The sequence below is a fragment of the Microbacterium sp. LS_15 genome, assembly GCF_041954735.1.
Lineage (GTDB): Bacteria > Actinomycetota > Actinomycetes > Actinomycetales > Microbacteriaceae > Microbacterium.
Genome location: NZ_JAVAYD010000001.1, coordinates 508,999 through 621,556 on the forward strand (window position 1 = coordinate 508,999; position 112,558 = coordinate 621,556).

Here is a 112,558-nt window from a genome sequence, read left to right on the forward strand (position 1 = left end):
GAACTTCGTCGCATCGACGTTCGAGACCGCGAAGAGCACGATGAACAGGCACATGAGCACCGTGACCATGTCGGCATAGGACACGGCCCAGCGCTCGTCCGGCTCGTCGTGCGAGTCGTCCGCGTGACCGCGACCGCGCGCGCGACGGGCCGTGCTCACGTGTCCTCCCCCAGCGGATCGGACGATGCCTTCGCCTTCTTCTCCTTCGGACGCACCGTCGACATGGCCTCGAGACGTTCCTTGAGCAGGTGCGGCGCGCTGCCCGCCTGGATCGCGAGCATCCCCTCGGCGACGAGGGTCATGCGCTCGAGTTCGACGGCGCCGATGCGGTTCAGACGGCCGGCGATCGGGTTCCAGATGAAGTTGGCCGAGAGCAGACCCCAGAGCGTCGCGACGAAGGCGGCGGCGATCATGGGGCCGAGGTGATCGGGCTCGTCGAGCTTCTCGAGCACGTGCGTCAGCGACACGACCGTGCCGACGATGCCGATCGTCGGCGCGTACCCGCCGAGCGACGCGAAGAATCGGGATGCGACGCGGGTGCGCGAGGACGCCGCCTCGATCTCGTCGTCCATCACGGTGCGGAGGTCTTCCGCGTCGGTGCCGTCGGCGAGAGCCTGAAGGGCCTGGCGGGTGAAGTCGTCCGGCGCCCCGTCGAGCTCCTGCTCGAGCGCGAGCAGGCCCTCGCCGCGGGCCTTCTCGGCATAGCCGACGAGGAACGGGATGACTGCCTCCGGAGTCATCCGCGGACCGCGCACCATGCGTCCGAGGCTGGCGGCGGCGAGCTTCGTGTCGCGCAGGGTGTGGCTGGCGATGCCGACTCCGATGGTGGAGCCGAGCACGAGGATCATCGGCGCGGGGATCAGGAGCGCCTGGAAGCTCGCGCCCTCCATCGTGATCATCGCCACGAGGGCGCCGAACGCGACGATGACGCCGATGATGAATGCGGGATCCACGATCAGACCTCGGCCCGTCCGTCAGCCGGCTGCGGAATGAACGGCGCTCCGGTCATCGCCTGCGCCGCGCTCAGCACCCGCGCCCGATAGGTGACGATCAGGTCGATCACCGCATCCATGCTCTCCGAGATCACGTAGACGTGGCCGTCGATCATGTGCAGGGTCGTGTCGGGCGACTCCTGAATGCGCTCCACGAGGTCGGGGTTGACCGCGAACCTCGTGTGGTCGAGGCGGGTGACGGTGATCATTCGGGGTCTCCGGACGGGCGAGGGAGGGAGTCTGCTCCGACTATCGCGACGAGGCCCGCCGCGGGTAACCACGACGGCTTCTCCGCCGACCCACCCCTCTCGCGTCGGCCGCAACAGGGGTGGGTCGCGCGAAAAGGGGTGGGTCGGCGGTAGAGGGCGGTAGAGGGCGCGGCGGAGGGCGCGGCAGAGGGCGCGGGGGTGGGAACGGGGATCAGCGCTTGAGCTGGGTGAGCTCCTGCAGCACCTCGTCGCTCGTGGTGATGATGCGGGCGTTCGCCTGGAATCCCCGCTGGGCCACGATGAGGTTCGTGAACTCCTGCGACAGGTCGACGTTGCTCATCTCGAGGAATCCCGACTGGAGGTTTCCGAACCCGGCCTGCCCCGGCTCGCCCATGCGCACCGCACCGGAGTTCACGGATGCACGGTAGGAGGAGTTGCCCGCCTTCTCAAGCCCCTCGGGGTTGTCGAACACCGCCATCGCGATCTTCGCGAGGGTCTGCGTCGCCCCGTTGCTGAATGTGCCGACGATGGAGCCGTCACCCGTGATGCTGTACGACTTCAACGTGCCGGCTGCCGCTCCGTTCTGCTCGGTGACCGCGACGGTCGAGAGGGTCGCGTAGCCGGTCACCGTGGTGAGGTCGACGGTCACGGTGTCTGCGACGAGGGTGAGACCGGCCCCGGTCTGCTTGCCGTCGGTGAAGGCCAGGGTGCCCGTGGCGCCGCTGATCGGCTCGGTGACGTCCCATCCGGCGGCGGTGCGGGTGAAGGTCAGGCTCAGCGTCGACGGAGTGCCCTGCGCGTTGTAGACGGTGACGTCGCGCACCAGCACGTCGCCGGTCGCGGCCGTCGACGGCAGGTTTCCTGCGACGGTCGCCTCGGTGGTGGCGATCGCGGGGGCGACGGCGTCGAGCGGGAGCACGATGTTGCCCGCGGCCCCGCCGGTGTTGACGACGCCGTTCTGCGCAGCCCAGCCCTGCACGATCGAGCCGTCGGCGGTGACCATCTTGCCGGTCGGATCGAAGGTGAAGCCTCCGGCACGGGTGTACAGGGTCTCGCCGCCCGAGCGGACGGCGAAGAAGCCGTCACCCGCGATCATGAGGTCTCCGCCGCGGCCGGTGGCCTGAGCGGAGCCCTGCGCGAAGTTGGTGCGCACGCCGGCGACCTGCACGCCGAGACCGACCTGCGCGGGGTTTCGTCCGCCGACCTGGTCGTCGGGGATGCCGGGGTTGCCGATGAGCTGCGAGAGCGAGTCCTGGAACAGCACGGACGAGCCCTTGAAGCCCGCGGTGTTGACGTTGGCGATGTTGTTGCCGGTGACGTCGAGCATCGTCTGGTGCGAGCGAAGCCCGGAGATCCCGGAGTAGAGCGAGCGAAGCATGGAGTTCTCTCTTCCTGTGTGAGACGGAGGTCAGGCGGCCGGGGAGGCCGGTGCGGTCGTGGAGGTGACGCCGGTGATGGCGTCGAGTGCGATGGTCTTGTCGCCGATGGTCACCTGGGGCACGGGCCCGTCGAACGACACCTTCGTGACGATCCCGGTGACGGCCTTGCCGTCGGCGTCCTTGTACGACGCCTCCTGCCCGATGAGCGCGGTCGCGGCCTGGCGCATGTTCAGGGCGAACGCCTCGGTGCCGTTGGCCGCGAGGGCGGTGAGCTGCTCCATCATGGCCAGCTGGGTGGTCTGGGCGATCATCTCGTTGGTGTCCATGGGGTTGGACGGATCCTGATGCGTCAGCTGGGTCACGAGCAGCTTGAGGAACACCTCCCCGTCCATGACCTGCTTGCGTGCGGCGGGGTCGGTCGTGCTGCCGGTGTGGATCGAGCTCGTCGCGTCGATCGTCGGGGATGCGGTGATGGGCGTGGTCATGGCGTCCTCTCAGGCCAGGATGTCGAGGCCGACGGCGGCCGGGTCGCGGTCTGTCGGTGCGGAGGCGACGGGCGCTGACGCAGCCTCGTGGCGCGGCGCGTGCGGGGAGGAGTCGGATGCCGTGCCGCGTCCGTTCGACGTGCCGCCCTCCGCTCCCCCGCCTCCGAGCGGCGGGGCGTTGCGGTCGGCGCCGGCGTCGGACGCGGCGCCCTGGGCGATGCTCAGCGAAGCGTGCGGCATCGCCGCGGCCAGGTCGCGCCGCAGGTCGGTGACGATGGCGCGGAGCGCATCGCGCCCGGCATCCGTCGCTCCGATGAGTTCGACCCGCACGTCGCCCGCCTGTCCGATGTGCGCGCGCACGGTGACGGGTCCGAGCGTGTCGGGGTTCACGGTCATCGTCAGCTGGTGGGTGCCGGAGGGTCGCTGCGCGATGCTGACGACGACCGGCGACACCTGGGCCGCGACAGCGCGTGGGGCTGGCGCCACGTCGGCAGGGGCGTCCGTCGGCGCGACCCCGAGGGATGCCGTGGGGGCGGCGACCGGCGATACGGCGACGACCGCCGAGGAGACGGATGCTGCGGGGGGCGCCGGTCGATCGACGGCTGGCGCGCGATCGAGGGAGACCGCACGGTCTGCGGGAACCGAGGATGCCGAGGTCTCGGCCGTCCGGCGAGCGTCCGCGTCGACGGGCGCGGGGGCGTCGCCGGAGACGCGGGGCGCGGGGGCGGCCGTCGGCACCGGCGCGGACGGCGCGGCGGAGATCCTCTCCGGGCCGCGGAGCGGATCGGCGTCCGGGGTCGTCGGGCGTGCGGCATCCGCACCGTCGGACCGTGCGGGCGCATCGGCCGCGGGGTCGGCCGACGTCGGTGCCGTGGAGCCGACCGAAGCCGTCGCGGCGGCCTGATCGGTGATCGAGGACAGGCCGGGTGCGGACGGGTGCGCCCCGGGCGCGGAGCCGTCCGTGCGCGCGGATTCGACAGCTGGGTCGTCGGTGTCGAGGCGTACTCCGGCATCCGACGGGTCCGCCTCCTCCGCCGCAGGCTCTCCCCCGTCGATCGTCGGCAGCGCCAGGAGCAGGGCGAGCGCCGCGGACACGAGCCCGGCGCCCTTCTCGCCCTCGGTCTCCTCGCCGACCGGAACCGCGCCCGCATCCGTCGTCCCGTCGACGGGATCCGACGACACCTGCTCGGCGGAGAACGTCTCGCCCGCCGCGTCGAGGGCGTCTCCGAATCGCGACCCGGCGTCGGCCGACGATCGCCCGGGCGACTCGACGGGAGCGGATGTCGCGAGGAGTGCGTCGGTCAGCGTCACGGCGCTCATGCGGCGCTCCCCGCGGGGCGACGTCCGCGGACGGTGGCCGTCTCGTCGAGAGCGGCCTGCTCGGCGGCGAGCTCCTCGCGGCGCTCCTCCGCCCGGTGCGCGGTCTCCAGGCGCTCAAGGCCCTTGAGCTCACGACGCGCTTCGACGTGCGCGGCCTTCGCCTCCGTCTCGGCCTCGCGGCTCAGCTGAGCGAGCGACTGCAGATCACCCAGGGCGCTGCGCCCCGCGGCCCGAGCGGCGGCCATCGCCATCAGCGTCGCCGCGTCGTCGACCTGACTGCTGATCTCGGAGAGGCTCACGGCGCCGGCCCGGACGGCCGTCTCCGCCCGGTGCCGCTCGCTGCTCGCCCGGGACAGCTCTTCTGCGGCGATGCGCTCCTGGGCGCCGCGCACGCGAAGCAGGCCGGAGAGGGAGAAGGTCATGGGATCAGTCCTCCGAACGCGTCGGTGAGGGCAGCCAGCCGCTGCCAGGAATCGTCGGACGTGCTGAGCTCGTCCATGCTCTGCATGAGGAACGCGCCGATCGCGGCCTCGTTCGTGAGCGCGGCGTCGACCAGCGGGTTCGCTCCGGGGCGGTAGGCGCCGATGTCGATGAGGTCGTTGGCCGAGCGCCGGGCGGCGAGCACGCTGCGCAGCGCCACGGCATCCTCGCGCTGGGATGGTGTGGTGATCTTCGAGACCACCCGCGACACGGAGCCGAGCACGTCGACCGCCGGGAAGTGTCCGCGCACCGCGAGGGACCTGTCGAGCACGACGTGTCCGTCGAGGATGCCCCGGGCGGCGTCCGCGATCGGCTCGTTGTGGTCGTCGCCGTCGACGAGCACGGTGTACAGCCCGGTGATCGATCCGCGCGTGCCCGCGCCGGCGCGCTCCAGGAGACGCGCGAGAACCGAGAACGTCGACGGCGGATACCCGCGGGTGGCCGGAGGCTCGCCCGCGCTGAGACCGATCTCGCGTTGCGCCATCGCGACGCGCGTGAGCGAATCCATCATGAGCACGACGTCGAGCCCGTCGTCGCGGAACTGCTCGGCGATGCGCGTCGCGACGAACGCCGACCGCAGACGAGCCATCGCCGGCTGGTCGGAGGTCGCGACGACCACGACCGACCGCGCGAGGCCCTCGGGGCCGAGGTCGTCCTCGATGAACTCCCGCACCTCGCGGCCGCGCTCGCCGACGAGGGCGATCACGTTCACATCGGCGCTCGAGCCGCGCGCGATCATCGACATCAGCGAGGATTTGCCGACGCCCGATCCGGCGAACAGTCCGAGTCTCTGGCCGGTGCCGACCGGCGTCATGGTGTCGAGCACCCGCACGCCCAGCCCCAGCTGGCGATCGATCCGCTGTCTGTCGAGGATGCTGGGCGGCGTGTTGTCGAGCGACACGCGCTCGGCCGTGGCGTCGATCGGCCCCTTCCCGTCGATCGGGCCACCGAGTCCGTCGAGCACCCTCCCGAGCAGCGACCGCCCCGTGGGCACCTGCAGCGGCGCGCCCGCATGACGCACGCGGGCCCTCGCGGTGATGCCGCTCAGTCGACCGAGGGGCATGCAGCGCGATGCGTCGCCGTCGACGGCGACGATCTCGGCATCCACGGCGCTGCCGTCGACCGTGTCGATGCGCACGCGGTCTCCGACGGCCGCCTCGATGCCGAGCACCTCGACGCCGAGACCCACGACGGCCTTCACCGTGCCGGAGCGCTCGGGGCGCGCCGCGTGGAGCGCGCGGCGCCAGGATGCCGTGGCGACCGTCACAGCGCCTCCTCCGGGGATCCCTCGTCGACCCCGCGCAGAACGGATCGCGCCCGGGCGAAGGCCGGCCCGATGCGGGCGTCGACGCTGCCGTCGCCGATGTCGACGATCACTCCCCCGTCGTCGACCGAGGGAGAAGAGGTGATCTCGAGGTCGCTCATGGTCGTGAGCGCGTCGGCGTCCCGCAGGGTCACGACATCGCGCTCGCTGAAGACGACGCGCGTCCAGCGGGTCTGCGGAACCGCGTCGAGCGCGCGGCGGAGAGCGTGCGCGGCGGACCGCGCGGGGTCGGCGAGCTCGACGCCGACGATCTCGACCGCGAGTTCCAGGGCCAACTCCTCGATGAGCGCCGCGTCGAGCGAGGCGACGTCGTCGATGCGCTGCGCCAGAGCGGACTGCGCGTCGCGCACGGCATCCGCCGCCGACTGCGCGCGCTCCGCGAACGCCTGCTGCAGCGCGGTCATGCGGAGCGCGTTCTCCTCCTGCTCGACGCGCGCCTGCTCGAGGGCGATCCGGCGCCCCTCGGCGAACCCCTCCGCGTACCCGCGGGTGCGCGCACGATCGGCCTCGCCGCGGAGGTCGATCGGCGTCTCGCCGACCCGCGGCACCGCGAGCGGCGTGAAGGCGGAGTCGAGCACGGTGCGCTCCTCGGAAGTCGAAGAGAGGGCCAGTCCATGGTCCGGAGGTCGAGCTGTCCGTGCTCGCTGCCCACTATCGCGACGCCCGGACCCGTCGGTAACCACTCCGGACTCACTCGATGAGCTCATCCTCGTCCTCGCGCGAGATCGTGATCTCCTCCGCTGCCTCGAGCTCGCGGATCACCCGCACGATCTCGGCGCGGGCCTCGTCGACCTGGCGCATCCGCACCGGTCCGAGCACGCGGGTCTCCTCGGCGAGGTTCTCCTTGTTGCGCTCGGTCATGTTGCTGCTGACCTTGTCGACGATCGGCTCCTCCGCACCCTTGAGCGCCAGCGCGAGCACCCGGAGGTCGAGACCGCGGAGCACGCGCTGCGCATCGCGATCCTCGAGCCGGGCGATGTCGGCGAACGTCACCATGCGGCTGCGGATGTCCTCGGCGAGGAGGAGGTCACGCCCCTCCAGACTCGCGAGCAGCGACTTCTCCAGCGCCTGATCGGAGCGGTTGATGATCTCGACCAGCGGCTGCACTCCCCCGATCGACTCGTGGTTGTCGCGCATGGCGAAGACTCCGGTGCGCGACCGCAGCGAGTCGGCGACGATCGAGATCGCCTCCTGCGTCGCGGTGCCCATCGTGGCGATCGCCTGCGCGACGTCAGTGCGCAGCGGGTCCTGCAGCGCGGCGAGCACGGCGGCGGCGCGGTCGGCCTTGAGGTTGGCGAGCACGACCGCGACCGTCGTCGGCAGCTCGCCCTCCAGCACGGTCGCGAGCTGTGCGGGGTCCGCGGCGTTGAGGAAGTCGAACGAGACGGTGCCCTGCGACATCACCCGCCCCACCATGCCGACGGCCTTCTCCCGGCCGAACGCGGTCTCCAGCAGACCGGTGGCGAGCTCCTGCCCGCCTCGGGACGGCACCGACCCGCCGTTCGCGATCCGACGGAAGTCGCCGAGCGCTCGCGCGGTCGCGGCGACGTCGACGCCGCCGAGCTGGGTCAGCTCGGCGGCCAGCATCTCGGATCTCTCCTCGCCGAGATGCCGCAGCACCTCCGCGCTCGCTGCGCGGTCCATGTTCATCAGCACGATGGCCGCCTTGCGAAGCCCCGACATCTCGGGCGCGGCCGCCGGCACCGCCTCAGCCTGGGCCGTCGACATCTCGACCGTGTCCGCCTGGGCGTCGAGCATCTCCGTCAACAGGCTCATACCTTCGCCTCATCCATCAGGTCGGCCAGCGCACCGGCGATCGACTCCGGCTCGCGCCGGGCGAGGTCGTCGATCTCGCGACGGCGCCGCTCGACGAGGACCTTGTCCGGCTCCGGCTCGTCGTCGAGATCGACGACGGCGGACGGCAGCAGCTTCGTCGGAGCGGGCAGCGGAATGGCATCCGGGTCCTTGAGGTCGCGCAGCGATCGCAGCTTCTGCTCCTCGTCCTCCGTCACCGTGGCGAAGTACTCGATCGGCCCGTCGTCGGTGTAGAGGACGCGACGCTTCATCCTGCGCCGCACCGCGAGGAAGACGACGAGGATGACGACGGCGAGCAGGATCGCTCCGCCGATGATCGCCGAGCGCAGCAGCTCCTGCTGGAACTGCGCCGCCCGCTCCTCCTCCGCCGCGGCGAGAGCAGTCTGCGCCGCCGTCGCCCCGGAGGTCGCGAACTCGACGAACTCGACGGCGATCTCGTCTCCTCGTTCGACGTCGATGCCCGCAGCGGAGGCGACGAGCGACTCGATCTGCGCGGCGCTCACCCCGGTGACCTCGCCGCGGTTCACGGCGATGCTGACGGTCTGCCTCGTGACCTCGCCGGCGGGGGTGACGGTCTTCTCGGTGGACTTGTTGACCGCGTTGCTGCGCGAGGTCTCCTCGAACTCGTACTCGCCGTCGCCGTTCGCGTTGTTCGGCACGGCGATGTTGTCGGGGCCGAGCACTCCGGTGTTCCCGCCCGGCCCGCCGCCGGTATAGGTCTCGGTCTTCGTCTGCTCCGAGGGGCTCAGGTCGCCGTCCGGCGCGGAGTAGGTCTCGTCCATCCGCTCGGAGGTCGAGTTCGCCACGTCGGCCGACACGGTCACCGTCGCGTTGCCCGGTCCGACGATGGTTTCGAGCATCCTGCTCACCGACGCCGCGACCTTGGCCTCGTGCTCGGTGGCCTGCTTCGAGGAACTGCCGGCGACTCCGGCGCCGACCGCCGACAGCACCCGGCCGTTCTGGTCGGTGACTGCGACGTCCTCGGGCGTCATGCCGGGCACCGCGGCGCTCGTGAGGTGCACGATCGCCTCGATCTTCTCGTCGCTCAGCGTGGAGCCGTTCCGCGTCTGCACGAACACCGACGCGGTCGGGTTCTGCTTCTCCGAGACGAAGACGCTCTCCTCCGGGATCGCGAGCTGCACGGAGGCCATCGAGATGCCGTCCATCGCGCCGATCGTGCCGGCGAGCTCACCCTCGATCGCACGCTTGTAGGTCACCGACTGCTGGAACTCGCTCGCGGTGACGCCCATCTTGTCGAGCAGCGTGTAGCCCTCGCTCGTGTCGCCGGGGAGGCCGGCGGATGCCGCGGCGAGCCGCTGCGCGTACACCTGGTCGTCGGGCACGAGGATCGTCGACCCGCCCTCCGCGAGCTCGTAGTCCACTCCGGCGGACTTCAACTGCTCGACGACGGCCGAAGCGTCGCCCGCGCTCAATCCGGTGAACAGAGGACTCATCTGCGGTCTGGTGAGCCAGGCTCCGAGCGCGACGGCGCCCATCACGAGCAGCGCGACGCCGATCACGGCGATCGTGCGCTGAGCGACGGAGAAGCCGGAGACGACCTGCTTGGCGCGGCCGTAGTACGTGGTCAGCACCTTCGGCATGTCAGGCCTGCATCCTCATGATGTCGTTGAACGCGGCGACACTGCGGTCGCGCACCGCGACGACCAGGTCGAGCGTGACCGATGCGCGAGCCGAGGCGATCATCGCCTGGTGGATGTCCTGCAGATCGCCGGTCACGGCCTGCACCGCGAGCTCGTTCGACGTCGACTGCAACTGCTGGAGGTTCTCGACGGCGCCGGTGAGCGAGGTCGCGAAGGCGCCGGCGGAGGCCGACCCGGCGGCGTCTGGCGCGGTGGGCTCGAAGCTCAGGGCGCCGAGGGGGCTGACGCCGGCGGCCGAGACGGGGGCGATCGGGGTGCTCATCAGCTGCGTCCGATCTGCAGGGCTGCCTCGTAGGTCGACTTGGCGCGGTCGACGACCGCGGCGTTCGCCTCGTACCCGCGCTGGGCGATGATGAGCATGCTCATCTGGTCGCCGAGGTCGACGTTCGGGTACTGCACGTAGCCGTCCTCGTTCGCGTAGGGGTGCTCGGGGTCGTACACGAGCTTCGGCGTCGCCTCCGACTCGACGACTCCCGCGACGTAGACACCGGGGCTGTCGGTGCCGGCCTGCACGGTCACGAGACGCTCGCGGAACGCCTCCTGCCCGGGAGGCGTGGCGGTGTTCACGTTGGCGATGTTGTCGCTGACCGCGTCGAGCCACTTGCGGTGCGCGGTCAGACCCGTGCCGGCGATGCCGATCGCGTCGAAGGTCATGCCGACGCCTGCCCGATGGCCTTCGAGATCGACGCGGCCTGCCCGCCGATCGCCTGGCTGGCGAACTGGAACCGCAGCACGGTGTCGATGTTCGACAGCGTCTCGGTGTCGAGGTTGACGTTGTTGCCGTTGAGGCGGGTGGGTTCGAGCGAGCGCTGCACGGTCGGTGAGACGGTGCCGCTGCCGCTGTCGACGGCCGCACGCAGCTCGTCCTCGAAGCGGACGCGCTTGGCGTGGTAGTCGGGGGTGTTGACGTTGGCGATGTTCTCGGCGATCGAGCGCTGTCGCAGGGCCAGCCCGTCGAGTGCGCTGATGAGCGCGGAGGAGGTGACGGATTCGAGCACGGTGGTACTCCGGACGTTCGTGGGAGAAGCCGATCCGTGGCCAATCGTCGAGCTATCCGTGCTCGATGCCGACTATCGCGACACGCGACCCGTGCCGTAACCCCATCAGCCCTGCACGTCGAGATACGCCGGCGCGTCGGCCGAGACCGTCGGCACCCGCCGCAGCGCGGCGAGCTCCCTTGTCACGTTCGCGCGCGACACGGCGAGGCCGTCGATCATGAGCTTCTGCCGCGCGAGCACGGCCTCGGCGCGCTCGCGGAGCTCCTCCGGAACCGGTCCGGCGGGAGCGTCGAACGCGTCGTCGTCGAGTTCCCCGTCGGCGGCGTCGAGCGCTCGCTCGAACCGATCGAGAACGGTGAGCCAGGCGCGCAGGTTGTCGCTCACGGCGGTCAGGCCAGCGCGGATGCGCTCATCGTAGGAGCGGACGTCAGCTCGTCCGCGGCCTGACGCCACGCGTCGCGCAGCGGCGCGACGATCCCGCGGCACTCGGCAGTGGCATCGCCGTCGTGAGACAGGTTCGCCGCGATCAGACGTCCGTTCAGGTAGGTGTACACGGCCCGCAGCTGGTCCGCGCCGTCCCAGGCGTCGGTGAGTGTCTCGCTGAGCTCCGACACGATCCACTGCGCGTGCGTGAGGTGCGTGCCCGCGGCGACCCAGTCCTGCGAGGCTTGCGCCGCGGCGGCGCGATCGATGTCGACGAGCAGCCGGTCGTACAGCAGGATGAGCAGTCGCTCGGGCGAGGCGGAGGCGACCTGCTGCTCGAGGTACTGCTGCTTCGCGCGGTCGAGGTTGGTGATGGGCATCGTGGGATCTCCAGGGGTGCGGGAAGTCGGCCGGTCAGGAGGAGGACTTGGGGACGAGTCCGGCGAGCTGCGATTCGAGCCAGGAGGACTGCGACTGCATCTTCGACAGCTGCACCTCGAGCTGCGCGTACGTGCGCTCGAGAGTGGCCCGTCGCTGTTCGAGACGGACGTCCCACCGCTCGACCTGGGTCTTGAGCGTCTTGACCTCGGTCTCCTGTCCGGTGATGCGTTGGGTGAGCAGCCCGTCGTACTTGTCGGAGTACTGGTCGGTCACGCCCTCCAGGCGAGCGCCGACGGCGGAGAAGACCTTCTGCGTCGCCTGCGGATCGTCGGCCAGCGCCTTCGCGAACTTCTCGGCGTCGAAGGCGAGCACGCCCTTGTCGTCGATCGAGATGCCGATGGTCGAGGGCGACACGCCGTCGACCGGATGCTGCACGGCGTTGGCGAGCGCGCTGCGCAGGGTCCGCACGGTGCTGTCACCGGTGAACACGCCGAGGGTCGTGGTCTCCCCCACCTTGCCGACCGTCGCCTTCGACCCGTTGTCGATGCGGGTGATGAGGGCCGCCACCTCCTTGATGAAGGCGGATGCCGTGGCCGACTGCGCTTTCGCGTCGAGGGCGACCGAGACCGTGACGGGATCGGCGCTGATCTTCGACACCGTGACCGAGATGTCCTCGCCGATGCTGATGGTGTTGCTCGCGCTGGTGAGGGTCTGCTCGGCGCTCGTGCCGGCGAAGAGGCGGATGCGGGCGTCGCTGCCCTGACTGATGACGGCGGCACCCGGCTCGGTCGACAGGTCGGTCGAGGTTCCGGCCTCGACGTCGGCTTCCGCTCCGCGGTGCAGCGCGAAGCGCGCGGGCTCGCCGGTCTCGGTGGAGGTGAGCTGGATGCGCGACAGGGGCTTGCCGTCGGCATCCACTCCCGCGGGGACCACGGTCGCTGAGACGCCGGCGTTCGCGGCGTTGATGGCGGTGGCGAGCTCCTGCGGACCCGTCCCCGCCGGCGTGATCTCGGTCTTCTCGCCGTCGGCGGCGACGAGTGTGAAGGCGCCTCCCCAGGCGGTCGCCCCGCCGGCGGCGGTGACGATCGAGTGCGGCACGGCGACGGCATCCACGACGACGCCGGTGGAGAACGCGCTGGCCTTCGGACCCGCGGTCACGGTGATGCTCTCGTTCGACGAGGCCGCCGTGAAGGCGGCGAGCGAGCTCGGAGAAGCGGCCGTCTTCGCCTTGGCCATGAGTTCCTGCAGCGACTTGTTGAGGGACTGCAGGTTCGTGATGATCGTGCTGCGATCGGTGATCTTCGCGGTGATCTGGGTCTTGGGGATCGCGGCCACGTTCATGAGCGCGTCGATGAGCTCGCCGGTCTTGAGACCGGAGACCAAGCCGTCCAGCTTCATGGTGGTGTGCCTTTCGAGTGCGGAGCGCGGATCGGAGAAGGGCGCCCGAGCGGAGGGAAGTCCGCCCGAGCGCCCCGTGCTCGATCAGAGCGTGCCCGGTGCCGAGCCTGCTCGATCAGTGCGTGCGCCAGGAGCGCAGCGGCTCAACGGAGCAGCTGCAGGACGCCCTGGCCCGACTGGTTCGCCTGCGCGAGCATCGCGGTGCCCGCCTGCTGCAGGATGTTCGAGGCGGTGTACTTGACCATCTCGGCTGCCATGTCGGTGTCGGCGATACGGCTCTTCGCGGCGGAGAGGTTCTCGGCCGAGACCTGCAGCGAGTTGATCGTCGACTCGAAGCGGTTCTGCACCGCACCGAACCCGGCACGAGCGGTCGAGACCGCGGCGATCTGCGTGTCGATCGTGTCGATCGCGGCCAGCGAGGTCGCTGCCGAGGAGACGTCCACGCCGCCGATGGTGGCGCCGAGGGTCGAGAAGTTCGTCAGCGTGACGGCGATCTGGTCCTCGGTCGCCTCGGATCCCGCGCCCACCTGGAACGTCAGCGTGCCCGCGCTGTCGAGCAGCTTGATGCCGTTGAAGTTCGTGCTGGCGGCCACACGGGTGAGCTCGTCGCCCAGTGCCGTGATCTCGGTCTTGATGGCGGTGCGCGAAGCGGTGTTGTTCGAGTCGTTGCCGGCCTGCACCGCGAGGTCGCGGACGCGCTGCAGGATGGAGTGCACCTCGGTCAGGGCGCCTTCCGCGGTCTGGATGACCGAGATGCCGTCCTGGGCGTTGCGGGCCGCGACATTCAAGCCGTTGACCTGCGAGCGCAGGCCCTCGGAGATGGCGAGACCTGCGGCGTCGTCAGCAGCACGGTTGATGCGCAGACCGCTCGAGAGCTTCTCGAGCGACTTCGACACGTCGTTCTGGTTGACCGACAGGTTGCGGTACGCGTTGAGTGCACCGACGTTGGTTGCGATCTGAAGACCCATGTTGTTCCTCCGTGGTTGTGGGGTCGGATGCAGGTCCGTCCGTGGCCCTGCACAGTCCACATTCGCGACATGCCCGCACCGCGTAACCGCGGCGGTGGAGGAATTTCCGGATGCCGGTCAGACGGCAGTCGCGAGTTCCGGCGTTCGCCCGGCACCGGGGCGGGAGGCGCCGAACAGCGCCTCGAAGAACTCGGCCTTGGCCTTGGTCGAGCGGTCTCCGGTCGACCCGTCCTCCCACGCTTCCATCGCCTCTCGCATGAGCGCGAGACCGCGGGTGCGGAGCTTCGAGACGTACGCGTGGCTCACCGCGAGCTCTTCTGCGATGTCCTTGACCATGCGGTCGTCGAGGTAGATGCCGCGGATGACCTGTTGCATAGCCGCCGGCAGCGCACCCACGACGCGCGTGATCATGGTGCGTATCTCGGTCTGCTCGGCGGCGTGCTCGGGGAGGATCACGCTGTCGGTCAGGTCGGCGGCCTGGCGCCCGGATGCCGCGTCGAAGTGCTCCTCGAAGCTGGTCGCTCCGCGCACCATGTCGTCGAGCTGCATCATCTCGACGACGGCGTCGGCGTCGAGGCCCGACTCCTTCGCGAGCTGCGCGACGCTTGCGGGGCGGCCGGTGCGGGCCAGCACGGCCTCGGCGGCGAGCCGGACGCGTTCGATCTTGTCGCGCCCGCGCTCCCCCGCAGGATCCGCCCGGCGCATCTCCGACAGCATGGCCCAGTTGATCTGGCTGCTGGCGAAGGCTCCGAACGGGATGCCACGCTCGGGGTCATACGACATCGCGGCCCTCGCGAGGCCGAGGCGCGCGGCGGAGAGCAGGTCGTCGAGATCGACGTGCACGGCCGACCTCGCCTTCTCCACCGCGAGGTACGTCGCCAGGGGCATGTTCTCCCTGGCGAGCTGCTCGGGAGTCGGGTGCGTCTGGGGGGAGGAAGCGGAATCAGCAGAAAAAGCAGATTGGCTCAGCAATGTGACTCCGTAGCTCTATCAACTGGTTTATCAGTGAAAATAGCACGAAGCGCACGTGTTCGAAGAAAAAGTTTGCACGCCGGACATTCCCGCTCAGGGAGCGGGATCGCGCGGTGGTGGCGGTCAGGCGCGCGAGTCGCGCAGCTCTCCCCCGGCGAGCACGAGCGAGATGCCGCGCCGACCGCGACTGAAGGGCACGGAGATCACCGCGATCGCCACGACGAGCGCGCTGACGATCCCTACGACACCGGAGATCGTCTGGGCGGCATCGGACACCGGGTCCGGCAGCTGACCGAGCGTCGTCGCCACGGTGTAGGGCACGCCGACGACTCCCGCCCTCGCGAGGCGTCGCCCCAGCCCGCCACGGCCACCCGGCCAGTCAGGGGCGAGCCAGACGAGCCGCTGCCCGATCGAGGCCCCCGACGAGGTGACGGCCGGGAGCACGACGACGAGGATCACCGCGCCCACGCCGATCACGGTCAGCTCGGTCAGGTTCTCCGGCACACCGGGTCCCGATCCGCCGGAGAGGATGAGCTTGGGCACGAGCACCATCAACGAGACGAGGGTCACGGCGATCTGCACGGCGACCGCGTCGAGGATCATCCCGAACCAGCGACGCCAGACCGTGACCGGTCGAGGCTTCCCGCGCGCGGCGCGGAGGTTCTTCGCGCTCGGCATCCAGGCGAGGACGACCGGGGCGATCAGCACGCCGATCGCGGCGCCGGCCGTGTTCGCGACGAGGTCATCGACGTCGGCGACGCGGTAGGAGCACTCGAAGATGCCCCAGACCCCCGTGAGCTGCGTCGCCTCGATCGCCAGCGACAGCAGAGCGCCCCACAGGATCGAGACGGCCGGTCCGCGATTCCAGTAGCGACGCGCGATGATCCCGAACGGCACGAAGAGAGCGACGTTGAGGACCACCTGCAGCGTGGCACGACTCGTGAGGGTGTGCAGCAGCGATGACCCCTCGGTCTCGCGCAGGATGTCGCCGATCGAGTGCCCTGGCACGAGCTCGAGTCCGCCGCCTCCCGCGCCGCAGTTGGCCCGGACCTCGGGGATCGGGAGCAGCGTGTAGGCCACGAGGGCGACCGCGTAGACGCTCACCGCCGCGGCACCCAGCAGGCGACGGAACGACAGCGTGCCGTAGCGCCGCACCTGGACGAGGAGGATCGGCACGAGCACCGCGGCGAAGAGCAGGCCCCCGCCGATGAGCCCGAACCACGCCTGCCACGTCCACCCCGTCATTCGCACCATCCTAGGTGCGGGCTGCGCGGACGGAATCCGACGGTGGGCCCTGCCGGGATCGAACCGACGACATCCACGGTGTAAACGTGGCGCTCTACCAGCTGAGCTAAAGGCCCTGGTGCCCTCAGTGTATCGGCAGACGGATGCGCACCGATGTCGTGGAAGAGGGATAGGCTGAGGGCGGCACGCGTTGTGAACAGCCGACAAGGCTGCCCGCGTCGCTTCCCGTTTCCTTGGCATGACCTGCCAGCATGACGAAAGGCTCCCCCGTGACTGTGCACGACCAGGATCCGTACTCCCAGGGCAACCTCGACAGCGATCCGGAAGAGACGGGCGAGTGGCAGCAGTCCCTCGACGAGCTCGTCGAGGCCAAGGGCCACGGCCGCGGGCGCGAGATCATGCTCAGCCTGCTGAAGCGCTCCAAGGAGCTGCACCTGAGCGTGCCGATGGTCCCGACCACCGACTACATCAACACGATCGCGGCCGAGAACGAGCCCGAGTTCCCCGGTGACGAGGAGATCGAGCGCCGCTATCGCGCGTGGATCCGCTGGAACGCCGCGGTCACCGTGCACCGTGCACAGCGCCCCGGCATCGGCGTCGGCGGTCACATCTCCACCTACGCGTCCTCGGCGGCGCTCTACGAGGTCGGCTTCAACCACTTCTTCCGCGGTGCGGACAACCCCGGCGGCGCCGACCAGATCTTCATCCAGGGCCACGCCTCCCCCGGCATCTACGCCCGCTCCTTCCTCGAGGGTCGCCTCACCGAGCAGCACCTCGACGGCTTCCGTCAGGAGCAGTCGCGTGCCCCCTTCGGCATCCCCTCGTACCCGCACCCGCGGCAGATGCAGGACTACTGGCAGTTCCCGACCGTGTCGATGGGCCTCGGCCCGATCAACGCGATCTACCAGGCCATGTCGAACAAGTACCTCGAGAACCGCGGCATCAAGGACACCTCGTCCTCGCAGGTGTGGGCGTTCCTCGGCGACGGCGAGATGGACGAGATCGAGAGCCGCGGCCAGCTGCAGGTCGCCGCCAACGAGGGCCTCGACAACCTCAACTTCGTCATCAACTGCAACCTGCAGCGCCTCGACGGCCCCGTGCGCGGTAACGGCAAGATCATCCAGGAGCTGGAGTCGTACTTCCGCGGCGCCGGCTGGAACGTCATCAAGGTCGTCTGGGGGCGCGAGTGGGACGACCTGCTCGCCCGCGACACCGAGGGCGCGCTCCTCAACATCATGAACCAGACGCCCGACGGCGACTACCAGACGTACAAGGCTGAGTCCGGCGCCTACGTCCGTGAGCACTTCTTCGGCAAGGACGAGCGTGCTGCGGCCCTCGTGTCCGACTACTCCGACGAGCAGATCTGGCACCTCAAGCGCGGCGGCCACGACTACCGCAAGGTGTACGCGGCGTTCAAGGCCGCGGCCGAGCACAAGGGCCAGCCCACGGTCATCCTGGCGAAGACGGTCAAGGGCTACGGCCTCGGCCCGCACTTCGAGGGCCGCAACGCGACCCACCAGATGAAGAAGATGACGCTGGACAACCTCAAGACGTTCCGCGACACGATGCACATCCCGATCACGGATGCGCAGCTCGAGGAGAACCCGTACCTGCCCCCGTACTACAACCCGGGACCGCAGGACGAGACGATCCAGTACATGCTCGAGCGCCGCAAGTCGCTCGGCGGCTTCCTCCCGGAGCGCCGCTCGACGCACGTCGGCCTCTCGCTTCCCGATGACTCCGCGTACGCGCTGCCCAAGAAGGGCTCCGGCACGCAGGAGATCGCCACGACCATGGCGTTCGTCCGTCTGCTGAAGGACCTGCTGCGCACGAAGGAGTTCGGCCACCGCATCGTGCCGATCATCCCCGACGAGGCGCGCACGTTCGGTATGGACGCGTACTTCCCCACGGCCAAGATCTACAACCCGAACGGCCAGCACTACACGTCGGTCGACCGTGAGCTGCTCCTCGCCTACAAGGAGAGCCCGCAGGGTCAGATCGTGCACGTCGGCATCAACGAGGCCGGAGCACTGGCCGCGTTCACCGCCGCCGGCACGTCGTACGCCACGCACGGCGAGCCGCTGATCCCGATCTACATCTTCTACTCGATGTTCGGCTTCCAGCGCACCGGCGACGCCCAGTGGGCGGCGGGCGACCAGATGGCGCGTGGGTTCATCATCGGCGCGACGGCCGGGCGCACCACCCTCACGGGTGAGGGCCTGCAGCACGCCGACGGCCACTCGCACCTGCTCGCGTCGACGAACCCGGCGACGGTGTCGTACGACCCGGCCTACGGCTACGAGATCGCGCACATCGTGCGCGGCGGTCTCGAGCGCATGTACGGCGGCAACCACCCCGACCCGAACGTCATGTACTACATGACGGTCTACAACGAGCCGCTCGTGCAGCCGAAGGAGCCGGAGGACGTGGATGTCGACGGCATCGTACGCGGCATCCACCGCGTCTCCGTCGGCGAAGGCGACGGACCCCGCGCGCAGCTGTTCGCGTCGGGCGTCGGTCTGCCCTGGGCTCTCGAGGCGCAGGAGCTGCTGAAGAAGGACTGGAACGTGATCGCCGATGTCTGGTCGGTCACGTCGTGGACCGAACTGCGTCGCGACGGCCTCGCCGCCGACGAGCACAACTTCCTGCACCCCGAAGAGGAGCCCCGCACGGCCTACCTCACGCAGAAGCTGCAGGGCGCCCAGGGTCCGGTCGTCGCGGTCAGCGACTTCATGCACGCCGTGCAGGACCAGATCCGCCCGTGGGTGCCGAACCGCTACGCCACACTCGGTGCCGACGACTTCGGCTTCTCCGACACGCGCGCCGCCGCTCGCCGCTACTTCAAGATCGACGGACCGTCGGTCGTGGTGCGCACGCTGCAGTCGCTCGCCGAGGAGGGCACGGTCGACCGCTCGCTCGCCGCGCAGGCGATCGAGAAGTACCGCCTGCACGACGTGAACGCCGGCACCAGCGGCAACGCAGGCGGCGAAAGCTGAGCCATCGGTGACAGGATCGTCTCCTCGCGGCATGGACAAGGCCGCGACACTCACGTGGTTGCGGCGGATCTCCGGCGACATCGCCTCGGTGACGATCAAGCGCCTGGAGGACACCCTCCCCTGGTACGCCGACATGCCACCGGCCCGCCGCTCTGCGGTCGGGCTGGTGGCGCAGGCCGGCATCACGTCGTTCATCCAGTGGTACGACGATCCGACGTCGACCCCGTGGATCGCCGCAGACATCTTCGCCGCCGCTCCGCGTGAACTGCTCCGCAGCGTGAGCCTGCAGCAGACGCTGCAGCTCATCCGCGTCACGGTCGAGGTCACCGAGGAGCGCGTCGCCGGCAAGGGCGAGGATCTCCGCGAGGCGATCCTGCTGTACTCCCGCGACGTCGCCTTCGCGGCAGCGGATGTGTACGCGCGCGCCGCCGAGGCCCGCGGCCTGTGGGATGCGCGCCTCGAAGCCCTCGTCGTCGACTCGATCCTGACCGGCGAAGCCGACGAGGAGCTCCCGAGCCGCATCGCCGCCCTGGGCTGGCACGGTCACGGCGAGGTCGCGGTGCTCGTCGGTACGACTCCCCCGCAGTTCGACGTCGATCTCGTGCGGCGCACGGCGCGCAAGCTCGCCGTGGACGTGCTCATCGGCGTGCAGGGGTCCCGTCTCGTCCTGGTCATCGGACGCGCGCGGGTGCCCGGTCAGGAGACAGAGGAGGAGGAGCTGGGCTTCGAGGAGATCGCCTCGCGCCTCGAGCCCTCCTTCGGCCCCGGCTACGTCGTGCTCGGACCGGCCGTCGCCGCTCTCGTCGACGCCAGCCAGAGCGCCAGGGCCGCACTCGCCGGTTTCGCCGTCGCCCGCGCCTGGCGCGGCGCACCCCGCCCCGTCGAGGCGGACGACCTGCTGCCCGAGCGGGCGCTCGCGGGCGATCCGCTGGCCAAGCAGACCCTCATCGAGCGGATCTACCGTCCGCTGCAGGCTCACTCCACCGATCTCGTGACGACGCTGTGGAGCTACCTCGACAACGGCCGCTCCCTCGAGGCGACGGCCCGTGAGCTCTTCGTGCACCCGAACACCGTGCGCTACCGGCTGAAGCGGGTGAGCGAGGTGATCGGGTGGGATGCCACGGGACCTCGCGAGGCGCTGATCCTGCAGACCGCTCTGATCCTGGGCTCGATCGGCGCGGCAGACCAGGTCCGTCGCCGCGCTCCGCTGCGTCGTCCGTCGCGCTGATCTGACTGTCCTCCCGCCGACCGATGTACGCCACTCACAACGGTTCGGCGGAAACTTGTGATGGATCATCCACCGCTCGCGGCGGATCGTTGGCAGACTTGGGGATGTGATTGTCGTCGTATGCCCAGGACAGGGCTCGCAGACCCCCGGTTTCCTCTCTCCCTGGCTCGAGCTGGACGGCGTGGCTGAGACCGTCGCCGCGTACTCCGACGCCGCAGAGGTCGACCTCCGCCTCCACGGCACCGAGTCGGATGCCGACACGATCCGCGACACGCGCATCGCGCAGCCGCTGATCGTCGCGGCATCGCTGGTCGCCGCGGCGGCATTGGAATCGCGCGCGGGTCGCCGCGCCGACGGCGTCGCCGGCCACTCGGTCGGCGAGATCGCCGCTCTCGTCGACAGCGGCGTGATCGACGCCGAGACGGGCATGCGTCTGGTCGGCATCCGGGGTCGCGCGATGGCGGACGCCGCGGCGCAGACCCCCACCGGGATGAGCGCCGTCCTCGGCGGCGACGAGGACGCCGTGCTCTCCCGCCTCGGCGAACTCGGCCTCTCCCCCGCGAACTACAACGGCGGCGGTCAGCTCGTCGTCGCCGGCGGACTCGACGCTCTGGCGTCGCTCGCCGCGGAGCCTGTCAAGGGCACGCGCGTCATCCCGCTGCAGGTAGCCGGAGCGTTCCACACGGCGTTCATGGTGCCGGCCGTCGAGGCGCTGCGCGACGCCGTGTCCGCCGTGACCCCGGCCGACCCGTCGATCCCGCTGTGGACGAACCGCGACGGTACCGTGGTCGCCGACGGCGAGCAGGCGCTCGACTACCTCGTCGACCAGGTCTCGTCGCCCGTGCGCTGGGATCTGTGCATGGCGTCCTTCGCCGAGCAGGGCATCACCGGACTCATCGAGCTCGCCCCGGCCGGTGCTCTCACCGGGCTCGCCAAGCGCGGACTCCGCGGCGTTCCGACCGTCGCCGTCAAGACCCCCGAAGACCTCGATGCGGCCGTCGCGCTGCTGAACGGAGAAGCCGCATGACCGCCACGCTGACCCAGCTCACCGGTCCCGCGTACACCCGCATCTACTCGTACGGCGCTGCCCGCGGCGAGAACGCCGTGCCCAACGACGACCTCATCGGTCCTATCGACTCGAGCGACGAGTGGATCCGTCAGCGCACCGGCATCGTGACCAGGACGCGCGCGGGCAAGGGCACCGACGCGATCGACCTCGCGACCACAGCGGCCGCGGAGGCGATCGAGAAGTCCGGCGTCCCCGCCGACCAGGTCGACCTCGTGATCGTCGCGACCATCAGCAACCCGAAGCAGACGCCCTCCGTCTCGGCCATCGTCGCCGACCGCGTGGGAGCGAATCCCGCGGCGGCATACGACGTCAATGCCGCGTGCGCGGGCTACGCCTACGCGGTCACCCAGGCGGACGCCCTCATCAAGGCCGGAGCGGCGCGCTACGCCGTCGTGATCGGCACCGAGAAGCTCTCCGACATTGTCGACCCGACCGACCGCAGCATCTCCTTCCTGCTCGGCGACGGCGCCGGGGCCGCCCTCATCGGCCCGAGCGACACGCCGGGCATCGCGCCGGCCGTCTGGGGTTCCGACGGCTCGAAGGCCGAGGCCGTCGGCATGAACGGCACTCTCACCGATTTCCGCGACGGCGAGGTGCCGTGGCCGACCCTCCGCCAGGAGGGGCAGACCGTCTTCCGGTGGGCTGTGTGGGAGATGGCGAAGGTCGCCCGCGAGGCTCTCGACAAGGCGGGCGTCGACCCCGACGACATCGCCGCGTTCATCCCCCACCAGGCGAACATGCGCATCATCGACGAGTTCGCGAAGCAGCTGAAGCTGCCCGAGACGACGGTGATCGCCCGCGACATCGAGACGACGGGCAACACGTCAGCGGCATCCATCCCCCTGGCGAGCCACCGGCTCATGGCCGAGCACCCCGAGCTGTCGGGCGGACTCGCGCTCCAGATCGGCTTCGGCGCCGGTCTCGTCTTCGCCGCCCAGGTCGTCGTCCTTCCCTGAGAACACGCCGACCTTCCCTAGACTGGTCCACGGTTCCGAAATCAACCCCGTAAGAAAAGGAAGACCACCATGGCTTTCACCAACGATGAGGTCCTCGCGGGCCTCGCAGAGCTCATCACCGACGAGACCGGCATCAACGCCTCGGAGGTCGCTCTCGAGAAGTCGTTCACGGACGACCTCGACATCGACTCGATCTCGATGATGACGATCGTCGTCAACGCCGAGGAGAAGTTCGGCGTCACCATCCCCGACGACGAGGTCAAGAACCTGAAGACCGTCGGCGACGCCGTCGACTTCATCGTCGCAGGCCAGGAGTAATCCGCTCAGGATGCCACCCCCGCCCTCGCGGGGCGTGGCATCCTGTGCCTTGCCCACCCTTTGTTCGATCCGCCTGACAAGGAACCACACATGACCAAGCGCATCGTCGTCACCGGCATCGGTGCCACGTCCGCCATCGGCGGCACCGCCCCCGAGAACTGGACCAATCTGCTGGCCGGAGTCTCGGGCGCCCGCACGCTCGAGCACGACTGGGTCGAGCAGTACGACCTCCCCGTGACCTTCGCCGCCGAAGCCTCCGTCCGCCCTGAGGAGGTGCTGCCCCGTCACGAGGCCAAGCGCCTCGACCCCTCGTCGCAGTTCGCCCTCATCGCGGCGCGCGAGGCCTGGGCCGACGCCGGATCCCCCGAGGTCGCCCCCGAGCGACTCGGCGTCGACTTCGCCACCGGCATCGGCGGGCTCTGGACGCTCCTCGACGCCTGGGACACGCTGCGTGAGAAGGGTCCCCGTCGCGTGATGCCGCTGACGGTGCCGATGCTCATGCCGAACGCCGCGGCCGGAAATCTCTCGCTGCAGTTCGAGGCACGTGCCTATGCGCAGACCGTCGTGAGCGCGTGCGCGTCCAGCACCGAGTCGCTCATCCACGCCTACGACCACCTTCAGGAGGGGCTCGCCGACGTCGTGATCGCCGGTGGCACCGAGTCGGCGATCCACCCGATCACCATGGCCGCCTTCGCCTCGGCGCAGGCGCTCTCCCGCCGCAACGACGACCCGTCGACGGCCTCGCGTCCCGGCGCTGTCGACCGCGACGGCTTCGTCATGGGCGAGGGCGCTGCGGCGCTCATCCTCGAGACCGAGGAGCACGCGAAGGCTCGTGGCGCGAAGATCTACGGGTACGTCCTCGGCGGCTCGGTCACCGCCGACGCGTACCACATCACCGGCAACGACCCCGAGGGCAACGGGGCGGCCCGCGCCGTCACGCAGGCCCTCGAGGGCGCCGGCGTCAGCGCCGACCAGGTCACCCACATCAACGCCCACGCGACGTCGACCCCGGTCGGAGACCCGAACGAGTACGTCGCACTGAGGAAGGTCTTCGGCGACCGGATCGATGAGATCCCCGTCTCCGCGACCAAGGCCTCGACGGGCCACCTGCTGGGCGGTACCGGCGCGCTGGAGGCGATCTTCTCGATCCTCGCGCTGCGTGATCGCGTCGCACCGCCGACGATCAACATGACGGAGCCCGATCCCGCCGTGCCCTTCAAGCTCTCGGGAGAGGCGCAGCCCCTCGGCGACGGTCCGCAGATCGCGATCAGCAACTCCTTCGGGTTCGGCGGCCACAACGCCGTCGCCGTGTTCGCCGGCACCGACTGACCTCGGACCACGCGAAAGCGCCGTGCTGCTCTGCAGCACGGCGCTTTTTCCGTGTGGTCTTCTCTAGAGCGCGGCGAGCTGCCGCGAGCGGGCTTCGCGCAGCCGGGTGCACCACGGTAGGAACAGGCCGACGAGCGGTCCGACGCCGAAGGCGAAGAGCACGGTGCCGACACCCACGGGCCCGCCCAGGAGGAATCCGACGAGGAGCACGCTGCCCTCGATGAGGGTGCGCACGATCCACACGCGCCAGCCGGTGCGGCGCACGAGTCCGGTCATGAGACCGTCGCGGGGGCCCGGACCGAAGTCGGCGGCGATGTACAGCCCGGTTGCGAACGCGAGGAGCACCAGGCCGGCCACGAACATAGGGGCGCCGATCCAGACCGACGGGGGCGCCGGGACGAGTGCAAGCGTGAGGTCGGCGCTCGGACCGATCAGGAGCGCGTTGAGCAGGGTGCCGAGTCCGACGCGCTGACGCAGCGGGATCCACAGGATGAGGACGAGGATCGAGACCAGCACGGTGACCAGGCCATACCCGAGCCCGGTGCTGCCGGACACTCCGAGCGCCAAGACGTCCCACGGCGCCACACCGATGCCGCCCCGCACCATGAGTCCGAGCGCGACGCCGTAGAGGAACAGGCCGACGAGCAGCTGACCGAGACGCTCGGCGAGGTCGCGCCGGCTCGTCGCGGCGATCGGGAGGAACAGCGAACGGAGGTGCATGAGACCATCGTGGACCCGTCACCTCACCGCAGAACGAGTCCACTCAGCGCAAAGTGGCCTGGCGATAGCGGTCCACTTCGCGGCATGCTGGAAGCATGACATCTCGACTCGTCAGCCTCCTCGGTGCCGACCAGGTCGCCGGGAGCACCGCGCGGGAGCTCGCCGACCGTATCAGGGCCCTCGTCCTGGACGGCCGACTGACCGTCGGAGAGAAGCTGCCGAGCGAACGGGCGCTGGCCCTCGAGATCCGTCGGTCGCGATCGACCACCACCCGCGTCTACGGCCTGCTGGAGGACGAGGGCTACGTGTCGCGGGTGCACGGCGGCGGCACCCGGATATCGCTGCCGCGCGACACCTGGACCCCGCGCGATGCCGACGACCACGATGCGATCGACCTGTCCATCGCATCCATGGACTCCACGCCCGGGCTCTACGACGCCACGGTGCGCTCGCTGCCCCGCCTGGCCGCGCTACGCGGCACCAGCGGGTACTCCCTCCGCGGACTGCCCGAGCTGCGGGATGCCGTGGCCCAGCGCTTCAGCCAGCGCGGCCTCCCGACCGACGCCGACCAGATCATCATCACCTCGGGCGCCCTCAACGGGCTGAACCTCGTGCTGGCCGCGATCGGGCGCCGCGGGGAACGGGCGCTCGTCGAGCAGCCGACGTTCCCCCATGCGCTCGAGGCACTGCACCGGCACGGCTATCGGATGCTGCCGACCCCCGTCGACGTCGAGGGCTGGGACGAGCGCCACGTCACCGAGACCATCCTGAGCGGACGACCGCACGTCGCCTACCTGATCCCGGACTTCCACAACCCGACCGGCGCGACCCTTCCCGACTCCGCCCGCGAACGCATCGCCGCGACCGCTCGCAGCGCGGGCACCGTGCTGATCGTCGACGAGACGACAGCCGAGCTCGACATCGACCGCGGATGGGCCCCGCTGCCGTTCGCCGCCTCGAGCCCGGAGGTGGTGACCCTCGGCTCGATGTCGAAGATCGCCTGGGGCGGTCTGCGGCTCGGCTGGATCCGCGCCGACAGGTCGCTGATCTCGCGGCTGCTCGCGACGCGCCCGTCGTTCGAGCTCGGCACGGCGCTGCTCGAGCAGTGCATCGCCGTCGAGCTCCTCCAGGACCTGCCGGCGTTGACCGCACACGTCCGCACGCGGCTGAGCGACGGTCGAGCAGCCGTCGCCGCGGGCCTCGACGAGATCGACGGTGTGACGATGCCGTCTGCTCCCGGCGGCCTGTCGGTATGGCTCGACCTCGGCGCGCCGGTGTCGACCGAGTTCTCGCTCGCCGCCCGGGAACGCGGACTCATCCTCCCGCCCGGGCCCCGCTTCGCGACCGGTGGAGTCCTGGAGCGGCACGTGCGCGTGCCGATCACCCTGCCGCCCGACCGCACGACCCTCGCGATGCAGCGTTTCCGCTCGGCGTGGGAGGCCGTGACCGCCGGTCGTGCACCGCGGCTGACCGAGATGTCGCACGCCGCCGTCATCTGACGCAGACGAGGACCCCGTCCCTGGTGGGGCGGGGTCCTCGTCATCCGGAGGGGGATACGCCTTCTCAGCGTCCGGGAGAGATCACCGGCATCCGATACTCGCGCCTCCCCGCTCCACGTCCGTGCGCCTAGCCGACCTTGTGCAGCCAGACGACGCGCGCGTCGTCGCTGGCGTGACGGAAGGGTTCGAGCTCCTCGTCCCAGGCAGACCCGAGCGCGATGTCGAGCTCGCGCTGCAGTTCCGAGGCGCTCCCCGCGGCGATCTCCATCGCGTAGCGGATGCGGTCCTCCCCGATGACGATGTTGCCCGCCGCATCCGTCTGGGCGTAGTGGATGCCGAGGTCGGGGGTGTGCAGCCACCGTCCGCCGTCGCTGCGGGGCGTCGGATCCTCCGTGACCTCGAAGCGCAGGTGCTCCCAGCCGCGGATCGCGGTCGCGAGGGCAGCTCCGGTACCGACCGGTCCGTCCCAGTAGAACTCGGCACGGCGAGCGCCGTCGAGCACAGGCTGGTCCGACCAGTCGAAGTTCACTGCACGACCGATAGCGCGTCCCACCGCCCATTCGAGGTGCGGGCAGAGCGCGCGAGGTGCGGAGTGGATGAACACCACTCCGCGTGCGTACGTCGTCGCCATGATCTCTCCGTTTCATCAGGTGCGTCTTCCCCAACGACCTGACCACCGAGAGAGCGGCGGTTCTATGCGGTTATGCGCCCATTCTCGCCCAGAGACGAGGAAATCACAAGCGTGTCATTCGCACGACGAAGGCCCCGGTCACACGACCGGGGCCTTCCGACCCGTTCGGGCCCGTTCAGACGAGGATCACGCCTCGCTCATGGCCTGCTTGACCTGCTGGCCCTTGGCCGCGTAGTAGGCGGCGCGAGCGGCGTCGCGGCGAGCCTGTTCGGCGTAGCCGGCCTCGAGCACATCCTGCGGCACCTCGACGTTCGGGACGTCCTGCGTGCCGTGGTACTTCTCGATGTACGCGTCGAGCTCGGGGCCCGAGGTCCACGACGTGATGAGGCAGTAGCGCGGCTCGGTGCCGACGTGCGTGGCCGCGTGCCACAGACGCTGCGTGTCGACGATCAGCTGAGCGCCGGCCGGCAGAGCGATGCGGTACTCGATGCTCGGGTCGGTGCGGTTCTCGCGCAGGACGAAGAAGCTGTCCTTGTCGTCGGTGAGGTTGAAGAACCCTCGCACGACCCAGCCGGTGCCGTCGGGGTTCAGACGGTTGTTGTCGTCCTGGTGAAGGTTGTAGAGGCACTCGCCGTACGGCGTGGGCTGCAGTTCGATGACGCGGCAGCGGCCGACGTTGGCACCGGGCTCCTGAGCGCGACGGGTCAGGTTCGGAGCCTTGGCGGTCTGCGAGTCGATCCAGACGCCGTCCTTGTCGGTGCGCGGCGGCTTGTGGTTCCAGAAGCCGTTGCACTCGATCTCACCCTTGGCGCTCGCGAGCGGTGCGAAGCGGGTGTCGCCGGACGACTTCCAGTCGTTGTACTCGATGTCGAGCCACTCCTTGGGGTCGAGCTCCTGGTTGTAGCTGTCGAGAACGACGAAACCCTTGTCTTCGAGCGCCTTCGACTTGATGTATCCCATGATCTGAGTCATGTCCTTTCATCGGGGGCCAGCACGTTTTAACAGGCCCTGATAAGGCAAGCCTAACAGCGGGTCGCGGAGCGCCAGCCGAGGGCCGCCGTGAATAAGCGAATAGACTGAATCGGGCGCCTGGCGACTCCACGGCGACCGGCGTCATGGGAGGGCGAGACATCAGCATGAGCACTGCGACCAACGTCGAGGCGACAGCTGTCAACACGATCGAATGGCTCGCAGCGGACTCCACCACCATCGTCGTGCCGGTGTACCAGAGGCAGTACCGGTGGGACATCGGCGGCTGCGAGCAGCTCCTCGCCGACGTCCGCGCGGTCGCCGCCGAGGACGACTCGCACCGGCACTTCATCGGCTCGATCCTCTCGGCCGCGGACGACTCGGATGCCGACACCGACCTCGTTCTGATCGACGGACAGCAGCGCATCACCACGCTGATGCTGCTCGTCGCCGCCCTGCAGCACGCGGTGCGCGACACGGACCCCTCGCTCGCGGCCGAGCTCGCCCGTGTGCTCGTGCGGCCCGACGATGCCGACCGTACGAAGCTGCGTCCGCACGACGCGTGGGCCGACCTGTACGAGTCGGTCGTGCTGGAGCGCGGCGACAGCACGGAGCGCGAGTCGAGGTTCGACGACAACTACGCGTTCTTCCGCAGCCAGGTCCACGCCGACGAGGCGGCGGCGATCTGGCGCGGTCTGCGACGGCTCGAGCATGTGTCGATCACACTGGGCTCGGGCGCGAACGCGCAGCAGATCTTCGAGAGCCTGAACTCGACGGGTGAGCCGCTCCGCGACCACGAACTCATCCACAACTACATCCTCATGGGGCTCACCCACTCGGAGCAGCTCGACGTCGAGGAGCGCTTCTGGCTCCCTATCGAGCGGCACACGGGCGAGACGATCGGCGCCTTCTGGCGGCACTACCTGGTCATGACGACCGGGCGCGAGGTCGCGGCGAACGGGGAGCACGGGGTCTACAGCGCGTTCCGGCAGTTCTTCCCGCGCGTCGACGTGGAGCACCTGCAGGCGGATGCCGAGGTCTGGCGCCACTACGCCGAGATCTACGGCATCCTGCTCGATCCCTCGCTCGAGAGCGACCCCGAGATCGCGCGGCAGCTGGGCTTCGTCAACACGTTCGGGCGCGCGGCGTACCCGCTCGTACTGAGTGCATACAGCGACCACGCGCGAGGTCTGATCCCCCGCGACGAGCTCATCCTCACCCTGGAGCGGATCCAGGCGATGTACTTGCGGCGGACCCTCGTGAACCTGCCGAACGAGCGTCTGGTCGCCCGACTCTGCCGTGCCCGCCTCTCGGGCCCGGACGCGCTGGAGCGTGCTTTCGCGCGCATCACGCCATCGGACGAGCGGGTGAGCGCGGTCCTGAAGTACAGCGAGCTCCCCCACCCCGCGTACGTGCTCGGGCGACTCGAAGGCGTGGACGACACTGCCGACTTCGACGTCGAGCACATCGTCCCGACCGTCCCGAGCGACGGCTGGTCGGGCGACGGCCACCGCGAGTGGATCGACTACTCCGACGACGAGCGGAACGCGCACCGGGCACTCGCCCCGACGCTCGGCAACCTCACGCTGCTCGAGCAGGCGCTGTCCGAGCGGTTCTTCGGCGAGTCCTACCCCGTGAAGCGCGCCTCGGCGTACGCGAGGAGCGCTGTGCCCGAGACGGCCGCGCTGCAGGACACCGAGACCTGGGGGACTGCGGCCATCTCGCAGCGCACGGTCCGGCTGACGTCCGATCTGCTCCGTATCTGGGCGCGTCCTGCTCTGCCTGAGATCGACGACGACGGCCTGACCCCGATCCTCGACGCTGTGCGGCGACGCGGCTGGCCCGCCGGGTGGGAGCGAGAGTTCGAGTACGTCGAGTACCGGGGTGAGCGCTGGGAGGTCTACGACGTCAAGCACCTCTTCAACCGGGTCTTCCGTCGGGCCTGGACCGACACGCGCGATGCCGCGGTCGCGTACTGCGCGGCTCACGGCGGACCGATCTACGATCAGACCGCATGGAAGGGTCAGTGGGACCGGCTCGACGACACCCACCACCTCTACATGGGCTGGGACTCGAATTACATGATGAGCGCCGTCCAGGGCGTGCTCCAGGAGGCGGGCATCGCCTCGGAGGTCTTCGTGAAGTACTCCTACATCGGGAACGTGATGTGACATGACCGGCACCACCACCATCCACCGCCTGCTCGACCTCGCGATCGAGGAGCACACCCTGACCGTCCCGCTCGTGTGGGACGATCCGGCCGACACCCGCACGATCGACATCTTCGCGCGCGTGGTGACCAGGGACGGCGGGGACTCTCTCCCCTACCTCGTGTACCTGCAGGGCGGACCGGGGCACGAGGCTCCGCGCCCGTTCCACTCGTCGACCGCGCCCGCCTGGCTCGACGAGGCGCTCGCCCACTACCGCGTCATGATGCTGGATCAGCGCGGAACAGGACTGTCGACGCCCGTCGGCGACGACGATCTGAGCCGCGGCGCCTCCGCCGTCGCGGAGCACCTCACCCACCTCCGCGCCGATTCGATCGTCCGCGACTGCGAGGCGATGCGCGAGCACCTGGGCGCCATCACCTGGAGTGTGCTCGGACAGTCGTTCGGCGGATTCACGACGCTCGCCTACCTCTCGACCGCTGCGAGCTCGCTCGCCGACGTGTTCATCACCGGCGGGCTCAGCGCGGTCGGACGCCACCCCGACGACGTCTACGCGCTCTGCTACGACAAGATGCGCGACGCCTCGGAGCGCTACTACCGGCGGTTCCCCGAGCACCGCGACCGCATGCGTCGCCTGGTCGATCATGCCGACGCCGGGGACATCGTCCTTCCCGACGGCGAGGTCGTGTCGCGCTCGCGGCTGCGGTCGGTCGGGTCGGCACTCGGCATGAACGAGGGGTGGCAGACGCTCTGGTCGCTGCTCGAACGCGATCACCGGTCGAACGCCTTCCGCTACGACCTCATGAACACGATGCCGTACGGCGGCCGAAACCCGCTCTACTTCGTCTTCCATGAGTCGAGCTACGCCGACGGACACGCGACGCGGTGGTCGGCGGAGCGCACCGAGCCGGACGACTTCCGCGACGACGTCACCCTCTTCACCGGCGAGCACATCCGCCGTGACTGGACGGAGACCGTCCCGGCGTTCCAGCCGTGGCGCGAGGTGGCGCTCGAGCTCGCCGAGTTCGAGTGGCCGCGCCTGTACGACCGTGTGGCGATCGAGACGTCCGGAGCCACGGGTGCCGCCGCCGTCTACGCGAACGACGTGTACGTGCCGCTGGAGTTCTCACTGGAGACGGGGCGGCTGCTCCCGGGCGTCGAGCTCTGGGTGACGAGCGAGCACGAGCACAACGGCCTGCGCTCGGGTCCGGTGCTCACGCACTTGATCGATCTCGCCCACGGCCGGCGCATCCGCTGAGGATCATCCCGTGGGCGGATGCTGCTGACGGCGGGGTCGCCTAGCCTGGTTCCATGGCCGAGACGGTAGGGATGCTTCTGACGATCGCGATCGTGCTGCTGGTCGTGATCGCGATCGTCGTCGTGATCGTGGCCGTCTACTCGCGGATGCCTCTCGAGCGCAAGTACGAGGGCCCGGGCGGAGGGCTCGGCGGTTCTTTCGACGCCGTCTGGATGCCGTCCGCGCACGACGCCGGCGTCGAGCGGGATCGTCAGACGAAGCGCACGGCACCGGCTCCCGTGGCGGGCGATCCGCCCGACGGCATCCGCGGCGACCGCATCACGCTCGATCTCTGACGGAGACCGCCGGTTCGGCGCTCGCCCCGAACACGACGAAGGCCCCGGTTCCGAGGAACCGGGGCCTTCGTCGTGGCGATGTCGTTACTTGGACGAGCCGCCGAAGCCCTTGAAGCGCTGGTTGAACTTCTCGACGCGACCGGCCGAGTCCATGATGCGCTGCTTGCCCGTGTAGAACGGGTGCGAGGCCGAGGAGATCTCGACGTCGATCACCGGGTACTCCAGGCCGTCCAGCTCGACGGTCTTGTCGCTGGTCACGGTCGAACGGGTGAGGAAGGTCTCGCCCGATCCGAGGTCGCGGAAAACGACGGCCTTGTACTCGGGGTGAATGTCAGTCTTCATGGGATTCCTTAGCTACTGCCCTGGATTGTGCCAGGGACGAGGGAAGTCTGCGGTGCCGAACGCACCAAGGATCGATTCTAACAGGAGTTGAGCGCAGTGAGTAACCCGGCGATCAGGATGCCGCGCGGGCCGCGTAGCGCCCGTCTTCACTGCTCAGCGTGATCGGCATGCCGAAGGTCTCGCCGAGCGCTTCAGCGGTGAGCGTCTCGGCGATCGGCCCCGCTGCCACGACCGAGCCGTCGCGGATCAACAGCACGTGCGTGAACCCGACGGGGATCTCCTCGACGTGGTGGGTGACCATGAGCATCGCCGGCGTGGTGGGCGACGAGGCGTACCCGCTGAGCAGCGCGAGCAACTCCTCGCGGGAGCCGAGGTCGAGCGAGGCGGTGGGCTCGTCGAGCAGCAGCAGCTCGGGGTCGGTCATGACGGCGCGCGCGATCTGGACGCGCTTCTGCTCTCCGTCGCTGAGGGTTCCGAACGTGCGGTCGGCGAGGTGATCGAGCCGCCAGTCTCCGAGCACGCGCAGGGCACGGCGCTCGTCGATGTCCTCATAGCTCTCGTTCCAGCGGCCGAGCACCGAGTACGCGGCCGTGAGGACGGTGTTCAGCACGGTCTCGTCGCGCGGGACCCGCTTCGCCATCGCCGACGACGCGAAGCCGATGCGCGGTCGCACCTCGAACACGTCTGTGCGACCGAGGGTCTCCCCCAGCACGGTGACGGTCCCCGAGGTGGGGTGCATGAGCGTGTCGGCCAGCTGCAGCAGCGTGGTCTTGCCCGCGCCGTTGGGTCCGAGGATCACCCACCGCTGATCGTCGGCGACCTGCCAGGTCACGTGATCGATGATGTTGCGCCCCTCGCGGCGCACGACGACGTCGGTGAATTCCAGAGCGCTCGACATGCCCTCCAGCCTATCGGCTCAGGCGGTCAGCTCCGCGTAGAGCGCGCGCGTGGTGTCGGCGATCGCGGCCCAGCTGAAGTCGCTGCGCGCGCGCTCCCGCCCGGCGTCGCCGTACTCCCGTGCACGCACCGGATCCGTCGCCACCTCGGTGAGCACCGCGGCCAGGTCGGAGACGAAACGGTCGGGGTCGACGGGCGTGCCCGTGCCGTCCTGCACCTGGTCGATCGGGACGAGTCGTCCCGTCACCCCGTCGGCGACGACCTCGGGGATGCCGCCGGTCGCGGTGCCAACGACGGCCGCACCACAGGCCATCGCCTCGAGGTTGACGATGCCGAGGGGCTCGTACACGGAGGGGCAGACGAAGGTCGTCGCGGCGGTCAGGATGGCCGAGAGCTCCTCGCGCGGCAACATCCGCTCGATCCACACCACACCCTCGCGGGTCTGCTGGAGCACGCGCACACCCTCCTGCACCTCGGCCATGATCTCCGGGGTGTCCGGCGCGCCGGCGCACAGGATCAGCTGGACCTCGGGCGGGAGCATCGCGGCTGCGCGCAGCAGGTACGGCAGACCCTTCTGGCGGGTGATGCGTCCGACGAAGACCACAGAAGGACGGCTCGGATCCATCCCGATGGACTGCAGGAACGCGTCGTTCTGCACGGGGTGCCACTTGTCGACATCGATGCCGTTGTGGATGACCCGCACGCGGGTGGGGTCGACAGCCGGGTAGCTGCGCAGGATGTCGGCGCGCATCCCCGCGCTGACCGCGATGACGGCGGCGGCGTTCTCGTAGGCGAGCTTCTCGATGCCGCTCGACACCGCGTAGCCGCCCCCGAGCTGCTCCGCCTTCCAGGGGCGCAGCGGCTCGAGACTGTGCGCGGTGAGCACGTGCGGGATGCCGTGCAGCTGCGACGCGAGGTGCCCGGCGAAGTTCGCGTACCAGGTGTGGCTGTGCACGACGTCGGCGTCGGAGATGGCTGCGACGATCTCGAGGTCGGTGCCGAGGGTCTGCAGGGCCGGGTTCGCCGCCGACAGGCCGGACGGGGTCCGGTAGGCGAAGGTCCCCGGCTCGTCGCGCTCCCCGCCGAACGCGCGGACACGCACATCGACGTCGCGCCGCAGTGCCGTCACGAGCTCCGCGACGTGCACGCCCGCACCTCCGTAGATCTCCGGCGGGTATTCCTTCGTGATCATTTCGACGCGCATGCCTAGACGCTAGTGACTCACTTGTCCAGATGCTAGTTCCGCGAGGCGCGCGGCATCTATGGTGGGTGCATGTCAGCACCAAAGAAGGTCTTCGGGATCATCCTCGCCGGTGGCGAAGGCAAGCGACTCATGCCGCTCACGGCCGATCGCGCGAAACCCGCCGTCCCCTTCGGCGGACAGTACCGCCTGATCGACTTCGCGATCTCCAATCTCATCAACTCGGGTCTGCGGCAGATCGTGGTGCTCACGCAGTACAAGTCGCACAGCCTCGACCGGCACATCTCGCAGACCTGGCGCATGTCGGCTCTCCTCGACTCCTATGTCGCCTCGGTGCCGGCGCAGCAGCGTCTCGGCAAGCGCTGGTTCTCGGGGTCGGCCGACGCGATCCTCCAGAGCATGAACCTGCTGAACGACGAGAAGCCCGACATCGTCGTCGTGATCGGCGCCGACCACGTCTACCGGATGGACTTCCGTCAGATGCTCGACGCCCACATCGAATCGGGAGCGAAGGCGACCGTGGCCGGCATCCGCCAGCCGCTGGCGATGGCGTCGCAGTTCGGTGTGATCGACGCCGACACCGAGACCGGACGCATCAAGCAGTTCCTCGAGAAGCCGACCGACGCGACCGGTCTCGAGGACTCCCCGCACGAGGTGCTGGCGTCGATGGGCAACTACATCTTCGACGCGGACGCACTGATCGCCGCCGTCGAAGCGGACGGCGAGTCCCCCACGTCAGGGCATGACATGGGCGGCGACATCGTCCCCTACTTCGTCGACCGCGGCGAGGCCGGGTACTACGACATGAAGCAGAACGACGTGCCGGGCTCGTCGCCGCGCGATCGCTCGTACTGGCGCGACGTGGGTACGATCGACTCCTTCTTCGACGCGCACCGCGACCTCATCGCGACGCTGCCGATCTTCAACCTGTACAACATGGAGTGGCCGATCCACTCGCAGGCGGTCAACTCCCCGCCCGCGAAGTTCGTGCGCGACTCGGTGGGGCGCATCGGCAACGCGATCGATTCGATCGTCTCGCTCGGGTCGGTGCTGTCCGGCACACACCTGGAGCGCAGCGTCGTCGGGCCGTGGACCCTCGCCGGCGGCGGGTCGACGATCACGGACTCCGTGGTCTTCGACCATGTGCAGGTGGGCGCGGGCTCCCGGGTGCATCGCGCGATCCTCGACAAGAACGTCATCCTCGCGGACGGCGCGACGGTGGGCGTGGATCGTGAACGCGACCTCGCCCGCGGCTTCACCGTCACCGACTCGGGCATCACCGTGGTGGGGAAGGGCGTCTTCATCGATCGGTGACGCCGGGCGACGCCCGGTGCGGAGCGCGCTGCCGCGCTCGGTAGGCTCGTCGGGTGACCGCCGCGCGCTTCCTCGTCGTCCTCGATGCCGATTCCACCCTCATCCGCAACGAGGTGATCGAGTTGATCGCCGACGAGGCGGGGCGACGTGCCGAGGTGCAGGCCGCGACCGAGGCCGCGATGCGCGGTGAGGTCGACTTCGCAACCAGTCTGCGCTCTCGGGTCGCCGCGCTCGAGGGCGTTCCCCTCGCGCGGCTGGACAGGGTGCGTGCACGAGTCGAGCCGACGCCGGGTGTGCAGGAGCTGACCGCAGCCGTGCATGAGCGCGGCGGCGTCGTCGGCGTCGTGTCGGGCGGATTCCACGAGATCCTCGACCACGTCGCCCCTCAGCTCGGCGTCGACCGCTGGCGGGCGAACCGCCTCGCCGTGGCCGACGACGCCCTTGCGGGTGTCGTGGACGGCGAGATCGTGGATGCCGCGGCCAAGGCCTCGTCGCTGCAGGAATGGGCCGACGAGCTCGGGGTCCCCCGTCACGCCACCATCGCGATCGGCGACGGCGCGAACGACCTGCTGATGATGGGCGTCGCCGGGCTCGGTCTCGCCTTCAACGCGAAGCCCGCTGTGCGGGCCGCGGCGAGCCTCGTGATCGGGCCGCAGGACCTCGCCGAGGTCATCCCGCTGCTGCCGTAGCGGATGTCGGAGGCCCGGTCTATCGTCGGGCCATGGACATCATCCTCATCCCCGGGCTGTGGCTCGACGCCTCCAGCTGGAACGACGTGACCGCCGAGCTCGAACGCGCCGGCCACCGTGTGCACGCGCTCACCATGCCGGGGGTCGGAGCCCCGGCATCCGAATCCGCCGACATCGGCGTCTCCGACTGGGTCGCCGCGGGCGTCGCCGCCGTCGACGACGTCGCCGGACCCGTCGTGGTGGTCGGGCACAGCGGCGGAGGAAACGTCGCGTGGGGTGTCGCAGACGCTCGGCCGGATGCCGTGTCCCGCGTGATCTTCGTCGACACCGTCCCACCTCCGTCGGGCTTCGGCATCAGCGAGTTCGAGGTCGTCGACGGCGTCGTGCCCTTCCCCGGGTGGGACACCTTCGACGCCGATGACGTCGCGGACCTCGACGAGCACACTCGCGCACGCACGGCTCCCCTGACCAGGAGCGTCCCCGCGCGCGTGCCGACAGACGACATCCTGCTCGAGGGCGGTCGGCACCGGGTGCCCGTGACTCTGCTGATGGGCGGTCTCGATCAGACCTCGCTGGAGGCACAGCTGGAGAACTGGGGCCCCTACGCCGCGGAGTTCCGAGCGATCACCGACGCCGAGGTCGTGAGGATCGGCTCGGGCCACTGGCCGCAGTTCTCCGTGCCGAGCCGCCTCGCGGAACTCATCGACGCGGCGGTCACGCGTAACCGGTGACGCTCGTCCGTCGTCAGTGACCCATCCCGAGTCCGCCGTCGACCGGGATGACGGCGCCGGAGATGTATCCCGCGTCGTCGCCGGCGAGCCAGGTGACGACGCCGGCCACCTCGTCGGGCGTCGCGAAGCGCCCGGCCGGAATGCTCGCCTTGTACTGCTTCTGCGTGTCCTCGGGCAGCTCCGCGGTCATGTCGGTATCGATGAAACCGGGGGCCACGACATTCGCCGTGATCCCGCGCCCGCCGAGCTCGCGGGTGAGGGAACGCGCGAACCCGACCAGCGCACTCTTCGACGCCGAGTAGTTGACCTGTCCGGCCGAGCCGAGCAGTCCTACCACGCTGGAGATGAGGATGACGCGACCGAACCGCGCGCGCAGCATGCCCTTCGAGGCACGCTTGACCACGCGGAAGGTACCGCCGAGGTTGGTGGCGACGACGCTGTCGAAGTCGTCCTCGCTCATGCGCAGCAGGAGGGTGTCCTTCGTGATCCCGGCGTTCGCCACGACGATCTCGACCGGACCGAGCTGCTGCTCGACCTCGGTGAACGCGGCGTCGAGGGCCGCGGAATCCGTCACGTCCGCTCGCACCGTGAGCGTGCCCTCCGGGCCCTCGCCGCTGCGGGCGGTGACGGCGACGCGATAGCCGTCACGGACGAACCGCTCGGCGATGGCGCGGCCGATGCCGCGGTTTCCGCCGGTGACGAGGACGACGCGATCAGTACTCATTTCCCACTCCAGATCTGGCCGCGCAGGGTCGACGGCCGGGTCGCCAACGATCCTATCCGTCACCCCTCGCGGGGCGCGGCTGCGTGTTTGACAGAACACCGGTGTGACTGGAACGCTGAACGCGACGAAAGGCATGCCCGTGAGCGACGACACCCACCCCTCCGGCGTACAGCCGACTCCCCCGCCGCCTCCGGCGGCTCCGCCTGCGCAGCCGTCTCAGCCGCCGCAGCCCTACGGTGCTGCGCCCGCGTATCCGCCGGCTCCCCCGTACTCCCCGGCCCCGTCGTATCCGTCGTCCACTCCTCCTCCGGCGCAGGCGTACCCTGGCGCGGTTCCGACGGTGGGCGCTGTACAGCCCTACGGCGCTCCTCCGCAGCAACAGCCGTACGGAGCCGCCTACCCCGCGTCGATCTACCCGGCATCGCGTCCGACGAGCGGGCTGGCGATCACGTCCCTCATCTGCGGCATCGCCGGCCTCGTCCTCTTCTGGGCGGTCATCCCGCTGATCGCCTCGATCATCGCCGTGATCACCGGTCACATGGCGCTCCGTCAGACCAAAGCCGACCCGTCCGTCGGCGGTCGTGGCATGGCGTTCGCCGGCCTCATCATGGGGTACGTCATGGTCGCGGTCCTCGCGGTCGGTATCGTCACGACCGTCATCAGCTTCCTGTTCCTCGGGGCGTTCACGATCCCGTTCATCTTCTCGTCCTGAGCGACCGCGGAGCGCGGCCGGACGGCGGCCTGTGAAGTGAGCCCTCGGCCCCGTAGCGGCGTAGGCTGGACTCATCGTGAAGAACAAGCGACTGGTCCCCGCTGTCACCTCCCTGCCGCAAGCGCCGCAGGTCGAGGCGGACCACCGCGTGCGTCGCTACGCGATCACGATGACCATCCGCATCGTCTGCTTCGCGCTGATGATGTTCGTGCAGCCGTACGGCTGGTACACGTGGGTCTTCGCGCTCGCGGCAGCAGTGCTCCCGTACATCGCCGTCGTGTTCGCCAACGCCGGCAGCGACAGCACCGAGACGACGGCGGAGTCACCCGTGCAGGAGCTGGAGGCACCGGCTCCCCCGCCGACCGTGGTCGAGGAGACCGGCTCGGACCCGTTCGTGATCACGATCCACGAGAGCCGCAAGGGCGACGCGTGAGCGAACTGCAGTGCTCGCGTGCCGGCTGCCGGGACGCGGCGGTCGCTCAGGTGGTGTGGCGCAATCCGCGCATCCACGCGGCCGATCGCGAGAAGATCTGGCTGGCGTGCGCCGAGCACGTGGAACTCCTGCGCGACTATCTCGCCGCCCGCGACTTCCCCGTGACCGTGCGAGACGGAGTGCCCTCATGAGCGCGCGGATGCTGCGATGGACCGTGTACGTGCTGATCGCGATCGGGTTCGCGATCGCCTGCGCGTTCCTGTCGAACTGGCAGTTCGACAGGAACGAGTCCCGGGCTGAGCAGATCGCACTCGTCGAGAAGAACTACGACGCCGAACCCGTCCCGCTGGCCGACCTCATCGGCACCGACGGTGAACTCGACCGCGGTGACGTGTGGCATCCGGTGATCCTCCGCGGAGAGTACCTCGCCGACGAGCAGCTCCTCGCCCGCAACCGGCCGCATGGCGGGACGAGCGCCTACGAGGTGCTCGTCCCGTTCCGCGACGTCGACGGCCGCCTGTTCATCGTCGACCGGGGGTGGGTGCCGCCCGGCGAAGGCGACTCGCCCGACGCCGTCCCTGCGCCGCCCGATGGCCAGGTCGAGGTCGTGGTGCGTCTGCGTCCGAGCGAGCAGGTGCCGGCATCCGGCCGCGGGGCTCCCGAGGGCCAGGTGCCCACGATCCACGTCCCGTCCATCGCGGACATCGTCGGCGGCGACGTGATCACCACCGCATACGGTCAGATCGTGAGCGAGGACCCTGCGGGCCGCGGAACGCTCGGCGGCTTCGAGTCGCCCACGGACGACCCTGGCCCACACCTGTCGTACGCGATCCAGTGGATCCTGTTCGCCCTCATGGGCTTCATCTTCATCGGCTACATCATCCGCACCGAGATCGTGAAGCACCGCGAGGAGCTCGAGGGAGCCCCCGCCACCGAGAAGAAGCGCCGCAGGCGGGACGCCGACGCCGACGTCGAGGACGAACTGCTCGACGCGCGCTGAGCGAGGTCGCGTGCGCCCGCTCAGTCGACAGTGACGGTGTGCGACCAGCCGGACTCGGCCGGCACATAGACGACACGGGTGTGGCGGCGGTCTCGTGATCCCTGCCAGAACTCGATGCGATCGGGGACGATGCGCCAGAGCACCCAGTCCCCGTCGGCGACGCGCGCCTGGGCAGCCCGTGACCGAGCGGCGAGATCGGCAGCGCTCTCCTGAGCCGTCGCTTCCTCGACGCGACCGCGAACCCGGACGGCGCGCACCTGCGGCTGCCACCAGAAGTTGAGCGCTGCGGCCGGGGCGGCGCCGAGCTGCGCACCTTTCCGGGAGGACCGGGTGCTCGCGATCGCCCATCCGCGCTCGTCGACCCGCTTGAGGATGAGGGTCCGTGCGTCCGGCACCCCGTCGGCATCCACCGTCGCGAGCGTGGCGGTGTGCGGCTCGGGCACCGCCGCGGCATCCGCCGCCTCCATCCACTCGGCGAAGAGGACGACCGGATCCTCCGGCAGCGCATCGAGATCCCATTCAGGCGCGTCACCGGTGAGGGCGTGCCTGCCCCGAAGCCCGTCGTTGAGCCTGGTGTCGAGCGTCGAGTCGTCGTGGGTCACGGTTCGAGCCTAGGACACGCGTGGACCCGACGACCGAGCCGGTCAGGCCAGCTCGATGAGCTCCTGATACTCCTGGTTCCAGATGTCCTCGACGCCGTCGGGCAGGATCAGCACGCGCTCGGGATTGAGGGACTGCACGGCTCCCGGATCGTGCGAGACGAGCACCACGGCGCCCTCGTAGTGCGCCAGCGCCCCGAGGATCTCCTCGCGGGACGCGGGATCGAGGTTGTTGGTCGGCTCGTCGAGCAGCAGCAGGTTCGCGGACGACACGACGAGCGTCGCGAGCGACAGACGAGTCTTCTCGCCACCCGAGAGAACGCCGGCCGGCTTCAGCACGTCGTCTCCTGTGAACAGGAACGAGCCGAGCACCTTGCGCGCCTCGGTCTCGGTGATGTGCGGCGCAGCCGACACCATGTTCTCGAGAACCGAGCGGTTGACGTCGAGGTTCTCGTGCTCCTGGGCGTAGTAGCCGACCTTGAGGCCGTGTCCCGGTTCGAGCTGACCCGTGTCGGGCTGGTCGACGCCGGCGAGCATGCGCAGCAGCGTGGTCTTACCGGCACCGTTGAGGCCGAGCACGACCACCTTCGAGCCGCGGTCGATCGCGAGGTCGACGTCGGTGAAGATCTCGAGCGAACCGTAGGACTTCGACAACCCGGATGCCATGAGCGGAGTCTTGCCGCAGGGCGCCGGCTTGGGGAAGCGCAGCTTCGCGACGCGATCCTCCTGACGCACGTCGTCGAGTCCCGCGAGGAGCTTCTCGGCACGTGCGATCATCTGATGCGCGGCAGCGGCCTTCGACGCCTTCGCCCCGAACCGCGCGGCCTGCTGCTGCAGGGTCGTCGCCTTCTTCTCCGCGTTCGCGCGCTCCTTCTTGCGGCGCTCCTCGTCGGCGGCGCGCTGACGGAGGTAGTTCTTCCAGTTCATGTTGTACGCGTCGATGACCTGACGGTTCGCATCGAGGTAGAACACCCGGTTGACGGTCTCGCCGACGAGCTCGACGTCGTGGCTGATGACGATCAGACCGCCCTTGTAGTTCTTCAGGAACTCGCGCAGCCAGACGACGCTGTCGGCGTCGAGGTGGTTGGTCGGCTCGTCGAGGATCATGGTCTCGGCGTCCGAGAAGAGGATGCGGGCCAGCTCGATGCGACGACGCTGACCACCGGAGAGCGTCTTCAGCGGCTGGTCGAGGATGCGGTCGGGCAGCGAGAGGTTGTTGGCGATCGAGGCGGCCTCGGCCTCCGCGGCGTATCCGCCCTGGCCCTCGAACTGCTCGGTCAGACGCGCATAGCGTTTCATGGCCTTGTCGGCGACGGCGGGGTCGTCCGATCCCATCGCCACCGTCGCCTCCGCCATGCCGAGGGCGAGGCTGCCGAGCCCGCGGGCGTCGAGGATGCGGGTGCGCGCGAGCATCTCCGGGTCGCCCGAGCGAGGGTCCTGCGGCAGGTAGCCCAGCTCACCCGAGCGCGTCACGTTCCCGCCCGACGGCAGCACGTCTCCTGCCAGCACCTTGGTGAGGGTCGTCTTGCCGGCCCCGTTGCGGCCGACGAGTCCGATCTTGTCGCCGTCGCTGACGCGGAACGACACGTTCTCCATGAGGAGACGCGCGCCCACGCGGATCTCGAGGTCGTGCACGGCAAGCACAGCGGATGTCCGTTCGTCAGAGGGGAAGGCGGCCGAGCGGCCAGCCTCCCAGTATAGATCGCCGCGCGGGGAGCATCCGCCGCGGCCTGCGGCCTGCGGATCTCACTCTGCGGGGTGAGTCGGTCGATACTCGGGAGTGATGACCGCGACGGCGCGCTGTTCCTAACCTGCACAGGTGGACGTCATCAACGAGCTCATCCTGCACACCGTCGCCTCTCCGTGGCTGTACCTCGTGCTGTTCGCCGTGACCGTGATCGACGGGTTCTTCCCGCCCGTCCCGAGCGAGACGGTGCTGGTCGCCGCGGCGGCGGTCGCCGCATCCACGGGCGCCTGGTGGATGCTGGTGCCGCTCGGCCTCATCGCGGCGATCGGCGCCGCGATCGGCGACAACGTCGCGTTCGCGATCGGACGTCGGATGGGGACGACGCGCTGGGCCTGGATGCGGCGGCCCCGGGTCGCCGCCGCATTCGCCCACGCCGAGCACGCCCTCGACCGGCGCAGCGCCTCGCTGATCCTGGGCGCACGCTACATCCCGGTCGGTCGCGTCGCCGTCAACATGTCGGCCGGTGCTCTCGGGTTCGCGTGGCGCCGGTTCCTGCCGCTGAGCCTCGTCGCCGGCGCGAGCTGGAGCGCACTCAGCCTGGTCATCGGGCTGGTCGCGGGCAGCTGGGTCAGCGACCAGCCCCTGGTGAGCGCGGGTATCGGCATCCTGATCGCTCTCGTCCTCGGCCTCGTGATCGATCGGATCACGGCGGCCCGCCGTCGCCGCGCACCCGTCGCGCACCTGGCAGGATGAAAGTCATGGCACGGGATCGGCAGCGCACGGAGCGCCCGCGTCTCACCCGCCGCGTGGTGGTCCTGTCACTGCTCGGCGCCGCGTCCGTCACGCTCTACGCCACCCTCGTGCCGCTCGCGGCCGTCCTCTACGGCACTCCCCTGCCCCTGTCGTTCATCCTGGCCGCCGCGGCCTGCGGCGCGCCCCTGCTCGCCATCACCCGACCGCGCTGGGCGATCGCCCTCTCCACGGCTGCCTCGTTCGCGCTCCCCCTTCTGGTGCCCCGCGAGCTCGCGACCGAAGCGCCATGGCCCTGGTCGGTCCCGGCACTCCTCGCCTTCGTGCTCACCGTCAGCGTCGTGACGTTCCGGCACGGCGCACGACTCGGCGCCTTCCCGCTCGTGATCGGTGCGCTTGCGTCGCTGACGGCGCCCCTGCTGCGTTCGGAGGTCGTCTCGAGCGCTCCTGTGGCGGCGAACGTCACGGCGAACCTCATCGTCACGGCCTCGGTCGCCACCGCCGCCTACCTCATCTCCGCCCTCGTCGCCGGCCGGCTGCGCGTCGCGGCTGAGCTCACCAGGGAGCGCGAGCACTCGGCCCTCGAGGAGTCGCGGCGAGCCCTCGTCGAGGAACGCACGCGCATCGCGCGCGAGCTGCACGATGTGATCGCCCACAGCATGTCGGTGATCCAGGTGCAGTCGTCGACCGCGCGCTATCGACTGCCCGAGCTCGACGAGGCGGCGGTCGCGGAGTTCGAGAGCATCGCGGCCACCGCGCGCTCGTCGCTGACGGAGATGCGGCGGATGCTGGGCGTGCTGCGCACCGAGGATCAGACCGTCGAGCTCGCACCTCAGCAGCGCATCGACGACATCCCGGCTCTCGTGGACACGCTCCGCCGCGCCGGCGTGACCGTCGGCCTGGAGATCACGGGCCCCGTCGCCGACGCACCGCAGGCAGTGCAGATCGCGGCGTATCGCATCACCCAGGAGGCTCTGAGCAATGCCGTGCGCCACGCGCACGGGGCGGCGGTGACGGTGCGCCTCCAGGCAGACGCTGCCGCCATCAGCATCCGGGTCCGCAACTCGCCGCCCGAGGAGGTCACGGAGACCCGGGGATCGGGTCACGGCCTGCGCGGCATGCGAGAGCGCGTCGAACTGCTCGGCGGCACGTTCCTCGCCTCCCCGACCGCTGACGGAGGCTGGGAGGTCACGGCATCCCTGCCCTTCTCGAGCGCCGTGCCCCGGCACCCTTCTGCCACTGACCCCGAGGAGACCTCGTGACCGTATCCGTCCTGATCGCCGACGACCAGGCGATGGTCCGCGCAGGCTTCGCCGCCCTGTTGGATGCGCATGAGGGGATCCGTGTCGCAGGGCAGGCCGCGACCGGTGCGGAGGCAGTGACGATGGCAGCGCGGCTCGACCCGGACGTGATCCTCATGGACGTGCGGATGCCGGAGGTCGACGGCATCGAGGCGACCCGCCGCATCCTCGGGCCGACCTATCCGGCCGCGCACGTGCCCCGCATCCTCATGCTGACGACCTTCGACATCGACGACTACGTGTACGACGCGCTGGAGGCGGGCGCGAGCGGGTTCTTGCTCAAGGATGCCCTGCCCGAGGAGCTCGTGCACGCCGTCCGGGTGGTCGCGGCGGGCGATGCACTGCTGGCTCCGAGCGTGACCCGGCGGATGATCGAGCAGTTCGCCGGACGCAGGCCCCGCACCCCGAGGGCGTCGACCGCCCTCGCGGAGCTCACGGATCGCGAGCGCGAGCTCCTCGTGCTGATCGGCAGGGGCCGCTCGAACTCCGAGATCGCCTCCGACCTGTTCATCGCCGAGCAGACGGTGAAGACCCACGTCGGCAAGGTGCTGTCGAAGCTGGGACTGCGCGATCGCGTGCACGCCGTGATCCTCGCCTACGACACGGGTCTCGTCGAACCCGCATCCTGACTCCCTCTCCGGTAGGGGGTGGAACGACCCTCCGGTGTGATGCGGGCGGTCTCACCGGCTTCATACGCTCCTCGGACAGCTGATCCGAGGAGGACTCATGGCCATCGTCGAGGCACCCCGTCTCACCGCTCCGCCCGCGCCGGCGCCCCGGGGACGGGACACCGGTATAGACCTGCTCCGCGCCCTCTGCGTGCTCGGCGTCGTCGTGCTCCACGGCATCATGGTCGGCGTCACCGTGACCGACTCCGAACCCGTCTTCGCGAACGCGAGCGACGGTGCATGGTGGATCGTCCCGGTCAGCTGGGCACTGCAGGTCATGCCGTTGTTCTTCGTCATCGGTGGGTTCGCGGGGTTCCTCGCTCACCGTCGTGCTTCGGAAAGGGGCGGAACCGCCGCGTCCTTCGTCGCCGGCCGCGTGCACCGACTGCTCCGCCCTGCCGCACTGTCGGTCGGTGTCGTTGGCGCATTCCTCGCCGTGCTGGGTCTGACCGGCGTCCCGGCCGACATCGTCGCCACCGCCGGCTATCGATTCGGACAGCCGCTGTGGTTCCTCGGCGTGTTCCTCCTGTGCCAGGCGCTGCTGCCCGCTCTCGCCGCAGCTCACCGCCGGGCGCCCGTGGCGACGCTCTCGTTGCTGGTGCTCGCGTCGATCGCCGTCGACGTCACGCGTGCGACCACCGGGGTCGACGGCATCGGCTTCCTGAACCTCGCCTTCGTGTGGCTCGCGGTGCAGCAGCTCGGGTTCTTCCTCGCCGACGGCACGATAGGTCGTCTGCGCCGCCGCACGGTCGCGATCACCGGGGGCACCGCTCTCGGTGCCCTGATCTCGACCTTCGTCATGGGCGTCTACTCCCCCGACCTCGTCGCGAACATCAACCCACCGAGCGGTGCACTGCTCCTCGTGGGCGTCGTCCACCTGAGCGCTGTCGTCCTGCTCAGGGAGCGCATCGCGCGCATCAGCCTGCGCCCGTTCCCCGCCGCGTTCTCGGCGTTCGTCAACCGTCGTACGATGACCGTCTATCTCTGGCACATGCCGGTCCTGCTGACGATGGCCGGTCTGACGGCCCTCGTGGCTCTGACGACGGGAGTCATGCCGTCCGAACCCGGGAGCGCAGCCTGGTGGACGGAGCGTCCGCTCTGGCTCGCGACCGCTCTTGCGGCGACGGCCCTGATCGCTGTGCTGCTCGGCCGATTCGAGAATCGCACTGCCCCGGTGGCGACGACCTCGCATCGACGACTGCGGTGGGCTGTGGTCTTCGGTATCGGCGGCGTCGTGACGCTGTTGACGACCGGCACCTCGGTCCTGACCGCCGTCATCGCGGTGCTCGTCTTCTGGCTCGCCGTGCGGCTCGCCCGCGGCTCAGACGAGCCCGCGCGCCGCGAGGGCATCGCCGACGTCGTCCGCGTGGCGTAGCGTGCGCACGAGCAACGGGACGATGCCACGGATGCCGACCCGCACGTTCCGCGCCCGTTGCGCGTCCCGCAGATCCGTCGCGAACGCGGCGACCACGGGGATCATCGTGATCGCGAGGGAGATCGTCATCGCGACCGCGTCCACGTCGACGCCCCACCGGCGGAACGGTCGGAGGGCCCGGCGCAGAGTCGCGAGCAGCTCGCCCATGCGGGTGGTGAGCGTGAGCAGCCCGGCGAGCAGGATCAGCGCGACTACGCGGGTCGAACTCACCCAGGCGGCGATCGGCGAGACGAAGAACCACAGGAACCCACCGAGCACCAGCATCAACCACCGGAGACGCCAGACCTCCGCCGCGAGCACTCGCCACGGCATCCGGGCCAGCGCGTACAGAGCGCACACGCCGAGCAGCACCCCCGTCGCCGACCACGCGTCCAGCGCGAACGTCGACACGGCGATCGCGACGACGGCCAGTCCCGCGAGCTTGGGGGCAGCCGGCAGACGGTGCAGGATGCTGTCGCCGGGGCGGTAGAGCTGGATCATGCGCAGCTCCGGCGGTACTGCTCGATCACGACGGCGGGCCTCCCGGATGCCGCGACCCTCCCGTCGTCGAACAGCACCGCCTGGTCGCACCGCGCCGCGAGGCCGAGGTCGTGCGTGACGATGACCACCTGCGCGTCCTGCGCCAGCAGCAGGTCGCCGACGCGACGCGCGTTCCGAAGATCGAGCAGCGTGGTCGGTTCATCCGCCACGATCAGCGACGGCGTCGTCGCGAGCACGGAGGCCAGTGCGAGCAGTTGCCGTTGGCCTCCCGAGAGAGTCGAGACCGGCGCATCGGCGTGATCGGCGAGACCGTGCTCGTACAGGATCGCCGCGACGCGCAGGCTCGCCTCGGGGCCGGGAACATCGCGCAGAGAGAGTGCGAGATCCTCGGCGGGGGTCGGCATGAGGATCTGCGCCTGCGGGTCCGTGAAGACGAATCCGACCTCGCGACGCACGGCCCTGAGGTCTCGCTGCACGTCCCGTCCGCGCACGACGACTGTTCCACTCGTCGGGGCGACCAGGCCGTTCAGCAGGCGTGCGAACGTCGACTTGCCTGAGCCGTTCGCGCCGATGACAGCTGTCCGCCGTGCGGAGAGGTCGAGCGTCACGTCGCGCAGGATCGTCCGCCCCTCGCGCTCGACGGACACCCCGTCGACGGAGATTCCGTGCACCACGGCTCTGCCGACCGAGCGTCGGTCGACAAAGAACCCGGGGCCCTGGGCCTCAGACCGCACGGGCGCGAGCGGGCGCCGTCGAGCGCAGCCCGAACGCCGGCGGGTATGCGCGCCGCAGAGCCACGACGAGAGCGGTGGCGGCGGCGGCCTTGAGCAGGTCCCCCGGCAGGAAGGCGAGGCTCGACAGCGCGGTGGGCGCGAGATCCATGCCGAGCACGAACGCCTGCACCGGGATGCCGAAGGCATAGACCACCGCGATCCCGCCGACCACCACACCCAGCGCCGTGCGCCACCAGGTGATCCGGTTCGCGCGGACGATGAGACCGATCACGACGGCGCCCACCACCCATCCGAGGAGATACCCCGCTGTCGGTCCGACGAACACTCCGAGGCCGCCGCGTCCGCCGGCGAGGACGGGGAGCCCGACCGCCGCGAGGACGAGGACGAGCGCGACCGCGAGCGGCGCGCGACGGGGACCGAGAACGGCACCGGCGAGCATCACTCCGAGCGTCTGAGCCGTGATCGGCACGCCCCCGGGGATCGGGATCGTGACGGTGCCGAGCACGACGATGAGCGCGGCGAAGACGGCGATGCGGGCGAGATCGCGGCCGATCTCGGTGCGGTGCGGGGTCATGGCTCTTCCTCCTGAACACTGTTCACCTGAACGGTGTTCACTATAGTGAGGTCATGACTCCGGAGCACAACTCGGCACGACACGACCGCGACAGCGTCGCCGACGTCGCTCTCGCCCTGCTCGACGAGGTCGGCCTGGCCGATCTCTCGATGCGGCGGATCGCCGCCCGCCTCGACGTGCAGCCCAGCGCACTGTACTGGCACTTCTCGAGCAAGCAGGAACTGCTCGCCGCCCTCAGCGACCGGATCACCGCGCCCCTCCGCGCCGTCGCAGACGACGTCCTGCCGCTCGCCCGCCGCGTCCGCGACGCGCTCTTCACGTATCGCGACGGCGCCGAACTGGTGCTCAGCACCTCTGCGCTCGGACTCGGGTCGTCATACGCCCAATCCGCTCTCGAAGAAGCACTGCGCCGCGCCGGGGCCGACGACCCTCAGGACAGGGCCGTCGCACTGATGCACTTCATCCTCGGTCACGCGACCCTCGTGCAGCAGCGCATGCACGCCGACAGCTACGGAGCAGCGTCCCCGGCTGCCGGCGACGACGCGACCGCGGGCCTCGATCGCATCTTCGACCTGGGCATCACGGCTCTCGCCGGATCAGCACGCTCGCGGTCCGCCGCCTGACTCACGGACCGGGAGTCGCGGCCGGCTCCGCGGCATGGCCGAGCCGCAGGCCCGGGATCAGCGCGACGACGATGAGCACGACGCAGAGCGCGAAGACCACGGGGAAGGCATCGACTCCTCCGCCGAGGGTCGCGACCGAGAGACCCGCCACCGCGATCACGATGGCCGCGCCGGTGGAGTCGGAGATCGACAGCGCCGACGAGTTGAACCCCTGGTTGCCCGGCTCCGAATAGGCCAGGGTGAGCACGGTGAGCCGCGGATAGAGCAGCCCCATCCCTCCCCCGGCGAAGCCCCAGCCGATCACGACGAGCACCGGCGACACGGCCCCCAGAGCAGCGAGGATCACCAGGACCATGGCGACGAACAGCAGCGCGAGGCTGAGCAGCGTGATGCGCAGGTTCCCGAGCCGTTCGCCGTACCGGCCCTGCAGCTGCGAGGCTCCTGCCCAGGCGAAGGCGGCGAACATGAGAGCGAGCCCCGCCCATGTCGCAGTGAAGCCGTACCGCTCGATGAGCAGGTAGGGGATGTAGGCCTCTGCCGCGAAGAACGTGCCGGCGACGATCCCCCGCATGAGCACGACGCTCGGCAGACCGCGTCCGGCGCGCAGGGTCCGACGAGGCAGCAGCGGCAGCACGGCGACGGCGATCACGGCGATCGCCCCGAGGGCGACGGGCCAGCCGATCGCGGCATCCATGTCGGCACTGAACCCGACCACCACGGCGGACACCGCGACGACGACCGCCAGGGCCATGCGCACGACGAGGGCCCGACGGTCCTGCGGCTCTCCGTGCCCCAGGTCGAGTCCGCGGAGGCGCACGGCGATCATCACGAACGCGGCAGCGGTGAGAGCCGCGACGCCGAGGAACGCCCACCGCCAGTCGAGGTACTCCGCGACAGCCCCGGCGAGGAACGGTCCGATCATCGACGGCACCACCCACGCGGCCGCGAACGCGGCGAAGATCCGCCCGTGCAGATGCGGCGGGTAGAGCCGGGCCACGACCACGTACAGGGCGACGGTCTGTCCGCCGGTCCCGAGCCCCTGCACGAGGCGTCCGACGAGGAACTGGTGCATGGTCGTGGCGAATCCCGACAGCAGCAGGCCGATGAAGAACAGGGTGACGGCGACGTACAGAGCTCCGCGGGGGCCGCGCGCGTCCGACCACGCGCCGGCGGCGACCATCCCGATCACGCTCGTCGCGAGCGTGCCCGCGAACGCGACCGCGTACAGCGCCTGCCCGTCGAGTGCGTCGCTGACGATCGGCATCACAGTGGTGACGGCGAGTGCCTCGATGGCCGCCAGGAAGATCAGGGCCACCGAACCGGCCGTCACCCAGATGCGCTCGCGGTCCCAGATGGAGACGGAGTCCGCGGCGGCGTCGCTCATCGGCCGACGAGCGCGGCGATGCGCTCGATGGCCTCGGTGATGATCTCCGGGCTGGTGCCGAAGTTCAACCGCACGTAGCCCGCACCCTCCGCGCCGAAGGCGGGACCGAAGTGCAGCGCCACCTTGGCTTCACGCAGGATGCGCCGGGAGGGGTTGTCGCCCCACCCGAGTCCGGAGAGGTCGATCCACGCGAGGTAGCCGGCGTCCGGCATGCGGTACCGGGCCTCGGGGAGACGAGCCGCCAGCAGGTCTTCGAGCAGCACCCGGTTCTCGTCGAGGGTGCGCAACAGACCGTCGAGCCACGGGTCGCTCTCGTCGGAGAAGGCGGCGATCGCCGCGAGCAGACCGAGCTGTCCCGTGCGCCACTCCACCTCGATCGGGAGTCCGCGCACGACGGCGCTCGTCGCGTCGGATGCCGTGACCATGAGCGCGCATTTGAGCCCGGCGAGGTTGAACGCCTTGCTGGCGCTGACCACCGCGTACCCGACACGCTCGGCGGCCTCTCCCGTGTGGAGGAACGGGGTGAACCCCGTACCCGGCTGCGCGAGCGGCGCGTGGATCTCGTCGGAGACGACGGCGGCCCCGAACTCGTCGGCCAACTCGGCGAGGGCGCGAAGGGACGCACGGTCGTGCACGGTCCCGGTCGGATTGTGGGGGTTGCAGAGCAGGATCGCCGTTGCACCGTCTTCGAGGGCCGAGCGGATGCCGTCGAGATCGACCTCCCATGCGGTGCCGGTGTCGTGCAGCGGCACCCGCGCGATCTCGGCGCCCGCCTCTTCGACGAGGTCGTAGAACGGCGGGTACACCGGAGGCGTCACGACGACGCGTTCCCCCGGCTGGGTCACGCGTCGGAGGATCTCCACGATCCCCATGCTCACGTCCGCCGTGGTGCGCATGCGAGCCGGGTCCGGAGTCCAGCCGAACCGGCGCTCGGCGAACGCCGCATACGTCGCCGGCAGCGGCGTGCGCGATGCGATGTAGCCGGTGTCGCCGATCTCGACGGCGTGATGCAGCGCCGCCGAGACCGCCGGAGCGAGCGGGAAGTCGGTCTCGGCCACGAACAGCGGCAGGACGTCCTCGGGGTACTCGCGCCACTTCTCGCTGCTGCGTTCCCGCAGCTCGGCCAGCGGCAGCGCCTTGACCTCGAGCATCCTCAGATCGCGAAGCCGAGGGCGCGCATCATGTCGCGGCCGTCGTCGGTGATCCGTTCCGGGCCCCACGGCGGCATCCACACCCAGTTGATGCGGAAGCGCTCGACGACGTTGTCCAGAGCCTGAGCGGTCTGGTCCTCGAGCACGTCCGTGAGCGGGCAGCCGGCACTGGTGAGCGTCATGTGGATGACGAGAGCGTCGTTCTCGTCATCCCACGCGAGGTCGTAGATGAGGCCGAGGTCGACGACGTTGATCCCGAGCTCCGGGTCCATGACGTCTTTGAGAGCCTCGGTGACCTCGTCGTACTTCTCGTCGGTGAGGGTGGCGGCTGTCATGCGATCAGCCTACGCCTCGAGAGGAGCCGCGGGGTCGAGGAAACGGTCGTATCCCTCTTCCTCGAGACGGTCGGCGAGCTCGGGGCCGCCCTCCTCCACGATCTTGCCCGCGACGACGACGTGCACGTGGTCGGGGCGGATGTACCGGAGGATGCGCGTGTAGTGCGTGATGAGCAGCACGCCGAGACCGGTGGCCTCCTTGGCGCGGTTGACGCCTTCCGAGACGATCTTCAGCGCGTCGACGTCGAGGCCGGAGTCGGTCTCGTCGAGAACGGCGAACTTCGGCTTCAGCACCTCGAGCTGCAGGATCTCGTGGCGCTTCTTCTCGCCGCCCGAGAAGCCCTCGTTGACGTTGCGCTGCGCGAACTTCGGGTCCATACGCAGGTTCGCCATCGACGCCTTGACGTCCTTCGTCCACTGACGGATCGAGGGCGCTTCGCCGTCGAGAGCCGTCTTCGCGGTGCGGAGGAAGTTCGTGACGGTGACGCCGGGGATCTCGACCGGGTACTGCATCGCGAGGAACAGACCGGCGCGCGCACGCTCGTCGACGCTCATCTCGAGGACGTCCTGGCCGTCGAACGTGATCGAGCCGGAGGTCACGGTGTACTTCGGGTGACCGGCGATCGTGTACGCGAGGGTCGACTTGCCCGAGCCGTTGGGGCCCATGATCGCGTGCGTCTCACCGGTGTTCATGGTGAGGGTGATTCCGTTGAGGATCGGGGTGGTCCCGGCCTCGGTCTCGACCGTCACGTGCAGGTCGCGGATTTCGAGAACAGACATTCAGACTTCCTTCGTCACAGTCGGGTCGATGAGCACGTCGTCGCCGTCGATCTCGACGACGTAGACCGGGACGGGCTCATAAGCGGGGAGGTTCTGGGGCTTGCCGGTGATCAGCGAGAAGGCGGACCCGTGGGCCCAGCACTCGACCGTGTCACCCTCGACGAAGCCCTCGGACAGCGAGATGTCGCCGTGCGTGCAGGTGTCGCCGATCGCGTGGATCACGCCGTCGGAGTCCTTGATCACCGTGATCGGGACGCCGTCGGGCTCGACGCGCAGGGGGGTGTCGAGCTCGAGCTCGTCGACACCGCAGACGCGCTGTGCGGTCATGCGTTCACCTCGGCGAGCTCGGTCTCGATCGCGGCCAGCAGCTCCTCCTCGAGGGCGGGGATGCCGAGGCGCTGCACGATGTCGCTGAGGAAGCCCAGCACCACCAGGCGGCGTGCCTCCTCCTCGGTGATACCGCGGGCCTGCAGGTAGAACAGTTGCTCGTCGTCGAAGCGACCGGTCGCGCTGGCGTGACCGGCGCCGAGGATGTCGCCGGTCTCGATCTCGAGGTTCGGGATCGAGTCGGCGCGAGCACCCTCGGTCAGCACGAGGTTGCGGTTCGCCTCGTAGGAGTCGGTGCCGGTGGCATCCGGCCCGATCAGCACGTCGCCGATCCAGACCGAGTGCGCGCTCTCGCCCTGCAGCGCGCCCTTGTAGAGGACGTCGCCCTTCGTGTGCGGGCCCTTGTGGTGAAGGTAGACCTGGCTCTCGAGGTGCTGTCCGGCATCCGCGTAGGAGAGGCCGTAGAGGTACCCCTCGGAGCCGGCGCCCGCGAGCTCGACGCTCGGGTTTACGCGCACGACACCGCCGCCGAAACTGATGACGAAGTGCTTGAGCGTGGCGTCCGCGGCGACGCGGGCCTGGTGAGCCGAGGCGTGCACGGCGTCGTCGTGCCACTGCTGCAGGCTGATCACACTGAGCTTCGCGCCGTCGCGGACGATGATCTCGACGTTCTGCGCGTACTGCGCGGAGCCGGTGTGCTGCAGCACGACCGTCGCGGAGCTGTGCTCCAGCGCCTCGATCACGATGTGGGCGTCGGCGCGCTGATCGGCGCCCTGTCCCTCGATCGTGATGAAGACCGGCTCGGCGACCTCTTCTTCGCGCGGGATGCGGACGTGCAGCGCTTCGGTCGCACCCTGCCAGGCGACGGCCGACGTGACGTCCTCCGCGAGGAAGACCTCACCGCGCGGAGCTGCACCGGCGGCGAGCGGGGCGGCGAGGTACTGCTCCCCCGCGCCGAACGAGTAGGTCACACCGTCGGTCGAGCCGGCGACCGCGAACAGCGGCGCGAGCTTCGCGACGGGCGTGTGCTTCCAGTTGACCTCGCGCCCCGAGGGGGTGCCGAAATCGGTCGGCTCGAACGAGTGCGGTCGCTCGGAGCGCGTCTGGACCGGCACGAAGCCGGCATCGGCCACCTGGGCGGCGGGGTCCACGTGCGCGCTGGAGGAGCGCGACGCGGTGGGCGTCGTCGTAGGGGTCGTCATCTCAGCCGACCGATCCTTCCATGCCCATCTCGATGAGCTTGTTCAGTTCCATCGCGTACTCCATCGGCAGCTCGCGCGCGATCGGCTCGATGAAGCCGCGCACGATCATCGCCATCGCCTCGTCCTCGGGCATGCCGCGGGACTGCAGGTAGAAGAGCTGCTCCTCGCTGACCTTCGAGACCGTGGCCTCGTGGCCGAGCTGCACGTCGTCGACGCGGATGTCGATGGCCGGGTAGGTGTCGGAGCGCGACTTGGTGTCGACGAGCAGCGCGTCGCAGCGCACCGTGTTCGCCGAGTGGTGGGCGTTCGCGTCGACGCGCACCTCGCCGCGGTAACCGGCGCGACCGCCGCCGCGGGCGATCGACTTCGAGACGATCGACGACTGCGTGTACGGCGCCATGTGGATCATCTTGGCGCCGGCGTCCTGGTGCTGGCCGGGACCGGCGAAGGCGACGGAGAGCGTCTCGCCCTTGGCGTGCTCGCCCATCAGGTAGATCGACGGGTACTTCATCGTCACCTTGGAGCCGATGTTGCCGTCGACCCACTCCATGGTCGCGCCCTCGTGGGCGACCGCGCGCTTGGTGACGAGGTTGTAGACGTTGTTCGACCAGTTCTGGATCGTCGTGTAGCGCACGCGGGCGTTCTTCTTCACGATGATCTCGACGACGGCCGAGTGCAGCGAGTCCGACTTGTAGATCGGGGCCGTGCAGCCCTCGATGTAGTGGACGTAGCTGTCCTCGTCGGCGATGATCAGGGTCCGCTCGAACTGGCCCATGTTCTCGGTGTTGATGCGGAAGTACGCCTGCAGCGGGATCTCGACGTGCACGCCCTTCGGGACGTAGACGAACGATCCACCAGACCAGACGGCCGTGTTCAGCGCGGCGAACTTGTTGTCGCCGGCGGGGATCACGGTGCCGAAGTACTCCTCGAAGAATTCGGGGTGCTCACGGAGGGCCGTGTCGGTGTCCATGAAGATGACGCCCTGCTGCTCCAGGTCCTCGCGGATCTGGTGGTAGACGACCTCGGACTCGTACTGGGCGGCGACACCCGCGACGAGGCGCTGGCGCTCGGCCTCCGGGATCCCGAGACGCTCGTAGGTCTCGCGGATCTCCTCGGGGAGGTCCTCCCACGACTGCGCCTGCTTCTCGGTGGAGCGGACGAAGTACTTGATGTTGTCGAAGTCGATGTCGCTGAGGTCGGCGCCCCACGTCGGCATCGGCTTGCGCCCGAACAGCTGATATCCCTTGAGACGGGTCTTCAGCATCCATTCGGGTTCGCTCTTGAGGCTGGAGATCCCGCGGACCACCTCTTCGGAGATGCCACGTTGCGCGACCGCACCTGCGGCGTCCTCATCGTGCCATCCGAATTCGTACACCCCCAGGCCTTCGAGCTCCGGGCGGTCGATCAGCACATCCGACATCTCACACTCTCCTCACAGGTCCCAAAACGGTGTAATCCGCCCCGACACACCTGATCCCCGTCGAGTCTGCGGGAGCGGGTGCCGTTGGTGGGCCCTCATCACCGGCGCTTCCATCGCGCCTAAACTGTTGACGATGCTTCAGCGCGGTCAGCGCTCATCGCAACAATCCGATTCTACAGGTTCCGCCTGACGACAGGGCCGCTCGCCGTGTCCGCCCCGCGGTTCGGAGAGACCAATGCCCGACACCACCACCGCCCCCTCCCCCCGCTCCACCGTTCCGGTGGCGGCACGCACCGACGTGTGGGGACGGATGCTGCGGATCTTCGCCTGGCTGTCGTTCGTCGCGGAGACGATCATCATCGGCACGGGTGGCGCCGTGCGTCTCACCGGGTCGGGACTCGGATGCTCGGAGTGGCCGCTCTGCACCCCCGAATCGCTCGTGCCGATCTATGCCGATCAGGGAATCCACGGAGTCATCGAGTTCGGCAACCGACTGATGACCGGAGTGGTCGGCATCATCGCGCTGGTCGTGGTGCTGCTGGTCCTGCAGCGCACGGGCGGCAGGCGCAGCGTCGTCTCCGCTCTCTGGTTCGCCGCCGGCGGCATCGTCGCCGCGGCCGTCGCCTTCGGAATCGCGACCCTCGTGGCGCACCTCGCCGCGCCCGGGTCCGACACCCCGGTGTTCTCGGTCGCCACCGCCGTGCTCCTCCTCGCCGTGATCGTCGCGGCGGTGCGGTTCACTCGACGCGCGCCGGAACGACGCGACCTCCTCGCCCTCGCCTGGATCGTGCTCATCGGCGTGGTGGCCCAGGCGCTGGTCGGCGGCATCACCGTCCTGACCGGGCTCAACCCGTTCATCGTCGGCTTCCACTACACCTCGTCACTGCTGCTCGTGTGCGTGACGGCTGCCTTCCTCGTGCGCCTCTACGCTGTTCCCGGCCCGCGCGAGCGTGCGGTGCCGACCTGGTTCGCCATCCTCAGCCACGTGACGGGACTCGCGCTCGCGGTGACCATCGTCTTCGGCGTGCTCACCACGGGCTCCGGCCCGCACTCGGGTGACGCCGACGTGCTGCGTCACGGCTTCGACGCGACGATCCTCGCGCACGTGCACTCCTGGCCCGGTTACGTCCTCGCGGTTCTCGTGCTCGCGCTGACGGTGTCGGCCTGGGTGCTGAAGCTCGAACCGCGGAAGTGGCTTCTCGCGCTCGTGATCGCGATCGCGGTGCAGGTCGGCGTCGGCGTGTGGCAGGCGCGCGAGGGTCTCCCGCCGCTGCTCGTCGGCATCCACATGGTTCTGGCGTCGCTCTCCGCCGCGACCTACACGGTCGTCGTGCTGCACCTCAAGAAGCCGGTCGCCGCCACGGCCTGAGCACCGCCGAAGCCGCCCGGCACAGGTGATGCATAGCGCTCGCATCAGGCTCTCATCACGTCGTCCGGCACCGTGGCTGGCATGAACAAGTCACTCACACGCAGCATCGGCTTCTGGCTCCTCCTCGTCCTGTCGCTCGCTTCAGCGGGAGTGGGCGCGTGGCTCGTCGCCGGCCAGGTCGGCTCGATGACGACGACGCTGCTCGCCAACACCGCGACGGGAGTCGACGTGTACGTGGGACAGTCGCTCGTCGTCGTGGGAGCGGTACTCCTCGGTGCCGGCATCATCGGCATCCTGATCGCCGTGGCACTGTCGGCCGTGCAGTCGCTGCTCCCGGCGGCCGCGCCGGTCGCCGTCGAGGCCATCGACTGGACCGCGCAGGAGCCGACGGCCGACGAGCCGACATCGCCCGAGCCGGCGGCAGACCGGCTCGACGAGACAGACGCGGAGACCTCAGCCGCCCCGGGCGACGCGGTAATCGAGACGGTAGCTGACGAGCGTCAGAACGGCAGCAGCGGGTCGACCGCGACCGCGACGAAGATCAGCGTCAGGTAGGTGATCGAGGCGTGGAAGACCCGCATGGGCCGCGCCTCGTTCCCACGCACGGCCTGGTTGTACAGGCGGTGCGACTCATAGATGAACCATCCGCCGAACACGAGAGCGGAGACGGTGTAGACGAGGCCCATGCTCGCGATAGGGATGAGCAGCAGCGAGCAGGCGACGGTCGCCCAGGCGTACAGGATGACCTGAAGGCCGACCTGCGACGCGTTGCGAGTCACGCCGAGCATGGGCACGTCGACATCGTCGTAGTCGTCCTTGTACTTCATCGACAGCGGCCAGTAGTGCGGCGGCGTCCAGAGGAAGATGAGCGCGAAGAGGATGAAGGCCGGCCAGTCGAGCGATCCGGTGACGGCCGCCCAGCCGATGAGCACCGGGAAGCATCCGGCGATGCCGCCCCAGATGATGTTCTGCTCGGTGCGGCGCTTGAGGATCATCGTGTAGATCACGACGTAGAAGAAGATGGCGGATGCCGACAGCGTCGCCGCGAGCCAGTTCGTCGTGAACCACAGCCAGACCGTCGAGAGGACGGCGAGGGTCCACGAGAAGATCAGCGCCCCGCGCGGGGTGATCTCCCCCGTCACGAGCGGGCGGTTCTCGGTGCGGTGCATATGCGCGTCGATGTCGCGGTCGAGGTACATGTTGAACGCGGCGGCGGAGCCGGCGCTCATGGAGCCGCCGATCACGGTCGCGACGACCAGCCACATGTTCGGGAGCCCGCCCTGGGCGAGGAACATCACGGGGACGGTCGACACCAGCAGGAGTTCGAGGACGCGCGGCTTGGTGAGGGCGACGTACGCCTTCACCGTGCGACCGATGGATTTCTTCACAACGGTCTGATCAGACATCGTCGAGATCTCGATCGCCTCCTCCGCACGCGTCACGACAGCTTTTCCAGTCTAAGGCACGCGGATGCTGGTCCCGAGCGCCCCGCGAACCCTGTCAGCCCCTGTGGATAACGCCGGCGAGCGCGGACGAGATGCGTCTACCGTGACCGGATGCCCCTGCTCTCTCGCATCTCCTGTCCCGCGGCGGGCGCCGTCACTGTGCTCATCGGAATGCTGTGCAGCTGTGCGCCAATACCCGATCCGACGCCGTCGCCGACTCCCGCATTCGCCAGTGAGGAACAGGCTTTCGCGGCGGCCGAGGAGGTCTACCGGGAGTACAACGACGCGGTCAATGCCGAACTGACAGGCGATGCAGCGGCCGATCCGAGTGTCTACCTCACTGGCAGTGCCCTGGAGACCGACATCGAGTCGTCTCGCCAGATCGGCAGCCAGAACGTCACGTTCGTGGGCGAGGGTGTCGTGGCGCACTTCACGGGACTCGAAGCCAAGCTCGATCGATCCCCGATCGAAATCGACGCCACGGCATGCATCGACGTGAGTGGGACAAAGATCCTCGATTCGAGTGGTATCGACGTCACCCCGATCGACCGACCCACGAGAGTCCTGCTTGAGCTGAGCTTCGTCGAGTCGAATAGAAGGCTGTTGATCAGCGACACCCAGGCTGCGGAGGAGTTCGAATGCTGACGTCGATGGCGGTCTCACTGCTCTTGCTCGCTGGGTCTTTCATCGGACTACCGGTCTCCATGGCATCGGGGTGTGACACGAAAGCCCTCACCAATGGCGCCTGCAGCAGCACGGACGGTTCCAGGCTCACGATCTCCGGTACGCAGCAGAAGCGAGGCACTCCGCCGTCGCGTTCGACGCGGAGTGATGAGGCACCCACAGCGCCCCGGACGCCGAGTCCGCGGTCAATCGCGCTGGCGAAGTGCCTCGACGACGACGGCACGATCCGTTGCGCCGATCTCCTCCGTCCGACGGCCGAGCTCCCCACTCCGGGTCCTGCTCCGGCGACGCCGACGGTGACCATCGCCGATCTGCAGCAGTTCGCTCCCCCGGCCACCTCGGCCACCGTCGAGCCCGGCGGAATCGGAGTCGCTGGCCTTCCCGCGAACTTCGTCGCCGCAGCCGAGCCCCACACGGTCACGGGCACGCTCTTCGGCGCTCCGCTGAGCGTCCGCTTCACTCCGACCTCCTACGAGTACTCCTACGGCGACGGAACCTCCGCATTGCTCACGACTCCCGGACGAAGCTGGGCCGACCTCGGTCAAGCACAGTTCACGCCGACCCCCACCAGCCACGTGTACGAGCGGCGCGGCGTCTTCTTCGCCGACGTCGACATCCACTACACGGCTGAGATCGACCTCGGCGGAGGATGGATCCCCGTGACCGGCGAGATCATCACCGACGGACCCCCGCAGCGCATCCGCGTCCTCGACGCCCGCACCGCCCTCGTCGCGCACACCTGCACCGAGAGAGGCGACGCGCCCGGCTGCTGAGAGACCACGTTCCGAGGCCCCTGAACCGCAGTCCCAGCAGCGTCACGCGGCGCCCGCCCGCGCGGGAATTACCCGCGTCATGCAGCGTTGTAAAGGGGGTAAGCGAGCCGACCCGCGGCGCTATGCTGGGGGGACTCGCGCGCCCGGCGCACATCCACCATCTCCGTGACGAAGCGGACCGCGATGCTGCGATCCAGGCGCTATCGAACTGTTGCAGAAGGGCTTCACCGTGTCGGAATTGCAGTGGGATGAAATCGATCGGCGCGCGGTGGACACCGCCCGTGTGCTGGCTGCGGATGCTGTGGAGAAGGTCGGCAACGGCCACCCCGGCACCGCGATGAGCCTGGCTCCCGCCGCATACCTCCTGTACCAGCGGGTTCTCCGTCACGACCCGACCGACACACACTGGCTCGGCCGCGACCGCTTCATCCTCTCCGCCGGTCACTCGTCGCTCACGCAGTACGTGCAGCTGTACCTCGGTGGCTTCGGCCTGGAGCTCAGCGACCTCGAGGCGCTGCGCACGTGGGGTTCGCTCACCCCCGGCCACCCCGAGTACGGCCACACCAAGGGCGTCGAGATCACCACGGGTCCGCTCGGTCAGGGTCTCGCGTCGGCGGTCGGCTTCGCGTACGCCTCCCGCTACGAGCGCGGCCTGTTCGACCCCGAGGCCGCAGAGGGCACCAGCCCCTTCGACCACTTCGTGTACGTGATCGCCGGTGACGGCGACCTGCAGGAGGGCGTCACCAGCGAGGCCGGCTCTCTCGCCGGACATCAGCAGCTCGGCAACCTCATCGCGATCTACGACTCCAACCAGATCTCGATCGAGGACGACACGAACATCGCCTTCACCGAGGACGTCGCGAAGCGCTACGAGGCCTACGGCTGGCAGGTGCAGACCGTCGACTGGAAGAAGTCCGGCGAGTACGTCGAAGACGTCGCCGAGCTCTACGCCGCGATCGAGGCGGCCAAGGGCGAGACCTCGAAGCCGTCGCTCATCATCCTCAAGACCATCATCGGCTGGCCGTCGCCCGGCAAGCAGAACAGCGGCAAGATCCACGGCTCGGCGCTGGGCGCCGACGAGCTCGCCGCCACGAAGAAGGTCCTCGGGTTCGACCCCGAGCAGAACTTCGTCGTCGCCGACGACGTCATCGAGCACACGCGCGGACTCGCCGCTCGCTCCGCCGGGGCCCGCGCGGCCTGGCAGGAGTCGTTCGACGCCTGGGCCGCCGCGAACCCCGAGCGCAAGGCGCTGCTCGACCGCCTCGAGGCAGGGGAACTCCCCTCCGACATCACGTCGGCCCTCCCCGTGTTCGAGAGCGGCAAGGACGTCTCGACCCGCGCGGCCTCCGGTCAGGTCATCAACGCCCTCGCCGCAGAGCTCCCCGAGCTCTGGGGCGGATCGGCCGACCTCGCCGAGTCGAACCTCACCACGATCAAGGACGCGAAGTCCTTCATCCCGGCCGAGTGGTCGACGCACGAGTGGTCGGGCAGCCCGTACGGACGCGTTCTGCACTTCGGCATCCGCGAGCACGCCATGGGTGCGATCGTCAACGGCATCGTGCTGCACGGCCCGACCCGTGCGTTCGGCGGCACGTTCCTCATCTTCAGCGACTACATGCGCCCGCCCGTGCGTCTCGCCGCCCTCATGAACGTCCCCAGCATCTTCGTCTGGACCCACGACTCCGTCGCCCTCGGCGAGGACGGCCCCACCCACCAGCCGGTCGAGCAGCTCGCCACGCTGCGCGCGATCCCGAACTTCACGCTCGTGCGTCCCGCCGACGCGAACGAGACCGCCGCTGCGTGGCTGGAGATCCTCCGCCGCCACGAGGGCCCCGCCGGCATCGCGCTGACCCGTCAGAACATCCCGGTGTTCGAGCGCGGTGACGGCGCGGCATCCGGCGATGTCCTCGCCTCGGCCGACAACGTCTCGAAGGGCGCGTACGTGCTCGCCGAGGCGCCGAACGGCACTCCTGACGTCATCATCGTCGCCACGGGCTCCGAGGTGCAGCTGGCCGTCAACGCCCGCGCCGAGCTGGCGAAGGAGGGCGTGGGCGTCCGCGTCGTGTCCGCCCCCTCGCTGGAGTGGTTCGACGAGCAGGACGAGGCCTACCGCGAGTCGGTCTTCCCGAAGAGCGTGACCGCTCGCGTGTCGGTCGAGGCCGGCTCCGTACTGAGCTGGCGCGGCATCGTCGGCGACCGCGGCCGCTCGGTCGGCATCGACCACTTCGGGGCCTCCGCCGACTACAAGACCCTGTTCGAGAAGTTCGGGATCACCACCGAGGCGGTCGTCGCCGCCGCCCGCGAGACCCTGGCCGACAGCGCCAACTGATCTAGGAGCATTTCATGAGCACCCCCACCGCAGACCTCGCAGCCGCCGGCGTCAGCATCTGGCTCGACGACCTGTCGCGCACCCGCATCTCGTCGGGCAACCTGGCCGAGCTGATCGAGAGCCGCAACGTCGTCGGCGTCACCACGAACCCGACGATCTTCGCCAACGCGATCACGAACAAGAACGACACGTCCTACGACGCGCAGCTCACCGAGCTGGCCGCGACGGGCACGAGCGCCGAGGATGCCGTCTTCGCCGCCACCACGCAGGACGTCGCCGACGCGCTCGACGTGTTCCGCCCGGTGTGGGAGAAGTCCGGTCACGTCGACGGACGCGTCTCGATCGAGGTCTCCCCCGACCTCGCGCACGACACCGAGGGCACGGTCGCTTCCGCGAAGCAGCTGTGGTCGAAGATCGACCGCCCGAACCTGCTCGTCAAGATCCCCGCGACCAAAGCCGGCCTCCCGGCGATTACCGAGGCCATCGCCTCGGGCATCAGCGTCAACGTCACGCTGATCTTCAGCCTCGAGCGCTACGCCGACGTCATCGACGCGTACCTGACCGGTCTGGAGCGCGCTCACGAGGCCGGCCTCGACCTGTCGACCATCCACTCGGTGGCCTCGTTCTTCGTGTCGCGCGTCGACACCGAGACCGACAAGCGTCTCGACGCGATCGGCACCGACGAGGCCAAGGCCCTCAAGAGCAAGGCGGGCCTCGCCAACGCTCGCCTCGCCTACGAGCTCTTCGAGCAGAAGTTCGCCGAGAAGCGCGCTCAGGACCTGCTGAGCCTCGGCGGCAACCTGCAGCGGCCGCTGTGGGCCTCGACCGGTGTCAAGGACCCGAGCCTGCCCGACACCCTGTACGTGACCGAGCTGGTCGCGAACGGCGTCGTCAACACGATGCCCGAGAAGACCCTCGAGGCCACCTTCGACCACGGCGTCGTGACCGGCGACACGATCACCGGCGGCTACGCGGAGGCGCACGAGGTGTTCGACCGGCTCGCCGCCGTCGGCGTCGACCTCACCGACGTCACTCAGGTGCTCGAGGACGAAGGCGTCGCCAAGTTCATCGATTCGTGGCACGACCTCCTCGGTCAGGTGACCGAGGCGCTGGAGGCCCAGCGATGACATTCGCGATCCACGCGTCGGGAGCGGCGCGTGTCGCGATCGACGAGACCGTTCCGGCTCTCGTCCGCGATCTCGTCGCCTCGCGCATCACGAGCGGTGACGCGACCCTCTGGGGCCCCGCTGCCGAAGCCGAGGCCTCCGTCCGTCTCGGATGGGTCGAGGCCGTGTCGATCTCGCGGCCGCTGGTCGCCGAGATCGTCGCGCTGCGCGATGAGCTGCAGGCGAGAGGTGTCGCCCGCATCGTGCTCGCCGGGATGGGCGGATCGTCGCTCGCCCCCGAGGTCATCGCGCAGACGGCCGGCGTGCCGCTGACGATCCTCGACTCCACGGCCCCCGGCCAGGTGCTCGCAGCCCTCGACGACGGCCTCGAGCAGACGGCGCTCGTCGTCTCGTCGAAATCGGGGTCGACGGTCGAGACCGACTCGCAGCGTCGCACGTTCGAGGCCGCGTTCCGCGACCTCGGGATCGACCCGACCGAGCGCATCGTCGTCGTCACCGATCCGGGCTCACCGCTCGACGCCTCGGCGCGTGAGGCGGGCTACCGCGTGTTCAACGCCGACCCGAACGTCGGCGGACGCTACTCGGCGCTCACCGCGTTCGGACTCGTGCCGTCCGGCCTCGCCGGCGTCGACATCGACGAACTGCTGAACGAGGCCGAGGCGTCGCTGCTCGAGGTCGCGGTGGACTCCGCCGAGAACCCCGCGCTGCGCCTCGGTGCCGCGATCGCCGCGACGACGCCCCGCCGCGACAAGCTCGGCCTCGTCACCGACGGCACCCACATCAACGGTCTGCCCGACTGGATCGAACAGCTGATCGCCGAATCGACCGGCAAGGACGCCACCGGCATCCTCCCGGTCGTCCTGCTGCCGGTCTCGCCCGAGCTCGACACGCAGCCCGCCGATCTGCAGATCGTGAGACTCGTCGACGATGCAGCCGAGTTCCACCTCCGCGAGCGGCACCAGGGCGAGATCCTCGTGAGCGGAACGCTGGGTGCGCAGTTCATCGTGTGGGAGTACGCGACGGCGATCGCCGGTCGCCTGCTGGGGATCAACCCATTCGACCAGCCCGACGTGGAATCCGCGAAGGTCGCGGCACGCGGCCTGCTCGACGCCCGCCCCGAAGCGACGACTCCGGCCTTCGTGCAGGACGGCGTCGAGGTGCGCGTGTCGGACCCGGCCCTCGCGGTGTCCGGGAACGTCGAAGGAGTGCTCGACGCACTCTGGGCGCGTCTCCCCGACGACGGCTACGTCTCGATCCAGGCCTACGTGAACCGCCTCGACCTGCCGCAGCTGCAGGGCCTCCGTGAACTCGTGGCCGCCGACTCCGGTCGCCCGACCACGTTCGGCTGGGGCCCCCGCTTCCTGCACTCCACCGGCCAGTACCACAAGGGCGGTCCCGCTCAGGGCGTGTACCTGCAGATCCTGGAGCGCACCGACGTGGACCTCGAGATCCCCGGTCGTCCGTTCACGTTCGGTCAGCTCATCGAGGCGCAGGCCGCCGGCGATGCCGGTGTCCTCGCCGAGCACGGTCGTCCGGTCGTCACCCTGACGATCACCGATTCGTCGGCCGACGTGCTCACCCTCTTCGAAGCAGCTCAGAAGTAACAGCCTGGAGAATCTCCCACTGATGTCCGTTCCCATCTCGCGCGCACACAATCCGCTGCGCGACCCAGACGACCGCCGCCTCAACCGGATCGCCGGGCCCAGCGCCCTCGTGATCTTCGGCGTCACGGGTGACCTGTCCCGTAAGAAGCTCATGCCGGCCGTGTACGACCTGGCCAACCGCGGTCTGCTGCCCCCCGGCTTCGCGCTCGTCGGTTTCGCGCGACGCGACTGGGAGGACCAGGACTTCGCCCAGGTCGTCTACGACGCCGTCAAGCAGCACGCACGCACGCCTTTCCGCGAGGAGACGTGGACCCAGCTGCTGCAGGGCATCCGCTTCGTGTCGGGTGAGTTCGACAACCCCGAGTCGTTCCGCAAGCTGCGCGAGACGGTCGAGAAGCTCGACGTCGAGCGCGGCACGATGGGCAACCACGCCTACTACCTGTCCATCCCGCCGAAGGACTTCCCGCTCGTCGCGAAGCAGCTCAAGGACTCCGGTCTGGTCGGGGCGGACGCCGACGACGCCGAGCACTGGCGCCGCGTGGTGATCGAGAAGCCGTTCGGGCACGATCTGGAGTCCGCTCGCGAGCTGAACGAGGCTCTCGAGGTCGCGTTCGCTCCGGACTCGATCTTCCGCATCGACCACTACCTCGGCAAGGAGACCGTGCAGAACATCCTGGCGCTGCGCTTCGCCAACGAACTGTACGAGCCGATCTGGAACCGCAACTACGTCGACCACGTGCAGATCACCATGGCCGAGGACATCGGAGTGGGCGGCCGCGCCGGCTACTACGACGGCGTCGGCGCTGCGCGAGACGTCATCCAGAATCACCTCCTCCAGCTGCTCGCACTCACCGCGATGGAGGAGCCGATCAGCCTCTCCGCCGAGCACCTGCGGGCGGAGAAGGAGAAGGTGCTCGCGGCCGTGCACGTGCCGGACGACCTCTCGCTCGCGACCGCCCGCGGTCAGTATGCGGGCGGATGGCAGGGCGGCGAGCAGGTCACCGGCTTCCTCGACGAGGATGGCATGGACCCGAAGTCCGCCACCGAGACCTACGCGGCCATCAAGCTCGAGATCGACACGCGCCGGTGGGCGGGAGTGCCGTTCTACCTGCGCACAGGCAAGCGTCTCGGTCGCCGCGTGACCGAGGTCGCCGTCGTGTTCAAGCGCGCGCCCGAGCACCTGTTCGGCCGCTCCAACGCCTCGGAGCTCGGTCAGAACGCGCTCGTGATCCGCGTGCAGCCCGACGAGGGGGTCACGATCCGCTTCGGGTCGAAGGTTCCCGGCAACGGCACCAACGTGCGCGATGTCACGATGGACTTCGGCTACGGCCACGCGTTCACCGAGGCGAGCCCCGAGGCCTATGAGCGCCTCATCCTCGACGTGCTGCTCGGCGACCCGCCCCTGTTCCCCCGCCACGAAGAGGTCGAGCTCTCCTGGAAGATCCTCGACCCGGTGGAGAAGTACTGGGCGTCCGCGGGCGGCCCTGTGGACCAGTACGCACCCGGATCGTGGGGCCCCGCCTCAGCCGACGATCTTCTTGCCCGCGACGGACGAGTCTGGAGACGACCGTGATCATCGACCTTCCCGACACGACCGTCAGCCAGGTCGCCAAGCAGCTCGTCAAGGTGCGCGAGGACGGCGGCGCCGTCGCCCTGGGACGCGTGCTCACCCTCGTGATCTCCGCGCGCAACGGGATCGCCGAAGCCGCGATCGACGCGGCGAACGACGCGTCGCGCGAGCACCCCATGCGGGTGATCGTGCTCACCACCGGCGAAGGCGAAGCGCATCTCGACGCGCAGATCCGCGTCGGCGGAGACGCCGGGGCCAGCGAGGTCGTGGTGCTGCGCGCCTACGGCGCCGCAGCCAGCAACCAGGAGAGCCTGGTCACCGGCCTGCTGCTGCCCGACGCCCCCGTGGTGGCCTGGTGGCCCGAGGAGGCACCGACGTCGCCCGCGACGTCTCCCCTCGGCAAGATCGCTGCACGCCGGATCACGGATGCCGCGACCTCCCCCGACGTGCGCGACCGCCTCGCACTGCTGAGCAAGACGCACGAACCCGGCGACACCGACCTCGCCTGGACGCGTCTCACGCACTGGCGCGAGCAGCTCGCCGCCGTGCTCGACCAGCCGCCGTTCGAAGAGGTGACGGGCGTCGAGGTCCGCGGGGCCTCGGCCTCTCCCTCGACCGCCCTGCTGGCCGCCTGGCTGCAGATGGCACTCGACGTGCCGGTGAAGTGGTCGTACGAGAACCCCGACACGTGGCAGGAGGGCATCAAGTCGGTGCGCCTGACCCGCGCGTCCGGCGACATCCTGCTCGAGCGCCCTGCGCCGGGCGACGCCGTGCTCACGCAGCCCGGCCAGCCCGACCACGACCTGCACCTTCCCCGTCGCACGCTGCGCGAGTGCCTCGCCGAGGAGCTGCGTCGCCTCGACCCCGACCTCCTGTACGGTCGAGTGATCACCGAGGGCTGGGAGAAGCTGGGTCCGCCCGAGACAGGAGCATGATGTCGATGCAGACAACGCCCGCGGAGAAGCGGGTCGTGGTCGAGACCACTCCGGGGGCCGTCGCCGAGCGCGTCGCCGACCGATTCCTCACCCGCCTCCGCGCGCGGACCCGCAATGGCCGCATCGCCCACGTCGCCCTCACGGGTGGATCGATGGGCGGCGCAGTGCTGCGGGCGACGCTGGAGCACCCCCGTGCGGCGAACATCGACTGGTCGCTCGTGCACTTCTGGTGGGGTGACGAGCGGTGGGTCGCCCGTGACGACGCCGACCGCAATGCGGTGCAGTCCCGCGCGGCCCTGCTCGACCACATCCCCGTTCCTCCGGAGAACATCCACGAGACGGCTGCCGCCGGCGAGGGTCTGACTCTCGACGAGGCTGCCGAGGCGTACGCCGCGGAGCTCGCGCAGTTCGGCACCGACGAGAACCCGTGGCCGTCATTCGCCGTGTGCTTCCTCGGTGTGGGCCCCGACGGGCACATCGCGTCGCTTTTCCCCGACCGCCCCGAGGTCACGGTGACCGATGCGGCCGTGCTCCCGGTGCGCAACTCGCCCAAGCCGCCGCCCGAGCGGATCACCCTCACCCGCCCGGTGCTCAACGCGTCGAAGCGCGTGTGGCTCGTGCTGACCGGTGCCGACAAGGCGTCTGCGCTCGGGCTGGCCCTCGCGGGCGCGAGCTACACGAGCGTTCCGGCCGCCGGCGCCAAGGGACGCAAGCGCACCGTGTTCTTCGTCGATGACGCCGCGGCATCCGAGGTCTCTCCCGACCTCATCGATCCCGCGTACTGACGCTCGCTGCCTCAGGCGTCCTGGTCGCCCCGGGGCGCCGGAGCCTGCTCCTGCGGTGCCGGCGCCTGCTGCGTCTGATCCCGGGCCGTCTGATCTCGGGCCGTCTGCTCCCCGGCTGTCTGATCCTGTGTCGTCTGAACCGTGGGCGCGCCGGATCCGTCGCTCCCCCGTGTGATGCCGAGCTCCTGGCTCTCGCTCAGCACCTGCGGGTGGTACCGCGCGAGACCGACGACTCCCCACACGGCGATCGCTCCCGCGACGCCGAAGATCACGAGCACCCAGCCCGGAGCGGCGGCGGCCTCGCCGAGCACGACCATGCCGATGAGCACGGCGATGAGCGGATCGACGACCGTGAGTCCCGCGATCACGAGGTCGGGCGGGCCCGAGCTGTAGGCGGTCTGCACGAAGTACGCCCCGACGGCCCCGGCGGCCACGAGAGCGATCACGCAGATGAGCGTGATCCATTCGAAGTTGCCGGCCTCGATGCGGTTGATGACCGCCTTGGCGAGCGTGGCGACGAAGCCGTAGAGGATGCCGGCACCGATGACGTAGAACAGCGCGCGCATACGGCGGCGGAGCACGAGCCAGCAGGCGCCGAGAACGATGATGACGACCAGCAGGATCGCGAGGATCGTGAAGAGCTCGCTGTCGCCGATCTTCTTCTCGGTCGCGAAGAGCGCCGCGAACGAGACGAAGAGGAAGATGCCGCCGACGCAGCACACGATCGCGGTGATCGACTGGCGGGTCGGCGAGTGTCCGGAGATCCGCGCGTTGAGCAGGGTCGTGATGACGAGGGCGATCGCGCCGAGCGGTTGCACCACGATGAGCGGCGCCTGCGAGAGCGCGGCGAGCTGGCACACGATGGCGAGTCCGAGCATGAGCGTGCCCGCCAACCAGGACGGTCGTGTGAGCAGGGCCCTGAGCTGACCGCCGCTGAGGCCGCTGGTGCCCTGAGCTCCGCTGAGGCGCTCGACCTTCTCCACGCCGCGGTGCTGGTACTGCGCCCCCAGCGACATGAACACCGCGCCCGCGAGGGCGAGCGGGATGCCGAGGAGCAGCTTGGGGTTCTGGAAGACACCGACCAGCTGGTCGGTGAAGTCTTCAGCCCCAGTCATCCACACCGCAATGCTCACACCAAGACCCTACCCGCCGATCCCCGCCGGATAGGGTTATGGCGTGGCTGTACTTCCGATTCGCATCATGGGCGATCCCGTCCTGCACTCCCCCGCCTCGCCCGTCGAGGAGATCACCGACGAGGTCCGCACCCTCGTCGCCGACATGTTCGAGACCATGGACACCGCGCCGGGCGTCGGCCTCGCGGCGCCTCAGGTCGGAGTGCCGCTGCGCATCTACACGTACACGTACGTCGACGACGACGATCAGCCCTGGCGCGGGGTCATCATCAACCCCGAGCTGTGGATGGTGCCGCTGGAGCCGGGCGAGCCCGACGAGGACCTCGAGTCCGAGGGGTGCCTGTCGTTCCCCGGAGAACGCTTCGCGCTGCGCCGGTCCGAGCGTGTGCGCGTGACCGGGACGGATCTCGAGGGTGCGCCTGTCGAGATCTCCGTCGACGGCTGGCGCGCGCGCATCATGCAGCATGAGTTCGACCATCTCGACGGCATCCTCTACATCGACCGGCTTTCCGATCGGGACTGGAAGACGGTCCAGAAGATCGCGAAGAAGCGTGGCTGGGGTCGCCCGGGAGCCGCGTGGATGCCGGGAGTCGACAACCTGGAAGGCTGACCTTACCTTTCAGCCCGCTCAAAGGGTCTGTGGAGTTGCATCACAGACTCCGATCCCTATAGCGTTCTTCGGGGCGGGATACCGATATTCCCGCGCACCACGAGGCTCTGGGAGGGGTAGTCATGATGAAACTGCGCACACGACGCGCACTCGCACTCGCCAGTTCGGCGGTCGCGCTGTCCGTCGCGCTGACCGGTTGTAGCGCGCTGAACGGGATCCTCGGTGGAGGCTCGGGAGACGCCGACCGCGATGAGGAGACCGGCCAGGTCACCGAGAGCTCGAACATCGACATCTTCTCCCTCAAGCTGGGCGACTGCAAGATGGCGAGTGCGACGGGCCTCATCGAGGACGCGGACGTCGTCCCGTGCGACCAGCCGCACGATGAAGAGGTCTACTACGAGATCACGATGGACGACGGCGAGTTCTCGGAGGAGGCCATAGACACCGCCTCGCAGGAGTGCATCGGCGACGCGTACACGAACTTCGTCGGCATCGGCTTCCAGGACTCGACCCTCGAGGTCTACCCGATCACGCCGACCCAGCAGACGTGGGACCAGCTGAACGACCGCGTCGTGCAGTGCGTCATCTCCGACCCCGCCGGTCAGACGACGGGTTCGCTGAAGGGCGCTGCGCGCTGAGTCGACCCGCAGTCACGAAAGGGCCTCGCCGAACGGCGGGGCCCTTTCCGCGTCTCCGGACCGCGACCACATCGTCCGGAAAAAGGAGAACCCCTGGCCTTCAGATGAAGGCCAGGGGTCTTAGCTCCCCGGCTTGGACTCGAACCAAGAACCTGCCGGTTAACAGCCGGCTGCTCTGCCAATTGAGCTACCGAGGAATGTGCTCCGCTGCGCGGGCAACTCGTCAATCCTAGCAAACTCCGACGCGTGCTCGTGACACGGGCCGCACATCGGGCGTGTCGACGCGGCGCGGTCTCAGCGCTGCGAATCCGCCTCCGCGTTGGGCACCCAGAGCAGGTCCTTGCCGACGCCCCGGGCGACCACGTGACCGCTGCGGAGCATGAGCGTCTCGGCGTTCAGCTCACGGATGAAGGCCGCGTCATTGGTGACGAGCAGAGCCCCCATCCCCTCCTCCTTGCGGCGGCGGGTGATGGCGTCGAACACGACGGGACGCACCTCGAGGTCCAGGTTCGCGAGGATCTCGTCGGCGATGAGCACGCGGGGTTCGAGAACGAACGACCGCGCGATCGCCACGCGCTGCCGCATGCCCGCGCTCAGCTCGTACGGGAACTTCGCCGCCGTCCCGAGCGGCAGATGCAGCTCGTCGAGCAGCGTGGCCACCCGGATCGACAGCGCCTTCGCGTTGACGCGCTTCTCGCGGATGAGGATGGGCTCGGCGATCACCTCGTTCACCGTGAGCCGCGGCGGCAGGTCGGCCCCCGCCCCCTGCGGCACGAAGCCGGTGCGGTAGGTGAGCAGCCGGTGCTTGCGCCCTGGGCGCCGCACGTCGACACCGCACACCTGGGCGCTTCCGCCGACGACGCGCACCGAGGGATCTGTCGACCCCGCGAGAGCTGCCACGAGGGTCGACTTGCCCGACCCGGTCGGTCCGGCGACGCAGATGAGCTCCCCCGGCCGAAGCGTGAAGCTCACGCCGTCGACGGCACGGGTCGGAGCGCTGTGCCCGATGCGATCGATCACCAGATCAGAGCAGTCGATCGCGTTGGTCGATTCCGGCCGAGAGAACATGACTCCATCCTGCCGTGCCGACAGGGGCGAGCCCCTCTACGACTCGGCGAAGCGCTGGCGTTCCACGTCGATGTCGCGGAGACGCATCCGCAGCGCGCGACCTCCGTCGGAGTCGGCGGGAACGCGCTGCACCGCGCCGAGCAGTTCCTGCTTCTCGTGCTCCAGGCCGCGCATGATGAGGCGGCGGGCGAGGTCGGTCGCCGATGCCACCGCCCCCTCCTCGTCGCGAGCGGGGAACGGAGTCATGAGCAGTTCGCCCGCCAGCGACCGGTACGGCTCGCGCACCGCGTTGACCGCCTCGGTGACCCATCCGGCCCTCGTGCGATCGGGGGCGGATGCCACGGCCTCCCGCACCGCGTCGAGTCCCGCCGTGCGGAACGGCCCGTCGAGCGCGCGCGTGAGCAGAGCCTGGTCGAGCTGGTGACCGTATTGCAGAACACCCATCAGAGCGTCCCGCTCGACCGCCACGTCGGCGGTGCGGGGCAGGCTCGCGAGCGTGACCGGTGCGAAGCTCTGTCCGCCGCCTGCGCCGTCGACGGAGGGCGCGTCATCTCGGCGCTGGGGCTCAGGTCGGGAGGTCGAGCCGCCGCGGCGTGCCACGCGCTCGACCTCGCTGTGCACCTCGGTGGGATCCATGCCGAGCCGACGCGCCAGGACGCGCTCGTAGCCGGGGCGCAGCAGCTGGTCCCTGATCTCCGCGACGATCGGCGCCGCAGCGCGGAGCGCTCCGACGCGCCCCTCGACCGTGGAGAGGTCGAAGCCGCCGAGCTTGCGGTCGATGGCGAACTCGAACATCGGCTGCTTGGAGTCCATGAGGGAGCGCACGGCGGCGTCACCGCGCTGCAGCCGGAGGTCGCAGGGGTCGAGGCCGTCCGGCGCCACCGCGACGAACGTCTGGGCATTGAAGCGGTCGTCCTCGGTGAAGGCGCGGAGCGCGGCCTTCTGCCCCGCCTCGTCGCCGTCGAACGTGAACACGACCTCGCCGGAGGCGTTGTCATCGCCCATCACCCGCCGCAGCACCTTGATGTGGTCGGTGCCGAAGGCCGTGCCACAGGTCGCGATCGCCGTGGTGAGCCCTGCGAGGTGGCAGGCCATCACGTCGGTGTACCCCTCGACGACCACCACACGACGCGGGTCGCCGCGCGAGATGTCGCGCTTCGCGAGGTCGAGCCCGTAGAGCACCTGGGCCTTCTTGTAGATCGGCGTCTCGGGGGTGTTGAGGTACTTGGGGCCCTGATCGTCGTCGAAGAGCTTGCGGGCGCCGAAGCCGATCGTCTGCCCGGACACGTCGCGGATCGGCCACACCAGGCGACCGCGGAAGCGGTCGTACACGCCGCGCTGTCCCTGTGACACGAGGCCTGCCGTCAGGAGCTCCTCCCGTGTGAACCCCTGGGCGCTCAGCGCCTTCAGCATCCCGTCCCAGCCGCGCGGCGCGAAACCCACACCGAAGTGCGCTGCCGCTCCCGCGTCGAACCCCCGCTCCCCGAGGAAGCGTCGCCCCGCCTCGGCATCCGCCGTCAGCAGCTGCGAGCGGAAGAACTCCGCCGCCGCCGTGTTCGCCGCATACAGGCGGCTGCGACCGCTCGTCTCCGGCGCTGCTCCCCCGTCTTCGTAGTGCAGGGTGTAGCCGATGCGGCCGGCGAGGCGCTCGACGGCCTCCGTGAAGCTCACGTGGTCCATCTCACGGAGGAACGAGTAGACGTCGCCGGACTCGCCGCAGCCGAAGCAGTGGTAGTAGCCCACCTGCGGGCGCACGTGGAAGCTCGGGCTCTTCTCGTCATGGAAAGGGCACAGACCCTTGAGCGATCCCACCCCCGCGGACTTGAGGGCGACACGCTCGCCGACGATGTCGGCGATGTTGGTGCGGGCCTTGACCTCGTCGACGTCGGCCTGGCGGATGCGGGGCATCAGCGCACCCCTTCGATCACCGCCGCGGGCGGAGTGTGCATCCGTCCGCCCGGCCGCGCGTGACGCGGCGTCCAGATGCCGACCTCGGCCGGGTCGATCTCGCCCACGAGTCGGTTGTGCCAGTCGATGGCGCTCTGGTCGGTGAGGCTCGCGATCTGGTCTACGACGACCCTCGCGCGCTCCGCGTCGCTGCTTGCGGCGATGAAGTCGGCGGAGAACGCGGGCTCCAGCACGTCGGCACCGGCCGACCACAGCGCGTCGGTCGACCACAGGGCGTCCGCCAGGCGCTTCAGCACCCGCCGTTGCTCCTTGTAGACGCCCTTGCGCGCCTCGATCGTGACGATGGCCTGCCCCATGATCCCCTTGAGCACGGCGATCTCCGCCTCGACCACCCGCGGCACGACGACATGCGCGTTGTAGCGCACGAGCACAGGACCGGCGTACGCCTCGCGCGTCGCCGAGACCGCTGCCCTCGCGAAACGGCCGATGAGGTCGCTGGTGAGGTTCTTGAGCCGTGCGAGGTCGCGCCGCGACCGGTCGAACGACGACAGCCACATCGGCTGGGACGAGAGCCGGTAGAGCGCGTCCGCCAGCTCGTCGCGCGTGAAGTCGTAGCCCACCCACTGCTGGATGCGGTCGATCAGCGCGTCATGTGCGAGGGGGTCGGAGAGCTGGGCGACGTCGACGTAGCCGTTGACGATCGCGTCCTCGAAGTCGTGCACCGAGTAGCCGATGTCGTCGGACAGGTCCATGATCTCGGCCTCGATGCAGCGCAGCCGACCGGTGGCGCCCTCGCGCATCCAGCGGAACACGGCTTCGTCCTCGGGGTAGACGCCGAACTTCAGGCGGCCGCCGGGGTCGGGCACGGGGCTGTCGACCGTCCACGGGTACTTGCACGTCGCGTCCAGACTCGCCCTGGTGAGGTTCAGCCCCACCGACTGTCCGTCGTCGTCGATCGCCTTCGCCTCGAGACGGGTGAGGATGCGCAGGGACTGCGCGTTGCCCTCGAAACCGCCGATGGGCTCGGCCCATTCGTTGAGCGCCCGCTCGCCGTTGTGCCCGAAGGGCGGGTGCCCGAGGTCGTGGCTGAGGCACGCGGTGTCGACCACGTCGGCCGAGACGCCGAGCGCCGAGGCGAGCTCTCGCCCCACCTGGGCCACCTCGAGCGAGTGCGTGAGCCGGTTGCGCGCGAAGTCGGCCGTGCTCGCGGGGCTCAGCACCTGGGTCTTGGCGGCGAGTCGGCGCAGCGCGGCCGAGTGCAGCACGCGAGCGCGGTCGCGCGCGAAGTCGTCGCGTTCGGAGCGATGGGTCTCGGCGAAGAACCGCTCGGCGTCTCGGGGATCGTATCCGTCCGTCCGCGACGGCGCGGACGCCTCAGCCGCCACTGTTCTCGATCTCCGCGCCTCGCATCATCTCCGAGGCCGTCGCCGCGAGCTCACGCGACTCCAGCCACTTGTCCGGCAGAGCCGGCCGCTTGGGCCGACCGGAACGACCGCGCTGCCCCTCCGCATCCGCGCCGGGGTACGGCGCCGAGTGGTCGAGCTGGCCGAGCAGGTCGTCGATCTCCTGGAGACTGGATGCCGTGGCGAGCCCGGTGCGGATGTCTCCGCCGACCGGGTAGCCCTTGAAGTACCAGGCGACATGCTTGCGGACGTCGCGGCACCCGCGGTCCTCGTCTTCGAAGAACTCGACGAGCAGTTCCGCGTGACGCTTGAACGCGTCGGCGACGAAGCCGAGGTTCGCGTCCACCGTCTTGCCCTCCCCGCCGAAGGCGTTGGCGAGCTCGCCGAACAGCCAGGGACGACCGAGGCATCCTCGACCGACGACGACGCCGTCGCAGTCGGTCTGCTCCATCATGCGCACGGCATCGTCGGCCGACCAGATGTCGCCGTTGCCGAGAACCGGGATGCTCGTCACGGCCTGCTTGAGCTCGCCGATGGCGTTCCAGTCGGCGAAGCCCGAGTAGAACTCGCTCGCCGTGCGGGCGTGCAGTGCGACGGCGGCCGCTCCGGCATCCTCCGCTGCGCGCCCCGCGTCCAGGAACGTGAGGTGGTCGGGGTCGATGCCCTTGCGCATCTTGACCGTGAGCGGGATGTCTCCCGCGGCCTTGACGGCCTGGGTGACGATGTCGGCGAAGAGCGACGACTTCCACGGCAGCGCGGCCCCGCCGCCCTTGCGGGTGACCTTGGGCACCGGGCAGCCGAAGTTGAGGTCGATGTGGTCGGCGTGGTCCTCGGCGACGATGATGCGCACGGCATCCGCGATCGTCTTCGGGTCGACGCCGTACAGCTGGATGGAGCGGGGCGTCTCCGACTCGTGGTGGCGGATGAGGCGCATCGTGGTCTCGTTGCGCTCGACGAGGGCGCGGGACGTGATCATCTCGCTCACGTACAGACCGGCACCGTACTCGCGGCACAGCCGACGGAACGCCGTGTTCGTGATCCCCGCCATGGGCGCGAGCACGACGGGCACGTCGAGTGCGATCGGGCCGATGCGGAGGGTGGGAACGGGGGCGGTTGCGACAGTCATGACCTCTCCATTCTCCCAGACACGGGGCCGGTCGCGGCGCATCGACCTAAGCTGTGAGCATGAGCGATTCCGCAGTCCGTTCCATCCCCTTCCGCGACGCCGACGGCAACGAGAAGACCCTCGACGATCTGGGCGAGGTCGTGCTCGTCGTCAACGTCGCGTCGAAGTGCGGACTCACTCCGCAGTACGAGCAGCTGGAGGAGCTGCAGCGCCTCTACGGCGACCGCGGATTCAGCGTAGTGGGCTTCCCCTGCAACCAGTTCTTCGGCCAGGAGCCGGGCTCGATGGAGCAGATCCTCGACTTCTGCTCGACCACCTACGGCGTGACCTTCCCGATCAACGACAAGGTCAAGGTCAACGGGAAGAACGCGGCCGACCTCTACAAGGCGCTGAAGCAGACCGCGGACGCGGGCGGCAAGGCCGGACGCGTGGAGTGGAACTTCGAGAAGTTCCTCGTGCTCCCCGACGGCGAGGTCATCCGCTTCCGTCCGAAGCAGAAGCCGGACGACCCCGCGATCGTCGGCGCGATCGAGTCCGCACTGACGCGCTAGATCGAGCGGCGACCGCACGGTTCACCTGCGCGCTACCCGCGCAGCTGCGTCCCGGCGGCGCTGGCAGGCGAGCCGTTCACCTGCCGGTCCGCTCGCGGTCATGCCCTCTCCTTAGTCTCACCACGGCGAAGTCCGCTCGAAGACAAGGAGATCGAACATGCCCGACCGCTTCCCGATCAGCCGGCGAACCGTCCTCACCGCAGGCGCGATCGGCGCGCTCAGCACCGCTCTGCCGCTCGGCGCAGCACCGGCGAACGCCGCCGTCACCGCTGAGGCGGGATCAACGACGCGCCCGACTGCGCCCGGCAGGGCCGGCCGTCTGCGATTCCACTCCGACGGAACCTTCAAAGTCGTGCAGTTCAACGACACACAGGACGACGAACTCACTGACCGACGCACGGTGGAGCTGATCGAGAAGGTGCTCGATCAGGAGAAACCCGACTTCGTGGTCATCAACGGCGACGTGATCACGGGAGGCTGTGAAACCCGGCTGGCTGTGAAGCAGGCGATCAACAACGTCGTCTGGCCGATGGAATCGCGTCAGATTCCGTGGGCCGTCACCTTCGGCAATCACGACGAGGACTCCCTGCCGCAGTCCGGCGTCGACGAGGCAGGGATGCTGGCGATCTACCGCTCCTACGACTACAACGTGAACGCCGAGAACACTCGCGGCGTGACGGGCACCAGCAACACGATCGTGACGATCGGCTCGTCGGCGAAGAAGAACCGAGAGGCTTTCGCTCTGTGGCTCATCGACTCCGGTCGGTACGCGCCTGAATCGATCAACGGCCAGGACTTCTCCGGGTATCCCACCTGGGACTGGGTACGGATGGACCAGGTCGCCTGGTACCGGCAGCAGTCGCAGGAGTTGGAGAAGCGGCGGGGAGCCAAGCTGCCTGGTCTGATGTTCCTGCACATCGCCCTGTGGGAACACCGTTTCATGTGGTGGGGCGGCGTAGACACCCGCACGGAGTCGGACGCCGCGCGCGGCCGGGCGCGGCACCGGATCACCGGCGAGCGGAACGAGGACGAATGCCCTGGGCCTTTCAACTCGGGGATGTTCAACGCGATTCTCGAGCGGGGTGACGTGAAGGGGGTCTTCGTCGGGCACGACCACATCAACGACTATGCGGGTGACTACTACGGCGTGCAGCTCGGCTACGCGCCGGGCACAGGCTTCGGCGCGTACGGCCTCGACGGCGCCGAGCGCAACCGCATGCGCGGCGGTCGCGTGTTCGAGCTCACGGAGACCGGTGACGACGTGTCGATGGCGACGCGCGTCGTGTACGCCCGAGAGCTCGGCATCGACCTGACCGCCGACGACCAGCCCATGGAGCCGCTTCCGCTCGCGCCGAAGCAGCAGCGTCTGTGACGCGTGCAGACCGGTCGAGGCGACAGGATCCGCGCTCCCGTCGCCCCGACCGCGCGGGACTATGACTCAGGCCTGGACTGCGGACGCTTCTTCCTCGGGAGCTCCGCGCTTGGCCCACAGGTCGCGCAGGACGTTCTCGAACGCCGCGGGCGGCTGGGCGCCGCTGATGCCGTACTGACCGTCGATCACGAAGAACGGGACGCCCTGGATGCCGTAGGCCTGGGCCTGCGCCTGGTCCTGACGCACGTCCTGCAGGTGACGGGAAGTCTCCAGCGCCTCCCGCGCCTGATCGGCATCCAGGCCGACCTCGACCGCCAGCTCGACGAGATCGTCGACACGGCCGACGTGCTTGCCCTCGGTGAAGTACGCGGACATGAGCCGCTCCTCCATCTCGTGCTGCAGGTCGTTCGCCTTCGCGAAGTGGAGGAGTTCGTGGGCCTTGACCGTGTTCGTGTGCTGCAGCAGGTCGAAGCGATACTGCAGACCCGCGTTCTCCGCCACACCGGTGACGTGCGAGAGCATCTGCTCGACCTGTTCGCGAGGCATGCCCTTGTGTCCGGAGAGGAAGTCGATCTCATCACCGTCGAAGTCGACCGGGGTGTCGGGCGAGAGCTCGAAGGAGTGGAACGTGATGTTGACCCGGGGCGCGTCGTCGTCGCCCGCCGTGGCCTCGAGTCCCTTCTCGAGATTGCGCTTGCCGATGTAGCACCACGGGCACGCGATGTCGGACCAGATGTCGATCGAGATGGGTTCAGTCACACTGTCATCCAACCGCATCCTCGTCGACGCTATTCCGATCGATAGGATTCTCGGATGCTCTCCGCCGACGATCCGCTCCCCCGAACGCCGCGTCGGGTGCTCGTCGCCGGCGTCACCGGATCCGGGAAGACGACCCTCTCCCGGCGCATCGCCGCGCTCTGGAACCTCCGGCACACCGAGATCGACGGCCTCTTCCACGGAGAGAACTGGACACCGCGCCCGAGCTTCCTCGACGACGTCCGCGCCTTCGCCTCGGAAGAGCTCTGGGTGACCGAGTGGCAGTACACGAGCAAGGGCACCGACGACATCCTCGCGCCGCGCGCCGACCTCGTCGTCTGGCTGGACTATCCCTTCCGCATCGTTCGTGCGCGACTGCTGCGGCGCACCCTGAGCCGCAGCATCCTGCGCACGAAGATGTGGAACGGCAACGTCGAGAAGCCGATCTGGCGCATGTTCAGCGGGGATCCCGAAGAGAACATCGTCGCCTGGCAGACCATGACCCTGCACAAATGGACCGAGCGGATGCCGGAGGCCGAGGTCGCGTTCCCGCACCTGACCATCGTGCGCCTGCGCCATCCGCGCGAGGCCGAGCGCTGGCTTCGGGCTCAGGCGGGCGCGTCCGGCGTGTCGACGGCCCCACCGAAGCGTCGGTCGCGCGACAGGTAGATGCCGATCGCTCGCCACAGCTCCTCGCGGGAGAAGTCCGGCCAGAGCGTGTCGAGGAACACCATCTCGGCGTAGGCCGACTCCCACAGCAGGAAGTTCGAGGTGCGCTGCTCGCCCGAGCTGCGCAGGAACAGGTCGACGTCGGGCATGTCCGGCACATAGAGGTGCCGACGGATCATCTTCTCGCTGATCGCGTTCGGCTTGACCCGACCGGCGCCGACGTCGGCGGCGATCGACCGCATGGCGTCGACGAGCTCGACCCGTCCGCCGTAGTTCACGCACATCGTGAGCGTCAGCCCCGTGTTCGTCTTCGTGAGCTCCTCCGCGCGCTGCAGCTCTGTGATGACGCTGCCCCACAGGCGCGGTTTGCGTCCGGCCCAGCGGATGCGCACGTCCCACTCGTTGAGCTGGTCGCGCCGGCGATGCAGCACGTCGCGGTTGTACCCCATGAGGAAGCGCACCTCCTCGGGCGAGCGCGCCCAGTTCTCGGTCGAGAACGCGTACACCGACAGGTGCTTCACACCGGCCTGGATGGCGCCGGCGACCACGTCGAGCAGCACCTCCTCGCCCGCCTTGTGCCCTTCGATGCGGTTGAGGCCGCGACGATTCGCCCACCGGCCGTTGCCGTCCATGACGATCGCCACGTGCTCCGGCACCGCCGGGAACTGCGGCGGGTACAGCCCCGTCCAGTCGAGCGGGCGGTACGCCACGGCATCCTTGTGCGTGTACGGCTTCGGGCTCACCGGGCTCCTTCTCGGGAATCGTCGATCACGTGGGCGAGCGAGCGGATGCCGCGCTCGAGATGCCACTGCGCGTAGGCGGCGATGAGTCCGGAGGCCGCTGACGTCTCCTGCACGGATGCCGCGTCGATGACGTCCCACTCCCCCGCCATGAGCGACCGGAGCAGGGCCAGCGTGCTCTCCGCGACGCGAGGGCTTCCGGCGGGCGCGTCGTTGCGGCACACCACGCCACCGAGCTGGGCGACGAACGTCGTGTGCGGACCGGGCATGCCGCAGCGCGCGCAATCGGTCAGCGACGGCGCCCATCCGGAGAGCGCCATGACGCGGAGCAGATAGGAATCCAGGATGCTGCGCGGCGAGTGCTCCCCGCGGGAGAGTGCCCGCAGTCCGCCGACGAGCAGCAGATACTGCTCGGGAGTCGCCTCGGACTCGCTCAGCCGGTCGGCTGTCTCGACCATCGCATTCGCCGAGGTGAACCGGTCGTAGTGCGAGGCGATGTCGGCACCGTAGGAGCCCAATGACTCCGCCTGCTGCACGATGTCGAGCGAGCGCCCCTCGTACAGCTGCACGTCGGCGACCATGAACGGCTCAAGCCGGGATCCGAACTTCGACGACGTCCGCCGCACGCCCTTCGCCACGGCGCGCACCTTGCCGTGGCGTCGCGACAGCATGGTGACGATGCGATCGGCCTCACCCAGCTTGTGGGTGCGCAGGATCACTGCTTCGTCTCGGTACGTGGGCACCCCTCGATTATCCTCCGTGCGCGACAATGGACGGGTGACCGAACCGCTCTTCATCATTCCGTTCTGGGCGGATCTTCTCGGCGTCGGGCTCGGCGGCGTCCAGGGAGCGCTCTTCGCCTCCGGGTTCCAGGGGCAGCGACGGCTCGACTGGCTCGGGGTCGCGATCATCGGCATCATGATCGGCATGGGCGGCGGTCTCATCCGCGACATCCTGCTGGGCCAGACCCCCGCGACACTGCAGAACCAGTGGTATCTGGTCACGGCCACGGGCGCCGCGCTCTTCGGGATGCTGCTCGCTGGACTCTTCACGCGCCTCAACAAGGTCATCGTCGGCCTGGATGCCGTCGTGATCGGAATGTTCGGGGCGTTCGGTACGAGCAAGGCCCTCGCGCTCGGCATCCCCGAGGTGCCGGCCGTTTTCATCGGCGTCTGCGCCGCAGTCGGCGGCAGCGTGCTGCGCGACATGCTCATGGGCCTGCCGACCGCGATCATGCACGTCGGATCGCTCTACGCCGTCGCCGCCGGCGGAGGATCAGCGTTCATCGTGATCGCCCACGCGCTCGGCATGTCGATCCCCCTCGCCGCGGTCACCGGCATCGCCGTCACAGCCGTGATCCGGGTGCTCGCCGTCAGCTTCGACGTATCGCTGCCCGAGCAGCGCCGCCTCTACCGCCGCAAGGTGGCGGCCGAGACCGGGGTCATCCCGATCGTCAAACCCGGCGACTGACCGCACCGCGTTTCGACTCGTCGCTGCGCTCCTCGCTCGAGGCCTGAGGTCGGCACCTGCTGTGGGAATCCCGCGGGGATTCCCACAGCAGGTGTCAGCGGAAAAGGGTCAGACCGCGGCGAGCTCGTGCTGACGGCTGCGGATCGACCGGTTCACGCCCGACACGATCGCCTTGAGGGATGCCGTCGAGATGTCGCCGTCGATACCCACGCCCCACAGGCGCTGATCGCCGACCTGCAGCTCGACGTACGCGGCCGCCTGAGCGTCACCGCCGGCGCTGAGCGCGTGCTCCACGTAGTCGTAGACGGTGATGTCGAAGCCCTGGGCGCGCAGCACCTCGACGAACGCGGCAACCGGACCGTTGCCCGAGCCGGTGACCGAGATCCGCTCGTCGTCGTCGCGCAGCTCCACATCGAGGACGACCTCGCCGGACATGTCGCTGCGGGTCTGCGTCGCCAGCAGCTCGAAGCGACCCCACTTGGCTGACTCGTCGTCGGCCGGCAGGTACTCGTCGTTGAAGACCGACCAGATCTGCTCGCTCGTGACCTCGCCACCCTCGGCATCCGTCTTCGCCTGCACGACGCCCGAGAACTCGATCTGCAGCTTGCGAGGCAGGTCGATCGCGTGGTCGGCCTTCAGCAGGTACGCGACGCCGCCCTTGCCCGACTGCGAATTCACGCGGATCACCGCTTCGTACGAGCGGCCCAGGTCCTTCGGGTCGACGGGCAGATACGGCACCGCCCACTCGATCTCGTCGACCGAGACGCCCTTCGCCTCCGCCTCGGCGGCCATGGCCTCGAAGCCCTTCTTGATCGCATCCTGGTGCGATCCGCTGAATGCGGTGAACACGAGGTCGCCCGCCCACGGGCTGCGCTCCGGCACGGGCAGCTGGTTGCAGTACTCCACCGTGCGCTTGACCTGATCGATGTCGCTGAAGTCGATCTGCGGGTCGATCCCCTGCGTGAACATGTTTATTCCCAGGGCGACGAGGTCGACGTTCCCGGTGCGCTCCCCATTGCCGAACAGGCATCCCTCGATGCGGTCGGCCCCCGCCATGTACCCGAGCTCCGCCGCGGCGATCGCGGTACCGCGGTCGTTGTGCGGGTGCAGCGAGAGGATGACGTTCTCGCGGTGGGCCAGGTGACGGCTCATCCACTCGATCGAGTCGGCGTAGACGTTGGGCGTCGCCATCTCGACCGTGGCCGGCAGGTTGATGATGACCTTGCGGTCGGGGGTCGGCTCGAAGATCTCGATGACCTGATTGCACACGTCCACGGCGAACTCGAGCTCGGTGCCGGTGTAGCTCTCCGGCGAGTACTCGTAGTAGACCCTCGTGTCGGGGATCGTCTTCTCGAACCGCCGGCACAGGCGCGCGCCCTCGAGCGCGATGTCGATGATGCCCTGCCTGTCAGTGCGGAACACGACCTCGCGCTGCAGCACGCTCGTGGAGTTGTACAGGTGCACGATCGCCTGCTTGGCACCGGCGATGGCTTCGTACGTCCGCTCGATCAGGTGCTCGCGCGCCTGCGTCAGCACCTGGATGGTGACGTCATCGGGGATCAGATTCTCTTGGATCAGCTGGCGGACGAAGTCGAAATCGGTCTGGCTCGCCGACGGGAACCCGACCTCGATCTCCTTGTACCCCATGCTGACGAGCAGCTCGAACATCACCCGCTTGCGCTCGGGCGACATGGGATCGATGAGGGCCTGGTTGCCGTCGCGCAGGTCGACCGCGCACCAGCGGGGGGCCTCGGTGATGCGGGCGTCAGGCCAGGTGCGGTCGGGCAGGTTCACCGCGATCTGCTCGTGGAACGGCCGGTACTTGTGGATCGGCATCGACGACGGGCGCTGAGTGTTCTTCATGAGGGGCTTCTTCTCTCGTCAGGAATGTGTTCGGGCCAACACGAGCGCCGCGACGAGGAAGGCCCTAGCTCTCAGGACTCGTCGCGGCAGCTAAGAAGAAGCAGACCGCCGAAAGGCATGCGGCCATGCTAGCAGGGCACCGCCGCCGGTTCGACCGGGTGCTGCGGCGGGATGTCGTACCCGCACCCGCTCAGGGGATGAGCGCGAGCTTCCCTCCCGGGTGCCCGCCCGCGAGGAACTCCAGTGCTGCCGGTGCCTCCGCGAGGGGGAAGGTCTTCGCGACGGGCACGACGAGGTCGCCGCTCTGGGCGAGAGCGATGAGATCCGGACGCACCTCGTCGCGGAACCGGGCGCTCTCGGGCATCGAGCCGGCGATCGCGATAATCCCCTCGTCCTCCGCGCGTCCGAACGCGGCGATGGTCACGATGCGTCGGCGATCGCGGACGAGGTCGAGCGAGACGTCGACGGCCTCGTCCGTGCCCACCGCGTCGAGGGCCGCAGCGACCATGCCGTCCGCGAGATCACGCACGCGATCACCGAGTCCAGGGCCGTATTCGACCGGCAGTCCCCCGAACTCCCGCACCACGTCGGCCCGCGCCGCACTCGCCGTGCCGATCACCCGGACTCCGCGGAGCGCAGCCTGCTGCAGCACGCTCACACCGACGGCGCCGGACGCGCCGTGCAGCAGCACGGTCTCACCCGGTGCGACACCCGTCACCCAGAGCATCTCGGCCGCCGTCGTCCCCGCGAGCAGCAGATTCGCGGCCTCCGCGTGGCTGAGCGTCGTGGGCTTGATGAAGGCCTTCTCGGCGGGGATGGTGACGGTCTCGGCGTAACCGCCGCGCACGCGGAAGGCGACGATCTCGTCCCCGACCCGCGCCTCACCTGACCCGATGCGCGTGTTCTGCCCGATGGCGACGATCTCGCCCGAGATCTCGTAGCCGATCGGCACCGGGAACTCCACACCTTCTCGCGGGACGGCGATGTGCTTCGCATCGGCGGGGTTCACTCCGGCCGCACGCACGCGGACCGTGATCTCGCCCTCCTGCGGGTCCGGGACAGCCTCCTCCACGAAGTCCCACGTCGACGGCTCACCGGGGCCCGGAGCGACCCAGTGGCGGGCGCGGAGCGTGGTGTCTTCAGGCATCGGATCCTCCGTGGTTCTCAGTCAGGCGGATGGTCGGCCGGGTGCCTCACCGCACGAGGCTCTCGTCGACGTCCCACATCGTGTACGACATGATGACACCCGCCGGCAGGACGTCCTGTTCGACGAGGTTGGTGCGTTCCACTCCGACGACGCGGCCCGTGTCGAGCGAGAGCAGCACGATCTCGCTGACGGACCTGTCGGGGGCGACGACGCGAAGTCCGGCGACGGGGCGCCCGAGACGATCCTCCGTCGTTCCCAGCGCGGTCACGCCGTCGGCCGAGGCGAGGATGTCGAGCACCTGGGATTCCTGCGCATCCGTGAGCGTCCACTGCCCGAGAAGGCTGGTCATCGCCGTCACGACATCGGTTCCCGACGGTTCCTCCGGCATGCCGAGGGCGGTCAGGACACGCACCACCTCGGCTCGACTGTCGCCGAAGACCTCGGGGACGGGTGTCGCGAACTGGCCCGGTTCGATTGGGATCTCGTAGGCGACCTCACCGGTGCTGCTGACCTCGGCCGAGAGATTGGCCGCCGCATCGTCGGGGTCGTACGGGACGCCGTTGACGATCGTGGTGAGCCCTGACTGATCGGGATTCCACTGTATGACCGCGAACTGCGGCACGACCTCCGTCTCGCCCGTGCCCATGTCGATGTTGAGGCCCCAGGACGCCGTCCGCACCGTGCGGACCGGCACTGTCGGGCCGGAGAGCGCGGCGTCGGCGAGAGCGGCCTGGGCGTCGTCGATCGTCGCGGCGAGGGACTCGGCATCCGAGAAGTCGAGAGGCTGCGGGCCGACTGCCTCAGCCTCGCTCTGCGGCATGAGGACGCTCACGGCCACGACGACCGCAGCGGTCGCGACGGCGATCCCGGACGCCACCGTGAGGGTGAGACGACGCGCGCGACGCGGAGCCGCGGTGTCGCGCATGATGCGGTCGCGCAGCCGCAGCGCGGCGGCATCGGGCGCGGCGTCGCGGGGCGTACGAGCGGGATCGGCGGCCATCAGCAGGCGATCGAGAACGTCGTGATCAGTCATCATCCCCCGCCCGCTTCTCTCGTTCGAGCTCGGAGCGCATCCTGTCGCGCGCACGACCCAGGATCCTGCGAACACGCGACCGCGGCATCCGCAGCATCTGCGCGATCTCCCCCACCCCGAGACCATCCCAATATGTCAGCATGATGATACGCCGCTCACGGCCGGAGAGGGCCGCCAGAGCAGACAGCACCCGTGCCCGTTGCGTGAGGTCGGGGTCTCGATCGTCCGCCGCGAAACCCCGGTGCACGGTCTCGAGCGCTCGGCGACGCACGATCGTGCGACCCGACCGCCCCCGCAGCACCCGATCGGCGGCCCGCAACAGCCAGATCCCGTCCATCGGCTTGGCGGGATTCAGCCGCGTCCACGCCAGGAGAAACACCTCGGACACGATCTCCGTGACCTCGGAATCGTGCTCGACAGCACCCTCGACATGGTGTCTGACGCGAGCCCAGTTCGCGTCGAACACCGCAGTGAACGCGTCGTTCCTCCGGATCTCGCGCTCAGCGGCGCGACTCATCCCCTGTGTCCTGAGGGCATGATGAGCCGCTCGGACAGCAAGCGGCCCATCTCAGAATCCGAGGCGTCCGAGCTGCTTCGGATCCCGCTGCCATTCCTTCGCGACCTTGACGTGCAGGCCGAGGAAGACCCGCGTGCCGAGGAGCTCCTCGATACCCGCGCGGGCCCGGGCGCCGACGTCGCGCAGACGCGACCCCTTACGACCGATGATGATGGCCTTCTGACTGTCGCGCTCGACCACGATCGACGCGTGGACGTCGGTGAGGTCGCTGTCCTCGCGGGGCGCCACATCGTCGATCACGACCGCGATGGAGTGGGGCAGCTCGTCACGCACGCCCTCCAGCGCAGCCTCGCGGATGATCTCCGCGAGGCGGTCCTCGTCGGACTCGTCGGTCGTGATGTCGTCCGGGTAGAGCGCCGGCCCCTTCGGCATGAGCGACAGGATCTCGTCGGAAAGCACGTCGAGCTGATCACGTGTGAGCGCTGAGAGCGGGATGACGGCGTGCCAGTCCTCGCGAAGGGCGTCTGCCTCCATGAGCCGCTCGGTGATCTCGTCGCGGGAGGCCGCATCGGTCTTCGTGACGATCGCGATCTTCTTCGCCCGCGGGTAGCCGTCGAGCGACGCGGCGATGCGGCGATCGCCGGGGCCGACCTTCTCGGTGGCGGGGACGCAGAACCCGATCACGTCGACATCGCCCAGCACCTGCTCGACCAGGTCGTTGAGCCGCTCGCCCAGCAGGGTGCGCGGCTTGTGGATGCCGGGGGTGTCGACGATCACCAGCTGCCCGTCCGGCCGGTTGACGATACCGCGGATCGCCCGCCGCGTGGTCTGCGGCTTCTCGCTCGTGATGGCGATCTTCTCGCCGACGAGGGCGTTGGTGAGCGTCGACTTGCCGACGTTCGGCCGCCCGACGAACGTGACGAACCCGCTCCGCGTCTTGTCACTCATCGATTCGCTCCCCCTCAGGATCTGATGTCTCCGCGGTCGGCGCGGCCCTCTCGACGAAGACCGTCGCGATGCCCCGCCCGCGTCCTCGCGAGGCGCCCCCCGTCAGCACGAGTCCGTCGACCGTGGCGGTCGCGCCGGGCTGCGGGACCTGTCCCAGCGTCTTGCCGAGCAGACCGCCGATGGAATCCACGTCCTCGTCCTCGAGCTCGAGGCCGAAGAGGTCGCCCACGTCCTCCAGCGAGAGCCGGGAGCTCACGCGGTACCGGCCTTCGCCGAGGTCGACGACCTCCGCCGACACCTGATCGTATTCGTCAGAGATCTCACCGACGAGTTCCTCGATCAGGTCCTCGAGGGTGATGAGCCCCGAGATCCCGCCGTGCTCGTCGATCACGAGGCAGACGTGCACGGCATCCCGCTTCATCTGCTGCAGCAGGGTCTCGGCGCGCATCGACTCGGGGACGAAGGTCGCCGGGCGCGAGATGGGACGGATGGATGCCGCGCGCCAGGCGTTCTCGTCGCGATAGGCGAACTGGACGAGGTCCTTGAGGTACAGCACGCCGACGACGTCGTCGGCCTCGTCGTCGACCACCGGCATCCGCGATACCCCGCGCTGCAGGAACAGGTTCATCGCCTCGTCGGTGGTGGCCGTGGCGTCGACAGTGACCATCTCGGTGCGCGGGACCATGACGGCGCGCACGAACTGGTCGGTGAAGTCGAAGACCGAGTGGATGAGGTCGCGATCGTCCGCCTCGATGAGGTCGTTCGAGGCGGCCTCGTCGACCATGCTGAGCAGCTGCTCCTCCGAGGTGAACGAGCTCCGCCCGCGCCCCGGTGTGACGCGGTTGCCGAGAACCACGAGTCCGTGCGCGAGCGGTCCGAGGATGATGCGCAGACCGCGCACGACCGGGGCGTTGGCGCGCAGCATGCCCTCCGCGTGCTGGCGCCCGAACGAGCGGGGGCTGGCGCCGACGAGCACGAACGTGATCCCGGTCATCAGCACGGCGGCCGCGAGCATGGCGAGCCAGTTGTTCTCGATGAGGATCGTGAACGCGACGGTGACGAGCACCGCGGCCGTCACCTCGGCGAGCACGCGGATGAACGCAACGGAGTTGACGTGCGCGTCGGGGTCGGCGGCAATGCGCGCGAGCTGCTTCGTGTTGCGCCCCTCGGCGGCCATCTCCTCGAGATCTGTGCGCGACGTGACGCCGAAGGCGGCGTCGATCGCGGCCATCAGACCGCCGAAGGCGACGAGCAGGACCGCGCCGGCGAGCAGGAGAGCTGCGGTCATCGTCGGCGTTCGGCGGCGGCGAAGCTCTGGATGAGCTCCTTCTGCAGGCCAAACATCTCACGCTCCTCGTCGGGCTCGGCGTGATCGAAGCCGAGCAGGTGCAGCAGGCCGTGCGTGGTGAGCAGGATGAGCTCGTCCATCAGTGAGTGACCGGCGGCCTGCGCCTGGGTCTCGGCGACCTGAGGGCACAGCACGATGTCGCCGAGCAGACCGGGGGCCGTCGGTCGATCCTCGGTGCCGGGTCGCAGCTCGTCCATCGGGAAGCTGAGCACATCGGTCGGACCGGGCTCGTCCATCCACTGCACGTGCAGCGCCTCCATGGCGCCCTCGTCGACGAGGACGATCGCGACCTCCGCGTCCGGACTGACGTGCAGCTGCGCGAGGTTGTGGTCGGTGAGGCGCTGCAGCACCGTCTCGTCGACGTCGATCGCCGACTCGTTGTTGATCTCGATCATGCCTGTGCTCGTTTCATCAGGGGAGGCCTCGTTTCGGCATCCGATCACGGGGTCCGGGGCGCTGGGCCCCGCGGCGCTCCGCGCGGTTGGCGAACTCCGCCGCCTGCTCGCGCTCGTGCCGCTGCGCCGTGCGGCGCTCGTCGTACTCGCTGTATGCGTCGACGATGCGGCCGACGAGCGAGTGGCGCACGACGTCGTCGCTCGTGAGCCGCGCGAAGTGGATGTCGTCGATGCCGTCGAGAACACGCGTGACCAGCCGGAGACCGGAAGCCCCCTGGGGCAGGTCGACCTGGGTGATGTCGCCCGTCACGACCATGCGCGTGCCGAAGCCGAGCCGAGTGAGGAACATCTTCATCTGCTCCGGCGTCGTGTTCTGGGCCTCGTCGAGCACCACGAACGAATCATTGAGGGTGCGTCCGCGCATGTAGGCGAGCGGCGCGACCTCGATCGTGCCCGTCGCCATGAGACGAGGGACGATCTCGGGATCCATCATCTCGTTGAGCGCGTCGTACAGCGGACGCAGGTACGGATCGATCTTGTCGGTCAGCGTGCCGGGAAGGAAGCCGAGCCGCTCCCCCGCCTCGACGGCGGGACGCGTCAGGATGATGCGCGTGACCTCTTTGCGCTGCAGCGCCTGCACGGCCTTCGCCATCGCGAGGTAGGTCTTTCCTGTTCCGGCCGGGCCGATGCCGAACACGATGGTGTTCTCGTCGATCGCGTCGACGTACTCCTTCTGGCCGAGCGTCTTGGGGCGGATGACCTTGCCGCGTGTCGACAGGATCGCCTCTCCGAGGACCTCGCTCGGTCGCGGGCCCCCGTCGACCCGCAGCATGCGCGCGGAGCTCTCCACGTCGCCGGGAGCGAGATCGTGCCCCGCCTTGGTCATGGTCATCAACTCCTCGACGAGGTTCTTCGCGCCGGCCACGGCATCCGGAGCACCGGTCAGGGTGATCTCGTTGCCGCGCACGAGGACCTGCACGTCGCGGTGCTCCTTCTCGAGCATGCGGAGCAGACGGTCCTGCGGACCGAGCAGCTGCACCATGGCGACGCCGTCGGCGTAGATCCGCTCGGTGACGGTGCGGTCGGTGGTGTTGTCGTCGTCAGAAGCCAACGAGCTTGTTCTCCTCGATGTTGCCGAGCACATGGGCGTGCACGTGGAAGACGGATTGGGCGGCGCTCGCGCCGTTGTTGAAGATCAGGCGGTACTCGCCGTTCGCGTGCTCGTCGGCGAGCTGCTTCGCCGCGGCGACCATCTCGGCGAGGAGCACTGGGTCGCCGGCGGCCAGTTCGGTGACGTCGCGATACTCCTCGGTCTTGGGGATGACGAGGAGGTGCAGCGGCGCCTGCGGGTCGATGTCGCGGATCGCGAAGACCCGCCCGGTGTCGAGCAGGATCTCACCAGGGATGTCGCCGTTGAGGATGCGCGTGAAGATCGAGGGCTCGGACATACTGCCAGTCTACTGACCGGGGCCGACGTGCGGCCGGAGGACGATCACCACCGACCGAGGGCAACCGACAGCACGGCGATCGCCGCGGGGCCGGCGGTCGACGTGCGCAGCACCGTGTCGCCGAGCAGCGCGCGCTCCGCGCCGGCCGCCTCGAGCGTGGCGATCTCGTCACCGGAGATGCCGCCCTCCGGTCCCACGACGAGCACGAGGTCGCGGCCGTCCGGCTCCAGCGCCGAGAGACGCGTCGGGGCGGTCGGGTCGAGCAGCACCACCCGCTGGGTTGCCGCGCGGCGGGCGAGGTCCTCGGTGGTCTCGGGCGGCACGACCTCGGGCACCCACGCGCGATGCGCCTGCTTCGCGGCCTCGCGCACGATCGTCGCCCAGCGCTCCCGACCCTTCACCGCCTTCGGTCCTTCCCAGCGCGACACGCTGCGCCCGGCCTGCCACGGGACGATCTCGTCGACCCCCAGCTCGCACGCCGCCTGCACGGCGAGCTCGTCGCGGTCGCCTTTCGCGAGGGCCTGCACGAGCACGAGCCTGGGGCTCGGGGCTTCGGTCACCCGACGCGCGCTCACGCGCACCTCGACCAGGGACGGCGACACCTGCTCGGCCTCCCCCGTGAGCCATACTCCGCGACCGTCGCCGACCGTCACCTGCTCGCCGACCCGCAGTCTCCGGACCACGGCCGCGTGCTTGGCCTCTGCGCCGGTGAGCGCCACGAGGTCGCCGACCGCGGCATCCGACGAGGATTCGACGAGGAAGTGCAGTGCCATCGCGTTCTCCCGGTCAGTGCGAGCGGAAGCGGTCGCGCAGCTTCGAGAAGAGTCCCTGCTGGAACTGGGCGAGCTGCGGAGCCGGCGCCTTGGTCTTCTTGGCGAAGTCCTCGATGAGCGCGCGCTGCGCCGAGTCGATCTTCGTCGGAGTCAGCACCTGCACGCCGACGCGGAGGTCTCCGCGCTGGCTGCCGCGCAGCGGCGTGATACCCCGCCCCTTGATCGTCAGGACATCGCCCGACTGCACGCCGGGACGGATCTCGAGGTCGACCGCGCCGTCCAGACCCTGGATCGTCGTCTCGGCACCGAGGATGGCGTCGGTCATCGCCACCTCGAGCGTGGCGAGCAGGTCGTCTCCGTCGCGGCTGAAGGCCGGATGCGGGTTCACCGTCACCTCGACGTAAAGGTCGCCGTTCGGGCCGCCGGCCTTGCCGACCTCGCCCGAACCGGGGAGCTGCAGGCGCAGACCCGTCTCGACACCCGCCGGGATGTCGAGAGACACGGTGCGGCGGGAGCGCACGCGCCCCTGGCCGCCGCAGGTGCCGCACGGGTACGGGATGGTCGTGCCGTATCCCTCGCAGGTTCCGCACGGCTGCGAGGTCACGACGTTGCCCAGCAGGCTGCGCACCTGGCGCTGCACGTGGCCGGTGCCGCCGCAGATGTCGCACGTGACGGGCGAGGTGCCCTCCTGGCAGCACGATCCCTTGCAGGTCTCGCAGAGCACGGCCGTGTCGACCTCGATGTCGCGGTGGGCCCCGAACACGACGTCGCCGAGATCGAGCGTCACCCGCACGAGCGCGTCCTGGCCCCGTTCTCGGCGGGAGCGAGGACGGGCGCCTCGTCCACCGCCCTGCGCCGCGCCGAAGAACGTCTCAAAGATGTCGCCGAAACCGCCGAAGCCCCCGAAGTTGCCCGCGGCGCCGTCACCTCCGCCCATGTCGTACCGACGACGTGACTCGTCATCGCTGAGCACGTCGTAGGCGTGCGTGACGAGTTTGAACTTCTCCGCCGCCTCCTCACCCGGGTTCACGTCCGGGTGCAGCTGGCGCGCGAGGCGCCGGTACGCCTTCTTGATCTCGTCGGTCGATGCGTCGCGCGAGACGCCGAGTACCTCGTAGTGGTCCGCCACAATGGCCCTTCTGCGTGTTGTCCTGGTCGTCCGCGTCAGCGGGCGGCCTCGTCCTCGTCGAGCAGTCGCGACAGGTAGCGGGCGACCGCCCGCGCTGCCGCGAGATTGCTCGGATAGTCCATGCGCGTCGGCCCCATCACGCCGACGCGAGCGGTGCCGCTGCGCGCCGCGTAGTTGCTCGCGACGATCGAGGCCTCGTCGAGGCCGAACGACGCGTTCTCGGTGCCGATGCTCGCGGAGAGTCCCTGCGCATCCGCTTCCATCTCGCTCATCAGACGGATGAGCGTCACCTGCTCCTCGATCGCCTCCAGGAGAGGATGGATGCTGCCGCGGAAGTCCTGTTCCCGCCTCGCGAGCGTCGCGGCGCCGGCCATCACGAGCCGCTCCTGCCGGAACGTGCCCAGCTCCTCGACGATCACTGTCGCGAGGGCGCGGAGCACGGCATCCTTCGCGTGCTCCTCACCGGCGAGCAGCCCTTGCAGTCGCTCTGCGGCATCGCTGACCGCGCGCCCCGTCAGGAGCGCCGACAGCCGCGCCCGCAGAAGGGCCATGTCGGATTCGTCGACGTCGGCCGGCAGCAGGGCGATGCGCTGCGAGACGCCGCCCGCATCCGTGACGAGCACCACGAGGAGCCGGTTCGGCGCCAGGCCGACGAGCTCGATGTGCGTGAGCTGGGCCCGCGCGAACGAGGGGTACTGCGCCAGGGCCACCTGACCCGTGAGCTGCGTGAGCACCCGCACGGTGCGGGCCATCAGGTCGTCGAGGTCGGCGGGGTCGGTCAGGAACGACTCGATCGCGGTGCGCTGTGCACCCGAGAGAGGACGCAGCTGCGCGAGGTGGTCGACGAAGACGCGGTAGCCCTTGTCGGTCGGGACGCGACCGGAGGAGGTGTGCGGCGCCGCGATGAGCTCCTCGTCTTCGAGCAGAGCCATGTCGTTGCGGATCGTGGCGGCCGAGACGCCGAACGAGTAGCGGTCGACGATGGATCGGCTGCCGACCGGCTCGTGCGTCTCGACATAGTCCTGGACAATCGCACGGAGAACCTGCAGGCCTCTTTCACTGACCATCGCGACTCCCCTCGTCTGGCACTCACCGGTTACGAGTGCCAATTCTACTCGCCGTGCGCCTCCGCGCGCTGAACCGAGCCGCGATGAACGGATCGCGATGGTCGTCGACGACCCGGATCAGTCGGTGAGCTCACGCACGACGGCGTCGGCGAGCAGTCGTCCTCGGAGCGTGAGCTGCACACGGCCGCGCACGGCCGCGACGGGATCGACGAGTCCGTCCGCGATGAGGCCGGCGACGCGCGCACGCTTGTCGGCATGCAGCTCGTCCACGGCGATGCCCTCGCGGATGCGGCTGAGCAGCAGGACGCGCTCCAGCATCCTCGACCTCGCGTCGGGGCGCTCGGTTCCCGCCGCCGGGGACTCGGAGGCCGCGAGTCGCTGAGCGTACGCCGCGGGGTGCTTCACGTTCCACCACCGAAGGCCGGCGACGTGGCTGTGGGCTCCGGGACCGAAGCCCCACCAGTCACTCCCCCGCCAGTAGGCGAGGTTGTGCCGAGATCGCTGCTCGGGGGTCCGCGCCCAGTTGCTCACCTCGTACCAGTCGAAGCCGGCCTCGACGAGGCGCCGGTCGGCGAGCTCGTACATGTCGGCCTGCAGGTCGTCGTCGGGCATCGGGACCTCGCCGCGGCGGATCTGCCGCGCGAGCTTCGTGCCGTCCTCGATGATCAGCGCGTAGGCCGAGATGTGGTCGGACTCGAGTTCGAGCGCGGCATCGAGAGAGGCCTCCCAGTCGCCGAGCGACTCCCCCGGGGCACCGTAGATCAGGTCGACGCTCACCGCGAGCCCGGCGTCCTTTGCCGCCGCCACCGCGGTGCGCACGTTCGCGGGTCGGTGGGTGCGGTCGAGAGCGGCGAGCACGTGCGGCACGGCCGACTGCATCCCGACAGAGAGCCTCGTCACCCCGGCCTCCGCGAGCGTGCGCGCGACCTCGGGGGTGACGGTGTCGGGATTCGCCTCGACGGTCACCTCGGCACCGTCGGCGAGTCCGAAGGCGGAGGTCGCTGCCCCGAGCATGCGCGCCAGATCTCCGGCGGGGAGCAGGGTGGGCGTTCCGCCGCCGAAGAAGACGGTGTCCATCGGCCGCAGCGCGTCGGCGTCGGACAGCACGCGCTGCGCGAGCGCGATCTCGCCGATCAGCGTCGAGGCGTAGTCCTCCTGCCTGGCACCGCGCAGTTCGCTGGACGTGTAGGTGTTGAAGTCGCAGTAGCCGCACCGCACGCTGCAGAACGGGATGTGGAGGTACGCCGAGAAGGGCACGGCAGTGTCGATCGGCAGGTCGGCGGGAAGGCGTCCGTCAGCGGGGGCGGGATCTCCGAGGGGAAGGGGACCGGCCATCAGACGGGGGTCGCGTACAGCGGCGAGATGGCCCGCAGGTAGCGGGCGAACAGCTCGCGGCGGCGCCGCTTCACGAGCGCCGGGACCAGGCGGTAGAGCAGCGAGTTCGGCGCGTCGAACGCGCGGACGGTGAACCACACCTCGTCGTCGTCACGCCAGTCGATGTCGAACGACTCCTCGCCGCGCACGACCGAGCCGCCGACCGTGCCGAGCACGAAGCCGATGCGGCGCTTCTCCTCGGTGACCGAGATGACGCGCAGTTCCGCGTCGGCGTGCATGTTCGCCACGCGTCCGCGCAGGCGCAGGGTCATGCCAGGACCGACGAAGGGCGTGCCCTCCGCGTCGAACCGCTGCTCGACCTCGTTCTTGCTCGGAGCGATCGGAGTGCCCTCGGCGTCGAAGCTGACACCCGCGTACGCCGGCCCCGGGGCAGGTCGCACGTCTTCGATGCTGAGTCCGGACGCGCGCTGCGCCGTCCACGACAGGAGCGCCTCACCGGCTGTCTGGAACCGTTCCTCACCGCTGCCGATGCGCCACGAGTTCTCGGCGGGGATGCTGCGCTCCGGCGGATACTGCATCAGATCGGGCGCATGGGTCGCACCCACAGCCGCATAGTCAACCGTGTCGTCTCGGAAAGTCCCGCGCCGCATGCCGACCAGCCTACCCGGGGTCGCCTGGACGGTGCCTCCGGGCTTCGTGGATCGCTGTCTCGACGGTGCGGATGTAGCGGTCGAACACGGAGCGCTGCATGACTCGCAGCGCCGGCGTCAGCATCCACCAGAACGGGGTGGACGGCCGCGAGACCGACCGCGCGGTGAAGACCCCGCCGTCGAGGACGAAGGACTCCTCGCCGTAGATCGGGTGGCCGGGCCTCGTCTCGTACCCGAACCCGTGCGCGTCGGCCCAGACGACCCGGATCGGCTCGGCGAAGCGGACGCCGAGCACGCGCTTCGCGAGGGTTCCCTCGCTCCCGGCCCGCGGCTCCTCCACGGGAGTGTCGAACCCCGCCCGCCGCTTGAACTCCCATGACGTGATGAGTGCGGCGACGGCATCCCTCGCGTATTCGGGAACGGGGACTGACCGCTCGGCACCGCGCAGTCCGCGAGGCACATCGCCGAGCGGATGCCTGGTGAGACCGCGCTCGTACCGCGGCAGCGCCACCTACTTCTTGTCCTTGCCCTCGACGTCGCCGGAGAGCGCGGCGATGAACGCCTCCTGCGGAACCTCGACACGGCCCACCATCTTCATGCGCTTCTTGCCCTCCTTCTGCTTCTCGAGGAGCTTGCGCTTCCGGCTGATGTCACCGCCGTAGCACTTGGCGAGCACGTCCTTCCGGAGCGCGCGGATGGTCTCGCGGGCGATGATCCGCGCACCGATCGCCGCCTGGATCGGCACCTCGAAGTTCTGCCGAGGGATGAGCTTCCGCAGGCGCTCTGTCATGAGCGTGCCGTAGGCGTAGGCCTTGTCGCGGTGCACGATCGAGCTGAAGGCGTCGACCTTGTCGCCCTGCAGGAGGATGTCGACCTTCACGAGGTCGGCCTCCTGCTGCCCCGCCGGCTCGTAGTCGAGCGATGCGTAGCCCTGAGTCTTCGACTTCAACTGGTCGAAGAAGTCGAAGACGATCTCACCGAGCGGCATGGTGTACCGCAGCTCGACGCGCTCCTCCGAGAAGTACTCCATCCCGAGGAGCGTGCCTCGGCGTGACTGGCACAGCTCCATGACGGTGCCGACGTAGTCCTTCGGGAGCAGGATGGCCGTGTTGACCATGGGCTCGGACACCGAGCCGATGCGCCCGTCGGGGTACTCGCTGGGGTTCGTGACCGTGACGGTCTCCCCCGTGTCCGACGTCAGCACCTCGTAGATCACGCTCGGCGCCGTCGTGATGAGGTCGAGCCCGAACTCCCGGGCGAGCCGCTCGGTGATGATCTCGAGGTGCAGCAGGCCGAGGAAGCCGCAGCGGAAGCCGAAGCCCAGCGCGACCGATGTCTCGGGCTCGTACTGCAGAGAGGCGTCGGAGAGCTTCAGCTTGTCGAGCGCCTCGCGGAGCTCCGCATAGTCGCTGCCGTCGATCGGGTAGATGCCCGAGAACACCATCGGCTTGGGATCGGTGTACCCGGCGAGGGCCTCGGATGCCGGCCTGCGGGCGTTCGTGATCGTGTCGCCGACCTTGGACTGGCGCACGTCCTTCACACCGGTGATGAGGTAGCCCACCTCTCCGACGCCCAGTCCCTTGGTGGGGGTGGGCTCGGGGCTCGACACACCGACCTCGAGCGCCTCGTGGTTCGCGCCCGTCGACATCATCTGGATACGCTCGCGCGGCGAGAGGCTGCCGTCGACCATGCGCACGTAGGTGACGACGCCGCGGTAGGCGTCGTAGACGGAGTCGAAGATCATCGCGCGTGCCGGCGCCTCGGCGTCGCCGACGGGCGCCGGGATCTCCTGGACCAGACGGTCGAGCAGGTCCTCGACTCCCACGCCGGTCTTGCCCGACACGCGAAGCACGTCCTCGGGCTTGCCTCCGATGAGCGACGCGAGCTCCTTGGCGTACTTGTCGGGATCAGCCGCCGGAAGGTCGATCTTGTTCAGCACGGGGATGATGTGCAGGTCGTTCTCGAGAGCCAGGTAGAGGTTCGCGAGCGTCTGGGCCTCGATGCCCTGAGCCGCGTCGACGAGCAGGATCGCGCCCTCGCAGGCCGCCAGCGAGCGAGAGACCTCGTAGGTGAAATCGACGTGCCCTGGCGTGTCGATCATGTTGAGGGCGAAGGTCTGACCGTCGAGCTCCCACGGCATCCGCACCGCCTGGCTCTTGATGGTGATGCCGCGCTCGCGCTCGATGTCCATCCGGTCGAGGTACTGTGCCCGCATGTCGCGGTCGGAGACCACTCCGGTGATCTGGAGCATGCGGTCGGCGAGGGTCGACTTGCCGTGGTCGATGTGCGCGATGATGCAGAAGTTGCGGATCTGCGTCGCAGGCGTCGCGGCAGGCTGAAGCGGTGAGAGGGCGCGTGGTGACATGTCCTGACGATTCTACGGTGACGCGCTGTCGATGCTCGATTCGCCGGATCCGATGATATTCTGCCGAGGTTGCCCGGGAGCCGACCCTGAAACCGGATTCCGTGAGTGACGAGACTCCGTCACACTCGAGTGCAGGTGTCGTGTCGCGCAGATCGGCAGATGGTGATTGACTGTCCTCCGGCTCAGCGTTGCGTCGGCAGATCCCGCGCGCGTCTGTAAAAGAGAAAGAATCAACACCTTGATCAAGTATCTCGTGCGCCGCTCACTCGGCTGGCTGCTGATGATCGTGGTTGCGACCAACGTCACCTATTTCCTCGCGTGGTCGTTCCTCGATCCGCGGAGCAATTACGTCGGTCGCCGCCCTCCCCTCTCCCCCGAGGAAGTGACGCGGATGCTCGAGCCCCTCGGGCTCAGCGACACCGTGCCCCTCGTCCAGCGCTGGTGGGACTGGTTCACCGGGATCATCCTGCGATGGGACTGGGGTCAGAGCCCGGTCGGCCAGTCGGTCAACGACCAGATCGCGTACCGCATGTGGATCTCCGGTGAGCTCGTGATCGGCGCGACCATCCTCGGAGCGGTCCTGGGAATCGCGCTGGGCGTCTACACCGCATCGCGTCAGTACAAGGTCGCGGACCGCATCGGTCAGGCCACCTCGATCGTCACCATGAACATCCCGATCGTGGTCGCGGCGCTCGGCATCGTGCTGCTCGCCATCTCGTTCAACGAGGCCCTAGGCGTGCGGGTCTTCTACGTGACCGGCGCCGGCGGCAAGGACGTGGACGGGTTCTTCCCCTACATCATCGACAAGCTGCAGCACCTGACACTGCCGACCATCGCGCTCGTGATCACCGGCTACGCCAACTACCACCTGCTGCAGCGGTCACTGCTGCTCGACAACATCAAGGCCGACTACGTGCGGACCGCCAGGGCTAAGGGGCTCACGAAGCAGCAGGCGATCCGGAAGCACGCGCTGCGCCCGTCGCTGATCCCCGTCGCGACGCAGCTGGCGTTCACCATCCCGACCGTGTTCACGGGTGCGATCCTGACCGAGACGATCTTCGGTTGGAACGGGATGGGCAAGTACTTCGTCGACACCATCGGCAAGAACGACGTCCACGGCGTCGTGGCGATCGCCGCGTTCGGCGCCGTCCTCACGGCCATCGGCGCCATCCTCGCCGACATAGCCGTCGTCGTTCTCGACCCGAGAGTGAGAGTGAGCTGACATGAGCACCGAAATGATCGACCCCACTCTCCACACCGCTGAGGCCGAGACCCCGGCACCCGAGGTCGTGCAGCGCAAGCGCATGTCGGTGTTCGGGCTGTACTACCGGCGCTTCATGCGCAACAAGCCGGCCGTCTTCGGCGTCTTCATCTTCATCGCGCTGGTACTCTTCTCGATCATCGGCCCGCTGGTCGCGCGATACGACCACATCTTCCTGGACTTCCTCAATCTCGGCACCCCGCCGTCTGGCGAGCACTGGTTCGGGACCACTCCGGCTGGTAACGACCTCTTCACGCAGGTCTCGATCGGCCTGCAGCGCTCGCTCATGATCGCTGTGACCGTCTCGGTGGGAACGACCGCGATCTCCGCGATCGTCGGAACAGCCGCGGCCTACTTCGGCGGATTCGTCGAGCGGACGACCCTGCTGATCATCCACTTCCTCATGGTCATCCCGACCTTCCTCATCCTCGCGCTCGTCTCGAACAGCGCCGGCGGGGATTGGCGGGTCATCTCCCTCGCCCTGATCTTCATCGGCTGGTTCTTCCAGGCTCGTGTCATCTGGACGATGGCCCTCTCGCTCCGCGAGCGCGAGTACGTCCACGCAGCGCGATACATGGGGGTGCGCGGGATGAAGATCGTCCTCCGTCACCTGCTGCCCAACATCGGATCGCTGCTGGTGATCAACTTCACCCTCGGCGTCGTCGCGGCGGTGATCACGGAGACGGGTCTCTCGTTCATCGGCTTCGGCGTGAAGATCCCCGACGTGTCGTTGGGATCGCTCATCGGAAGCGGTGCCAACACGATCACGAGCGCCCCGTGGGTGTTCTACTTCCCCGCGGCTGCGCTCACCCTGCTGACCGTCTCCATGGCGCTCGTCGCCGACGGCCTGCGCGACGCGCTCGATCCCACTTCTGCGGCGGGAGGCCGCGCATGAGCACCACCATCTCCCCCACCACCGTCCTCTCCGTCCGCGATCTGCGCGTCAGCTTCCCGTCGGAAGCGGGCCGGGTCGACGCCGTGCGCGGCGTCTCCTTCGATCTCGAGGCCGGCAAGACCCTCGGCATCGTCGGCGAGTCCGGCTCCGGCAAGTCGGTCACCTCGCTCGCGATCATGGGGCTCCTCGACGACAACGCGAAGGTCACCGGATCGATCGTGTTCGACGGCCAGGAGCTCCTGGGCAAGACCGACAAGCAGATGTCGGTGATCCGCGGCAACGGCATGACGATGGTCTTCCAAGATCCGCTCACCTCGCTCACTCCCGTGTTCACGATCGGCGATCAACTCGTCGAAGCCCTGACCGTGCACCGCAACCTCTCGAAGCGCGAGTCCTGGGAGCGGTCGGTCGAGTTGCTCTCGCTCGTCGGGATCCCCGAGCCCGAGAAGCGCATGAAGTCCTTCCCTCACGAGTTCTCGGGCGGAATGCGTCAGCGCGTGGTCATCGCCATCGCGATGGCGAACAACCCGAAGCTCATCATCTGCGACGAGCCGACGACCGCGCTCGACGTGACGATCCAGGCCCAGATCCTCGATCTCATCGAGAAGGCTCAGGACGAGACGGGCGCGGCCGTCATCATGATCACCCACGACATGGGTGTCGTCGCACGGACCGCCGACGACGTCATCGTGATGTACGCCGGCAAGCCGGTCGAGCATGCCGAAGCGCGTGAGCTCTTCCACCGGACACGGATGCCCTACTCGATCGGCCTGCTCGGCGCGATCCCGCGCGTGGACAAGTCGGAGAAGCAGCCGCTGGTGCCGATCAAGGGCAACCCGCCCCTGCTCATCGACCTGCCGGACGCCTGCCCGTTCGCCGACCGCTGCCCGATCGTCATGGACGCGTGCCGGGCCAGCGAGCCCGAACTCCTCCCGGTCTCGACCGGGACCGACGCAGCGCACAGCGCGGCGTGCATCCGGTCCGGCGAGATCGAGGACGGGGGCATGCTCGGCGGCCTGCCCGTCTACCCCGTGCACGAGGTCCCGGAGAGCGCGCTGACCCGCACTCCGCGCGAGCAGCGCCCTGTGACGCTCGAGGTCAAGAACATGACCAAGTCGTTCCCCCTGCTCAAGGGCGCCGTGTTCAAGCGCAAGGTCGGCGAGGTGCACGCGGTCAAGGGCATCAGCTTCGACGTGCGCGAGGGCGAGACGATGGCGATCGTCGGTGAGTCCGGCTCGGGCAAGACGACGACCCTGCTGCAGATCATGGACTTCGCGAAGCAGGACGAGGGCGACATCGTCATCGCCGGCACCAGCGTCGGCGACATCCGCAACGGCCGCCAGGAGCGCGCGCTCCGCCGCGACATCCAGATCGTGTTCCAGGACCCCATGGGAGCACTGGACCCGCGCATGACCGTGAGCGACATCATCGCCGAGCCGATGATCGCGATCGGTGTCTCGCGCGCGGACGCCCAGCGTCGCGTGCAGGAGCTGATGGACCTCGTCGGGCTCAACCCGGCGCACCTCGATCGGTTCCCCGGCGCGTTCTCGGGCGGTCAGCGTCAGCGCATCGGAATCGCCAGGGCGCTGTCGACCAACCCGAAGATCGTCGTGCTCGACGAGCCGGTGTCGGCACTGGACGTGTCGATCCAGGCGGGTGTGATCAACCTGCTGGACGAGCTGAAGGTCAAGCTCGGACTCTCGTACCTCTTCGTGGCGCACGACCTCTCGGTGGTCCGTCACATCGCCGATCGCGTGGCGGTCATGTACCTCGGCGAGTTCGTCGAGCACGGCGATGTCGACGACGTGTTCGACAACCCGCAGCACCCCTACACGAAGGCTCTGCTGTCGGCGATCCCCGTCCCGGACCCCGACATCGAGCGCGGCCGACAGCGCATCGTGTTCGACCCGAGCTCGCTCGCGAATCAGCCCGTCGCCTCCTGACCGGGCCGGGGACTGCGTACACCGACACCGCCGGTTAAGGTCCGATAACGGTATGGCGATATCGGTCCACAACCGGGGTGTTCTGGACCTCAGCGAACTAACCTCCCCCTTATGGAAACGCCGAAAGGCGAAAGGAGCACCATGAAAGGCACCACGAAGCTGACGGGCGTCATCGCCCTCAGCGGCGCCCTCGCACTCGTGATCAGCGGATGTGCGGCGGGCAACGGCAACAGCGGAACCGACGGAGGCAACGAGCCTCAGGAGACGAAGGCCGCGGACTACAACCCGCAGCCCCGCGAGAACCTGCAGGAAGGGGGCGAGGTCCACTTCGGCATCAACGAGGTCACCCCGCAGATGAACCCCTTCAACGGCAACGGAAGCGCCGACACGCAGCGTCTCAGCTCCTGGTACAACCCCCAGGTGTTCCTGATGGACCCCGAAGGGAACGTCTCGGCCAACCCCGCCTACCTCGACGAGTGGGACATCAGCGAGAAGGACGGCAAGACCGTCATCACGATGAAGGTCAACGAGAAGGCCGTCTACAACGACGGGACCCCGATCGACTACCGGGCCTTCGAGACCACGTGGAAGGCCAACAGCGGCGAGGACGAGGCCTATGAGGCCAGCTCCACCGACGGCTACAAGGAGATCGAGTCGGTCACGAAGGGCGAGACCGAGAAGGACGTCATCGTCACGTTCAAGGGCGAGTTCGCCTGGCCGAAGATGCCGTTCCTCAACGGCATCCTCAACCCGAACGTGAACTCGGCCGAGGTCTTCAACACCGCGTACATCGAGAACCCGCACCCCGAGTGGGGCGCCGGTCCGTACAAGCTGACCGACTACGACGTGAACGGCCAGACCGTCACGTTCGAGCCGAACGAGAAGTGGTGGGGCAACGCTCCCCTCCTCGACAAGGTGACCTTCACCGGCCTCGACGCAGCCGCATCGATCAACGCCTTCAAGAACGGCGAGATCGACATGGTCGGCACGAACACCAAGGACCGCCTGGCCCAGGTCGCCGACATGGAGGACGTCGTCACCTACCGCTCGCAGCAGACCGCCAAGACGATCGTGATCGTCGACGCTGAGAAGCCGCAGCTGCAGGACCCGAAGGTCCGCGAGGCGTTCTTCATGGCGATCGACATCGACCAGCAGAAGCAGATCGCGTGGAACGGCCTCGGCTACGAAGAGGCCAAGGCCGGCTCGCTGAACCTGTACGACTTCCAGGACGGCTACGCCGACTCGTTCGGCGAGGCGGGCCTGAAGTTCGACGTCGACGGCGCCAAGAAGCTCCTCGACGAAGCAGGCTGGACCGAGGGCGAAGACGGCATCCGCGAGAAGGACGGCGAGAAGCTCTCTATCGTCTTCCCGGTGCACAGCGACGACCCCACGCAGGAGGCGCTCGCGAAGGCGCTGCAGCAGCAGCAGAAGGCCGTGGGCATCGACCTGCAGATCGAGAAGCGTGCACCCGCTGACTTCTCGACCGACTTCAGCACGAAGAACTGGGATGCGTTCTCCCTGCGCTTCACGGACTCCGACCCGTTCGGTCCGCTGTACTTCTGCCAGCTCTACTGCTCGGACAGCAGCCTGAACCTCTCCGGTACCGGTACGCCCGAGATCGACGAGAAGATCAAGGACCAGGTCGAGTCGCAGACCACCGCCGAGGACTGGACCGCCGCCACGATGAAGCTCGAGCCCGAGATCATCAAGGAGACCTGGGGCGTCATCCCGCTCTACAACGGTCCCTCGATCTACACGGTCAAGAAGGGCCTCGCCAACCTCACACCGGAGCCCTACGTGGGTCTGGACCTCTTCGGAGTCCAGCCGGTCGAGAACGTCGGCTGGGAGAAGTAAGCAGTTCCTGACTGCATGAGCGGGGCCGGTGGGTATCCACCGGCCCCGCTTTCTCTATGCTGAGACGGTGACCGTGCAGATCGTTCTCGTGCACGGCATCCGCACGTCCGCGACCATGTGGCGCTCGCAGCTCGCGTATCTCAACGAAGCCGGCATCCCCGCGGTCGCGGTGGATCTGCCCGGCCATGGCACCCGGATGGCGGAGGACTTCACTCTGCACGAGGCGCTGCACACGATCGACGCGGCTGTGCGCGATGCCGCCTCACGCGGACCGGTGCTACTCGTCGGCCATTCGATGGGCGGTCTGCTCTGCCTCGCCTACGTCGGCGGTGCGGAGAAGCCGCCGGTGGCCGCGCTGGTCGCGGCATCCTGCACAGCGCTCCCCCGGGGTGCGGGACTGCGCGCGTACCGGATGATCGCTCGCGCCGTCGATCGACTGCCCGACCGGGGCATGTGGATCACCCAGCGCATCCTCGACGCCACGATCCCCGTCGACACGCGCGCCGACTTCGCCGCCGGGGGGTACGCCCTCGACACGCAGGACATCGCGCTGAGCAATCTCGCAGCCCTCGACCTGGCCACCGCGGTCCAGCGGATCCGCGTTCCGCTGTGGTTCGTCAACGGCCAGTACGACCAGCTGCGCGTCAACGAAGCCCTCTTCCAGCGGTTGGCTCCGCACGCCGAGCTCATCGTGGTCCCCCGCACGACGCACCTCGTGACCGCGATGCGTCCCCGGGTGTTCAACGCGGTGCTGCGTCTGGCGATCGCGACGGTCGACGCCGAGCAGTCCGACTCGACTGCGGACGACGCGCTCGAGCCGTGAGCACACCTCCCGCCAGGGAGAACACCGCCGCGGCGGTGAAGACGAGCCAGAATCCGCCGACCAGAGCGACGAGCCCCGCCCCGAGCACCGGTCCGATCAGCTGTCCGAGCGCGGCGGTGACCGTGACGATGCCGAGATCGCGGGCGTGGTCCTTCTCGTCGGGCAGCAGGTCGGCGGCGAACGCGAGGCCGACGGTCGAGAACGCCCCGTATCCGACGCCCATGAGTGCCGCAGCCACCATCGTCGCCTCGAACGTGGGGACGATGGCGATCACGACGCCGGACGTCGCCTGCACGAGCGTCGCGGCGACGGTGAGCGTGCGGCGGTTCCCGGTGCGGTCGGAAAGGATGCCGGTGACCACCGCCGCGAGCACGACGAACACCGTGTAGACGACGATGAGCAGAAGCAGGTTGTCCTGGGCGGTCGCCGTGTCCTGGTGCAGACTGTGGAGAAGGAAGAAGAGGAAAAGGGCGGTGCCGAGCGCGTTCCCGACGTTGGTGACGAGCCGGCCAGACAGCATCCAGGTGAAATCACGGTCGCGGAGCGAGGAGAGCAGCGGCCCCCGCCGTTGCACCGCCACCACCCGAGCCGCTGCCGGCGGGTCAGGGAGCAGCACCGCAGCAGCCGAACCCGCGACGGCGATGATCGCCGCCAACAGCAGATATCCGTCGCGGACGCCGAGCCCCAGGAGCACGACCACCCCGACGCCCAGGACGATACCCACCGCCTGACTGGACCCGACGGCGGCGGATGCCGTGCCCCGCTGCGTCTCGGGAAGCTGGTCGGCGATCAGCGCGGTGAAGGCGGCCGAGGCGACCGCGATGCCTACCGAGACGCCCACCCACGACAGACCGACGGCCCAGGGCCCCTCGGCGAAGCCGGTGACCACGAGGGCTGCTGCGGTCAGCAGCGCTCCCCCGAGGGCCCACGGTCGACGCCGGCGACGTCCGGCACCGGCGCGGTCGGAGAGCGCCCCGGCGACCGGACCCGCGACGATGCCCGCCAGACCGCCGAGCCCCAGGACGAATCCCGACGAGACGACCCCGCGTATCCAGTCGTCCTCGGGCGTATCGAGCTGCAGCGGCAGCAGGAGCTGCACCGGAGTGAGCTGCACCATCCAGATCGCCAGCCAGGCGACGGTGAACAGACTGATCCAGCGGGCTCCGATCCGCGCGCGGTCGCTCATGCGTCGCCTCGCTCGCCGATCGCGCGGATGCCGGAGGTCGGTGCCATGTTCATATCGCTCCTGACGGCGTCGTCGAGCACGGGGGTCCGGCGTGATGCCGGTCGACGGCGGATAAGCTCGATTGTGCACCCGCGTTCACCCGTTTAGGGGGAACGGCTCGACTGCTGGTAGACTCGACTCTTGGCTTGCGTGTGGGTTCTTCCCTCACGACCGCCGTGCGGAAGCCCTCTTCTTCTGCCGGCATTCCGAACAACCTCCGTACAGAAAGCGTCCACACGTGGCAAACATCAAGTCGCAGATCAAGCGCAACAAGACCAACGAGAAGGCGCACGAGCGCAACAAGGCCGTCAAGAGCGAGCTGAAGACGCACATCCGCGCCGCCCGCACCGCCATCGCCTCGGGCGACAAGGCTGCCGCCGAGGCCGCTGTCAAGACGGCGACCCGCAAGCTCGACAAGGCCGTCAGCAAGGGTGTCATCCACCAGAACCAGGCTGCGAACCGCAAGTCGGCCATCGCCAAGCAGGTCTCGGCTCTCTGAGCATCGACCACTGAGAAAGGGCCCGTCTCGTCGAGACGGGCCCTTTCTCGTCTGCGCGTCGTGCGCGCGGGGTCAGCGGGGTCGTGACGGCCGTCAGCCGGCCGGCGTCTCCACCGGTTCGCCCGGCTCCCCCACCGGCTCGGCCGGGACATCGAGGGCAGACGGGTCTTCGAGGTCGAGACCGCCGAGCGGCTCCTGCCGCCAGGAGACGAGACGCCATCCCGATTCCGGATCTCCGTCGAGCACGCACATGCCCGTGTTGTAGAGACGCCAGTGCACCGCGTCGTCGAGATCGATGCCGTGGAGCCTCGCAGCCGCCCAGACACGGATCGCGGCGCCGTGGCTGACGACGACGGCTGCTCCGCCGACGTTCCGCGATGCGACGTGGGCGATCGCCGAGTCGTAGCGTGCGAGGAAATCCGTGCCGCTCTCTCCGCCCTCGATCGCGACGTCGAGCTCACCGGTGAGCCACCGTCGGGCGGCGTTCACGTAGCCTTCGATCGCCTCGCGGTCGCTGTGCATCTCCCACCGGCCGGCCGAGATCTCCTCCAGGCCCTCGACGATCTCGATCTCCAGCCCGCGATCCTCGGCGAGCGGGGTGGCGGTGAGCTGCGTGCGGACCAGCGGCGAGGCGTAGATCGCGTCGACGCGCTCACCGGTCAGAGCCGCCGGGATCGCGGATGCCTGGGCATGGCCGAGCCGGGTGAGGCCGGGCCCCGGACGCCCGGTGTCGAGCGCGCCGATCACGTTGCTCGGCGTCTGTCCGTGGCGGATGAGCAGCAGTCTCATGATTCCTCTCCGAAGGGGCGTCGCGTGGCGATGACGGTCAGCATGCGTTCCAGGGCGAAGATCGGGTCGCGTGCCGCACCCTTGACCTCGGCATCCGCCCGTGCGGTCGCCTGAATGGCGATCCCGAGCGAATACTCGTTCCATCCCGCGAGGTCGCGGCGGGCGCGGTCGACCTGCCAGTCCTTCATGCCCAGTCGCTGGGCGAGTTGACGGCTGGGCTCGCGGTTTCCTGCGACGCGCGCCATGGTGCGCAGCTTCATGGCGAACGCCGCGACCATGGGCACCGGGTCTGCGCCCGAGGCCAGGGCATGGCGCAGGGCGACGAGTGCCTCGCCGTACCGTCCGGCGATCGCGGTGTCGGCGACGACGAAGGCCGAGACCTCGACGCGTCCGCCGTAGTACTTGGTGACGACCTCTTCGGTGATATCGCCTTCGACGTCGCCGATCAGCTGCTGGCAGGCCGCGGCGAGCTCGGTGAGGTCGTCGGCGAACGCCGAGACGAGGGCGCGCAGTGCCGGCGGGGCGATGCGCTTCTTCGCCGCCTTGAACTCGCCCGCCGCGAAATCGACCCGGTCGCCGTCACGTTTGACGGCGGGGCAGGCGATCTCGATGCCCTCCCCGGTGCCCGCCCTGATGGCATCGAGCAGCTTCTTGCCGCGCACGCTCGCGCCGGTGTGGCGCAGGACGACCGTCGCCCCCTCCTGCGGGTGGTCGAGGTACGACACGGCCTCCTGGATGAACGCGTCGGTGCACTTCTCCACGCCGGCGACGCGCACCAGACGGGGCTCGCCGAACAGCGACGGTGATGTGAGCGACAGGAGGGTTCCCGGCGCGTAGTCGTCGGCGCGGACGTCTGTGACTTCGAGCGCGGGATCCTCGGCGCGCAGGTAGTCGCGCACGCCCGCGATCGCGCGCTCCGCGCAGACCTCTTCGGGTCCGGAGACGAGCACGATGGGAGCCGGTCGTGGATCACGCCACGACACCTGCGGGATCTTGGCCGACGCCGCCGCGCCTCGAGAAGGAGTACGCGCAGCAGCCATGGTTTCAGCCTACCCGGGGCCCACCGACATGCGGCCGCTCACCGACTCCGCGCCATCGATCACGGTGGTGGCCTTTCCGTCCACACTTCCAAGGCGCCGTCGTCGAGGCCCACGAGGACGCGTCCTTCGAGGTCGGTGCGCAGGGCTCGTGCGCCGTTCGCGGACGCCAGGGCGAGCGCCTCGGCGCGGGGATGGCCGTAGTCGTTCCCGAGCCCGGCACTGAAGATCAGAGCTGCGGCATCCGCCTGCTCGTAGAGCGCAGGATCCTGATCGGCGCTGCCGTGGTGGGCGACCTTGACGAGGTCGTAATCGCCGCGCAGGCGACCCGAGTGCAGCAACATGCCCTGCGGCTGGGCGGACAGATCGCCGAGGAACAGCGAACGCGGCACCTCCGCACCGCCGATCTCGACGACGACGCTCATGTCATTGCCAGGAGGGTAGGCGCGCGACTCGCGCTCGGGCCACAGCACCTGCCAGTCCGCTGCCCCGAGGTCGCCCCGCATCCCCGCGACACCCTGCACGACCGCCGCACCGCCGCTGCGCAGCCTGTCGAGCGTCCGTCGGTCCGCGGGTTCTCCGAGGGGCCCGTGCACGACCGTGCCCACCATCCCCTGCACGGCCTCGACTCCCCCGACGTGGTCGATGTCGAAGTGCGTGAGCACGAGCAGGTCCACACGATCGATGCCGAGGGCGCGCACGCACGCCGCGAGGGACTCGGGGTCCGGTCCTGTGTCGATCAGCGCGACCTGCTCCTGGGAGCGGACGAGCACCGCGTCACCTTGTCCGACATCGCACGCGGCGATGGACCATGCTGTCGGGGTCGTCATGCGGGCGAGCGGACCGGAGAGCAACGCATGGGCGCATGCCAGTGCCGCTCCGGCGGCCAGCACGAGGGATGCTGCGGTGCGGACCCCACGCACCCGCACGCTCTCCCCCGCGATGACGACGCCGACGCAGGCGCTGAGTGTCGCGACCGCAGCGGCGCTGAAGACGCCCGGAGGCACCGCCACCACGGCGAACGGCAGTCGCGACGTCGCGTCCGCGGTCGCAGCGATCCACGACGCCGGGAGCCAGGCCGATGCAGCGAGCAGGTCGGCGAGCAGCGGCACCGGGGCGCAGAGGCACGCGAGCAGGCCGATCACCGTGGCGACGGGCGCGGCCGGCGCGGCGAGCAGATTCGCCGCGAGACCGACGAGGGACTGCTGCTCGGCGAACAGGGCGATGATCGGCCCGCAGGCCAGCTGAGCCGCAAGCGGCACACCGATCGCGAGCGCCAACGGCTGCGGCATCCATCGCGCGAGCCCTCGAGACAGGACCGGTGCGAGCAGGATGAGCGCACCGGACGCGACCACCGAGAGCGCGAAGCCGGGCGTGGACGCCAGCCAGGGATCGGCGATGAGGATGCCGGTAGCGCTGAGCGCCAGCATCCCCGCTCCGGCGCTGGGGCGACCGATCAGGATCGACGTCATGGCGACCCCCGCCATGACACCCGCACGGATCACGCTCGGTTCCGGGGTGACCAGGACCACGAATCCCGCCAGCCCGAGTGCCGCGAGCACGATGCGAAGCCCCCGCCCTGCTCCGCACAGCGACGCCAACCAGAACACCGCCCCGACGACGACGGCGCAGTTCGCTCCGCTCACGGCGGTGAGGTGGCTCAGCCCGCTCGTGCGCATCGCCGCGTCGAGCTCCGCAGCGACAGCGCGCGTATCTCCCACGGCGAGACCGGGGAGCAGACCGGCGCCCGGTTCAGGAAGACGCGTCGAACGCTCGATGAACGCGTGACGCAAGCCCGCCGCCGCGGCGAACACGCCCGATGCCTCCCGTTCCACAGACGCCGCGCTCGCGAACAGCACGAGCGCCGCGCGCTCCCCCGCATCCGTCACCGCGCTCTCGGCGGTGACCCGCACGATCGCCCCGAGGTCGAACCCGTCGACCGGGTCGATCCCGACCCGCACCGGAGCGGACACAGCACGCACCTGTCCTGGCGGCCCGATCCCCCGCAGCTGCACGTCCACCCACAACCGTCCGTCCCGCCCCACCGATGCAGACGACGCGACCTCCCCCACCGCCTCGACGACCCGGCTGTCCCACTCCCGTACCGCGTCACGATGCACCGACTCCGTCATCACCGTGAACGCGACGGATGCGCCGACTGCCAGCACGACGATCATCAGCCCTCCCAGCGTCGCAGCCCGACGGCGACCGACAACGATCACAACACCGGTCAGGAACGCGGCCGCCGCACACCCTCCCATCCACCACCCCGACGCCTCCGGCGCGAACACGCACACGAGCGCCACACCCCACGCCCCACCCGCGACCGGGAGCAGACGAAGGTCACGCCTCGCACCCGGGCCTCGCCCCAGATGCCTACGTGCGACCTCCGTCTGAACAACCATCCGAACAACCTAGAAGCCAGCCGACGCCCCGGCTGACCACGAGCACACGAACAGGGGAAAGCCGCCGAGCCCTCGCACCTGTGCAGGAGACGTTCGGATCTGCCGTCACCTGACCGACGCCACCGGACGTCGTCCCCGCGGCCTTCCTTCCTGACCCCGGGTCCCGACGGGATTCGGCTCACCCGTCCAAGGAATCGAGCTCCTTCTCGATGTGGGCGATGTGCGTCCGCATGTCGCGCACCGATCCCGCTGTGAACTGCGCGAGCGGACTGTGCACGATGACCCGTCCTGCCGATTCGTCACGATCGAGGAGTCGCGCTATCGCAGCTACGGCTTCATCGGTGTCGGCTGCGTCGAGCACCGCACGGGCGACCTCTTCGAGTTTCGCTGCACCGCTGAGAAGTGCTGCCTGGTGAGAGTGGCTGTCCCGCGCGGCCCTCACTTCGTCTGCCGGAGTCCGACGCCGTGAACGGAGTCGGGAGGCGCGTCGGTCGATCTGCTGCGGAGTCAGAGTGAACCCCAGAGGCTCGGCCGTCCTGACGGGCAGTCCCGCGAGCACGGCGTGCAGTTCGTAGCGCCCGCTTTCGAGCGAGGCCCACTGCGAATGGCTGATCGAGACCTGCACTCTCGCGTACTCGCCAGGATCCAGCGGCACGGCGGGGTGCTGCCCGGCGAAGTATCCGAAACCCATACTCGCCGGTCTCGCACCAGGGCGCGCGACATGGCCGGCGACGAAGAACGGGTCACCGTCCGGACGCCACCTGGCCTCGCCTGCGTTCACGATGTCGATCACGAAGACGCCGTCGCTCGCCTCCTCTCCGCTGAGCGGCGCTCAGCGGAGTCCCAGGCCCTCAGCCCGCTCCGACCTGCTTCGCCGAAGCGGGAACTCGTCCGGGTGGACCCGCCCCCGCGCGAGCACCCGATCCCGCGGCTCTGCGCTGACGTGTATCACGCGCCAGGCGAGCGCGGATGGCGCGGTCGGGGCACCGAGCGTCATCTCGCCGGAGTCTCTCCGGTCCAGCACTCTCCATCCGTCCGCAGGGAGGTCGAGGCGAGGAGGGCTGTCTTCGAGCTCGATGCCGAGTGTCTCGAGAAGAGAATCGAGCGGGCGTCCTTCGGTGCGCACGACCTCGGCGTCCACGTCGAGGTCGCCGATCTGCGGCATCAGAGAGTTGGCGCTCATCCTCCGATCGTCACACAACTCGCTCGATCAGGGCTCGGTCTCGACGCCGCGTCGCATGACGAAGCATCAGCGACCCGCGAAGCGCGGATCGTGAGAGTAGTCCTCGTATCGAAGATCCAGCGCTGCCCGCACCTGCGACGGCGCGTCGTCTCCGACGAGCACACGGAGTCGATCGTCGCGGGGATCCTGCACCCACACGAGGATGGCGGCAGCCGCGTCCTCCGGCGAGGTCCCACCGGTCGGCCCTGCCGCGGGCCACGGCACCTCCGCCGTGCCGAAGAGCTCGGTCCGCAGGTCGTCGTTCTCGGGCATCGGCGCGGCGAATCGCATGCTCGAACCCGCCCAATCCGTGTCGAGCGCGCCCGGCTCGATGAGGGAGACTCGGATGCCGAACCTCCGGACCTCGGCCGCCATCGCTGCGCTGAAGGCCTCCAGTCCCCATTTCGTCGCGTTGTACAGGCCGAGCGTCGGCATCGTGCCCACCGCGCCGACCGACGAGATCTGCACGATGTGTCCGGCGCCCTGGGCGCGCATGATCGGGATCGCGGCCTGGCTCAGCCACAGCGGCCCGAGCAGGTTGGTGTCGACGAGCAAGCGCGTGTCCTCTTCGGACATCTCCTCGGTCGCGCCGATCAGCCCCACACCCGCGTTGTTGACGACCACATCGAGACCTCCGAGGCGGGAGGCGGCGGCATCCACCGCATCCCGCACGCTCCGTCGATCTCGCACGTCGAGCTCGAGCACGCTCAGCCGCTCGTGGTGCGGCAGCGAGTGGCCCGTTCTCGCCGTGGCCACGACCGCATGTCCCGCATCCAGGGCGCCCAGGGTCAGTGCTCGTCCGAGGCCTCGACTGCCTCCGGTGATCATCCATCGCTGGTTCGTCGTCATGGCGTCAGCTTGGCCGGAACTGGACGCAGCGTCTCGTTCTGCCGGCAGGCTGGGACCATGGCTCGCCCCCGCACGCGTACGAAGGTCCATGAAGCGGTGCTCGCACTCGCTCGCGAGGGCCGCATCCGATCCATCACGATGGAGGCGATCGCCGCGCGCGCCGGAGTCAGCAAGCAGACGCTGTACCGCTCGTGGTCATCGACAGGCGGGATCCTGTTCGATGCCCTGCTGGCTCGAAGCCTGGACGAGAACGGTGTCGTCACGCTCCCCGACACCGGAGACCTCACGGCCGATTTGCACACGATCGCGTCGGCCATGGTCGCGGAACTCACCGACCGCACCCAGGAAACGCTGCTGCGCGCCGTGACCGCTCAACTGCAGGACGACGAGGCGCTCGCCGCGCAGTACCGTGAGTCGCTCTTCGATATCCAGCGGGACGCCGTCGCCCGACGCCTCGCTGCCGCAGGCGTCGATGAGCCCGACGAGATCGCCGAGCTGTTCTTCGGACCGATCCTGCACCGCTGGCTCCTCCGTACACGACCGTTCGACGACGGGTGGGTCCGTAGGCACGTCGAGCGGACGGTCCGAGCCGCCACCGCATCCCGCTGAGCACTCCCGGCTGCGTCGAAATCGATCTTGTTAGCACGTACGTGC

The 112,558-nt window shown here is 69.1% G+C and carries 116 protein-coding genes and 2 tRNA genes (1 of these 118 cut by a window edge); 45 read left to right on the forward strand and 73 right to left on the reverse strand.

Going from position 1 to position 112,558, the window contains the following annotated elements; all coding sequences use genetic code 11:
* The 21 genes from RAC69_RS02450 to RAC69_RS02550 form a co-directional block, all read right to left on the reverse strand.
* A protein-coding gene (locus RAC69_RS02450; protein ID WP_341934298.1) for a flagellar motor protein MotB crosses the window boundary here: on the reverse strand, positions 1-159 show its 5' portion. The gene continues 657 nt to the left of window position 1, outside the view; only the first 159 of its 816 coding nucleotides appear in the window; it begins with the start codon at positions 157-159; its stop codon lies off the left edge, out of view.
* Entirely contained in the window at positions 156-953 is a 798-nt protein-coding gene (locus tag RAC69_RS02455) for a motility protein A (RefSeq protein WP_375084867.1), read from the reverse strand. Before RAC69_RS02455 ends, RAC69_RS02450 begins: the two co-directional genes overlap by 4 nt.
* A gap of 2 nt (positions 954-955) precedes the next feature.
* Positions 956-1,201, reverse strand: a complete 246-nt coding sequence (locus tag RAC69_RS02460; protein WP_375084869.1) for a flagellar FlbD family protein — start codon at positions 1,199-1,201, stop codon at positions 956-958.
* Between the two features lie 211 nt (positions 1,202-1,412).
* The gene (locus RAC69_RS02465) at positions 1,413-2,579 is read right to left on the reverse strand and encodes a flagellar hook protein FlgE (RefSeq protein ID WP_341934294.1); all 1,167 of its coding nucleotides are present in this window, start codon (positions 2,577-2,579) and stop codon (positions 1,413-1,415) included.
* Positions 2,580-2,609: 30 nt separating this feature from the next.
* Positions 2,610-3,065, reverse strand: coding sequence for a flagellar hook capping FlgD N-terminal domain-containing protein (locus tag RAC69_RS02470; RefSeq protein ID WP_375084870.1), 456 nt, complete (start codon positions 3,063-3,065; stop codon positions 2,610-2,612).
* A 9-nt stretch (positions 3,066-3,074) separates the two neighbouring features.
* A complete protein-coding gene (locus RAC69_RS02475; protein WP_375084872.1) occupies positions 3,075-4,385 on the reverse strand; it encodes a hypothetical protein in 1,311 nt (436 codons plus the stop codon).
* Positions 4,382-4,807 (reverse strand): hypothetical protein, encoded by a 426-nt coding sequence (locus RAC69_RS02480; RefSeq protein ID WP_375084874.1) that lies wholly within the window; start codon positions 4,805-4,807, stop codon positions 4,382-4,384. The genes RAC69_RS02475 and RAC69_RS02480 overlap by 4 nt, the downstream gene beginning before the upstream one ends.
* Positions 4,804-6,132 (reverse strand): FliI/YscN family ATPase, encoded by a 1,329-nt coding sequence (locus RAC69_RS02485; RefSeq protein WP_375084876.1) that lies wholly within the window; start codon positions 6,130-6,132, stop codon positions 4,804-4,806. The genes RAC69_RS02480 and RAC69_RS02485 overlap by 4 nt, the downstream gene beginning before the upstream one ends.
* Positions 6,129-6,767 carry a FliH/SctL family protein gene (locus RAC69_RS02490; protein ID WP_375084878.1) on the reverse strand — a complete coding sequence of 213 codons (639 nt, stop codon included), beginning with the start codon at positions 6,765-6,767 and terminating at the stop codon, positions 6,129-6,131. The genes RAC69_RS02485 and RAC69_RS02490 overlap by 4 nt, the downstream gene beginning before the upstream one ends.
* 112 nt (positions 6,768-6,879) lie before the next feature.
* Entirely contained in the window at positions 6,880-7,965 is a 1,086-nt protein-coding gene (gene fliG / locus RAC69_RS02495) for a flagellar motor switch protein FliG (protein WP_375084879.1), read from the reverse strand.
* Positions 7,962-9,605 (reverse strand): flagellar basal-body MS-ring/collar protein FliF, encoded by a 1,644-nt coding sequence (gene fliF, locus RAC69_RS02500; protein WP_375084880.1) that lies wholly within the window; start codon positions 9,603-9,605, stop codon positions 7,962-7,964. The genes fliG and fliF overlap by 4 nt, the downstream gene beginning before the upstream one ends.
* A gap of 1 nt (position 9,606) precedes the next feature.
* Positions 9,607-9,927 carry a flagellar hook-basal body complex protein FliE gene (gene fliE / locus RAC69_RS02505; RefSeq protein ID WP_341934286.1) on the reverse strand — a complete coding sequence of 107 codons (321 nt, stop codon included), beginning with the start codon at positions 9,925-9,927 and terminating at the stop codon, positions 9,607-9,609.
* Positions 9,927-10,319 (reverse strand): flagellar basal body rod protein FlgC, encoded by a 393-nt coding sequence (gene flgC, locus RAC69_RS02510; RefSeq protein WP_375084883.1) that lies wholly within the window; start codon positions 10,317-10,319, stop codon positions 9,927-9,929. Before flgC ends, fliE begins: the two co-directional genes overlap by 1 nt.
* A complete protein-coding gene (locus RAC69_RS02515) occupies positions 10,316-10,663 on the reverse strand; it encodes a flagellar biosynthesis protein FlgB (protein ID WP_341934285.1) in 348 nt (115 codons plus the stop codon). The genes flgC and RAC69_RS02515 overlap by 4 nt, the downstream gene beginning before the upstream one ends.
* Positions 10,664-10,768: 105 nt before the next feature.
* On the reverse strand, positions 10,769-11,047 hold the full coding sequence (locus RAC69_RS02520) for a hypothetical protein (RefSeq protein ID WP_375084884.1): 279 nt from the start codon (positions 11,045-11,047) through the stop codon (positions 10,769-10,771).
* A gap of 5 nt (positions 11,048-11,052) precedes the next feature.
* On the reverse strand, positions 11,053-11,466 hold the full coding sequence (fliS, locus tag RAC69_RS02525; protein WP_375084886.1) for a flagellar export chaperone FliS: 414 nt from the start codon (positions 11,464-11,466) through the stop codon (positions 11,053-11,055).
* A gap of 34 nt (positions 11,467-11,500) precedes the next feature.
* Positions 11,501-12,865 carry a flagellar filament capping protein FliD gene (fliD, locus tag RAC69_RS02530; protein WP_375084887.1) on the reverse strand — a complete coding sequence of 455 codons (1,365 nt, stop codon included), beginning with the start codon at positions 12,863-12,865 and terminating at the stop codon, positions 11,501-11,503.
* Between the two features lie 143 nt (positions 12,866-13,008).
* On the reverse strand, positions 13,009-13,833 hold the full coding sequence (locus RAC69_RS02535) for a flagellin (protein WP_341934281.1): 825 nt from the start codon (positions 13,831-13,833) through the stop codon (positions 13,009-13,011).
* 117 nt (positions 13,834-13,950) lie between these two features.
* The gene (locus RAC69_RS02540; RefSeq protein ID WP_375084889.1) at positions 13,951-14,805 is read right to left on the reverse strand and encodes a sigma-70 family RNA polymerase sigma factor; all 855 of its coding nucleotides are present in this window, start codon (positions 14,803-14,805) and stop codon (positions 13,951-13,953) included.
* A gap of 123 nt (positions 14,806-14,928) precedes the next feature.
* Complete coding sequence (locus tag RAC69_RS02545; protein WP_375084891.1) at positions 14,929-16,050, reverse strand: VanZ family protein; 1,122 nt, start codon at positions 16,048-16,050, stop codon at positions 14,929-14,931.
* A 43-nt stretch (positions 16,051-16,093) separates the two neighbouring features.
* A tRNA-Val gene (locus RAC69_RS02550) sits at positions 16,094-16,166 on the reverse strand.
* A gap of 153 nt (positions 16,167-16,319) precedes the next feature.
* Here RAC69_RS02550 and aceE point away from each other — a divergent pair.
* The 6 genes from aceE to RAC69_RS02580 all read left to right on the forward strand — a co-directional run bounded on the left by aceE (position 16,320) and on the right by RAC69_RS02580 (position 23,946).
* Positions 16,320-19,046, forward strand: coding sequence for a pyruvate dehydrogenase (acetyl-transferring), homodimeric type (aceE, locus tag RAC69_RS02555; protein WP_375084893.1), 2,727 nt, complete (start codon positions 16,320-16,322; stop codon positions 19,044-19,046).
* Positions 19,047-19,077: 31 nt separating this feature from the next.
* Complete coding sequence (locus RAC69_RS02560) at positions 19,078-20,274, forward strand: PucR family transcriptional regulator (RefSeq protein WP_375084895.1); 1,197 nt, start codon at positions 19,078-19,080, stop codon at positions 20,272-20,274.
* 106 nt (positions 20,275-20,380) lie between these two features.
* Positions 20,381-21,301, forward strand: coding sequence for an ACP S-malonyltransferase (locus tag RAC69_RS02565; protein WP_375084896.1), 921 nt, complete (start codon positions 20,381-20,383; stop codon positions 21,299-21,301).
* The gene (locus RAC69_RS02570) at positions 21,298-22,299 is read left to right on the forward strand and encodes a beta-ketoacyl-ACP synthase III (RefSeq protein WP_375084898.1); all 1,002 of its coding nucleotides are present in this window, start codon (positions 21,298-21,300) and stop codon (positions 22,297-22,299) included. Before RAC69_RS02565 ends, RAC69_RS02570 begins: the two co-directional genes overlap by 4 nt.
* A gap of 69 nt (positions 22,300-22,368) precedes the next feature.
* Positions 22,369-22,617 carry an acyl carrier protein gene (locus RAC69_RS02575; RefSeq protein ID WP_045258434.1) on the forward strand — a complete coding sequence of 83 codons (249 nt, stop codon included), beginning with the start codon at positions 22,369-22,371 and terminating at the stop codon, positions 22,615-22,617.
* A gap of 90 nt (positions 22,618-22,707) precedes the next feature.
* The gene (locus RAC69_RS02580) at positions 22,708-23,946 is read left to right on the forward strand and encodes a beta-ketoacyl-[acyl-carrier-protein] synthase family protein (RefSeq protein ID WP_341934270.1); all 1,239 of its coding nucleotides are present in this window, start codon (positions 22,708-22,710) and stop codon (positions 23,944-23,946) included.
* Between the two features lie 63 nt (positions 23,947-24,009).
* Here RAC69_RS02580 and RAC69_RS02585 read toward each other — a convergent pair whose 3' ends face one another.
* Positions 24,010-24,666: a YitT family protein gene (locus tag RAC69_RS02585; protein ID WP_375084899.1), complete on the reverse strand. Its 657-nt coding sequence runs from the start codon at positions 24,664-24,666 to the stop codon at positions 24,010-24,012.
* A 95-nt stretch (positions 24,667-24,761) separates the two neighbouring features.
* Between RAC69_RS02585 and RAC69_RS02590 the strand changes: the two genes are divergently transcribed.
* On the forward strand, positions 24,762-26,165 hold the full coding sequence (locus RAC69_RS02590) for a PLP-dependent aminotransferase family protein (protein WP_375084900.1): 1,404 nt from the start codon (positions 24,762-24,764) through the stop codon (positions 26,163-26,165).
* Between the two features lie 127 nt (positions 26,166-26,292).
* On the opposite strand, the gene RAC69_RS02595 is transcribed toward RAC69_RS02590, so the two are convergent.
* Positions 26,293-26,796, reverse strand: coding sequence for a DUF3145 domain-containing protein (locus RAC69_RS02595; protein WP_251588046.1), 504 nt, complete (start codon positions 26,794-26,796; stop codon positions 26,293-26,295).
* Positions 26,797-26,982: 186 nt separating this feature from the next.
* A complete protein-coding gene (locus tag RAC69_RS02600; protein ID WP_096715745.1) occupies positions 26,983-27,756 on the reverse strand; it encodes a hypothetical protein in 774 nt (257 codons plus the stop codon).
* A 176-nt stretch (positions 27,757-27,932) separates the two neighbouring features.
* Here RAC69_RS02600 and RAC69_RS02605 point away from each other — a divergent pair, with 176 nt between their 5' ends.
* The 3 genes from RAC69_RS02605 to RAC69_RS02615 are packed head-to-tail and all read left to right on the forward strand — an operon-like array spanning position 27,933 to position 31,526.
* Positions 27,933-29,936: a DUF262 domain-containing protein gene (locus tag RAC69_RS02605; RefSeq protein WP_375084902.1), complete on the forward strand. Its 2,004-nt coding sequence runs from the start codon at positions 27,933-27,935 to the stop codon at positions 29,934-29,936.
* A 1-nt stretch (position 29,937) separates the two neighbouring features.
* Complete coding sequence (locus tag RAC69_RS02610) at positions 29,938-31,191, forward strand: alpha/beta fold hydrolase (protein WP_375084903.1); 1,254 nt, start codon at positions 29,938-29,940, stop codon at positions 31,189-31,191.
* 53 nt (positions 31,192-31,244) lie between these two features.
* Entirely contained in the window at positions 31,245-31,526 is a 282-nt protein-coding gene (locus tag RAC69_RS02615; protein ID WP_341934265.1) for a hypothetical protein, read from the forward strand.
* A gap of 84 nt (positions 31,527-31,610) precedes the next feature.
* Here RAC69_RS02615 and RAC69_RS02620 read toward each other — a convergent pair whose 3' ends face one another.
* The 3 genes from RAC69_RS02620 to glgA form a co-directional block, all read right to left on the reverse strand.
* Positions 31,611-31,868: a type B 50S ribosomal protein L31 gene (locus RAC69_RS02620; protein ID WP_375084904.1), complete on the reverse strand. Its 258-nt coding sequence runs from the start codon at positions 31,866-31,868 to the stop codon at positions 31,611-31,613.
* Between the two features lie 112 nt (positions 31,869-31,980).
* Positions 31,981-32,766: an ABC transporter ATP-binding protein gene (locus RAC69_RS02625; RefSeq protein WP_251588051.1), complete on the reverse strand. Its 786-nt coding sequence runs from the start codon at positions 32,764-32,766 to the stop codon at positions 31,981-31,983.
* 18 nt (positions 32,767-32,784) lie between these two features.
* Entirely contained in the window at positions 32,785-33,969 is a 1,185-nt protein-coding gene (gene glgA / locus RAC69_RS02630; RefSeq protein ID WP_375084905.1) for a glycogen synthase, read from the reverse strand.
* A gap of 69 nt (positions 33,970-34,038) precedes the next feature.
* Between glgA and RAC69_RS02635 the strand changes: the two genes are divergently transcribed.
* Genes RAC69_RS02635 through RAC69_RS02645 form a run of 3 tightly spaced genes read left to right on the forward strand, consistent with a single transcriptional unit; the run spans position 34,039 to position 36,700 of the window.
* Positions 34,039-35,280: a glucose-1-phosphate adenylyltransferase gene (locus RAC69_RS02635; RefSeq protein WP_375084906.1), complete on the forward strand. Its 1,242-nt coding sequence runs from the start codon at positions 34,039-34,041 to the stop codon at positions 35,278-35,280.
* 53 nt (positions 35,281-35,333) lie between these two features.
* Positions 35,334-35,969 carry a phosphoserine phosphatase SerB gene (serB, locus tag RAC69_RS02640; protein ID WP_375084907.1) on the forward strand — a complete coding sequence of 212 codons (636 nt, stop codon included), beginning with the start codon at positions 35,334-35,336 and terminating at the stop codon, positions 35,967-35,969.
* Between the two features lie 32 nt (positions 35,970-36,001).
* Positions 36,002-36,700 (forward strand): alpha/beta fold hydrolase, encoded by a 699-nt coding sequence (locus RAC69_RS02645; protein WP_375084908.1) that lies wholly within the window; start codon positions 36,002-36,004, stop codon positions 36,698-36,700.
* Between the two features lie 13 nt (positions 36,701-36,713).
* On the opposite strand, the gene RAC69_RS02650 is transcribed toward RAC69_RS02645, so the two are convergent.
* A complete protein-coding gene (locus tag RAC69_RS02650; RefSeq protein WP_375084910.1) occupies positions 36,714-37,424 on the reverse strand; it encodes a beta-ketoacyl-ACP reductase in 711 nt (236 codons plus the stop codon).
* Positions 37,425-37,764: 340 nt separating this feature from the next.
* Between RAC69_RS02650 and RAC69_RS02655 the strand changes: the two genes are divergently transcribed.
* The 4 genes from RAC69_RS02655 (at position 37,765) to RAC69_RS02670 (ending at position 39,569) form a co-directional block, all read left to right on the forward strand.
* Positions 37,765-38,136, forward strand: a complete 372-nt coding sequence (locus tag RAC69_RS02655) for a DUF4190 domain-containing protein (RefSeq protein ID WP_375084911.1) — start codon at positions 37,765-37,767, stop codon at positions 38,134-38,136.
* Positions 38,137-38,212: 76 nt separating this feature from the next.
* Complete coding sequence (locus RAC69_RS02660) at positions 38,213-38,569, forward strand: DUF3099 domain-containing protein (RefSeq protein ID WP_341934259.1); 357 nt, start codon at positions 38,213-38,215, stop codon at positions 38,567-38,569.
* Positions 38,566-38,760 (forward strand): hypothetical protein, encoded by a 195-nt coding sequence (locus RAC69_RS02665; protein WP_375084912.1) that lies wholly within the window; start codon positions 38,566-38,568, stop codon positions 38,758-38,760. Before RAC69_RS02660 ends, RAC69_RS02665 begins: the two co-directional genes overlap by 4 nt.
* Positions 38,757-39,569 (forward strand): SURF1 family protein, encoded by an 813-nt coding sequence (locus RAC69_RS02670; protein ID WP_375084913.1) that lies wholly within the window; start codon positions 38,757-38,759, stop codon positions 39,567-39,569. The genes RAC69_RS02665 and RAC69_RS02670 overlap by 4 nt, the downstream gene beginning before the upstream one ends.
* A 20-nt stretch (positions 39,570-39,589) precedes the next feature.
* On the opposite strand, the gene RAC69_RS02675 is transcribed toward RAC69_RS02670, so the two are convergent.
* Complete coding sequence (locus tag RAC69_RS02675) at positions 39,590-40,171, reverse strand: pyridoxamine 5'-phosphate oxidase family protein (RefSeq protein WP_375084915.1); 582 nt, start codon at positions 40,169-40,171, stop codon at positions 39,590-39,592.
* Between the two features lie 42 nt (positions 40,172-40,213).
* Positions 40,214-41,812 (reverse strand): ABC-F family ATP-binding cassette domain-containing protein, encoded by a 1,599-nt coding sequence (locus RAC69_RS02680; RefSeq protein ID WP_096715500.1) that lies wholly within the window; start codon positions 41,810-41,812, stop codon positions 40,214-40,216.
* A 175-nt stretch (positions 41,813-41,987) separates the two neighbouring features.
* Here RAC69_RS02680 and RAC69_RS02685 point away from each other — a divergent pair, with 175 nt between their 5' ends.
* From RAC69_RS02685 to RAC69_RS02700, 4 genes are all read left to right on the forward strand, one after another.
* A complete protein-coding gene (locus RAC69_RS02685; RefSeq protein WP_375084917.1) occupies positions 41,988-42,608 on the forward strand; it encodes a DedA family protein in 621 nt (206 codons plus the stop codon).
* A 5-nt stretch (positions 42,609-42,613) separates the two neighbouring features.
* Entirely contained in the window at positions 42,614-43,867 is a 1,254-nt protein-coding gene (locus tag RAC69_RS02690) for a sensor histidine kinase (protein ID WP_375084919.1), read from the forward strand.
* On the forward strand, positions 43,864-44,535 hold the full coding sequence (locus tag RAC69_RS02695; RefSeq protein WP_375084920.1) for a response regulator: 672 nt from the start codon (positions 43,864-43,866) through the stop codon (positions 44,533-44,535). Before RAC69_RS02690 ends, RAC69_RS02695 begins: the two co-directional genes overlap by 4 nt.
* Before the next feature lie 97 nt (positions 44,536-44,632).
* Complete coding sequence (locus tag RAC69_RS02700) at positions 44,633-45,949, forward strand: acyltransferase (RefSeq protein WP_375084922.1); 1,317 nt, start codon at positions 44,633-44,635, stop codon at positions 45,947-45,949.
* On the opposite strand, the gene RAC69_RS02705 is transcribed toward RAC69_RS02700, so the two are convergent.
* Genes RAC69_RS02705 through RAC69_RS02715 form a run of 3 tightly spaced genes read right to left on the reverse strand, consistent with a single transcriptional unit; the run spans position 45,896 to position 47,797 of the window.
* Positions 45,896-46,489, reverse strand: coding sequence for an energy-coupling factor transporter transmembrane component T family protein (locus tag RAC69_RS02705; RefSeq protein ID WP_375084923.1), 594 nt, complete (start codon positions 46,487-46,489; stop codon positions 45,896-45,898). The genes RAC69_RS02700 and RAC69_RS02705 overlap by 54 nt on opposite strands.
* Positions 46,486-47,160 carry an energy-coupling factor ABC transporter ATP-binding protein gene (locus RAC69_RS02710; protein WP_375084925.1) on the reverse strand — a complete coding sequence of 225 codons (675 nt, stop codon included), beginning with the start codon at positions 47,158-47,160 and terminating at the stop codon, positions 46,486-46,488. Before RAC69_RS02710 ends, RAC69_RS02705 begins: the two co-directional genes overlap by 4 nt.
* A 52-nt stretch (positions 47,161-47,212) precedes the next feature.
* On the reverse strand, positions 47,213-47,797 hold the full coding sequence (locus RAC69_RS02715; RefSeq protein ID WP_375084926.1) for a biotin transporter BioY: 585 nt from the start codon (positions 47,795-47,797) through the stop codon (positions 47,213-47,215).
* A 53-nt stretch (positions 47,798-47,850) separates the two neighbouring features.
* Between RAC69_RS02715 and RAC69_RS02720 the strand changes: the two genes are divergently transcribed.
* Complete coding sequence (locus RAC69_RS02720) at positions 47,851-48,420, forward strand: TetR family transcriptional regulator (protein ID WP_375084928.1); 570 nt, start codon at positions 47,851-47,853, stop codon at positions 48,418-48,420.
* Position 48,421: 1 nt separating this feature from the next.
* Here the strand turns inward: RAC69_RS02720 and RAC69_RS02725 are convergent, their stop codons facing one another.
* From RAC69_RS02725 to sufB, 7 genes are read right to left on the reverse strand one after another with little or no spacing between them, the layout of a single operon-like run.
* Complete coding sequence (locus RAC69_RS02725; protein WP_375084929.1) at positions 48,422-49,804, reverse strand: MFS transporter; 1,383 nt, start codon at positions 49,802-49,804, stop codon at positions 48,422-48,424.
* On the reverse strand, positions 49,801-50,955 hold the full coding sequence (locus RAC69_RS02730) for a MalY/PatB family protein (protein ID WP_375084931.1): 1,155 nt from the start codon (positions 50,953-50,955) through the stop codon (positions 49,801-49,803). Before RAC69_RS02730 ends, RAC69_RS02725 begins: the two co-directional genes overlap by 4 nt.
* A 2-nt stretch (positions 50,956-50,957) precedes the next feature.
* On the reverse strand, positions 50,958-51,290 hold the full coding sequence (locus RAC69_RS02735; protein ID WP_096715510.1) for a metal-sulfur cluster assembly factor: 333 nt from the start codon (positions 51,288-51,290) through the stop codon (positions 50,958-50,960).
* Between the two features lie 9 nt (positions 51,291-51,299).
* The gene (gene sufC, locus RAC69_RS02740) at positions 51,300-52,070 is read right to left on the reverse strand and encodes a Fe-S cluster assembly ATPase SufC (protein WP_375084933.1); all 771 of its coding nucleotides are present in this window, start codon (positions 52,068-52,070) and stop codon (positions 51,300-51,302) included.
* Positions 52,071-52,397 carry a non-heme iron oxygenase ferredoxin subunit gene (locus RAC69_RS02745; RefSeq protein ID WP_341934245.1) on the reverse strand — a complete coding sequence of 109 codons (327 nt, stop codon included), beginning with the start codon at positions 52,395-52,397 and terminating at the stop codon, positions 52,071-52,073.
* Entirely contained in the window at positions 52,394-53,599 is a 1,206-nt protein-coding gene (gene sufD / locus RAC69_RS02750) for a Fe-S cluster assembly protein SufD (RefSeq protein WP_375084935.1), read from the reverse strand. Before sufD ends, RAC69_RS02745 begins: the two co-directional genes overlap by 4 nt.
* 1 nt (position 53,600) lies before the next feature.
* A complete protein-coding gene (sufB, locus tag RAC69_RS02755; RefSeq protein WP_341934243.1) occupies positions 53,601-55,019 on the reverse strand; it encodes a Fe-S cluster assembly protein SufB in 1,419 nt (472 codons plus the stop codon).
* A 235-nt stretch (positions 55,020-55,254) separates the two neighbouring features.
* Here sufB and RAC69_RS02760 point away from each other — a divergent pair, with 235 nt between their 5' ends.
* Both RAC69_RS02760 and RAC69_RS02765 read left to right on the forward strand, forming a co-directional pair.
* Complete coding sequence (locus RAC69_RS02760; RefSeq protein ID WP_375084937.1) at positions 55,255-56,388, forward strand: heme A synthase; 1,134 nt, start codon at positions 55,255-55,257, stop codon at positions 56,386-56,388.
* 81 nt (positions 56,389-56,469) lie between these two features.
* Positions 56,470-56,943, forward strand: a complete 474-nt coding sequence (locus tag RAC69_RS02765) for a hypothetical protein (protein WP_375084938.1) — start codon at positions 56,470-56,472, stop codon at positions 56,941-56,943.
* On the opposite strand, the gene RAC69_RS02770 is transcribed toward RAC69_RS02765, so the two are convergent.
* Positions 56,889-57,803: a heme o synthase gene (locus RAC69_RS02770; RefSeq protein WP_375085300.1), complete on the reverse strand. Its 915-nt coding sequence runs from the start codon at positions 57,801-57,803 to the stop codon at positions 56,889-56,891. The genes RAC69_RS02765 and RAC69_RS02770 overlap by 55 nt on opposite strands.
* A 141-nt stretch (positions 57,804-57,944) precedes the next feature.
* On the opposite strand from RAC69_RS02770, the gene RAC69_RS02775 reads away from it, so the two are divergent.
* The 8 genes from RAC69_RS02775 to pgl all read left to right on the forward strand — a co-directional run bounded on the left by RAC69_RS02775 (position 57,945) and on the right by pgl (position 67,640).
* A complete protein-coding gene (locus RAC69_RS02775; RefSeq protein ID WP_375084940.1) occupies positions 57,945-58,478 on the forward strand; it encodes a hypothetical protein in 534 nt (177 codons plus the stop codon).
* Positions 58,479-58,813: 335 nt separating this feature from the next.
* A complete protein-coding gene (locus RAC69_RS02780; RefSeq protein ID WP_375084942.1) occupies positions 58,814-59,290 on the forward strand; it encodes a hypothetical protein in 477 nt (158 codons plus the stop codon).
* A gap of 229 nt (positions 59,291-59,519) precedes the next feature.
* Positions 59,520-61,619: a transketolase gene (tkt, locus tag RAC69_RS02785; RefSeq protein WP_375084945.1), complete on the forward strand. Its 2,100-nt coding sequence runs from the start codon at positions 59,520-59,522 to the stop codon at positions 61,617-61,619.
* Positions 61,620-61,633: 14 nt separating this feature from the next.
* Positions 61,634-62,746, forward strand: a complete 1,113-nt coding sequence (gene tal, locus RAC69_RS02790) for a transaldolase (RefSeq protein ID WP_375084947.1) — start codon at positions 61,634-61,636, stop codon at positions 62,744-62,746.
* Complete coding sequence (locus RAC69_RS02795; protein WP_375084948.1) at positions 62,743-64,350, forward strand: glucose-6-phosphate isomerase; 1,608 nt, start codon at positions 62,743-62,745, stop codon at positions 64,348-64,350. The genes tal and RAC69_RS02795 overlap by 4 nt, the downstream gene beginning before the upstream one ends.
* Positions 64,351-64,372: 22 nt before the next feature.
* Entirely contained in the window at positions 64,373-65,923 is a 1,551-nt protein-coding gene (gene zwf, locus RAC69_RS02800) for a glucose-6-phosphate dehydrogenase (protein WP_375084950.1), read from the forward strand.
* Entirely contained in the window at positions 65,920-66,855 is a 936-nt protein-coding gene (locus RAC69_RS02805; RefSeq protein WP_341934232.1) for a glucose-6-phosphate dehydrogenase assembly protein OpcA, read from the forward strand. The genes zwf and RAC69_RS02805 overlap by 4 nt, the downstream gene beginning before the upstream one ends.
* A 5-nt stretch (positions 66,856-66,860) precedes the next feature.
* Positions 66,861-67,640: a 6-phosphogluconolactonase gene (gene pgl / locus RAC69_RS02810; protein WP_373557866.1), complete on the forward strand. Its 780-nt coding sequence runs from the start codon at positions 66,861-66,863 to the stop codon at positions 67,638-67,640.
* A gap of 11 nt (positions 67,641-67,651) precedes the next feature.
* On the opposite strand, the gene RAC69_RS02815 is transcribed toward pgl, so the two are convergent.
* Positions 67,652-68,755, reverse strand: coding sequence for a DMT family transporter (locus tag RAC69_RS02815; RefSeq protein ID WP_375084953.1), 1,104 nt, complete (start codon positions 68,753-68,755; stop codon positions 67,652-67,654).
* A gap of 61 nt (positions 68,756-68,816) precedes the next feature.
* On the opposite strand from RAC69_RS02815, the gene def reads away from it, so the two are divergent.
* On the forward strand, positions 68,817-69,383 hold the full coding sequence (def, locus tag RAC69_RS02820) for a peptide deformylase (RefSeq protein ID WP_375084955.1): 567 nt from the start codon (positions 68,817-68,819) through the stop codon (positions 69,381-69,383).
* Positions 69,384-69,505: 122 nt separating this feature from the next.
* Positions 69,506-70,021 carry a septum formation family protein gene (locus RAC69_RS02825; protein WP_375084957.1) on the forward strand — a complete coding sequence of 172 codons (516 nt, stop codon included), beginning with the start codon at positions 69,506-69,508 and terminating at the stop codon, positions 70,019-70,021.
* A 124-nt stretch (positions 70,022-70,145) separates the two neighbouring features.
* On the opposite strand, the gene RAC69_RS02830 is transcribed toward RAC69_RS02825, so the two are convergent.
* From RAC69_RS02830 to dusB, 5 genes are all read right to left on the reverse strand, one after another.
* Positions 70,146-70,218 (reverse strand) — tRNA-Asn (locus tag RAC69_RS02830).
* A 97-nt stretch (positions 70,219-70,315) separates the two neighbouring features.
* Positions 70,316-71,089: an ATP-binding cassette domain-containing protein gene (locus RAC69_RS02835; protein ID WP_096715524.1), complete on the reverse strand. Its 774-nt coding sequence runs from the start codon at positions 71,087-71,089 to the stop codon at positions 70,316-70,318.
* Between the two features lie 36 nt (positions 71,090-71,125).
* A complete protein-coding gene (gene dnaG, locus RAC69_RS02840) occupies positions 71,126-72,997 on the reverse strand; it encodes a DNA primase (RefSeq protein WP_375084958.1) in 1,872 nt (623 codons plus the stop codon).
* Positions 72,997-74,382 (reverse strand): deoxyguanosinetriphosphate triphosphohydrolase, encoded by a 1,386-nt coding sequence (locus RAC69_RS02845; protein ID WP_375084960.1) that lies wholly within the window; start codon positions 74,380-74,382, stop codon positions 72,997-72,999. The genes dnaG and RAC69_RS02845 overlap by 1 nt, the downstream gene beginning before the upstream one ends.
* Positions 74,372-75,526, reverse strand: coding sequence for a tRNA dihydrouridine synthase DusB (dusB, locus tag RAC69_RS02850; RefSeq protein WP_341934224.1), 1,155 nt, complete (start codon positions 75,524-75,526; stop codon positions 74,372-74,374). The genes RAC69_RS02845 and dusB overlap by 11 nt, the downstream gene beginning before the upstream one ends.
* A 59-nt stretch (positions 75,527-75,585) precedes the next feature.
* Here dusB and RAC69_RS02855 point away from each other — a divergent pair, with 59 nt between their 5' ends.
* Both RAC69_RS02855 and RAC69_RS02860 read left to right on the forward strand, forming a co-directional pair.
* Positions 75,586-76,077 carry a glutathione peroxidase gene (locus tag RAC69_RS02855; RefSeq protein WP_375084962.1) on the forward strand — a complete coding sequence of 164 codons (492 nt, stop codon included), beginning with the start codon at positions 75,586-75,588 and terminating at the stop codon, positions 76,075-76,077.
* A 157-nt stretch (positions 76,078-76,234) separates the two neighbouring features.
* The gene (locus tag RAC69_RS02860) at positions 76,235-77,449 is read left to right on the forward strand and encodes a metallophosphoesterase family protein (RefSeq protein ID WP_375084964.1); all 1,215 of its coding nucleotides are present in this window, start codon (positions 76,235-76,237) and stop codon (positions 77,447-77,449) included.
* A 66-nt stretch (positions 77,450-77,515) separates the two neighbouring features.
* On the opposite strand, the gene RAC69_RS02865 is transcribed toward RAC69_RS02860, so the two are convergent.
* The gene (locus RAC69_RS02865) at positions 77,516-78,208 is read right to left on the reverse strand and encodes a DsbA family protein (RefSeq protein ID WP_375084965.1); all 693 of its coding nucleotides are present in this window, start codon (positions 78,206-78,208) and stop codon (positions 77,516-77,518) included.
* A gap of 54 nt (positions 78,209-78,262) precedes the next feature.
* Here RAC69_RS02865 and RAC69_RS02870 point away from each other — a divergent pair, with 54 nt between their 5' ends.
* Positions 78,263-78,874 carry an AAA family ATPase gene (locus RAC69_RS02870; RefSeq protein WP_375084966.1) on the forward strand — a complete coding sequence of 204 codons (612 nt, stop codon included), beginning with the start codon at positions 78,263-78,265 and terminating at the stop codon, positions 78,872-78,874.
* Here RAC69_RS02870 and RAC69_RS02875 read toward each other — a convergent pair.
* The gene (locus RAC69_RS02875; RefSeq protein WP_375084967.1) at positions 78,814-79,617 is read right to left on the reverse strand and encodes an isoprenyl transferase; all 804 of its coding nucleotides are present in this window, start codon (positions 79,615-79,617) and stop codon (positions 78,814-78,816) included. The two genes, RAC69_RS02870 and RAC69_RS02875, sit on opposite strands and share 61 nt — an antisense overlap.
* Positions 79,614-80,357, reverse strand: a complete 744-nt coding sequence (gene recO, locus RAC69_RS02880; protein WP_375084969.1) for a DNA repair protein RecO — start codon at positions 80,355-80,357, stop codon at positions 79,614-79,616. The genes RAC69_RS02875 and recO overlap by 4 nt, the downstream gene beginning before the upstream one ends.
* Before the next feature lie 34 nt (positions 80,358-80,391).
* Between recO and RAC69_RS02885 the strand changes: the two genes are divergently transcribed.
* Entirely contained in the window at positions 80,392-81,084 is a 693-nt protein-coding gene (locus RAC69_RS02885; protein WP_375084970.1) for a trimeric intracellular cation channel family protein, read from the forward strand.
* 108 nt (positions 81,085-81,192) lie between these two features.
* Here the strand turns inward: RAC69_RS02885 and leuA are convergent, their stop codons facing one another.
* The 16 genes from leuA to lepA form a co-directional block, all read right to left on the reverse strand.
* On the reverse strand, positions 81,193-82,947 hold the full coding sequence (gene leuA, locus RAC69_RS02890; protein ID WP_375084972.1) for a 2-isopropylmalate synthase: 1,755 nt from the start codon (positions 82,945-82,947) through the stop codon (positions 81,193-81,195).
* A 190-nt stretch (positions 82,948-83,137) separates the two neighbouring features.
* Positions 83,138-84,094 carry a zinc-binding alcohol dehydrogenase family protein gene (locus RAC69_RS02895; protein WP_375084974.1) on the reverse strand — a complete coding sequence of 319 codons (957 nt, stop codon included), beginning with the start codon at positions 84,092-84,094 and terminating at the stop codon, positions 83,138-83,140.
* Between the two features lie 46 nt (positions 84,095-84,140).
* Positions 84,141-85,127: a hypothetical protein gene (locus RAC69_RS02900; RefSeq protein WP_375084976.1), complete on the reverse strand. Its 987-nt coding sequence runs from the start codon at positions 85,125-85,127 to the stop codon at positions 84,141-84,143.
* The gene (locus tag RAC69_RS02905) at positions 85,120-85,644 is read right to left on the reverse strand and encodes an RNA polymerase sigma factor (RefSeq protein WP_375084977.1); all 525 of its coding nucleotides are present in this window, start codon (positions 85,642-85,644) and stop codon (positions 85,120-85,122) included. Before RAC69_RS02905 ends, RAC69_RS02900 begins: the two co-directional genes overlap by 8 nt.
* 51 nt (positions 85,645-85,695) lie before the next feature.
* Positions 85,696-86,592: a GTPase Era gene (gene era, locus RAC69_RS02910; protein ID WP_375084979.1), complete on the reverse strand. Its 897-nt coding sequence runs from the start codon at positions 86,590-86,592 to the stop codon at positions 85,696-85,698.
* Entirely contained in the window at positions 86,585-87,880 is a 1,296-nt protein-coding gene (locus RAC69_RS02915; RefSeq protein ID WP_375084981.1) for a hemolysin family protein, read from the reverse strand. The genes era and RAC69_RS02915 overlap by 8 nt, the downstream gene beginning before the upstream one ends.
* Positions 87,877-88,335 carry an rRNA maturation RNase YbeY gene (gene ybeY / locus RAC69_RS02920; protein WP_096715539.1) on the reverse strand — a complete coding sequence of 153 codons (459 nt, stop codon included), beginning with the start codon at positions 88,333-88,335 and terminating at the stop codon, positions 87,877-87,879. The genes RAC69_RS02915 and ybeY overlap by 4 nt, the downstream gene beginning before the upstream one ends.
* 16 nt (positions 88,336-88,351) lie before the next feature.
* Positions 88,352-89,377: a PhoH family protein gene (locus RAC69_RS02925; protein WP_375085302.1), complete on the reverse strand. Its 1,026-nt coding sequence runs from the start codon at positions 89,375-89,377 to the stop codon at positions 88,352-88,354.
* A 58-nt stretch (positions 89,378-89,435) separates the two neighbouring features.
* Positions 89,436-89,783: an HIT domain-containing protein gene (locus RAC69_RS02930; RefSeq protein WP_375084982.1), complete on the reverse strand. Its 348-nt coding sequence runs from the start codon at positions 89,781-89,783 to the stop codon at positions 89,436-89,438.
* 44 nt (positions 89,784-89,827) lie between these two features.
* Positions 89,828-90,556 carry a 16S rRNA (uracil(1498)-N(3))-methyltransferase gene (locus tag RAC69_RS02935; RefSeq protein ID WP_375084984.1) on the reverse strand — a complete coding sequence of 243 codons (729 nt, stop codon included), beginning with the start codon at positions 90,554-90,556 and terminating at the stop codon, positions 89,828-89,830.
* A 13-nt stretch (positions 90,557-90,569) separates the two neighbouring features.
* Positions 90,570-91,685 (reverse strand): molecular chaperone DnaJ, encoded by a 1,116-nt coding sequence (dnaJ, locus tag RAC69_RS02940; protein WP_375084986.1) that lies wholly within the window; start codon positions 91,683-91,685, stop codon positions 90,570-90,572.
* A 35-nt stretch (positions 91,686-91,720) separates the two neighbouring features.
* Positions 91,721-92,752 (reverse strand): heat-inducible transcriptional repressor HrcA, encoded by a 1,032-nt coding sequence (gene hrcA / locus RAC69_RS02945; protein WP_341934207.1) that lies wholly within the window; start codon positions 92,750-92,752, stop codon positions 91,721-91,723.
* Between the two features lie 117 nt (positions 92,753-92,869).
* The gene (gene hemW, locus RAC69_RS02950) at positions 92,870-94,087 is read right to left on the reverse strand and encodes a radical SAM family heme chaperone HemW (protein WP_375084989.1); all 1,218 of its coding nucleotides are present in this window, start codon (positions 94,085-94,087) and stop codon (positions 92,870-92,872) included.
* Positions 94,087-94,737 (reverse strand): DUF1990 family protein, encoded by a 651-nt coding sequence (locus RAC69_RS02955; protein WP_375084991.1) that lies wholly within the window; start codon positions 94,735-94,737, stop codon positions 94,087-94,089. The genes hemW and RAC69_RS02955 overlap by 1 nt, the downstream gene beginning before the upstream one ends.
* A gap of 10 nt (positions 94,738-94,747) precedes the next feature.
* Positions 94,748-95,248, reverse strand: a complete 501-nt coding sequence (locus RAC69_RS02960) for a DUF1990 family protein (protein WP_375084992.1) — start codon at positions 95,246-95,248, stop codon at positions 94,748-94,750.
* A complete protein-coding gene (lepA, locus tag RAC69_RS02965; RefSeq protein ID WP_375084993.1) occupies positions 95,249-97,102 on the reverse strand; it encodes a translation elongation factor 4 in 1,854 nt (617 codons plus the stop codon).
* Positions 97,103-97,340: 238 nt separating this feature from the next.
* On the opposite strand from lepA, the gene RAC69_RS02970 reads away from it, so the two are divergent.
* The 5 genes from RAC69_RS02970 to RAC69_RS02990 all read left to right on the forward strand — a co-directional run bounded on the left by RAC69_RS02970 (position 97,341) and on the right by RAC69_RS02990 (position 103,878).
* Complete coding sequence (locus tag RAC69_RS02970) at positions 97,341-98,324, forward strand: ABC transporter permease (protein WP_375084995.1); 984 nt, start codon at positions 97,341-97,343, stop codon at positions 98,322-98,324.
* A gap of 1 nt (position 98,325) precedes the next feature.
* A complete protein-coding gene (locus tag RAC69_RS02975; protein WP_375084996.1) occupies positions 98,326-99,258 on the forward strand; it encodes an ABC transporter permease in 933 nt (310 codons plus the stop codon).
* Positions 99,255-101,201: a dipeptide ABC transporter ATP-binding protein gene (locus RAC69_RS02980; RefSeq protein WP_375084998.1), complete on the forward strand. Its 1,947-nt coding sequence runs from the start codon at positions 99,255-99,257 to the stop codon at positions 101,199-101,201. Before RAC69_RS02975 ends, RAC69_RS02980 begins: the two co-directional genes overlap by 4 nt.
* 141 nt (positions 101,202-101,342) lie before the next feature.
* A complete protein-coding gene (locus tag RAC69_RS02985; protein ID WP_375085000.1) occupies positions 101,343-103,055 on the forward strand; it encodes an ABC transporter family substrate-binding protein in 1,713 nt (570 codons plus the stop codon).
* Between the two features lie 67 nt (positions 103,056-103,122).
* The gene (locus RAC69_RS02990; RefSeq protein WP_375085001.1) at positions 103,123-103,878 is read left to right on the forward strand and encodes an alpha/beta fold hydrolase; all 756 of its coding nucleotides are present in this window, start codon (positions 103,123-103,125) and stop codon (positions 103,876-103,878) included.
* Here the strand turns inward: RAC69_RS02990 and RAC69_RS02995 are convergent.
* Positions 103,796-105,064 (reverse strand): nitrate/nitrite transporter, encoded by a 1,269-nt coding sequence (locus tag RAC69_RS02995; RefSeq protein WP_375085002.1) that lies wholly within the window; start codon positions 105,062-105,064, stop codon positions 103,796-103,798. The genes RAC69_RS02990 and RAC69_RS02995 overlap by 83 nt on opposite strands.
* A gap of 277 nt (positions 105,065-105,341) precedes the next feature.
* Here RAC69_RS02995 and rpsT point away from each other — a divergent pair, with 277 nt between their 5' ends.
* Positions 105,342-105,602: a 30S ribosomal protein S20 gene (gene rpsT, locus RAC69_RS03000; RefSeq protein ID WP_341934196.1), complete on the forward strand. Its 261-nt coding sequence runs from the start codon at positions 105,342-105,344 to the stop codon at positions 105,600-105,602.
* A gap of 93 nt (positions 105,603-105,695) precedes the next feature.
* Here rpsT and RAC69_RS03005 read toward each other — a convergent pair whose 3' ends face one another.
* The 6 genes from RAC69_RS03005 to RAC69_RS03030 form a co-directional block, all read right to left on the reverse strand.
* Complete coding sequence (locus tag RAC69_RS03005) at positions 105,696-106,391, reverse strand: histidine phosphatase family protein (protein WP_375085003.1); 696 nt, start codon at positions 106,389-106,391, stop codon at positions 105,696-105,698.
* Complete coding sequence (gene holA, locus RAC69_RS03010; protein ID WP_375085004.1) at positions 106,388-107,431, reverse strand: DNA polymerase III subunit delta; 1,044 nt, start codon at positions 107,429-107,431, stop codon at positions 106,388-106,390. Before holA ends, RAC69_RS03005 begins: the two co-directional genes overlap by 4 nt.
* A gap of 59 nt (positions 107,432-107,490) precedes the next feature.
* The gene (locus RAC69_RS03015) at positions 107,491-109,605 is read right to left on the reverse strand and encodes a ComEC/Rec2 family competence protein (RefSeq protein ID WP_375085006.1); all 2,115 of its coding nucleotides are present in this window, start codon (positions 109,603-109,605) and stop codon (positions 107,491-107,493) included.
* A gap of 406 nt (positions 109,606-110,011) precedes the next feature.
* Positions 110,012-110,626: a hypothetical protein gene (locus RAC69_RS03020; protein ID WP_375085008.1), complete on the reverse strand. Its 615-nt coding sequence runs from the start codon at positions 110,624-110,626 to the stop codon at positions 110,012-110,014.
* Positions 110,627-110,665: 39 nt separating this feature from the next.
* The gene (locus RAC69_RS03025; protein ID WP_375085009.1) at positions 110,666-111,016 is read right to left on the reverse strand and encodes a hypothetical protein; all 351 of its coding nucleotides are present in this window, start codon (positions 111,014-111,016) and stop codon (positions 110,666-110,668) included.
* A gap of 66 nt (positions 111,017-111,082) precedes the next feature.
* Positions 111,083-111,904 carry an SDR family NAD(P)-dependent oxidoreductase gene (locus tag RAC69_RS03030; protein WP_375085010.1) on the reverse strand — a complete coding sequence of 274 codons (822 nt, stop codon included), beginning with the start codon at positions 111,902-111,904 and terminating at the stop codon, positions 111,083-111,085.
* Between the two features lie 57 nt (positions 111,905-111,961).
* Between RAC69_RS03030 and RAC69_RS03035 the strand changes: the two genes are divergently transcribed.
* A complete protein-coding gene (locus RAC69_RS03035; RefSeq protein ID WP_375085012.1) occupies positions 111,962-112,513 on the forward strand; it encodes a TetR/AcrR family transcriptional regulator C-terminal ligand-binding domain-containing protein in 552 nt (183 codons plus the stop codon).
* The last annotated feature ends 45 nt before the right edge of the window (positions 112,514-112,558 follow it).

Coding starts and splice junctions, on each gene's coding strand:
- RAC69_RS02650 (WP_375084910.1), bottom strand. CDS start 37,424: ATGAGTACTGATCGCGTCGTCCTCGTCACCGGCGGAAACCGCGGCATC.
- hrcA (WP_341934207.1), bottom strand. CDS start 92,752: ATGGTCAGTGAAAGAGGCCTGCAGGTTCTCCGTGCGATTGTCCAGGAC.
- era (WP_375084979.1), bottom strand. CDS start 86,592: ATGAGTGACAAGACGCGGAGCGGGTTCGTCACGTTCGTCGGGCGGCCG.
- RAC69_RS02560 (WP_375084895.1), top strand. CDS start 19,078: ATGGACAAGGCCGCGACACTCACGTGGTTGCGGCGGATCTCCGGCGAC.
- RAC69_RS03005 (WP_375085003.1), bottom strand. CDS start 106,391: ATGAGACTGCTGCTCATCCGCCACGGACAGACGCCGAGCAACGTGATC.
- lepA (WP_375084993.1), bottom strand. CDS start 97,102: ATGTCACCACGCGCCCTCTCACCGCTTCAGCCTGCCGCGACGCCTGCG.
- RAC69_RS02930 (WP_375084982.1), bottom strand. CDS start 89,783: ATGTCCGAGCCCTCGATCTTCACGCGCATCCTCAACGGCGACATCCCT.
- dusB (WP_341934224.1), bottom strand. CDS start 75,526: ATGACTGTCGCAACCGCCCCCGTTCCCACCCTCCGCATCGGCCCGATC.
- RAC69_RS02955 (WP_375084991.1), bottom strand. CDS start 94,737: ATGCGGCGCGGGACTTTCCGAGACGACACGGTTGACTATGCGGCTGTG.
- flgC (WP_375084883.1), bottom strand. CDS start 10,319: ATGACCTTCGACGCGATCGGCATCGCCGGCACGGGTCTGACCGCGCAC.
- RAC69_RS03015 (WP_375085006.1), bottom strand. CDS start 109,605: ATGATCGTCGTGCTGGCAGTCGGCGCATCCGTCGCGTTCACGGTGATG.
- RAC69_RS02855 (WP_375084962.1), top strand. CDS start 75,586: ATGAGCGATTCCGCAGTCCGTTCCATCCCCTTCCGCGACGCCGACGGC.
- RAC69_RS02835 (WP_096715524.1), bottom strand. CDS start 71,089: ATGTTCTCTCGGCCGGAATCGACCAACGCGATCGACTGCTCTGATCTG.
- RAC69_RS02535 (WP_341934281.1), bottom strand. CDS start 13,833: ATGGGTCTTCAGATCGCAACCAACGTCGGTGCACTCAACGCGTACCGC.
- RAC69_RS02600 (WP_096715745.1), bottom strand. CDS start 27,756: ATGGGATACATCAAGTCGAAGGCGCTCGAAGACAAGGGTTTCGTCGTT.
- RAC69_RS02975 (WP_375084996.1), top strand. CDS start 98,326: ATGAGCACCGAAATGATCGACCCCACTCTCCACACCGCTGAGGCCGAG.
- RAC69_RS02725 (WP_375084929.1), bottom strand. CDS start 49,804: ATGAGCGACGCCGCCGCGGACTCCGTCTCCATCTGGGACCGCGAGCGC.
- leuA (WP_375084972.1), bottom strand. CDS start 82,947: ATGAAGAACACTCAGCGCCCGTCGTCGATGCCGATCCACAAGTACCGG.
- RAC69_RS02745 (WP_341934245.1), bottom strand. CDS start 52,397: ATGACCGCACAGCGCGTCTGCGGTGTCGACGAGCTCGAGCTCGACACC.
- holA (WP_375085004.1), bottom strand. CDS start 107,431: ATGGCTGCTGCGCGTACTCCTTCTCGAGGCGCGGCGGCGTCGGCCAAG.
- RAC69_RS02545 (WP_375084891.1), bottom strand. CDS start 16,050: ATGACGGGGTGGACGTGGCAGGCGTGGTTCGGGCTCATCGGCGGGGGC.
- glgA (WP_375084905.1), bottom strand. CDS start 33,969: ATGCGCGTCGAAATGATCACGAAGGAATACCCGCCGGAGATCTACGGA.
- RAC69_RS02480 (WP_375084874.1), bottom strand. CDS start 4,807: ATGACCTTCTCCCTCTCCGGCCTGCTTCGCGTGCGCGGCGCCCAGGAG.
- fliD (WP_375084887.1), bottom strand. CDS start 12,865: ATGAAGCTGGACGGCTTGGTCTCCGGTCTCAAGACCGGCGAGCTCATC.
- RAC69_RS02730 (WP_375084931.1), bottom strand. CDS start 50,955: ATGCTCGAGGTCAAGGCGCTGCCGCTGGCCGAGCTGCGGGAACGCAGC.
- RAC69_RS02645 (WP_375084908.1), top strand. CDS start 36,002: ATGGACATCATCCTCATCCCCGGGCTGTGGCTCGACGCCTCCAGCTGG.
- zwf (WP_375084950.1), top strand. CDS start 64,373: ATGTCCGTTCCCATCTCGCGCGCACACAATCCGCTGCGCGACCCAGAC.
- RAC69_RS03030 (WP_375085010.1), bottom strand. CDS start 111,904: ATGACGACGAACCAGCGATGGATGATCACCGGAGGCAGTCGAGGCCTC.
- RAC69_RS02580 (WP_341934270.1), top strand. CDS start 22,708: ATGACCAAGCGCATCGTCGTCACCGGCATCGGTGCCACGTCCGCCATC.
- RAC69_RS02715 (WP_375084926.1), bottom strand. CDS start 47,797: ATGACCCCGCACCGCACCGAGATCGGCCGCGATCTCGCCCGCATCGCC.
- RAC69_RS02460 (WP_375084869.1), bottom strand. CDS start 1,201: ATGATCACCGTCACCCGCCTCGACCACACGAGGTTCGCGGTCAACCCC.
- RAC69_RS02570 (WP_375084898.1), top strand. CDS start 21,298: ATGACCGCCACGCTGACCCAGCTCACCGGTCCCGCGTACACCCGCATC.
- RAC69_RS02620 (WP_375084904.1), bottom strand. CDS start 31,868: ATGAAGACTGACATTCACCCCGAGTACAAGGCCGTCGTTTTCCGCGAC.
- RAC69_RS02915 (WP_375084981.1), bottom strand. CDS start 87,880: ATGACCGCAGCTCTCCTGCTCGCCGGCGCGGTCCTGCTCGTCGCCTTC.
- RAC69_RS02860 (WP_375084964.1), top strand. CDS start 76,235: ATGCCCGACCGCTTCCCGATCAGCCGGCGAACCGTCCTCACCGCAGGC.
- RAC69_RS02995 (WP_375085002.1), bottom strand. CDS start 105,064: ATGAGCGACCGCGCGCGGATCGGAGCCCGCTGGATCAGTCTGTTCACC.
- RAC69_RS02605 (WP_375084902.1), top strand. CDS start 27,933: ATGAGCACTGCGACCAACGTCGAGGCGACAGCTGTCAACACGATCGAA.
- RAC69_RS02625 (WP_251588051.1), bottom strand. CDS start 32,766: ATGTCGAGCGCTCTGGAATTCACCGACGTCGTCGTGCGCCGCGAGGGG.
- RAC69_RS02925 (WP_375085302.1), bottom strand. CDS start 89,377: ATGGTGCAGCTGCTCGGTCCGCAGGACCGTCTGCTCCGCATGCTCGAG.
- dnaG (WP_375084958.1), bottom strand. CDS start 72,997: ATGCCCCGCATCCGCCAGGCCGACGTCGACGAGGTCAAGGCCCGCACC.
- RAC69_RS03025 (WP_375085009.1), bottom strand. CDS start 111,016: ATGAGCGCCAACTCTCTGATGCCGCAGATCGGCGACCTCGACGTGGAC.
- sufB (WP_341934243.1), bottom strand. CDS start 55,019: ATGTCGGATGTGCTGATCGACCGCCCGGAGCTCGAAGGCCTGGGGGTG.
- RAC69_RS02615 (WP_341934265.1), top strand. CDS start 31,245: ATGGCCGAGACGGTAGGGATGCTTCTGACGATCGCGATCGTGCTGCTG.
- RAC69_RS02575 (WP_045258434.1), top strand. CDS start 22,369: ATGGCTTTCACCAACGATGAGGTCCTCGCGGGCCTCGCAGAGCTCATC.
- RAC69_RS02765 (WP_375084938.1), top strand. CDS start 56,470: ATGAACAAGTCACTCACACGCAGCATCGGCTTCTGGCTCCTCCTCGTC.
- pgl (WP_373557866.1), top strand. CDS start 66,861: ATGCAGACAACGCCCGCGGAGAAGCGGGTCGTGGTCGAGACCACTCCG.
- RAC69_RS02900 (WP_375084976.1), bottom strand. CDS start 85,127: ATGACTGATCACGACGTTCTCGATCGCCTGCTGATGGCCGCCGATCCC.
- RAC69_RS02470 (WP_375084870.1), bottom strand. CDS start 3,065: ATGACCACGCCCATCACCGCATCCCCGACGATCGACGCGACGAGCTCG.
- RAC69_RS02705 (WP_375084923.1), bottom strand. CDS start 46,489: ATGATCCAGCTCTACCGCCCCGGCGACAGCATCCTGCACCGTCTGCCG.
- RAC69_RS02465 (WP_341934294.1), bottom strand. CDS start 2,579: ATGCTTCGCTCGCTCTACTCCGGGATCTCCGGGCTTCGCTCGCACCAG.
- fliF (WP_375084880.1), bottom strand. CDS start 9,605: ATGCCGAAGGTGCTGACCACGTACTACGGCCGCGCCAAGCAGGTCGTC.
- RAC69_RS03035 (WP_375085012.1), top strand. CDS start 111,962: ATGGCTCGCCCCCGCACGCGTACGAAGGTCCATGAAGCGGTGCTCGCA.
- RAC69_RS02700 (WP_375084922.1), top strand. CDS start 44,633: ATGGCCATCGTCGAGGCACCCCGTCTCACCGCTCCGCCCGCGCCGGCG.
- RAC69_RS02610 (WP_375084903.1), top strand. CDS start 29,938: ATGACCGGCACCACCACCATCCACCGCCTGCTCGACCTCGCGATCGAG.
- RAC69_RS02815 (WP_375084953.1), bottom strand. CDS start 68,755: ATGACTGGGGCTGAAGACTTCACCGACCAGCTGGTCGGTGTCTTCCAG.
- sufD (WP_375084935.1), bottom strand. CDS start 53,599: ATGACGACCCCTACGACGACGCCCACCGCGTCGCGCTCCTCCAGCGCG.
- sufC (WP_375084933.1), bottom strand. CDS start 52,070: ATGTCTGTTCTCGAAATCCGCGACCTGCACGTGACGGTCGAGACCGAG.
- RAC69_RS02690 (WP_375084919.1), top strand. CDS start 42,614: ATGGCACGGGATCGGCAGCGCACGGAGCGCCCGCGTCTCACCCGCCGC.
- RAC69_RS02735 (WP_096715510.1), bottom strand. CDS start 51,290: ATGACAGCCGCCACCCTCACCGACGAGAAGTACGACGAGGTCACCGAG.
- RAC69_RS02935 (WP_375084984.1), bottom strand. CDS start 90,556: ATGGCACTGCACTTCCTCGTCGAATCCTCGTCGGATGCCGCGGTCGGC.
- RAC69_RS02720 (WP_375084928.1), top strand. CDS start 47,851: ATGACTCCGGAGCACAACTCGGCACGACACGACCGCGACAGCGTCGCC.
- RAC69_RS02635 (WP_375084906.1), top strand. CDS start 34,039: ATGTCAGCACCAAAGAAGGTCTTCGGGATCATCCTCGCCGGTGGCGAA.
- ybeY (WP_096715539.1), bottom strand. CDS start 88,335: ATGATCGAGATCAACAACGAGTCGGCGATCGACGTCGACGAGACGGTG.
- RAC69_RS02775 (WP_375084940.1), top strand. CDS start 57,945: ATGCCCCTGCTCTCTCGCATCTCCTGTCCCGCGGCGGGCGCCGTCACT.
- RAC69_RS02870 (WP_375084966.1), top strand. CDS start 78,263: ATGCTCTCCGCCGACGATCCGCTCCCCCGAACGCCGCGTCGGGTGCTC.
- RAC69_RS02825 (WP_375084957.1), top strand. CDS start 69,506: ATGATGAAACTGCGCACACGACGCGCACTCGCACTCGCCAGTTCGGCG.
- RAC69_RS02475 (WP_375084872.1), bottom strand. CDS start 4,385: ATGAGCGCCGTGACGCTGACCGACGCACTCCTCGCGACATCCGCTCCC.
- fliG (WP_375084879.1), bottom strand. CDS start 7,965: ATGAGCCTGTTGACGGAGATGCTCGACGCCCAGGCGGACACGGTCGAG.
- RAC69_RS02985 (WP_375085000.1), top strand. CDS start 101,343: ATGAAAGGCACCACGAAGCTGACGGGCGTCATCGCCCTCAGCGGCGCC.
- RAC69_RS02980 (WP_375084998.1), top strand. CDS start 99,255: ATGAGCACCACCATCTCCCCCACCACCGTCCTCTCCGTCCGCGATCTG.
- RAC69_RS02670 (WP_375084913.1), top strand. CDS start 38,757: ATGAGCGCGCGGATGCTGCGATGGACCGTGTACGTGCTGATCGCGATC.
- RAC69_RS02585 (WP_375084899.1), bottom strand. CDS start 24,666: ATGCACCTCCGTTCGCTGTTCCTCCCGATCGCCGCGACGAGCCGGCGC.
- RAC69_RS02895 (WP_375084974.1), bottom strand. CDS start 84,094: ATGCCTGAAGACACCACGCTCCGCGCCCGCCACTGGGTCGCTCCGGGC.
- tal (WP_375084947.1), top strand. CDS start 61,634: ATGAGCACCCCCACCGCAGACCTCGCAGCCGCCGGCGTCAGCATCTGG.
- RAC69_RS02905 (WP_375084977.1), bottom strand. CDS start 85,644: ATGAGTCGCGCCGCTGAGCGCGAGATCCGGAGGAACGACGCGTTCACT.
- RAC69_RS02595 (WP_251588046.1), bottom strand. CDS start 26,796: ATGGCGACGACGTACGCACGCGGAGTGGTGTTCATCCACTCCGCACCT.
- hemW (WP_375084989.1), bottom strand. CDS start 94,087: ATGGCCGGTCCCCTTCCCCTCGGAGATCCCGCCCCCGCTGACGGACGC.
- fliS (WP_375084886.1), bottom strand. CDS start 11,466: ATGCCCATCACCAACCTCGACCGCGCGAAGCAGCAGTACCTCGAGCAG.
- fliE (WP_341934286.1), bottom strand. CDS start 9,927: ATGAGCACCCCGATCGCCCCCGTCTCGGCCGCCGGCGTCAGCCCCCTC.
- RAC69_RS02590 (WP_375084900.1), top strand. CDS start 24,762: ATGACATCTCGACTCGTCAGCCTCCTCGGTGCCGACCAGGTCGCCGGG.
- RAC69_RS02795 (WP_375084948.1), top strand. CDS start 62,743: ATGACATTCGCGATCCACGCGTCGGGAGCGGCGCGTGTCGCGATCGAC.
- RAC69_RS02760 (WP_375084937.1), top strand. CDS start 55,255: ATGCCCGACACCACCACCGCCCCCTCCCCCCGCTCCACCGTTCCGGTG.